This window comes from Limimaricola variabilis (genome assembly GCF_014195545.1).
Lineage (GTDB): Bacteria > Pseudomonadota > Alphaproteobacteria > Rhodobacterales > Rhodobacteraceae > Limimaricola > Limimaricola variabilis.
Window position 1 is genome coordinate 133,030 of record NZ_JACIBX010000001.1, and the last position, 110,526, is coordinate 243,555.

General features: G+C 68.5%; 105 protein-coding genes, 2 tRNA genes and 1 pseudogene (2 of these 108 cut by a window edge). 49 read left to right on the forward strand and 59 right to left on the reverse strand.

Annotation, left to right across the window (positions count from 1 at the left end; all coding sequences use genetic code 11):
• From FHS00_RS00605 to FHS00_RS00615, 3 genes are all read right to left on the reverse strand, one after another.
• Positions 1–786 carry the 5' portion of an arginyltransferase gene (locus FHS00_RS00605; RefSeq protein WP_183468863.1) on the reverse strand. It extends 54 nt beyond the left edge of the window, so 786 of the gene's 840 nt are visible here — the first part of the coding sequence; the start codon lies at positions 784–786; its stop codon lies off the left edge, out of view.
• A 103-nt stretch (positions 787–889) separates the two neighbouring features.
• Complete coding sequence (locus FHS00_RS00610; RefSeq protein WP_183468864.1) at positions 890–1,351, reverse strand: RDD family protein; 462 nt, start codon at positions 1,349–1,351, stop codon at positions 890–892.
• Positions 1,352–1,417: 66 nt separating this feature from the next.
• Positions 1,418–1,870 carry a DUF2852 domain-containing protein gene (locus FHS00_RS00615; protein WP_183468865.1) on the reverse strand — a complete coding sequence of 151 codons (453 nt, stop codon included), beginning with the start codon at positions 1,868–1,870 and terminating at the stop codon, positions 1,418–1,420.
• Between the two features lie 189 nt (positions 1,871–2,059).
• Here FHS00_RS00615 and FHS00_RS00620 point away from each other — a divergent pair, with 189 nt between their 5' ends.
• Both FHS00_RS00620 and FHS00_RS00625 read left to right on the forward strand, forming a co-directional pair.
• Positions 2,060–4,846 carry a [protein-PII] uridylyltransferase family protein gene (locus tag FHS00_RS00620; RefSeq protein ID WP_183468867.1) on the forward strand — a complete coding sequence of 929 codons (2,787 nt, stop codon included), beginning with the start codon at positions 2,060–2,062 and terminating at the stop codon, positions 4,844–4,846.
• On the forward strand, positions 4,843–5,109 hold the full coding sequence (locus FHS00_RS00625) for a hypothetical protein (RefSeq protein WP_183468869.1): 267 nt from the start codon (positions 4,843–4,845) through the stop codon (positions 5,107–5,109). Before FHS00_RS00620 ends, FHS00_RS00625 begins: the two co-directional genes overlap by 4 nt.
• Positions 5,110–5,127: 18 nt before the next feature.
• On the opposite strand, the gene eda is transcribed toward FHS00_RS00625, so the two are convergent.
• A complete protein-coding gene (gene eda, locus FHS00_RS00630) occupies positions 5,128–5,769 on the reverse strand; it encodes a bifunctional 4-hydroxy-2-oxoglutarate aldolase/2-dehydro-3-deoxy-phosphogluconate aldolase (RefSeq protein ID WP_183468871.1) in 642 nt (213 codons plus the stop codon).
• Positions 5,770–5,873: 104 nt separating this feature from the next.
• Here eda and FHS00_RS00635 point away from each other — a divergent pair, with 104 nt between their 5' ends.
• Positions 5,874–6,476, forward strand: coding sequence for a hypothetical protein (locus FHS00_RS00635; protein WP_183468873.1), 603 nt, complete (start codon positions 5,874–5,876; stop codon positions 6,474–6,476).
• Here the strand turns inward: FHS00_RS00635 and edd are convergent, their stop codons facing one another.
• Positions 6,477–8,279: a phosphogluconate dehydratase gene (gene edd, locus FHS00_RS00640; protein ID WP_183468875.1), complete on the reverse strand. Its 1,803-nt coding sequence runs from the start codon at positions 8,277–8,279 to the stop codon at positions 6,477–6,479.
• Positions 8,280–8,462: 183 nt separating this feature from the next.
• Between edd and FHS00_RS00645 the strand changes: the two genes are divergently transcribed.
• Together FHS00_RS00645 and FHS00_RS00650 are read left to right on the forward strand one after the other, a co-directional pair.
• Positions 8,463–9,671 (forward strand): RSP_2647 family RNA methyltransferase, encoded by a 1,209-nt coding sequence (locus FHS00_RS00645; RefSeq protein ID WP_183468877.1) that lies wholly within the window; start codon positions 8,463–8,465, stop codon positions 9,669–9,671.
• Entirely contained in the window at positions 9,668–10,219 is a 552-nt protein-coding gene (locus FHS00_RS00650; protein WP_183468879.1) for an RSP_2648 family PIN domain-containing protein, read from the forward strand. The genes FHS00_RS00645 and FHS00_RS00650 overlap by 4 nt, the downstream gene beginning before the upstream one ends.
• On the opposite strand, the gene FHS00_RS00655 is transcribed toward FHS00_RS00650, so the two are convergent.
• Positions 10,216–10,899 (reverse strand): M48 family metallopeptidase, encoded by a 684-nt coding sequence (locus FHS00_RS00655; protein ID WP_183468881.1) that lies wholly within the window; start codon positions 10,897–10,899, stop codon positions 10,216–10,218. The genes FHS00_RS00650 and FHS00_RS00655 overlap by 4 nt on opposite strands.
• 170 nt (positions 10,900–11,069) lie before the next feature.
• Between FHS00_RS00655 and FHS00_RS00660 the strand changes: the two genes are divergently transcribed.
• Positions 11,070–11,228 (forward strand): hypothetical protein, encoded by a 159-nt coding sequence (locus tag FHS00_RS00660; protein ID WP_183468883.1) that lies wholly within the window; start codon positions 11,070–11,072, stop codon positions 11,226–11,228.
• A 76-nt stretch (positions 11,229–11,304) separates the two neighbouring features.
• Here the strand turns inward: FHS00_RS00660 and FHS00_RS00665 are convergent, their stop codons facing one another.
• Positions 11,305–11,475: a hypothetical protein gene (locus FHS00_RS00665; RefSeq protein ID WP_183468885.1), complete on the reverse strand. Its 171-nt coding sequence runs from the start codon at positions 11,473–11,475 to the stop codon at positions 11,305–11,307.
• Between the two features lie 362 nt (positions 11,476–11,837).
• Here FHS00_RS00665 and dksA point away from each other — a divergent pair, with 362 nt between their 5' ends.
• Together dksA and FHS00_RS00675 are read left to right on the forward strand one after the other, a co-directional pair.
• A complete protein-coding gene (gene dksA / locus FHS00_RS00670) occupies positions 11,838–12,260 on the forward strand; it encodes an RNA polymerase-binding protein DksA (RefSeq protein ID WP_183468887.1) in 423 nt (140 codons plus the stop codon).
• Between the two features lie 6 nt (positions 12,261–12,266).
• Positions 12,267–13,430 carry an FAD-dependent monooxygenase gene (locus FHS00_RS00675; RefSeq protein ID WP_183468889.1) on the forward strand — a complete coding sequence of 388 codons (1,164 nt, stop codon included), beginning with the start codon at positions 12,267–12,269 and terminating at the stop codon, positions 13,428–13,430.
• 46 nt (positions 13,431–13,476) lie between these two features.
• Here the strand turns inward: FHS00_RS00675 and FHS00_RS00680 are convergent, their stop codons facing one another.
• The 4 genes from FHS00_RS00680 to FHS00_RS00695 form a co-directional block, all read right to left on the reverse strand.
• Positions 13,477–13,818, reverse strand: coding sequence for a DUF7282 domain-containing protein (locus FHS00_RS00680; protein WP_183468891.1), 342 nt, complete (start codon positions 13,816–13,818; stop codon positions 13,477–13,479).
• A 429-nt stretch (positions 13,819–14,247) separates the two neighbouring features.
• Entirely contained in the window at positions 14,248–15,030 is a 783-nt protein-coding gene (xth, locus tag FHS00_RS00685; RefSeq protein ID WP_183468894.1) for an exodeoxyribonuclease III, read from the reverse strand.
• 61 nt (positions 15,031–15,091) lie between these two features.
• A complete protein-coding gene (locus FHS00_RS00690) occupies positions 15,092–17,527 on the reverse strand; it encodes a PBP1A family penicillin-binding protein (protein WP_183468896.1) in 2,436 nt (811 codons plus the stop codon).
• A gap of 71 nt (positions 17,528–17,598) precedes the next feature.
• Positions 17,599–17,922 carry a HesB/IscA family protein gene (locus tag FHS00_RS00695; protein WP_473852706.1) on the reverse strand — a complete coding sequence of 108 codons (324 nt, stop codon included), beginning with the start codon at positions 17,920–17,922 and terminating at the stop codon, positions 17,599–17,601.
• 131 nt (positions 17,923–18,053) lie between these two features.
• On the opposite strand from FHS00_RS00695, the gene FHS00_RS00700 reads away from it, so the two are divergent.
• From FHS00_RS00700 to FHS00_RS00735, 8 genes are all read left to right on the forward strand, one after another.
• Positions 18,054–19,238: a deoxyguanosinetriphosphate triphosphohydrolase gene (locus FHS00_RS00700; protein WP_183469703.1), complete on the forward strand. Its 1,185-nt coding sequence runs from the start codon at positions 18,054–18,056 to the stop codon at positions 19,236–19,238.
• A gap of 37 nt (positions 19,239–19,275) precedes the next feature.
• Positions 19,276–21,225, forward strand: a complete 1,950-nt coding sequence (locus tag FHS00_RS00705) for a cation:proton antiporter (protein ID WP_183469705.1) — start codon at positions 19,276–19,278, stop codon at positions 21,223–21,225.
• A 109-nt stretch (positions 21,226–21,334) separates the two neighbouring features.
• Positions 21,335–23,077 (forward strand): arginine--tRNA ligase, encoded by a 1,743-nt coding sequence (gene argS / locus FHS00_RS00710; RefSeq protein WP_183468900.1) that lies wholly within the window; start codon positions 21,335–21,337, stop codon positions 23,075–23,077.
• A 63-nt stretch (positions 23,078–23,140) separates the two neighbouring features.
• Positions 23,141–24,088, forward strand: a complete 948-nt coding sequence (locus tag FHS00_RS00715) for an SPOR domain-containing protein (protein ID WP_183468902.1) — start codon at positions 23,141–23,143, stop codon at positions 24,086–24,088.
• The gene (locus tag FHS00_RS00720) at positions 24,085–25,080 is read left to right on the forward strand and encodes a glycoside hydrolase family 3 protein (RefSeq protein ID WP_183468904.1); all 996 of its coding nucleotides are present in this window, start codon (positions 24,085–24,087) and stop codon (positions 25,078–25,080) included. The genes FHS00_RS00715 and FHS00_RS00720 overlap by 4 nt, the downstream gene beginning before the upstream one ends.
• Positions 25,080–25,871, forward strand: a complete 792-nt coding sequence (locus FHS00_RS00725; RefSeq protein ID WP_183468906.1) for a segregation and condensation protein A — start codon at positions 25,080–25,082, stop codon at positions 25,869–25,871. Before FHS00_RS00720 ends, FHS00_RS00725 begins: the two co-directional genes overlap by 1 nt.
• Positions 25,868–26,485, forward strand: a complete 618-nt coding sequence (gene scpB / locus FHS00_RS00730) for an SMC-Scp complex subunit ScpB (RefSeq protein ID WP_183468908.1) — start codon at positions 25,868–25,870, stop codon at positions 26,483–26,485. Before FHS00_RS00725 ends, scpB begins: the two co-directional genes overlap by 4 nt.
• Positions 26,486–26,650: 165 nt before the next feature.
• Complete coding sequence (locus FHS00_RS00735; protein ID WP_183468910.1) at positions 26,651–28,099, forward strand: GGDEF domain-containing protein; 1,449 nt, start codon at positions 26,651–26,653, stop codon at positions 28,097–28,099.
• Positions 28,100–28,108: 9 nt separating this feature from the next.
• Here FHS00_RS00735 and FHS00_RS00740 read toward each other — a convergent pair whose 3' ends face one another.
• From FHS00_RS00740 to FHS00_RS00775, 8 genes are all read right to left on the reverse strand, one after another.
• Positions 28,109–29,185, reverse strand: coding sequence for a 2'-deoxycytidine 5'-triphosphate deaminase (locus FHS00_RS00740; RefSeq protein ID WP_183468912.1), 1,077 nt, complete (start codon positions 29,183–29,185; stop codon positions 28,109–28,111).
• Between the two features lie 58 nt (positions 29,186–29,243).
• Positions 29,244–29,320: transfer RNA gene (locus FHS00_RS00745), tRNA-Pro, on the reverse strand.
• Positions 29,321–29,386: 66 nt separating this feature from the next.
• Entirely contained in the window at positions 29,387–29,962 is a 576-nt protein-coding gene (locus tag FHS00_RS00750; protein WP_183468914.1) for a MerR family transcriptional regulator, read from the reverse strand.
• A gap of 10 nt (positions 29,963–29,972) precedes the next feature.
• Entirely contained in the window at positions 29,973–30,275 is a 303-nt protein-coding gene (ihfA, locus tag FHS00_RS00755) for an integration host factor subunit alpha (RefSeq protein ID WP_183468916.1), read from the reverse strand.
• 96 nt (positions 30,276–30,371) lie between these two features.
• On the reverse strand, positions 30,372–31,343 hold the full coding sequence (locus tag FHS00_RS00760) for a beta-ketoacyl-ACP synthase III (RefSeq protein ID WP_183468918.1): 972 nt from the start codon (positions 31,341–31,343) through the stop codon (positions 30,372–30,374).
• Positions 31,340–32,413 carry a phosphate acyltransferase PlsX gene (gene plsX / locus FHS00_RS00765; protein WP_183468920.1) on the reverse strand — a complete coding sequence of 358 codons (1,074 nt, stop codon included), beginning with the start codon at positions 32,411–32,413 and terminating at the stop codon, positions 31,340–31,342. Before plsX ends, FHS00_RS00760 begins: the two co-directional genes overlap by 4 nt.
• A 129-nt stretch (positions 32,414–32,542) precedes the next feature.
• Entirely contained in the window at positions 32,543–32,749 is a 207-nt protein-coding gene (rpmF, locus tag FHS00_RS00770) for a 50S ribosomal protein L32 (RefSeq protein ID WP_183468922.1), read from the reverse strand.
• 205 nt (positions 32,750–32,954) lie between these two features.
• Positions 32,955–33,518, reverse strand: a complete 564-nt coding sequence (locus FHS00_RS00775) for a YceD family protein (protein WP_183468924.1) — start codon at positions 33,516–33,518, stop codon at positions 32,955–32,957.
• A 92-nt stretch (positions 33,519–33,610) separates the two neighbouring features.
• Between FHS00_RS00775 and FHS00_RS00780 the strand changes: the two genes are divergently transcribed.
• On the forward strand, positions 33,611–34,087 hold the full coding sequence (locus FHS00_RS00780) for an outer membrane protein assembly factor BamE (RefSeq protein ID WP_183468926.1): 477 nt from the start codon (positions 33,611–33,613) through the stop codon (positions 34,085–34,087).
• A gap of 8 nt (positions 34,088–34,095) precedes the next feature.
• Here FHS00_RS00780 and msrB read toward each other — a convergent pair whose 3' ends face one another.
• Positions 34,096–34,503, reverse strand: a complete 408-nt coding sequence (gene msrB / locus FHS00_RS00785) for a peptide-methionine (R)-S-oxide reductase MsrB (RefSeq protein WP_183468928.1) — start codon at positions 34,501–34,503, stop codon at positions 34,096–34,098.
• 65 nt (positions 34,504–34,568) lie between these two features.
• On the opposite strand from msrB, the gene FHS00_RS00790 reads away from it, so the two are divergent.
• Positions 34,569–35,273, forward strand: coding sequence for a GNAT family N-acyltransferase (locus FHS00_RS00790; RefSeq protein ID WP_183468930.1), 705 nt, complete (start codon positions 34,569–34,571; stop codon positions 35,271–35,273).
• A gap of 31 nt (positions 35,274–35,304) precedes the next feature.
• Complete coding sequence (locus FHS00_RS00795; RefSeq protein ID WP_183468932.1) at positions 35,305–37,137, forward strand: ABC-F family ATP-binding cassette domain-containing protein; 1,833 nt, start codon at positions 35,305–35,307, stop codon at positions 37,135–37,137.
• Between the two features lie 74 nt (positions 37,138–37,211).
• Here the strand turns inward: FHS00_RS00795 and FHS00_RS00800 are convergent, their stop codons facing one another.
• Together FHS00_RS00800 and mazG are read right to left on the reverse strand one after the other, a co-directional pair.
• Entirely contained in the window at positions 37,212–38,213 is a 1,002-nt protein-coding gene (locus FHS00_RS00800; RefSeq protein ID WP_183468934.1) for a Fe(3+) ABC transporter substrate-binding protein, read from the reverse strand.
• Positions 38,214–38,288: 75 nt separating this feature from the next.
• Positions 38,289–39,125, reverse strand: a complete 837-nt coding sequence (gene mazG / locus FHS00_RS00805) for a nucleoside triphosphate pyrophosphohydrolase (RefSeq protein ID WP_183468936.1) — start codon at positions 39,123–39,125, stop codon at positions 38,289–38,291.
• 62 nt (positions 39,126–39,187) lie between these two features.
• Here mazG and FHS00_RS00810 point away from each other — a divergent pair, with 62 nt between their 5' ends.
• The 5 genes from FHS00_RS00810 to FHS00_RS00830 all read left to right on the forward strand — a co-directional run bounded on the left by FHS00_RS00810 (position 39,188) and on the right by FHS00_RS00830 (position 43,760).
• On the forward strand, positions 39,188–40,348 hold the full coding sequence (locus tag FHS00_RS00810; RefSeq protein WP_183468938.1) for a M20 aminoacylase family protein: 1,161 nt from the start codon (positions 39,188–39,190) through the stop codon (positions 40,346–40,348).
• A 91-nt stretch (positions 40,349–40,439) separates the two neighbouring features.
• Positions 40,440–40,913 carry a DUF1499 domain-containing protein gene (locus tag FHS00_RS00815; protein ID WP_246390869.1) on the forward strand — a complete coding sequence of 158 codons (474 nt, stop codon included), beginning with the start codon at positions 40,440–40,442 and terminating at the stop codon, positions 40,911–40,913.
• A 42-nt stretch (positions 40,914–40,955) separates the two neighbouring features.
• Complete coding sequence (gene prfA / locus FHS00_RS00820; protein ID WP_183468940.1) at positions 40,956–42,011, forward strand: peptide chain release factor 1; 1,056 nt, start codon at positions 40,956–40,958, stop codon at positions 42,009–42,011.
• A complete protein-coding gene (gene prmC / locus FHS00_RS00825) occupies positions 42,008–42,874 on the forward strand; it encodes a peptide chain release factor N(5)-glutamine methyltransferase (RefSeq protein ID WP_183468942.1) in 867 nt (288 codons plus the stop codon). Before prfA ends, prmC begins: the two co-directional genes overlap by 4 nt.
• 220 nt (positions 42,875–43,094) lie before the next feature.
• On the forward strand, positions 43,095–43,760 hold the full coding sequence (locus tag FHS00_RS00830) for a DUF4167 domain-containing protein (protein ID WP_183468944.1): 666 nt from the start codon (positions 43,095–43,097) through the stop codon (positions 43,758–43,760).
• A gap of 80 nt (positions 43,761–43,840) precedes the next feature.
• Here FHS00_RS00830 and rsmA read toward each other — a convergent pair whose 3' ends face one another.
• The 6 genes from rsmA to lptF are packed head-to-tail and all read right to left on the reverse strand — an operon-like array spanning position 43,841 to position 51,328.
• Entirely contained in the window at positions 43,841–44,683 is an 843-nt protein-coding gene (gene rsmA, locus FHS00_RS00835; RefSeq protein ID WP_183468946.1) for a 16S rRNA (adenine(1518)-N(6)/adenine(1519)-N(6))-dimethyltransferase RsmA, read from the reverse strand.
• A 55-nt stretch (positions 44,684–44,738) separates the two neighbouring features.
• Positions 44,739–45,710 (reverse strand): 4-hydroxythreonine-4-phosphate dehydrogenase PdxA, encoded by a 972-nt coding sequence (gene pdxA / locus FHS00_RS00840; protein WP_183468948.1) that lies wholly within the window; start codon positions 45,708–45,710, stop codon positions 44,739–44,741.
• The gene (locus FHS00_RS17630) at positions 45,707–46,915 is read right to left on the reverse strand and encodes a peptidylprolyl isomerase (RefSeq protein WP_183468950.1); all 1,209 of its coding nucleotides are present in this window, start codon (positions 46,913–46,915) and stop codon (positions 45,707–45,709) included. The genes pdxA and FHS00_RS17630 overlap by 4 nt, the downstream gene beginning before the upstream one ends.
• Positions 46,916–46,947: 32 nt before the next feature.
• Positions 46,948–49,122: an LPS-assembly protein LptD gene (locus FHS00_RS00850; protein WP_183468952.1), complete on the reverse strand. Its 2,175-nt coding sequence runs from the start codon at positions 49,120–49,122 to the stop codon at positions 46,948–46,950.
• On the reverse strand, positions 49,119–50,207 hold the full coding sequence (lptG, locus tag FHS00_RS00855) for an LPS export ABC transporter permease LptG (RefSeq protein WP_183468953.1): 1,089 nt from the start codon (positions 50,205–50,207) through the stop codon (positions 49,119–49,121). Before lptG ends, FHS00_RS00850 begins: the two co-directional genes overlap by 4 nt.
• Positions 50,204–51,328, reverse strand: a complete 1,125-nt coding sequence (gene lptF, locus FHS00_RS00860) for an LPS export ABC transporter permease LptF (protein WP_246390872.1) — start codon at positions 51,326–51,328, stop codon at positions 50,204–50,206. Before lptF ends, lptG begins: the two co-directional genes overlap by 4 nt.
• A 136-nt stretch (positions 51,329–51,464) precedes the next feature.
• Here lptF and FHS00_RS00865 point away from each other — a divergent pair, with 136 nt between their 5' ends.
• Together FHS00_RS00865 and FHS00_RS00870 are read left to right on the forward strand one after the other, a co-directional pair.
• Positions 51,465–52,940, forward strand: a complete 1,476-nt coding sequence (locus FHS00_RS00865) for a leucyl aminopeptidase (RefSeq protein WP_183468955.1) — start codon at positions 51,465–51,467, stop codon at positions 52,938–52,940.
• A gap of 4 nt (positions 52,941–52,944) precedes the next feature.
• Positions 52,945–53,406, forward strand: a complete 462-nt coding sequence (locus FHS00_RS00870; protein WP_183468957.1) for a DNA polymerase III subunit chi — start codon at positions 52,945–52,947, stop codon at positions 53,404–53,406.
• Positions 53,407–53,412: 6 nt separating this feature from the next.
• Here the strand turns inward: FHS00_RS00870 and FHS00_RS00875 are convergent, their stop codons facing one another.
• The 3 genes from FHS00_RS00875 to FHS00_RS00885 all read right to left on the reverse strand — a co-directional run bounded on the left by FHS00_RS00875 (position 53,413) and on the right by FHS00_RS00885 (position 56,626).
• Positions 53,413–53,991 carry a retropepsin-like aspartic protease family protein gene (locus FHS00_RS00875; protein WP_183468959.1) on the reverse strand — a complete coding sequence of 193 codons (579 nt, stop codon included), beginning with the start codon at positions 53,989–53,991 and terminating at the stop codon, positions 53,413–53,415.
• A gap of 18 nt (positions 53,992–54,009) precedes the next feature.
• Complete coding sequence (locus FHS00_RS00880; protein WP_183468961.1) at positions 54,010–54,660, reverse strand: MarC family protein; 651 nt, start codon at positions 54,658–54,660, stop codon at positions 54,010–54,012.
• A 118-nt stretch (positions 54,661–54,778) separates the two neighbouring features.
• Positions 54,779–56,626 (reverse strand): ABC-F family ATP-binding cassette domain-containing protein, encoded by a 1,848-nt coding sequence (locus tag FHS00_RS00885; protein WP_183468963.1) that lies wholly within the window; start codon positions 56,624–56,626, stop codon positions 54,779–54,781.
• Between the two features lie 277 nt (positions 56,627–56,903).
• On the opposite strand from FHS00_RS00885, the gene ndk reads away from it, so the two are divergent.
• On the forward strand, positions 56,904–57,326 hold the full coding sequence (ndk, locus tag FHS00_RS00890; protein ID WP_183468965.1) for a nucleoside-diphosphate kinase: 423 nt from the start codon (positions 56,904–56,906) through the stop codon (positions 57,324–57,326).
• A gap of 82 nt (positions 57,327–57,408) precedes the next feature.
• Here ndk and FHS00_RS00895 read toward each other — a convergent pair whose 3' ends face one another.
• From FHS00_RS00895 to FHS00_RS00920, 6 genes are all read right to left on the reverse strand, one after another.
• A complete protein-coding gene (locus tag FHS00_RS00895; protein WP_183468967.1) occupies positions 57,409–57,900 on the reverse strand; it encodes a hypothetical protein in 492 nt (163 codons plus the stop codon).
• A gap of 73 nt (positions 57,901–57,973) precedes the next feature.
• Positions 57,974–58,924 (reverse strand): glutaminase, encoded by a 951-nt coding sequence (locus tag FHS00_RS00900; RefSeq protein WP_183468969.1) that lies wholly within the window; start codon positions 58,922–58,924, stop codon positions 57,974–57,976.
• Between the two features lie 4 nt (positions 58,925–58,928).
• Entirely contained in the window at positions 58,929–59,393 is a 465-nt protein-coding gene (locus FHS00_RS00905) for a lytic transglycosylase domain-containing protein (protein ID WP_183468971.1), read from the reverse strand.
• A gap of 331 nt (positions 59,394–59,724) precedes the next feature.
• Positions 59,725–60,078 carry a DUF1850 domain-containing protein gene (locus FHS00_RS00910; protein WP_183468973.1) on the reverse strand — a complete coding sequence of 118 codons (354 nt, stop codon included), beginning with the start codon at positions 60,076–60,078 and terminating at the stop codon, positions 59,725–59,727.
• The gene (locus FHS00_RS00915; RefSeq protein ID WP_183468975.1) at positions 60,075–62,168 is read right to left on the reverse strand and encodes a TRAP transporter permease; all 2,094 of its coding nucleotides are present in this window, start codon (positions 62,166–62,168) and stop codon (positions 60,075–60,077) included. Before FHS00_RS00915 ends, FHS00_RS00910 begins: the two co-directional genes overlap by 4 nt.
• 103 nt (positions 62,169–62,271) lie before the next feature.
• Complete coding sequence (locus FHS00_RS00920) at positions 62,272–63,225, reverse strand: TAXI family TRAP transporter solute-binding subunit (RefSeq protein ID WP_183468977.1); 954 nt, start codon at positions 63,223–63,225, stop codon at positions 62,272–62,274.
• Positions 63,226–63,420: 195 nt separating this feature from the next.
• On the opposite strand from FHS00_RS00920, the gene FHS00_RS00925 reads away from it, so the two are divergent.
• The gene (locus tag FHS00_RS00925; protein WP_183468979.1) at positions 63,421–65,946 is read left to right on the forward strand and encodes a cation:proton antiporter; all 2,526 of its coding nucleotides are present in this window, start codon (positions 63,421–63,423) and stop codon (positions 65,944–65,946) included.
• On the opposite strand, the gene FHS00_RS00930 is transcribed toward FHS00_RS00925, so the two are convergent.
• Positions 65,943–66,539: a gamma-glutamyl kinase gene (locus FHS00_RS00930; RefSeq protein ID WP_183468981.1), complete on the reverse strand. Its 597-nt coding sequence runs from the start codon at positions 66,537–66,539 to the stop codon at positions 65,943–65,945. The genes FHS00_RS00925 and FHS00_RS00930 overlap by 4 nt on opposite strands.
• Before the next feature lie 176 nt (positions 66,540–66,715).
• On the opposite strand from FHS00_RS00930, the gene recA reads away from it, so the two are divergent.
• From recA to FHS00_RS00950, 4 genes are all read left to right on the forward strand, one after another.
• Positions 66,716–67,798 carry a recombinase RecA gene (gene recA / locus FHS00_RS00935; RefSeq protein WP_183468983.1) on the forward strand — a complete coding sequence of 361 codons (1,083 nt, stop codon included), beginning with the start codon at positions 66,716–66,718 and terminating at the stop codon, positions 67,796–67,798.
• 138 nt (positions 67,799–67,936) lie between these two features.
• Positions 67,937–70,612 (forward strand): alanine--tRNA ligase, encoded by a 2,676-nt coding sequence (gene alaS, locus FHS00_RS00940; protein WP_183468985.1) that lies wholly within the window; start codon positions 67,937–67,939, stop codon positions 70,610–70,612.
• Positions 70,609–70,893 (forward strand): DUF1330 domain-containing protein, encoded by a 285-nt coding sequence (locus FHS00_RS00945; RefSeq protein ID WP_183468987.1) that lies wholly within the window; start codon positions 70,609–70,611, stop codon positions 70,891–70,893. Before alaS ends, FHS00_RS00945 begins: the two co-directional genes overlap by 4 nt.
• Before the next feature lie 98 nt (positions 70,894–70,991).
• Positions 70,992–71,363 carry an MOSC domain-containing protein gene (locus tag FHS00_RS00950; protein WP_425486014.1) on the forward strand — a complete coding sequence of 124 codons (372 nt, stop codon included), beginning with the start codon at positions 70,992–70,994 and terminating at the stop codon, positions 71,361–71,363.
• A 67-nt stretch (positions 71,364–71,430) separates the two neighbouring features.
• Here FHS00_RS00950 and typA read toward each other — a convergent pair whose 3' ends face one another.
• From typA to FHS00_RS00975, 5 genes are read right to left on the reverse strand one after another with little or no spacing between them, the layout of a single operon-like run.
• Positions 71,431–73,248, reverse strand: a complete 1,818-nt coding sequence (gene typA / locus FHS00_RS00955) for a translational GTPase TypA (RefSeq protein ID WP_183468989.1) — start codon at positions 73,246–73,248, stop codon at positions 71,431–71,433.
• A 54-nt stretch (positions 73,249–73,302) separates the two neighbouring features.
• Positions 73,303–73,698, reverse strand: a complete 396-nt coding sequence (locus FHS00_RS00960) for a DMT family transporter (protein ID WP_183468991.1) — start codon at positions 73,696–73,698, stop codon at positions 73,303–73,305.
• Between the two features lie 11 nt (positions 73,699–73,709).
• Positions 73,710–74,321, reverse strand: coding sequence for a YitT family protein (locus FHS00_RS00965; protein WP_183468992.1), 612 nt, complete (start codon positions 74,319–74,321; stop codon positions 73,710–73,712).
• A 40-nt stretch (positions 74,322–74,361) separates the two neighbouring features.
• A complete protein-coding gene (locus tag FHS00_RS00970; protein ID WP_183468994.1) occupies positions 74,362–74,694 on the reverse strand; it encodes a hypothetical protein in 333 nt (110 codons plus the stop codon).
• 14 nt (positions 74,695–74,708) lie between these two features.
• On the reverse strand, positions 74,709–75,920 hold the full coding sequence (locus FHS00_RS00975) for an NADP-dependent isocitrate dehydrogenase (RefSeq protein ID WP_183468996.1): 1,212 nt from the start codon (positions 75,918–75,920) through the stop codon (positions 74,709–74,711).
• A gap of 136 nt (positions 75,921–76,056) precedes the next feature.
• On the opposite strand from FHS00_RS00975, the gene FHS00_RS00980 reads away from it, so the two are divergent.
• Complete coding sequence (locus tag FHS00_RS00980; protein ID WP_183468998.1) at positions 76,057–76,452, forward strand: DUF4112 domain-containing protein; 396 nt, start codon at positions 76,057–76,059, stop codon at positions 76,450–76,452.
• Positions 76,453–76,488: 36 nt separating this feature from the next.
• Here FHS00_RS00980 and FHS00_RS00985 read toward each other — a convergent pair whose 3' ends face one another.
• Together FHS00_RS00985 and FHS00_RS00990 are read right to left on the reverse strand one after the other, a co-directional pair.
• Positions 76,489–77,082: an HD domain-containing protein gene (locus FHS00_RS00985; RefSeq protein WP_343064573.1), complete on the reverse strand. Its 594-nt coding sequence runs from the start codon at positions 77,080–77,082 to the stop codon at positions 76,489–76,491.
• Positions 77,079–77,732: an alpha/beta hydrolase gene (locus FHS00_RS00990; RefSeq protein WP_183469000.1), complete on the reverse strand. Its 654-nt coding sequence runs from the start codon at positions 77,730–77,732 to the stop codon at positions 77,079–77,081. Before FHS00_RS00990 ends, FHS00_RS00985 begins: the two co-directional genes overlap by 4 nt.
• Before the next feature lie 181 nt (positions 77,733–77,913).
• Here FHS00_RS00990 and iscR point away from each other — a divergent pair, with 181 nt between their 5' ends.
• The 10 genes from iscR (at position 77,914) to FHS00_RS01040 (ending at position 86,062) form a co-directional block, all read left to right on the forward strand.
• On the forward strand, positions 77,914–78,372 hold the full coding sequence (gene iscR, locus FHS00_RS00995; protein WP_183469002.1) for a Fe-S cluster assembly transcriptional regulator IscR: 459 nt from the start codon (positions 77,914–77,916) through the stop codon (positions 78,370–78,372).
• Positions 78,369–79,412 carry a cysteine desulfurase family protein gene (locus FHS00_RS01000; RefSeq protein WP_183469004.1) on the forward strand — a complete coding sequence of 348 codons (1,044 nt, stop codon included), beginning with the start codon at positions 78,369–78,371 and terminating at the stop codon, positions 79,410–79,412. Before iscR ends, FHS00_RS01000 begins: the two co-directional genes overlap by 4 nt.
• A gap of 19 nt (positions 79,413–79,431) precedes the next feature.
• Positions 79,432–80,970 carry a Fe-S cluster assembly protein SufB gene (gene sufB / locus FHS00_RS01005; protein WP_183469006.1) on the forward strand — a complete coding sequence of 513 codons (1,539 nt, stop codon included), beginning with the start codon at positions 79,432–79,434 and terminating at the stop codon, positions 80,968–80,970.
• Positions 80,970–81,563 carry a hypothetical protein gene (locus FHS00_RS01010; RefSeq protein ID WP_183469008.1) on the forward strand — a complete coding sequence of 198 codons (594 nt, stop codon included), beginning with the start codon at positions 80,970–80,972 and terminating at the stop codon, positions 81,561–81,563. The genes sufB and FHS00_RS01010 overlap by 1 nt, the downstream gene beginning before the upstream one ends.
• A gap of 17 nt (positions 81,564–81,580) precedes the next feature.
• Positions 81,581–82,336, forward strand: a complete 756-nt coding sequence (sufC, locus tag FHS00_RS01015) for a Fe-S cluster assembly ATPase SufC (RefSeq protein ID WP_183469010.1) — start codon at positions 81,581–81,583, stop codon at positions 82,334–82,336.
• On the forward strand, positions 82,336–83,619 hold the full coding sequence (gene sufD, locus FHS00_RS01020; protein WP_183469012.1) for a Fe-S cluster assembly protein SufD: 1,284 nt from the start codon (positions 82,336–82,338) through the stop codon (positions 83,617–83,619). The genes sufC and sufD overlap by 1 nt, the downstream gene beginning before the upstream one ends.
• Before the next feature lies 1 nt (position 83,620).
• Positions 83,621–84,106 carry a hypothetical protein gene (locus tag FHS00_RS01025; protein WP_183469014.1) on the forward strand — a complete coding sequence of 162 codons (486 nt, stop codon included), beginning with the start codon at positions 83,621–83,623 and terminating at the stop codon, positions 84,104–84,106.
• A 1-nt stretch (position 84,107) separates the two neighbouring features.
• On the forward strand, positions 84,108–84,704 hold the full coding sequence (locus FHS00_RS01030) for a YIP1 family protein (protein ID WP_183469016.1): 597 nt from the start codon (positions 84,108–84,110) through the stop codon (positions 84,702–84,704).
• On the forward strand, positions 84,697–85,917 hold the full coding sequence (locus FHS00_RS01035) for a cysteine desulfurase (protein ID WP_183469018.1): 1,221 nt from the start codon (positions 84,697–84,699) through the stop codon (positions 85,915–85,917). Before FHS00_RS01030 ends, FHS00_RS01035 begins: the two co-directional genes overlap by 8 nt.
• A gap of 68 nt (positions 85,918–85,985) precedes the next feature.
• A tRNA-Arg gene (locus FHS00_RS01040) sits at positions 85,986–86,062 on the forward strand.
• Between the two features lie 269 nt (positions 86,063–86,331).
• Here FHS00_RS01040 and FHS00_RS01045 read toward each other — a convergent pair.
• The 5 genes from FHS00_RS01045 to FHS00_RS01065 all read right to left on the reverse strand — a co-directional run bounded on the left by FHS00_RS01045 (position 86,332) and on the right by FHS00_RS01065 (position 88,849).
• On the reverse strand, positions 86,332–86,832 hold the full coding sequence (locus FHS00_RS01045) for a c-type cytochrome (RefSeq protein ID WP_183469020.1): 501 nt from the start codon (positions 86,830–86,832) through the stop codon (positions 86,332–86,334).
• A complete protein-coding gene (locus tag FHS00_RS01050; RefSeq protein ID WP_183469022.1) occupies positions 86,829–86,984 on the reverse strand; it encodes a hypothetical protein in 156 nt (51 codons plus the stop codon). Before FHS00_RS01050 ends, FHS00_RS01045 begins: the two co-directional genes overlap by 4 nt.
• 4 nt (positions 86,985–86,988) lie before the next feature.
• Entirely contained in the window at positions 86,989–87,480 is a 492-nt protein-coding gene (locus tag FHS00_RS01055) for a DUF411 domain-containing protein (RefSeq protein WP_183469024.1), read from the reverse strand.
• A gap of 1 nt (position 87,481) precedes the next feature.
• Positions 87,482–88,417: a beta propeller repeat protein gene (locus FHS00_RS01060; protein ID WP_183469026.1), complete on the reverse strand. Its 936-nt coding sequence runs from the start codon at positions 88,415–88,417 to the stop codon at positions 87,482–87,484.
• Positions 88,418–88,507: 90 nt separating this feature from the next.
• On the reverse strand, positions 88,508–88,849 hold the full coding sequence (locus FHS00_RS01065; RefSeq protein WP_183469028.1) for a hypothetical protein: 342 nt from the start codon (positions 88,847–88,849) through the stop codon (positions 88,508–88,510).
• Between the two features lie 158 nt (positions 88,850–89,007).
• Between FHS00_RS01065 and FHS00_RS01070 the strand changes: the two genes are divergently transcribed.
• Positions 89,008–89,421, forward strand: a complete 414-nt coding sequence (locus tag FHS00_RS01070; RefSeq protein ID WP_183469030.1) for a CBS domain-containing protein — start codon at positions 89,008–89,010, stop codon at positions 89,419–89,421.
• Positions 89,422–89,535: 114 nt separating this feature from the next.
• Here FHS00_RS01070 and FHS00_RS01075 read toward each other — a convergent pair whose 3' ends face one another.
• The gene (locus tag FHS00_RS01075) at positions 89,536–90,780 is read right to left on the reverse strand and encodes a GAF domain-containing sensor histidine kinase (RefSeq protein ID WP_183469032.1); all 1,245 of its coding nucleotides are present in this window, start codon (positions 90,778–90,780) and stop codon (positions 89,536–89,538) included.
• A 211-nt stretch (positions 90,781–90,991) separates the two neighbouring features.
• Here FHS00_RS01075 and ku point away from each other — a divergent pair, with 211 nt between their 5' ends.
• Positions 90,992–91,837: a non-homologous end joining protein Ku gene (gene ku, locus FHS00_RS01080; protein WP_183469034.1), complete on the forward strand. Its 846-nt coding sequence runs from the start codon at positions 90,992–90,994 to the stop codon at positions 91,835–91,837.
• A 10-nt stretch (positions 91,838–91,847) separates the two neighbouring features.
• Positions 91,848–94,346, forward strand: a complete 2,499-nt coding sequence (gene ligD, locus FHS00_RS01085) for a DNA ligase D (RefSeq protein WP_183469036.1) — start codon at positions 91,848–91,850, stop codon at positions 94,344–94,346.
• A 241-nt stretch (positions 94,347–94,587) separates the two neighbouring features.
• On the opposite strand, the gene FHS00_RS01090 is transcribed toward ligD, so the two are convergent.
• The 5 genes from FHS00_RS01090 to FHS00_RS01110 form a co-directional block, all read right to left on the reverse strand.
• Positions 94,588–95,589: an IS30 family transposase gene (locus FHS00_RS01090; RefSeq protein ID WP_183469038.1), complete on the reverse strand. Its 1,002-nt coding sequence runs from the start codon at positions 95,587–95,589 to the stop codon at positions 94,588–94,590.
• 152 nt (positions 95,590–95,741) lie between these two features.
• Positions 95,742–97,085, reverse strand: coding sequence for an HlyD family type I secretion periplasmic adaptor subunit (locus tag FHS00_RS01095; protein ID WP_183469040.1), 1,344 nt, complete (start codon positions 97,083–97,085; stop codon positions 95,742–95,744).
• Positions 97,082–99,340 carry a type I secretion system permease/ATPase gene (locus tag FHS00_RS01100; protein ID WP_183469715.1) on the reverse strand — a complete coding sequence of 753 codons (2,259 nt, stop codon included), beginning with the start codon at positions 99,338–99,340 and terminating at the stop codon, positions 97,082–97,084. The genes FHS00_RS01095 and FHS00_RS01100 overlap by 4 nt, the downstream gene beginning before the upstream one ends.
• Positions 99,341–99,455: 115 nt before the next feature.
• A complete protein-coding gene (locus FHS00_RS01105; protein ID WP_183469042.1) occupies positions 99,456–101,750 on the reverse strand; it encodes a hypothetical protein in 2,295 nt (764 codons plus the stop codon).
• Between the two features lie 153 nt (positions 101,751–101,903).
• Positions 101,904–105,230, reverse strand: coding sequence for a beta strand repeat-containing protein (locus FHS00_RS01110; RefSeq protein WP_183469044.1), 3,327 nt, complete (start codon positions 105,228–105,230; stop codon positions 101,904–101,906).
• Between the two features lie 633 nt (positions 105,231–105,863).
• Here FHS00_RS01110 and FHS00_RS17635 point away from each other — a divergent pair.
• From FHS00_RS17635 to FHS00_RS01125, 3 genes are read left to right on the forward strand one after another with little or no spacing between them, the layout of a single operon-like run.
• Entirely contained in the window at positions 105,864–106,646 is a 783-nt protein-coding gene (locus FHS00_RS17635; RefSeq protein ID WP_246390879.1) for a helix-turn-helix transcriptional regulator, read from the forward strand.
• On the forward strand, positions 106,643–107,173 hold the full coding sequence (locus FHS00_RS01120) for a hypothetical protein (protein WP_221188670.1): 531 nt from the start codon (positions 106,643–106,645) through the stop codon (positions 107,171–107,173). Before FHS00_RS17635 ends, FHS00_RS01120 begins: the two co-directional genes overlap by 4 nt.
• A gap of 34 nt (positions 107,174–107,207) precedes the next feature.
• Complete coding sequence (locus tag FHS00_RS01125) at positions 107,208–107,876, forward strand: helix-turn-helix transcriptional regulator (RefSeq protein WP_246390882.1); 669 nt, start codon at positions 107,208–107,210, stop codon at positions 107,874–107,876.
• A 284-nt stretch (positions 107,877–108,160) separates the two neighbouring features.
• Here FHS00_RS01125 and tsf read toward each other — a convergent pair whose 3' ends face one another.
• From tsf to FHS00_RS01140, 3 genes and pseudogenes are all read right to left on the reverse strand, one after another.
• Positions 108,161–109,036: a translation elongation factor Ts gene (gene tsf / locus FHS00_RS01130; RefSeq protein WP_183469048.1), complete on the reverse strand. Its 876-nt coding sequence runs from the start codon at positions 109,034–109,036 to the stop codon at positions 108,161–108,163.
• A 77-nt stretch (positions 109,037–109,113) separates the two neighbouring features.
• The gene (rpsB, locus tag FHS00_RS01135) at positions 109,114–109,890 is read right to left on the reverse strand and encodes a 30S ribosomal protein S2 (RefSeq protein WP_183469050.1); all 777 of its coding nucleotides are present in this window, start codon (positions 109,888–109,890) and stop codon (positions 109,114–109,116) included.
• 199 nt (positions 109,891–110,089) lie between these two features.
• Positions 110,090–110,526: pseudogene (locus tag FHS00_RS01140) on the reverse strand (NAD(P)-dependent oxidoreductase); its annotated part runs 451 nt beyond the window's last position; the annotation flags it as partial.

Sequence of the window (110,526 nt, forward strand, 5' to 3'; positions counted from 1 at the left end):
CGAGATCGGCGCGACCGAGAGCGGGTGGGTCTCGGCGCGGTAGTCCTCCTTGTCGCCCATCGGCTGCCACTGGCCGCCGCGATAGAGCTCGATCGCCGAGAAGCGCGACTTGTAGTCCATCTTGGGGCTGCCGGGGACCCAGTAGCCGAGATAGACGTAAGGCAGGCCCATCTCCTGCGCGATCCGCACATGGTCGAGGATCACATGGGTGCCGAGCGAGCGGCGGTCCTCGGCGGGGTCGAAGAAGGAATAGACCATCGACAGCCCGTCATCGAGGATGTCGGTCAGGCAGACCGCCCGCAGCCCGTGGCGCGCGTCATGCGCCGCCGACGGGTCGCTGTATTCGACCAGCCGGGTGCGGACCGGCGTCTCCTCGACCATCGCGGCGAACTCGAACATGTCCATGTCGGCCATGCCGCCGGTGGCGTGGCGGCTGTCGAGATAATCGCGAAACAGCGCGTATTGCTCCTCGGTGGCCCAGGGCGAGGTGGCGCGCCGTGCAAGGTCGCGGTTGCGCCGCAGCACCCGCGACTGGCTGCGCGAGGGGGTGAAGCGGGCGACGTCGATCCGGGCCGAGAGGCAGGCGGTGCATTCGGCGCAGGAGGGGCGGTAGAGCACGTTCTGGCTGCGCCGGAAGCCCTGCTTGGACAGCGAGTCGTTGAGCTTCTCGGCCTGTTCGCCCTGCAGCGCCGTAAACAGCTTCCGTTCCATCCGCTCCGCGAGATACGGGCAGGGCTGCGGGGCCGTCACGTAGAATTGCGGCGCAAAGGGCAGTGTATGGCGCATCGGCAGGGCTCTGTCGGCAGCTACCGGCCAAAGCTAGCGCCGCGTCCGCGTCCTGCCAAGTCCCGGAGGGGACATGGCAGGCATTCGGGACACGACGCTGCGTTCAGCGCCGGCGGCGCAGGGCTGTGGTGGCGAGCACGCTGTCGGTCAGGCCCTGGCCGTGCGGGGTCAGCAGCATCATCGCCATCGAAACCAGCTGCAGCGGGAAGATCATGATCGAAACCGCGTAGCCGGCCGTGTGCAAAAAGGCCTGCGTCGGATCGAGCGGCCGGTCGCTGCCGTCGCGCAGTTCGATCGCCATCAGCCGCATGCCCCATGTCGCCGAGCCGCTCGCGATGGTCCACCAGCGGTACAGGAAGCCCACGACCATCATCATCATCGGGAAGAAGAACAGCCCGACGAAGGCGGTGAGCGGAACCAGCAGCGCACAGATCACCGCGATCAGGGTCACGTCGACGAGCCAGGCGATGCCGCGCTTGAGCGCGACGCCCTCGTAGCAGTCGGGGCTCGTCTCGGGGTCGGGCAGGCCACGCAGCCGCGCGGCGAAGGTCGGTGAGGCGGTCATGGCACGATCCTCTCATGCGGGCAGGGAGGGGGCAAGCGGCCCCCCATGGGGGCCGCCGCGTCGGGATCAGGCGGCGTCCTTGTCGCCGTTCTCGTCATCATTGCCGGCCTCGCGGGCCTTGGCGGCACGGTCGTCCATGAACTGGTCGAACTCGGCCTTGTCCTTGGCGTCGCGCAGCCGCTCGAGGAAGCTCTCGAAGGCGCGCTGCTCATCTTCGAGCCGGCGCAGGGTCTCGGCCTTGTATGCGTCGAAGGCCGTGTTGCCCGAGGAGCGCATGGCGGTGAAGGGCGAGACGCGGGCCCGGTGACTGCGGCAGGATTTGGCGAACATGCGTTTGCTCCAGATCATGTAGGCGAGAATGGCAAGGCCGAGGGGCCAGAAGGCGATGAAGCCGAGCACCATGGCGGCGATCCAGGCGGGCTTGCCGCGGGCGTCGAGCCAGCTCTCGGCGCGGACGAGCCAGTCCTTGAACCCGGACCGTCCGACGTGGCGTGACAGGGGCATGTCGGTCGTGGACATCGAGGAACTCCTTCGTGGAAGGGGCCCGCTGCCGGGCCGGTTGGGGATGTGAATGTCTTTCACATTACGGCAGATGGGCGTGGCATGGCGGCGCTTCAAGGGGTGATGTGAAGGGTTTTCACATTTTTCGCGCCAAAGCCCCCTCCGGCGACCGTTGACGCTCCCCGCGCCGCGCGCCACCTTCGCGCCATGACAGACCTCGCCTCGCGCCTGAGCCGCGCCCCGCGCCCCTTTGATTCCGACATGGCCGCCGAGGCGCGCGCGGCCTGCGGCTGGGCCGACCCGGCCGTGGCCGAGTTGATCGCCGGCACCGCCGGCTGCAGCCCCTTCCTCGCCGGGCTGATCGGCCGCGAGGGCGACTGGCTGGAGGCGGCCTGCGCCGATCCCGAAGCCGCGGTCGCCGCCGAACTGGCGGCGATGAAGGGCAAGGACGCCGCGACGCTGGGCCCGCAGCTGCGCCGCGCCAAGCGCCGGGTGGCGTTGATCGCGGCGCTGGCCGATCTCGGCGGCGCCTGGCCGCTCGAGGAGGTGACGGGCAGCCTGACCCGGCTCGCCGACGCGGCGCTGCAGGCCGGGCTCGAAGCGCTGCTGGCGCCCGAGATCGCGCGCGGCAAGCTGCCGGGGATGGGCGAGGACGACATCGAGAGCGGCGCCGGCATGGCGCTCTTCGCGATGGGCAAGATGGGCGCCTTCGAGCTGAACTACTCCTCGGATATCGACCTGATCTGCCTTTACGACGAGACCCGCTACGAGGGTACCGACCAGCACGAGGCGCGCAGCGTGCTGGTGCGGGTGACCCGCAAGCTCGCCGGGCTGATCGGCGACATAACCGGCGAGGGCTACGTGTTCCGCACCGACCTGCGGCTGCGGCCCGACGCGGCGGTGACGCCGGTCTGCCTGTCGATGGGCGCGGCCGAGCAGTATTACGAGAGCGTCGGCCGGACCTGGGAGCGGGCGGCCTGGATCAAGGCCCGGCCCTGCGCCGGCGACCTCTCCGCCGGGGCAGATTTCGTCGAGACGCTGCGCCCCTTCGTCTGGCGGCGGCATCTCGATTTCCACGCGATCCGCGACGCGCATGACATGCGGCTCAAGATCCGCGACCACAAGGGGCTGGGCGGCGCGCTCAGCCTGCCGGGCCACGACATGAAGCTTGGCCGGGGCGGCATCCGCGAGATCGAGTTCTTCACCCAGACCCGGCAGCTGATCTCCGGCGGCCGCGACCCCTCGCTCAGGGTGCGCGGCACGGTCGAGGGGCTGGAGCGGCTGGCGCAGGCGGGCTGGATCGAGGCGGAGACGGCCGAGGCGCTGACCCATCACTACCGCGCGCATCGCGAGATCGAGCACCGGGTGCAGATGATCGGCGACCAGCAGACCCATATGCTGCCCTCCAACGAGGAGGGCTTTGCGCGGCTCGCCGCCTTCATGGATCGCGACCTCGCGGAGCTGAAGGACGAGCTGACCGAGCGGCTGGAAACCGTGCACGCGCTCACCGAGGATTTCTTCGCCCCCGGCCATGCCGCCGCCGAGACCCCGGATTTCGGCCAGGAGGTGACGGCGCGCTGGCCCGGCTACCCGGCGCTGCGCTCCGGCCGCGCGGTCGAGATCTTCGACCGGCTGCGGCCCGAGATCCTGAAATCTCTCTCGGAGGCGGCGCGGCCCGAGGAGGCGCTGGCCCAGTTCGACGCCTTTCTCGCCGGACTCCCGGCGGGGGTGCAGCTGTTCTCGCTGTTCGAGGCCAACCCGCAGCTGACCCGGCTCATCATCGATATCTGCGCCACCGCGCCGGGGCTGGCGCAGTATCTGTCGCGCAACGCAGGCGTGCTCGACGCGGTGATCGGCGGCGGCTTCTTCGAGGACTGGCCCGGCACGGATGCGCTGCGCGCCGATCTGGCGGCGCGGCTGGCGCGCCAGCCCGATCACGAGGCGCGGCTCGGAGCGGCGCGGATCTGGGCCAAGGAGCTGCATTTCCGGATCGGGGTGCACCATCTGCGCGGGCTGATCGACGCGGCCCGGGCCGGCACCGAATATGCCGAGCTGGCGGAGGCGGCGGTCGCCGCGCTGGTGCCGGCGGTGATCGACGAGATGGCCCGCCGTCACGGCCCGCCGCCGGGGCGCGGCCTGTCGGTGCTGGGCATGGGTTCGCTCGGGGCCGGGCGGCTGGGGTCGTCCTCGGATCTCGACCTGATCGTGATCTACGACGCCGCCGGGGTGGAGGCCTCTGACGGGCCGCGCCCGCTCGCCGCGCGGGCATGGTACGCGCGCTTCACCCAGTCGCTGATCACCGCGCTCAGCGCGCCGATGCCGGATGGCAAGCTCTACGAGGTCGACATGCGGCTGCGCCCCTCGGGCCGACAGGGTCCGGTGGCGACCGCGCTGCCCGCCTTCCGCGCCTATCAGCGCGACGAGGCCTGGACCTGGGAGCACCTGGCGCTGACCCGGGCGCGGGTGGTGGCGGGCGAGCCGGGGCTCGGCGACGAGATCGAGGACTTCCGGCGCGCGCTGATCACCGAGAAGTCGACCGGGGAGACGGTTCTCGCCGATCTGGCCTCGATGCGCGCCCGGCTGGCCGAGGCCCGGCCCGGCGGTGCCGGCTGGGAGACCCGCGACGGGCCGGGACGGCTGCAGGACGTGGAGCTGTTCGCCCAGAGCCTCGCGCTGCGCGCCGGGTCTCCCGAGCGCGCGGTCGCGGCCCAGATCGCGGCCGGGCGCGAGGCCGGGCTGATCGACGAGGAGGAGGCGGCGGTGCTGAGCGAGACCGCCGATCTGCTGCGCCGGGTGCAATGCGTGGCGCGGCTGCTGACCGGTGGCGAGCCGCTGCCGGAGGCGCCGGCCGAGGGCGGCGTGCGGCTGCTGCTGCGCGAAAGCGGCTGCGACAGCCTCGATGACCTGCGCCGCGCCCTTGACGCCGCCGCGCGCCGCGCCGAGGAGGTGATCGACCGGGCGCTGGCCGGGCACCGAGCGGGAGAGGCGAAATGAGCGACGGGATCGACCCCAAGGGGCTGGTGCGCGAGGCCTACCGGATCGAGGGGATCACTGAAGCGGAATGCCGGTCGATCTTTCTCGACTGGGCGCTGTCGCTGCCCGAGGGGCAGGAGAGCGGCATGGCGATCCGGCGGCTGCTGGAGCGCCATGCCACGGCCCCCGAGGGGCACCCGATGACGCGGGTGCTGACCGAGGGGCTCGACGTGTCGCCCGAGCCGCGCAGGCGCGGCGGGCGGGCGGGCCGCACGGCGGGGTGACCCGCCGCGCGACGGTGTTCAGCGCGCCAGCTGGGCGGCTTCGGCGGCGAGGCGGGTAATCCCGGCCCAGTCGCCCGAATTGACCATCTCCTTGGGCGCGACCCAGCTGCCGCCGACGCACAGCGTGTTGGACAGCGCGAGGTATTCGGGCGCGTTCTTGAGGCTGACCCCGCCGGTCGGGCAGAACTTCACCTGCGGGATCGGCGCGCCGATGGCCTTGAGCGCGGGCACGCCGCCATTGACCTCGGCCGGGAAGAACTTCTGCACGCTGTAACCGCGATCGAGCAGGCGCAGCACCTCGGAAGCGGTGGCGGCGGCGGGCAGCAGCGGCAGGTCGTTGGCCTCGCAGGCGCCGAGGATGCGGTCGGTCGCGCCGGGGCAGACGCCGAAGGTCGCGCCCGCCTCCTTGGCGGCCTCGACATCCTTGGGCGACAGCAGCGTGCCGGCGCCGACGACGCCACCCTCGACCGCCGCCATCTCGCGGATCACGTCGAGCGCGGAGGGGGTGCGCAGCGTCACCTCGAGCGCGGGCAGGCCGCCCTCGACCAGCGCGCGGGCCAGATCCGCGGCCTTCGAGGCGTCATCGACCACCAGCACCGGGATGACCGGGGCGAGGGCGCAGACCTTGGCGGTGAGTTCGGAGGCGTGTTCGGGGGTCATGTCGCGATCCTGTCGTCTTTGAGTTGAAAGTTTGAAAATTATGTCGCCGTTAACGTGCAGTTAACCAATCTCCGTCAAGCTGTAAGAGCTGGAGGAGGAAGGCAATGGCGAACGGCGGTTCGAGGGTCCTTGCGGGCGCCATTGTTCTGGCCGGGTGTGGCGGCGGCGGAGATGAGGCGAGCCCGCCGCCGCCCGCTTTCGACCGCTCTGACTTCGGCGCGCTCTCGGCGCTGGCGCCCGCGACCGACCTGCCGATGCGCGGCGGTGCCCGTTATGCGGGCGGCTTCGTCGCCGACATCCGACATGCCGACGTGACGCCCTCTGGCCGGATCGACGGGGAGCTGACGCTCGATCTCGACTTTGCGGACCGCAACGTGACACTGCCGATCGAGGGGCGGCTGGAGCGGATTTCCGGAGAATTCCTGGGCCAGGCGGTGGCCATCGACACGCTGCCGCTGGTGCCCGGGGCAGGGCAGCTCGCGCTGACGCGCGAGGGCGCGGCGATGCGCGGCGAGGTCACGGCGGGCTTCGGCGACGATCTCGCCCTGGCGGGCGAACGCCGCCGTCTCGACATCGACATCGAAAGCCCGCTGCGCGGACCCGGCGGCCGGGCGCTCGCAGGGCCGGTGTCGGGCACGATCCTGACCGCGCCCTTCACCGACCAGTCGCATGTCCTGACGGGTCAGTTTCATGCGACGTCCGACTGATCAGACCACCACGGCCGCGCCATAGGCGGCGCCGCCGACCTGCTGGCGGAAGGTTTCGAACAGCTCGCGGCCGACGCCGTTGCCATTGCCGGCCAGATCGGCCGGGGCAGGCTCGCGGCCCTCGAGGTTTGCCAGTACCTCGAGCGTGCCCGCGGGCGCGTCGAGCCGGACCATGTCGCCGTCGCGGATCAGCGCGATCGCGCCGCCATCGGCGGCCTCGGGCGTCACGTGGATCGCGGCCGGCACCTTGCCGGAGGCGCCCGACATCCGGCCATCGGTGACCAACGCCACCTTGAGGCCGCGATCCTGAAGCACCGCGAGGGTGGGGGTCAGGTTGTGCAGCTCGGGCATGCCGTTCGATTTCGGGCCCTGGTAGCGGACCACGACGATCGTGTCCTCCTTGAACTCGTCGTTGCGGAACGCCGTCTTGACCGATTCCTGGTCGTGGAAGACCCGGGCCTTGGCCTCGATCACGTGGCGCTCGGGCGCCACGGCGGAGGTCTTGATCACGGCGCGGCCGATATTGCCGGTGAGCTGGCGCAGGCCGCCGGTCTTCTGGAACGGGTTGGTGGCCGGGCGCAGGATCTTGTCGTTGAGCGTCTCGCGGGTGCCGGGGGCATAGGCGACGCGGCCATCCTGCAGCTTCGGCTCCTGGGTGTAGAGTTCGAGCCCTTCGCCCGCGACGGTGCGGGTGTCGGGGTGCAGCAGGCCGGCGTTCAACAGCTCGCCGATCATGTAGCCAAGGCCGCCGGCCGCGTGGAAATGGTTCACGTCGGCGAGGCCGTTGGGGTAGACCTTGGCCATCAGCGGGGTGATCGCCGACAGCTCCGCGAAATCCTCGAGATCGAGGATCACGCCCGCCGCCTTGGCCATCGCGGGCAGGTGCAGCACGAGGTTGGTCGAGCCGCCGGTGGCCATCAGGCCGACGATGCCGTTGACGAAGGCCCGCTCGTCGAGGACGTCCGAGACCGGCGTGAACTCGTTGCCGAGCGCGGAGATCTGCGCCGCGCGCTCGGTGCCCGCGACGGTGAGCGCGTCGCGCAGCGGCGTGTTCGGGTTGACGAAGCTCGCGCCCGGCAGGTGCAGCCCCATGAACTCCATCAGCATCTGGTTCGAGTTGGCGGTGCCGTAGAAGGTGCAGGTGCCCGGCCCGTGATAGGAGGCCATCTCGGCCTTCATCAGCTCCTCGCGGCCCACTTCGCCCGAGGCGAACTGCTGGCGCACGCGGGCCTTTTCATCGTTGGGCAGGCCGGAGGTCATCGGGCCCGCGGGCAGGAACACCGCCGGGATATAGCCGAAGGTGGCGGCGGCCATCACGAGGCCGGGGACGATCTTGTCGCAGACGCCCAGATAGACCGAGCTGTCGAACACGTTGTGCGACATGCCCACCGCCGCCGCGAGCGCGATCACGTCGCGCGAGAACAGCGACAGCTCCATTCCGGTCTGGCCCTGGGTGACGCCGTCGCACATCGCCGGCACGCCGCCCGCGACCTGCGCCGTGGCGCCAGCCTTGCGCGCCGCCTCGCGGATCATCGCGGGATAGGTCTCGAAGGGCTGATGCGCCGAGAGCATGTCGTTATAGGCGGTGATGATGCCGATATTCGGCACCCGCGCCTCGGCCAGCGCGTCCTTGTCGGGACCGGTGGCGGCATAGGCATGAGCCTGGTTGCCGCAGGTCAGATGGGCGCGGCGCGGGCCTTCGGCGGCCGCGGCGGCCATCCGGTCGAGATAGGTGCGGCGCGACCCCTCGCTGCGGGCGCGGATCCGGTCGGTGACGGCTTCGAGCGTGCGGTTGAGGGCCATCTTCGGCTGCTCCTGTCGATAATCGGGTTGCCGCGCGCTTAGCACGGATCGTTAGCGCTAACAACCTGTCCCGGGGGCCTAGTCCGACGGGATCGGCGGCGCTTGGGAGAAAACCCGCGCCTGCCGGGCCCGGTTTCGTGCGGAGCGGCTTTTCGTGGCCCGGCGGGCGGGGTAGGAGGGCGCATGACACCGTTCCCGCACCTCCCGCCCTATCCGACCGTCCGGCTGCTGCCCAAGGCCGATGCCCGCGCGATCCGCCATGGATTTCCCTGGGTCTTCGCCAACGAGATGGTCCTCGATCGCCGCACCAAGAAGCTGGCCCCCGGCAGCCTCGCCATCCTCGAGGATGCCGAGCGGCGGCCGATGGCGGTGGTCACGGTCAACCCCGAGTCCAAGATCGCCGCGCGGGTGCTCGACCGCGACCCCGAGGCGGTGATCGACGGTGACTGGATCGCCGAGAAGCTGATCCGCGCGCTGCGCCACCGCGAGGCGCTGTTCGACGCGCCGTTCTACCGGCTCGTGCATGCCGAGGCCGATGGGCTTCCGGGCGTGGTGATCGATCGCTTCGGCGACATCGCGGTGCTGCAGCCCAACGCCGCCTGGGCCGATGCCGGGGCCGAGACCATCGCCGACGCGCTGCTCGCGGCGACCGGCATCCGCCGGGTGGTGCTAAACGGCTCTGGCCGCGCGCGCGGGCTCGAAGGCCTTGGCGAGGAGCTGCGGATGCTGCGCGGCGACGCGCCCGAGGCGCCGGTCGAGGTGCCGATGAATGGTGCCGTCTACATGGCCGACCTGATGGGTGGCCAGAAGACCGGGCTGTTCTATGACCAGCGCCCGAACCACGCCTTCGCGGCCGGTCTGGCCAAGGATGCGCGGGTGCTCGACGTCTTCTCCCATGTCGGCGGCTTCGGCCTCGCGGCGCTGGCGCAGGGCGCGGCTTCGGCGCTGGCGGTCGATGGATCGGCCCCGGCGCTCGATCTGGCGCGCAAGGGGGCCGAGGCCTCCGGCGTGGCCGACCGGTTCGAAACCCGCCAGGGCGACGCCTTCGACACGCTGGCCGCGCTCGACAAGGAAGGCCGCCGCTTCGAGGTCGTGGTCTGCGACCCGCCCGCCTTCGCACCGTCGAAATCGGCGCTGGAGCCGGGGCTGCGGGCCTATGAGCGGATCGCCCGATTGGCCGCGCCGCTGGTCGAGGAGGGCGGCTATCTCGTGCTCTGCTCCTGCAGCCACGCCGCCGACCTGTCGAAGTTCCGCGCCGCTTCGGCGCGCGGCATCGGCAAGGCGGGCCGCAAGGGCGCGATCTGCTACACCGGTTTCGCCGGGGCCGATCATCCGGTTCTGCCGCAGCTGGCCGAGGGCGGCTATCTCAAGGCGCTCGTGTTCCGGCTGTGAGGGTCCTGCTCGACGCCTGCGTTCTCTATCCCACGGTGATGCGCGAGCTGCTCTTGGGCTGCGCGTCCCGGGGGCTGTTCGATCCGCGCTGGAGCGCGCGGATCTCGGAGGAGTGGGCGCGGGCGGCGGCACGGCTCGGGCCCGAGGGCGAGGTGATCGCGCGAGGCGAGATCGCGGTGCTGGCGTCGCGGTTTCCGCGCGCCGAGGTGGCACCGAATCCGGATCTGGAGCGGCGGCTCTGGCTGCCCGATCCGGGCGACATCCACGTGCTGGCCAGCGCGGTGGCGGGGCATTGCGACGTGATCGTGACCATGAACGCCAAGGATTTCCCGCGCGACATCCTCGCCGAGGAGGGGCTGTCGCGCGCCGATCCGGACAATTTCCTGCTCGGCCTGTTCGAGGCCAGCCCCGGCCCGGTGGGCAAGGTGGTGGCGGCGGTGGTGGCGGAGGCCACGCGCCTGTCGGGCGAGGCCTGGACGCCCCGCGCGCTGCTTAGGAAGGCGCGGCTCAACCGGTTCGGCAAGGCGGTGGAGGCGGCGGCGGGCTAGGCGCCCAGCCACTTTTTTTCGTTGGCGGCGATCGCTTCGATCCGCGCGGCGGTCTTGGGGTGGCTCATCAGCCAGGCCGGGGTCGCGCCATGCGCGCCGGCCATTGAGTCGAGCTTGGAGAGCAGCGATTTCTGCGGCCCCGTGCCAAAGCCCGCCTTGATCATCAGCGCCGAGGCGTAGGCGTCGGCCTCGTATTCGTCGGAGCGGCTGATCCCGGCGGCGACCAGCCGGGTCAGCCCGGCGGCGATCATGCCGCCGATCCCGGGGATCAGCCGTGACAGCACCGCCGCAAGGGCGGTACGCAGCGCGTTCTGGGCGGAGAAATCCACCATCCGCCGGCGCGAATGCCCGAGCGCCACATGGCCCAACTCATGCGCGACGACGCTGGCGATCTCCTCGGCGGTGACGGCGCCGGCGGCGAATTTCTCGAGAAAGCCTCGGGTGAGGAAGATCCGCCCATCCGGCGCGGCGAGGCCGTTGACCGGGGCGATCTCGTAGACGTGAACCTTGATGCGGGGCAGGTCGAGCGCCCGTGCCAGCCGCTCGCAGACCGCGCGTAGCCTCGGCTCCGCCAACTCCGTCGAGCGCGCGTCGAGTTCGCGCCGCGTCCGCCAGACCGAGACCTGGTAGACCGCGAATCCGTAAAGCAGCGCGAGGAGCAGCGGTGAGAGCTTCAGCATTATGGCAATATGGTGGCCGTCGGGCAGTGCGACAAGCACCGTTTCTGGTATGTCACATGCGTTCCTTCCGCCACAGGTTGCGTCAAGTGTGATTAACCGGAAGGGAACCGAATCCCGGCTAATGTTATTGTCCAACTGTCAGGGGGGTTGTCCAACTGAACGAGGCAACCATGAATTTCGAGCAACACGACCAGCAAGTCCGCGACGCGTCCCTCAAAAGGGCGTTTCCGGTCGAACGCGACACGCCCGAGCAGCTGCGCCAGTTGCTGGAGCAATTGTCGAGCCGAACCCGGCCCCGCGAAGGCGGCGAGGCCGACCGAACGCGCTGAGCCCCGGGCCCACGCGGTACAGGACGCGCGAGTACAGAGGTATCGGGGTCACGTCCCGAAAGATGTCGCGAAGGATCTAGGCCGCGAGACGGCTCAGCAGCAGAAGCAGGAACAATCCCACCACCGCGAGCGCGATGCCATGCGCGGCGCCCCACTGCGCCATGTCGGCGACCTTGCCGCCACGACGCCGGGCCCGCCAGGCGCCCCAGATGCCGCCGATCAGCAGACCGGTCAGGGGAAGGATCATCGGGGTCACTCCGCTTGCCGCGGCCCTGCCGGCCGCCCCGGCCCCCTAGCGCGACAGCGGTCCCGCTGTCCAGAACCGGACCGCCCGGATCGCCGCGGCGCGGCGTCGCGGGCGCAGCGACGCCCCGTCATTCGCACCCTGCGGGAGAATCGTGATAGGATCACATCAATCCCCGGGCGCAGGCCCGAGGGGCCCAAAACGCTTGTTTTCAAAGCTGACGCGTCAGTTGCCGCTACGACACGGCAGTGCAGAAACAGGGGTGACAGGAGGTGACGCAGGGAGTAGGACGGCGGCATAAAAAGGGCAGGCCGGCCGCGGGGTGGATCTGGGGACCCGGCACAGGCCCTTCAACGGGAGCACACATGAAAGCCGAGTCCTTCCTTTCCGACGACTACCGGCCCGCCGAAGACGAGCCGTTCATGAACGAGCGTCAGCTCGAATATTTCCGTCGCAAGCTGTTGCACTGGAAAGCCGAGCTGCTCTCCGACAGCCGCGACACGATCGAGGGGATGAAGGACGCAACGCGCAACATTCCCGACATCGCCGACCGTGCCAGCGAAGAGACCGACCGGGCGCTGGAACTGCGCACGCGCGATCGCCAGCGCAAGCTGGTGTCCAAAATCGACGCCGCGCTGCGGCGCATCGACGAGGGCGAATACGGCTATTGCGAGATCACTGGGGAGCCGATCTCGCTGCGCCGCCTCGATGCACGTCCGATCGCCACGATGAGCCTTGAGGCGCAGGAGCGTCACGAACGCCGCGAGCGCGTGCACCGCGACGACTGACCTTCGATGCCCGCGACGCCATTGCGTATTGCCGTCGCGGGTGCCGGCATCGGCGGCCTGAGCGCCGCCCTCTGCCTGGCCCGGGCCGGGCACCACGTCTCGATCTTTGAACGCGCGCGCGCGCTGCGTGAGATCGGGGCCGGAATCCAGGTCACCCCCAATGGCGCCGCCGTGCTCGGACGGCTGGACCTCGGAGCCGCGCTCGACGCCGCCGCGATCCGGGCGCGCGCGGTTGTGCCGACCGACGGGCATGACGGCCGCGCCATCGCGCGCTTCGCGCTCGACCAAGGGCGCTTTCCCTATCGTTTCCTGCATCGCGCCGATCTCGTGGCGCTGCTGGCCCGCGCCGCGACCGAGGCCGGGGCCGCTCTCCGGACCGATCACACGGTCACCGGGGCCGATCCGGTCGTCGGGCGGCTTTCATTCGCCGAAGGGGCCGATGTCGCGGCGGATCTCGTCGTCGCGGCGGATGGGTTGCGCTCGGTGTTGCGCCATGCGCTCACCGAGGCGGCGGCGTCGTTCACCGGGCAGGTCGCCTGGCGCGCGGTGATCGAGGATGTCGCGGCATCGCCCGAGGCCCGGATCTGGATGCTGCCGGGGCGGCACGTCGTGACTTATCCGCTGCCCGGCGGGCGGCTCAACCTCGTGGCGGTGCGCGAACAGGGTGACTGGGCGCCAGAGGGCTGGGACCATGAGGACGACCCGGACATCCTTCGCGCGGCCTTCGCCGACGCGGCCCCCGAACTCGCGGAGATGCTGGCGCGGGTCACGCGGGTGCGCCGTTGGGGCCTGTTCCGTCACCCGGTGCCGAAGCGCTGGCACACGGATCGGCTGGTGCTTCTGGGCGACGCCGCGCATCCGACGCTGCCGTTCCTGGCGCAGGGGGCGAACCTCGCCATCGAGGATGGATGGGCGCTCGCCCGCGCGCTTGAGGGAGACGGCGATCTCGACAGCAAGCTGCGGCGCTATGCCGAACTCCGTGGGCCACGGGTGCGGCGCGCCATCGCGGCGGCGCAGGCCAATGCGCGCAATTATCACCTGTCGGGCGTGGCGCGCCGGGTCGCCCATGCCGGCCTCGGCGCCATCGGGCGGGTCGCGCCGGCGCGGTTCACCGCGCGGATGGCCTGGCTGTATGATCACGACATCACAAGCGAATGGCCCGCCACCTGAAAGGTGACGGGCCGGGCTCTCCTGGAGTAGAGAGGCGGTCGCGCGATCAGTTGGCGACGCGCAGTTCGCGGGTCGCGGTCACTTGGCCGTCGGCGTCGTAGAGAACGGCGAAGACGTTGTCGCGATAGGGGCGGTGCGTCAGCTGCACGCGGACGTCGGATTCCAGCCCGGGACGGACGTCTTCGCTGCCGAGCAGCACGCCGGTGGCGATGCTGGAGCCGTCGAGGATCTCGACCCAGCCGCCGGTTTCGCTGACGACGCGATCGAGATCGACATGGCCGGCGTTCTCGACGCTGAACTGGGCGCCGAGGTTGTCGGCGGAAGCGATCGCCGGGAGGGTGGCGGTCAGGGCGGTCGCGAGGGCGGCGGCGATGGTCAGGTTTTTCATGTCTCTTGCCTTTCGGTGGTCCCCGGGGAGGAGGGGATGGGTGGGCGCCGGGGAGGGCGGCGCGGGTTGCAGAACTGGATATCGGAGACATCGCGGCGAATGGCCAACACGGCCTTGTCGCGGAATGTCGCAGAGGGGGAAGCTGTTACACGCGGCTACAAAACCATGAGCGGAAGGGGGAAATTTGGTCCCTTTCCATCGGTCGATCCGCTGCAAGCCCCTTCGGCGTCGGGTCTCCTTCATCCAGTGCTGAAGTTCACATAGGTGTCGCGACCGGTGAACTGAACAGTTCAGTATGTGCCGTTTTGCAGGGCGCTTTGTGCGGCGGATCTGCCGTCGGGGCAGGCGGGTGATGTGGCTTGCAGGCCCACGCGAAAACGGGCGCGGCACCCATCGGCGCCGCGCCCGTTTTCAGAGATCGCTCTTGGCTCAGGCGTCTAGGTCGATCCAGACCGGCACGTGGTCGGACGGCTTCTCGCGGCCGCGCACCTCGCGTTCGATCCAGGCGTCGTTGAGCAGATCGGCGGCCTGCGGGGCGAGCAGCAGGTGGTCGATGCGGATGCCGTTGTTCCGCTCCCACGAGCTGGCCTGATAGTCCCAGAAGGAGTAGTGGCCCGGCCCGCGCACCCGGGCGCGGAACGCGTCGGTGAAGCCCAGCGTCTCGATCCGGCGGAAGGCAGCGCGGGTCTCGGGCCGGAACAGCGCGTCCTCGATCCAGGCCTCGGGCCGGGCGGCGTCCTCGGGCTGCGGGATCACGTTCCAGTCGCCCGCGAGCAGTGCCGGCGCCTCGAGCTCCAGCAGCGCCTGCGCCCGCGCCCGCAGCCGCTCCATCCAGGCCAGCTTGTAGTCGTATTTCGGGCCGGGGGCGGGGTTGCCGTTCGGCAGGTAGAGGCAGCCCACCCGCACCGGCCGGGTCTCGCCGATCACGGTCGCCTCGATATAGCGGGCCTGCTCGTCGCTGTCGTCGCCGGGCAGGCCGCGCATCACGTCCTCGAGCGGCAGGCGCGACAGGATCGCGACGCCGTTGAAGCCCTTCTGGCCATGGGTCTCGACCGTGTAGCCCATGTCCTCGAAATGCTCGCGCGGGAAGCCTTCGTCGACCGACTTGATCTCCTGCAGCAGCGCCACGTCGGGGCGGCTTTCGGCCAGCCATTCCGACAGGGCGCCGATCCGCGCCTTCACGCCGTTGATGTTGAAGGTGGCGAGTTTCATGCGGGCCTCCTTGGCGCGGGTGTGCCGCAGGCTTGTAACAGCCTGCGGCGGACCCACAAGCCTAGCGGGTGCACAGCTTGCGCGGGCCGGAATAGGGCTGGAAGGTGCAGTCCGAGGCGCGGAAGGAGCGATAGGCGCGCGAACAGGCGCGCACGTCGCATTGCGGCTGGGCCGCGGCGTTGTTGCGCAGCCGGTTGGCATTGGTGCTGACCACCTCGGTGCCGCGGCGCACCCGGACCGGCGTCTGGCTCTCGGCCGAGGGCGCCCGCGCCGCGCCGGCACCGCCGGCCGCGAGCACGACCTCGCGCCAGATCTCGGCCGGAAGGCTGCCGCCGGTGACCGCGTCCATCGGCGAGTTGTCGTCATTGCCGATCCAGACGCCCACCACCAGCTTGTCGGTGAAGCCAATGAACCAGGCGTCGCGGCTGTTCTGGCTGGTGCCGGTCTTGCCGGCAGCGAAACCCGGGATCTGCGCCCGCTTGCCCGTGCCGTCGGTGACCACGGCCCGCAGCATCGACAGCATCGGCTCGCGGGTGCGGTTCAGCTCGACCGCGTTGGGATCGGCGCCCGAGACCGACAGCGCCACGCCGGTCTCGCCGAGCTTGAGGCTGGCGATGCCGGTGGCCTTGATCGGCGCGCGGCCCGCGAGGATCGCGGCATAGGCTTCGGTCATGTCCAGCAGCGACACCTCGGAGGTGCCGAGCGCGAGGCTGGGGGTCTGGGTCAGCTTGCCCTCGATGCCGAGCTGGCGCGCCACCTCGATCACCTGGTCGATGCCGACCTCCTGCGCGAGCCGCACCGTGGCGGCGTTGAGCGAGCGCGCGAAGGCCTCGCGCAGCGTCACCACCCCGGCATACTGGCCGTTGAAGTTCTCGGGCTTGTAGCCGTTGATGTCGATCGGCTCGTCGGGCAGGCGGGTGTCGGGATCGGCGCCCATCACCAGCGCGGCGAGGAAGACCGGCAGCTTGAAGGTCGAGCCGGGCTGCCGCAGCGCGTCGGTGGCGCGGTTGAACTGGCTCTCGCCGTAATCGACGCCGCCGACCATGGCGCGCACGCGGCCGTCGGGGGTCATCGCGACGATGGCGCCCTGGCTCGCGCCGGCCTGCGCGCCGGGACCGGCGAGCGCGTCGCGCAGGATCTTCTCGGCCTTGGCCTGCAGCTCCATGTCGAGCGTCGCGGTCACGGTGAGCGGGCCGTCGACGGCGCCCGACAGCTCCTGCGCCTCGCCCAGCACCCAGTCCGCGAAGTAGCTGCCCGCGCGGGCGGGCGGCGGCGACGGCTCGAGCGCGGCCATCTCGCCGCGCGCGGCCTCGAAGGCGGCCTCGTCGATGCGGCCGAGATCGCGCATCACCGACAGCACCACCAGCCCGCGCTCGCGGGCGCGCTCCAGATTGGCTTCGGGGTTGATCACCGATGGCGCCCGGATCGTTGCGGCGAGGATCGCGCTCTCGGCGAGGCTCAGCTCCTGCACCGGCTTGTCGAAATAGAGCTGGGCGGCGGCAGGCATGCCCCATGCGCCCGAGCCGAGATAGGTGGAGTTCAGGTAGAGCTCCATGATCCGGTCCTTGCCGAGCTGACGCTCGAGGCCCAGCGCGAGGACCATCTCCTGCAGCTTGCGTTTGTAGGTCCGGTCGGGGTCGAGATAGAGCACCTTCACCAGCTGCTGGGTGATGGTCGAGCCGCCCTCGACCACGCCGCCGGAGGAGAAGTTGCGCCACATCGCGCGGCCGATGCCTTCGATGTCGACGCCTGGGTGGTCCCAGAAGCGCCGGTCCTCGATCGCCGAGACCGCCTGGGCCAGATGGTCGGGCATCTCGTCGAGTGGGACGTAGCCCGCACGGTAGGCGCCACGGGTGAACAGCGTGTCGCCCGCCTCGTCCTGCACGGTGAGCGTCGGCTCTTCGAGCGGCGGCAGCATGTCGGCCAGCGGCAGGTCGCGCACCGCCCAGATGAGGATGCCGCCGATCATCACGGCGCCGAGCAGCACCAGGAAGGCCAGACCGAACACGGTGCGCCAGATCCAGCGCGTGGCGCGGACCGTGGCGGCCGGGCGCAGCTTGCGCTCTTCGAGCCGGGCCCGGCGGCGGGCGGAGGCGTCGCGCCAACCCTGCGCCGCGCGGGCGGTGAGCGAGGGGCGCGGGGCGCCGGCCTCGGTCGGGGCCGTGGTCGCGGCATCGGGATCGGCGGTGGTGTCAGAACTGCTTTGCTGCGCCGCGCGCAGCCGCTGCGCGGTGGTCACGGCCCCGGCGCCGGCACGGGCCGACACCTCGCGCAGGGCCCGGCCGCCGCGGTCGAGGCCGCTGGCCCCGGCTCGGCCCATCGCCCGTCCGCCACGGCCCATCGCCCGCATCAGGGCGGCCCAGAAGGCGCGCGCGGCCTCGCCCAGATCACCGCCCTGCGGCGGTTCGGCGGGTCGGTCCGACGGCGGGGTGATCGGCTCCGACGCCGCCCCCTCGGGTTGATGAACGGAGGCGTCGGGCGTCTTGTCGTCGGTCATCTGCGTGAAATTCCGGTATTATCGGTACCGGAGGGTAGCCGGGCCGGGCGGCCCGTCAAGCGCGCCCGCGCTCAGATCGAGAAGCTGGTGCCGCAGCCGCAGGAACTGCTGGCGTTCGGGTTCTCGATCACGAAGCGCGCACCGATCAGCTCGTCGGCGAAATCGATCGTGGCGTCGGCCAGAAAGGGCAGGGAGACGCTGTCGACCACGACTTTCTCGCCCGATCCCTCGAGCACCAGATCGTCATCCTTGGGCTCGTCGAGCGCGATCTCGTACTGGAAACCCGAGCAGCCGCCGCCTTCGACCGCGACGCGCAGCGCCTTGCCTTGGGCATGGGCGCCGATCTCGGCCAGGCGCTCCCAGGCGCGTGGGGTGACCTTGGGGGGCAGCGTCAGCATGGCGGAACCTATCCGTGGGCAGCGTCATTGGGCCGGTCCGATCTTGGAAAACGCGGCGTTTTCCCTGTCCGGGCGGCATCATGCCCCATATAGGTAAGGTGAATAGTGACGACAAGCTGGCGGTGCACATGACGGCTCCCTACGCCTCCGACCCGCGCGACACGCGCGGCAGGCTTCATCCCGAGGAGGAAAGCGCGTTCCGTTCGCCTTTTCAGCGCGACCGCGACCGCATCATCCATGCGAGCGCCTTCCGCCGCCTCAAGCACAAGACCCAGGTCTTCATCGAGCATGAGGGCGATTATTTCCGCACCCGGCTCACCCATTCGATCGAGGTGGCGCAGGTGGCGCGGACCATCTCCGGCGTGCTCGGGCTCAACACCGAGCTGACCGAGGCGGTGGCGCTGGCGCACGACCTCGGCCATCCGCCCTTCGGCCATACCGGCGAGGACGCGCTCGACGCGCTGATGAAGCCCTATGGCGGGTTCGATCACAACGCGCAGGCGATCCGCATTGTCACCTCGCTCGAGCGGCACTATGCCGAGTTCGACGGGCTGAACCTGACTTGGGAGACGCTCGAGGGCATCGCAAAGCACAACGGCCCGGTGACCGGCGACATCCCCTACGCGCTGGCCGATTACGTGGCGTTGCACGATCTGGAGCTCCACACCCATGCCAGCGCCGAGGCGCAGGTGGCCGCGTTGGCCGATGACATCGCCTATTCGCATCACGACCTGCATGACGGTCTGCGCGCCGAGCTGTTCTCGACCGACGAGCTGGCCGAGCTGCCGATCCTCGACGCCTGCTTCGCCGAGGTCGACCGCAAATATCCCGGGCTGAACTACTACCGCCGCCGCCACGAGGCGCTGCGCCGCTTCTTCGGCGTGCTGGTCGAGGACGTGATCGGCGTGGCGCGGGCCAATCTCGCCGAGGCCGATCCGCGCTCGGTGCGCGACATCCGCGAGGCAGGGCGGATGATGGTGCGCTTCACCCCCGGCCTGTGGTCGGATCTGAAGGTGCTGCGCAAGTTCCTGTTCCATCGCATGTATCGCGCGCCGGAGGTGGTGGTGATGCGCGAGCGGGTGACCGGCGTGATCCACGACCTGTTCCCGCTGTTCATGGCGCATCCCGAGAACCTGCCCAAGCAATGGCGCAAGGACGTGGCCGAGGCGGCGGACGAAACTGCCTTGGCACGGATCGTGGCGGACTACATCGCCGGAATGACCGACCGTTTCGCGCTGCAGGAACATGCGCGGCTGACCGGCTCGGACATACTCGAAAAGACCAATCTCGCGGGGGCCTGGAGTGGCGATTGAAACGGCAACGGAGCAGGCGGCGGCGCTGAGCCCGATCATGGCCTTCGCGCTGGTCGGCGCGATCGGCGTCGGTTCGCAATGGCTGGCTTGGCGGCTCAGGCTGCCGGCCATCGTGCTGATGCTGGTGGCGGGTCTCGCCATCGGCCCGGGGCTGGGCTGGTTCGTACCTGACCGCGACATCGGCCCGTTGGTGCGGCCGATGATCTCGATCGCGGTCGCGATCATCCTGTTCGAGGGCGGCCTGACGCTCAACTTCCACAGTCTGCGCGACGAGGCGAAGGGGGTGAGCCGGCTGGTCTTCATCGGCGCGCCGCTGGGCTGGCTGCTCTCGACGCTGGCGCTGCGCTACGGTGCCGGCATGAGCTGGGAAAGCTCGGCGGTGTTCGGCGGCATCATGATCGTCACCGGGCCCACGGTGATCGCGCCGCTCCTGCGTACCGCGCGGCTGGCACGCCGTCCGGCCTCGCTGCTGCAATGGGAGGCGATCGTCAACGACCCGATCGGCGCGCTCGCAGCCGTGCTCGCCTTCGAAGTGGTGCTGGTGCTGCGCACCTCGGTCACCGTCGGCAACGCGATATGGGAGCTGGCGCTCGGCATCGGCGTGGCGCTGGTGCTGGGCGCGGCCGGGGCGGCGGTGGTCGCCTGGGGCTTCCGCAAGGGGCGCGTGCCGGAATACATGAAGGTGCCGGTGCTGTTCGCATTGCTGCTGGCCGTCTTCGCGGTCTCCGACACGGTGCTGCACGAGAGCGGGCTGCTCGCGGTCACGGTGATGGGTATCGGCATCGCCAATGCCGACCTGCCCTCCTATGCAGAGCTGCGCCGCTTCAAGGAGCACGCCACGATCCTGCTGGTTTCGGGCGTGTTCATCCTGCTGGCGGCAGCGATCGAGTTCGAGACTCTGACCGCGCTCAACTGGCGGGCGGTGGTGTTCATACTGGCGGTGGTGCTGGTGGTGCGTCCGCTCACCGTCTTCCTCTCGCTCATAGGTGCAGGCGTGCCGTGGCGCGAGCAGTTGCTGGTGGCCCTGACCGGGCCACGCGGCGTGGTGCTGGTGGCGGTGGCCGGCCTGTTCGGCGAGCGGCTGGCCGATCTCGGCGTGCCGGACGGCGCGACGGTGGCGCCGCTGGCCTTCGTGCTGGTGGCGGTCACCGTGGTGGTGCACGGCTTCACCCTCGCGCCCTTCGCGCGAATGCTGGGCCTGTCGGGCGGCGCGGTACCGGGTGTGCTGCTGATCGGCGGCTCGCGCTTTACCCGCGGGCTGGCCGAGGCGCTCAGGAAGGTCGAGGTGCCGGTGCTGATCGCCGATCCAAACCACAACAACCTGCGCGCCGCGCGTTCCGAGGGGATCCCGACCTATTCCGGCGACATCCTGTCGGAATCGGCCGAGCACTGGCTCGAGCTGGTGAGCTACGACCTCGTCGTCGCCGCCACCGAGAACGACGCCTACAACACCCTCGTGGCGACCGATCTCGGCCCGGAATTCGGCCGCGACAACGTCTACCAGATCGCGCGGCAGAAGATGGAAAGCGCCCGTCACGCCCTGTCGAGCAGCCTCACCGGGCGCGAGTTCGGCCCCGAGGAGACCTATGACGGTCTCGAGCGGATGATGCGCGAGGGCTGGAGCTTCCGCGTCACCCGGCTGACCGAGGAATACGGGCTCGTGGAGTGGCGCGAGAAGCGGCCACACGCGAAGGTCGTGGCCCGGATCGGGCCGCAGGGCACCACCGAGTTCATCCGCGAGGACGAGGACATCCGCCCCGCGCCCGACGTGCGGATCATCTCGCTGCTGCCGCCGGGCGAGGAGAAGGGCACCGATCCCGAAGCCGGGCACGAGATCGCGCGCCGCGCCGCCAAGAACAACAGCGGCAAGGGGACGAGCCATCCGCCCAACAAGGGCGGCAGCATGGCGGGCGTGAAGGCGCTGGGGCGGGGTCGCGGGCTGGCCGGGTTCGGCCGCAAGGGCGGCAAGCCACCCCGCGCCGCCTGAGGGCGTCCAGCCGCGTCCACCGGTCTTTGGCGGCGCCTGCGCGTTGACGCGCGGCGCCGCCGTGGTAAAGGGTCGCATCTCGCGGCACGAACGGCCAAAAGGACTGCGCATGAACCTCTTCACCGACATCCGGGCGCTGGTGCTCGATACGCTGGACGCGATGGCGCGCGACGGCGCGCTCCCCGAGGGGCTGGAGACCGGCGCGGTCACGGTGGAGCCGCCGCGCGATGCGGCGCATGGCGACATGGCGACCAACGCGGCGATGGTGCTGGCCAAGCCCGCGGGCAAGAAGCCGCGCGACATCGCCGAAGCCCTGGTCGAGCGGCTCGGCGCCGACAACCGGATCGCCTTCGCCGAGGTGGCGGGGCCGGGCTTCATCAACCTCCGCCTCGCGCCGTCGCTGTGGCAGGGCATCGTCCGCGCCGCGCTGACCGAGCAGGGCTTCGGCCGCTCGACCATGGGGCAGGGCGAGAAGGTCAACGTCGAATACGTCTCGGCCAACCCCACGGGGCCGATGCATGTGGGCCACGCCCGCGGCGCGGTGTTCGGCGACGCGCTGGCGCGGCTCCTGGCCTATGCCGGTCACGACGTGACCAAGGAATACTACGTCAATGACGGCGGCGCGCAGGTCGACGTGCTGGCGCGCTCCTCCTTCGAGCGCTACCGCGAGGCCTGCGGCATGACGCCGGAGATTGGCGAGGGGCTCTACCCGGGCGACTACCTCGTGCCGGTGGGCGAGAAGCTCAAGGAGATCTGGGGCGAGCGGATGCTCAACAGCCCGGAATCCGAATGGCTCGACGAGGCCCGCGAGATCGCCACCGAGGCGATGATGGAGATGATCCGCGACGACCTCGCGGCGCTTGGCGTGACGATGGACGTGTTCTTCTCGGAGAAGTCGCTCTACGGCACCGGCCGTATCGAGGAGGCGATCGAGAGCCTGCGCGCCAAGGGGCTGATCTATCGTGGCACGCTGGAGCCGCCTAAGGGCAAGACGCCCGAGGATTGGGAGCCGCGCGAGCAGACACTGTTCCGCTCCACCGCGCATGGCGACGACGTCGACCGGCCGATCATGAAGTCGGACGGCGCCTGGACCTATTTCGCCCCTGACATCGCCTATCACCACGACAAGGTGACGCGCGGCTTCACCCAGCTGATCGACGTGTTCGGCGCCGATCACGGCGGCTACGTCAAGCGGATGAAGGCGGCCGTCTCGGCGCTCTCCGAAGGGCGCGTGCCGCTCGACGTGAAGCTGATCCAGCTGGTGAAGCTGTGGAAGAACGGCGAGCCGTTCAAGATGTCCAAGCGCGCCGGCAACTTCGTCACGCTGCGCGATCTGGTCGATCAGGTCGGCTCGGACGCGGTGCGGTTTCACATGCTGACCCGCAAGAACGACGCGCCGCTCGACTTCGATTTCGACAAGGTGCTCGAGCAGAGCCGTGAAAACCCGGTCTTCTACGTGCAATACGCCAATGCGCGCATCAACTCGGTGCTGCGCAAGGCCGACGCGATGGGCATCGCGGTCGACGACGCGACGCTGGCCAACGCCGATCTCTCTGCGCTCGACCACGAGGCCGAGCTGGCGCTGATGCGCAGCCTCGCCGAATGGCCGCGCCTGGTGGAGATCGCGGCCAAGGGCCACGAGCCGCACCGCGTCGCCTTCTACCTCTACGATCTGGCCTCGGCCTTCCACGCGCTGTGGAACCGCGGCAATGACGAGCCCGGCCTGCGCTTCGTGCAGGAGGGCGACGCGGCCACCACGCAGGGCAAGATTTCGCTCGCGCGGGCGGTCGGCGTTGTGATCGCGGAGGGGCTTGGTATCCTCGGCGTCACACCGGTCGAGGAGATGCGCTGACGGCGCAGCACGACAAGGCAAGGGGCAACAGACCCCGTGGAAGCGAGCGGCGGAGAGTCTGACATGGCACAACCGAGCGATCCGCAGGGGCCGGGCCGACTGGCCGCAGCCACCGCGCTGGCGTTCCGCTATGCCGGGGCGCTGCTGTCGCTCGCGCTGGTGCTGGGCCTCGCCATCTGGGGCTGGAAGCTGTGGATGCGCGACGTCACCGGCATCCCGGTGGTGCGCGCCATGGAAGGCCCGATGCGCGAGGCGCCCGAGGATCCGGGCGGCGAGATCGCGCTGCATACCGGCCTCGCGGTCAACGACATCGCCGCGATGGGCGAGGCAGCGGGTCCCGAGGAGCGCCTGGTGCTGGCTCCGCAGCCGCCCGGCCTGACTGAGGAGGACCTGATGGTCCAGCCCACCGCCGAGGCCGGCGAGCGCCGCCCCGGCGACACCCCGGAAGACACGCTCGCGGCCTTCGACCCGGATCGGGCGATGTCGGCCGAGGACGTGGCCGAACTGGCCGACAGCCTGATCGAGGGCGTGGCGCCGCTGGGCGAGGTCGAGGCGCCGGCGCCGGGCACCGTCGACGGACCCGACCCGTCGGTGATCGCCGCCGCCAACGGCGCCACGGCCGACCCGGCCTCCGGCGCCCCGGCGCGCCCGGCGCTGCGACCGCAGGCGCTGCGCCCGGCCACCGCCATGGCCGCTGCCGCCGCGCCCACCCCGGAGCCGCAGGCCGCGCCCGTCAATGTCAGCACCCGCGAGATCCCGCCCGGCACCAGCCTGGTGCAGCTCGGCGCCTTCGAGAGCCCCGAAGTCGCCGGACAGGAATGGCTGCGCCTGACCGCCCGCTTCGGCGAGTTGCTCGCCGGACGCGAACGGCTGGTGCAGGAGGCGGTTAGCGGCGGCCGCACCTTCTTCCGGCTGCGAGCGACCGGCTTTGCCGACCTCGCCGAGGCGCGGCGCTTCTGCTCGGCGCTGGTCGCCGAGGACGCCGCCTGCATCCCGGTGGTGGTGCGATGACCGCCGCCGCAATCCTCGGCCCCGAAGGCGCCCGTCTCGGCCGCGACGAGGCGGCATTCTTCCGCGACGCCGACCCTTGGGGCTTCATCCTCTTCGCCCGCAACGTCGAGACGCCCGATCAGCTGCGCCGCCTGACCTCCGATCTTCGCGAGACGCTGGGCCGCGAGGCGCCGATCCTGATCGACCAGGAGGGCGGCCGGGTGCAGCGGATGCGGCCACCGCATTGGCACGCCTACCTGCCCGCGCTCGACCAGATGCAGCGCGCACTCGACCCGCTGCGCGCGCAGTGGCTGCGCCACCGGCTGATCGCGGCCGAGCTGCACGAGGTCGGCATCGACGTGAACTGCGCGCCGCTCGCCGATCTGGTCGAGCCGCAGACCCATCACATCCTGCGCAACCGCCTCTATGGCGACACGGTCGACGGCGTCGTGGCCGCCGCTCGGATCGCTGCCGACGGCCTGCTGGCGGGCGGCGTGCTGCCGGTGCTCAAGCACATTCCCGGCTATGGGCGCGCCCATGTCGACAGCCACAAGGCGCTGCCGCGCGTGTCGGTGCCGCTCTCGGAGCTGCGCGCGCGCGATTTCGCGCCCTTCGTGGCGCTTGGCCACATGGCGATGGGCATGACCGCGCATATCGTTCTCGACGCCGTCGATCCCGACCGCCCGGCCACCACCTCGGCCAAGGCGATGCGGATGATCCGCGAGGAGATCGGCTTCGACGGGCTGCTGATGACCGACGATCTGTCGATGGAGGCGCTCTCGGGCGACATCGACGCGCGGGCCGAGGCCAGCATCGCCGCCGGCTGCGACGTGGTCCTGCACTGCAACGGCGACCGGGACGAGATGGAAGCGGTGGTCGCGGCCTGCGGCGTGATGGGCACCGATGCAATGCGCCGGGCCGAGGCGGCGCTGGCGCAGCGCCGCACGCCCGAGCCCGCCGATCTCGACGCGCTGCGCGACGAGCTGGGCGCGCTCACGGGGGAGGACGTGTGATGGATGGCGGGCAGGAGAGCCTGGCGCGCCCCTCCAGCGTCGAGGAACGCCGCGCCGCCGAGGCGCTGATCGTCGATGTCGATGGCTTCGAGGGGCCGCTCGACCTGCTGCTGGTGCTGTCGCGCACCCAGAAGGTCGATCTGCGCCAGATCTCGATCCTTGCTTTGGCCGAGCAGTATCTGGGCTTCGTCGAGAAGGCCCGCGCGCTCAGGATCGAGCTCGCCGCCGATTACCTCGTCATGGCGGCCTGGCTGGCCTATCTGAAATCGCGGCTGCTGCTGCCGCCCGATCCCACCACCGAGGAGCCGTCGGGCGAGGACATGGCCGCGCATCTGGCCTTCCAGCTCGAGCGGCTGCAGGCGATGCGCGAGGCGGCCGATGCGCTCTTCGCGCGGCCGCTTCTCGGCCGCGACGTCTTCGCGCGTGGGGATGCCGAAGCGGTGACCGTGCATCGCTCCACCGTGCATCACGCCTCGCTGCTCGACCTCATGCAGGCCTATGCGCGGGTCAAGACGCGCGACGAGTTCCGGCCCTTCGTCATGGACCGGCGCGACCTGATGACGATGGAGCAGGCGCTCGACCGGTTGCGCGCGCTGGTGGGCGAGAGCGCCGATTGGGCCGACATCTCGGCCTATCTGCCGGAGGATTGGCACGCCGCGCCGCGTCGCCGCCGCTCGGCCACCGCCGCGACCTTCGCGGCCTCGCTCGAACTGGCCAAGGAAGGCCGCATCGAGATCCGCCAGGGCGACATCTTTGCCCCGATCCAGATCCGCCGCAAGGAGCGCGCATGACCCAGCAGCCCGAACCCGCACAGTTCGACGCCCCGACCCGTGCCGAGGCGGCGCGGATGATCGAGGCGCTGCTCTTCGCCAGCCCCGAGCCGCTCTCGACCACCGAGCTGGGGCGTCGCCTGCCCGAGGGCACCGACCTCACCGCCGCGCTCGAGGAGCTGCGCGCCCGCTATGCCGGGCGTGGGGTCGAGCTTTGCCGGATCGGCGACGCCTGGGCGTTCCGCACCGCGCCCGATCTCGGCCACCTGCTGGAGCGTCACGCGGTCGAGACCCGCAAGCTCAGCCGCGCGGCGACCGAGACGCTGGCGATCATCGCCTATCACCAGCCTGCCACCCGTGCCGAGATCGAGGAGATCCGTGGCGTCTCGGTCAGCCGCGGCACCATCGACCAGCTGATCGAGATGGGCTGGGTCCGGCTGGGGCGGCGCAAGATGACACCGGGCCGGCCCGCCACCTTCGTGGTCACCGAGGGATTCCTCGACCATTTCGGCCTGTCGAGCCCGCGCGATCTGCCGGGGCTGCGCGAGCTGCGCGCGGCCGGGTTGCTCGACAGCCGCCGGGCTCCCGACGAGGATGAGGGCGAGGCCGGCGCGGAGCAGGAGAACCTTTTCTGATCCTGAACGCGCTCCCCGGTGACACCACGTCATCGTTGGCCTTTATGGGCCGCTTTTGCGTTCAATGCCCGGCGTCAATCCTAACTTAAGCCCCGGCATGCATGCTTCCCGGCAACGCAACGCCGGCGCGACCCCGCCCGGCAGGACCAGACCGGGACCATCGACATGCCCATCGAAACGGCGCGGCAGATCTCGGCCCGCAACGTCGCCGAGATCCGGGGCGCGATCCGGATCATCCGCAGGATCGAGGCGCAGCAGCGCCGCTTCGCCGCGGCTGCGGTGTCGGTCTGCTTCGCCTCCCTGGCTGGCTACGCGCTCGACCTGCGACTGCTCTACCTGCCCCTGGCCGAGGGCGGCGGCACCCACCCGCTGACCGCCGTGGTGGCGCTGCTGCTGGCCTCGGCGCGTCTGTCGCGGCAGCGCCGCGGCGAGGTGGCCTTCACCATCCTGGCGCTCGGTCTGCTGGCCTGGCGCGCGGCCGAGCTGCTCTGGCAGGTCGCGCCGCTTCCGCTGGAGCGCTGGCTCGACGGGCCGGAGCGGGCGCTGCCCCGTCCGCCGGTGGAGCTGGGGCACAACACGCTGATGGCGCTGGCGGCGATCTCGGCCGCGATCCTGCTGCGACACCGGACCGCGCTCGGCATGGCGGCGCTGGTCACGGCGTTCGGCATCTGCGGCACGGTGATCGTCGCCTACAGCTACGCGCTCGACGCCGCGCTCGGGGGGATGTCGCCGGTGACGACGCTGATCGCGCTGCTGCTGGCGCTGGCCTGCCTGTCGCGCCATCTCGACCCGATGGCACTGCGGCTGCTCTTGTCGGACAGCACCGTGTCGCGGATGCTGCGCCGCCAGCTGCTGCTGGCGATGTGCGGCTTTTGGATCGGCGGACTGCTGCTGTTGCAGCTCGACCCGACCGAATGGGTGGCCGGGGCGCCGCTGATCGTCACGGTCATGCTGGTGGTCGCCGCCGCCGGGCTGATGTCGAGCGTGGCGATGCTGTCCTCGGCCGAGAGCGAGCGGCAGCGCCATCAGGCCGCGCTCGAACGGCTCTCGGTCACCGACGCGCTCACCGGGCTCGCCAATCGCTGGGCCTGCGACCTCTTCGCCAGCCGGGCCGTGGCCGCCGCGCGGCGCGAGGGGACGGGCCTCGCCGTGGTGCTGATCGACATCGACCGGTTCAAGCTGGTCAACGACCGTTTCGGCCATGCCGCGGGCGACCGGCTGTTGCGCGAGGTGGGGCATCTGCTGCCGCGCTGGCTGCGCCGCTCGGACCTCGCCGCGCGCTGGGGCGGGGAGGAATTCCTGCTGATCCTCACCACCACGCGGCTGACCGGCGCGATGGCGCTGGCCGAACGGGTGCGCCGCTGCTTCGAAGATCGGCTGACGCTGCCCGACGGCTCGGCGCCGGTCACCGCCTCGATCGGCTGCGCCGAGCTGCTGCCGCATGAGGAGACGATCGACGCCGCGATCAGCCGCGCCGACGCGGCGCTCTACCGGGCCAAGAATGGCGGCCGCAACCGGGTCGAGCCGCCACCGGTGTGCGGGGCCCGGAAGGATGCAGAAACCGAAGCACCGCCGCATCGCCGCCGGTCAGCGGACAAGATTGCCGCGCCCTGAGCGCGCCGCTCAGGGCGCGCGGAACTGCTTGGAAAGCTTGAGCCCTTGGCCTTGGTAGTTCGAGGCGATCCCCGCGCCGTAGAGCTGGTCGGGAATCTCGGCCATCCGCTCATAGACCAGTCGGCCCACGACCTGCCCATGCTCCAGCACGAAGGGTGCCTCGTGGCAGCGCACCTCTAGCACGCCGCGCGAGCCTTGGCCCTGCGCCGAAGCGTGGCCGAAGCCGGGATCGAAGAAACCTGCGTAATGGACCCGGAACTCGCCCGCCATGGCGAGGTAGGGCGCCATTTCGGCGGCATAGGAGGGCGGGATGGTCACCGATTCGCGGCTGACGAGAATGTAGAACGCGCCCGGATCGAGGATGATCCGGCCCTTCGGACTGGGCACGGTTTCCCAGAACTCGGATACGTCGTAATGGCCGATCCGGTCGAGGTCGATCACGCCGGCATGCGGCTTGGCCCTGAATCCCGCGCAGGCGGCGAGGGCGGGCGACAAATCGACCGAAAAGCCCAGGCCTTCCGAGATCAGCGCTTCGCCATCGACCAGCGGCTCGCGCGCGTGCAGATCGGCCAGCGCCGTGTCGTCGAGCACCGCCTGTCCCTGTCGGAAGCGGATCTGGTTGAGCCGCATCCCGGGCCGCACCAGAACCGAGAAGCTGCGCGGGCAGATCTCGGCGTAGAGCGGTCCGTCATGGCCGGGGGCGATCCGGTCGAATTCGGTGCCGCCATCGGCGATCAGCCGGGTCAGCAGGTCGAGCCGTCCTGTCGAGCTCTTGGCGTTGGCGACGGCGGTGACGCCGTCGGGCAGGGCCAGCCGCTCCATCAGCGGCACGACATAGACGCAGCCCTTTTCGAGCACCGCGCCCTGGTCGAGATCGATGCGATGCATCTCGAATTCGGCCAGCTGGTCCTCGACCCGACGGCCTTCGCCGGCGAGGAAGGAGGCGCGGACCCGGTAGGCGACGCGGCCGAGACGCAAGTCGAGACTGGCGGGCTGGATCTGCTCGGGCAGGATCGGTGCCTCGGCGGCGATGGCGCCGCTTTCGATCAGTCGGGCGATCCCCTGGCGGGGCAGAACTCCGGTCACGCGCGGCCTCCTTTGATATGACGACGCCCGCCGCTTGGAGGCGGCGGGCGGTCATAAATGGTCGGGCTAGCAGGACTCGAACCTGCGACCTTCCGTCCCCCAGACGGACGCGCTACCAGGCTGCGCTATAGCCCGACTGAGGCTGCTAATGCCTTATGTGGCGGGCAGGGGCAAGTCGAAACCGGCAAAAATTTCCCGAAATCAGGCGCTGCCCTCGCGTCCCGAAACGGCCGTTTCAGCCCGCGCCGCAGCCAACCTGTCGCGCAGGGATTCGAGCCGCGACAGCAACGGCGAGAGCCGGTCGGCGCGGCCGGAAAGACGCGGCGCGCCCTCGCGCAATAGCGCCATGAGAGAGGGCGAGACCTCCTGCCGAGGCCGCGCCACCACGCCGGTTTCGGCCGGGCAGACGGCGGCGGGGGGCGGGTCGAGCACCAGCACCGCATCCTCGATTTCGGCTGCGTTGCCGGCGGCGGAAGCGGGGGCCTGCGTTTCGGCCGGTACGCGCTCTTCGCGGCCCTGACCCGCGACATGGCGCACGCCCTTTTCGCGCAGGAGCTTCTGGACGCCCTTTATGGTCATGCCCTGGTCGTGCAGCAGCATCTTGATGCCGCCGAGCAGTTCGAGATCCTCGGGTCGGTAATAGCGCCGCCCCCCGGCGCGCTTCACGGGGCGGACCTGGGAGAACTTGCTCTCCCAGAACCGCAGCACATGCGCGGGGGTGTCGAGCGCCTCGGCGACTTCGCCGATGGTGCGGAAGGCTTGAGCCGATTTCGCCATGAAGCCGGCCTCAGCTCCGGTTGCCCGAGGCGACCCTGTCCTTCATCAGATGCGAGGAGCGGAAGGTGAGCACCCGTCGCGGGTGAATCGGCACCTCTTCGCCGGTCTTGGGATTGCGGCCGATCCGCGCTGCCTTGTCGCGCACCGAAAACGTGCCGAAGGAGCTGATCTTCACCTGTTCGCCCGCCACCAGCGCGTCGGAGATGTGGCCCAGCACCGCTTCGACCAGCTCGGCGCTGTCGTTCCGCGACAGGCCCACCTCCTCATGCACCGCTTCGGCGAGATCCATCCGCGTCAATGTCTTGTCCGCCATCTCGATCTCCCTGCTCTGCCGCAACTCTAAGGGCAGCGGCAATTTCAAGTCAATCTCAAGCGGATGGCAGACACAGTTGCAGCGACGTCACGCTGATCACCAGCGCAGCACCACCGAGCCCCAGGCGAGGCCGCCGCCGATCGCCTCGGTCACCACCAGATCGCCGTCGCGGATCTGCCCGTTCGCGCGCCCGACCGAGAGCGCCAGCGGGATCGAGGCGGCCGACGTGTTGCCGTGATCCTGCACGGTGACGACCACCTTCTCCATCCCGAGACCGAGTTTCTTCGCAGTGCCTTGGATGATCCGGATATTGGCCTGATGCGGCACCACCCAGTCGATGTCCTCGGCCGTGAGGCCGGCCTTCTCGAGCGACATCTGCGCGGTCTGGGCGAGCTTCTCGACGGCGTGGCGGAACACCTCGCGCCCCTCCATCCGCAGATGCCCGGTGGTGCCGGTCGAGACGCCGCCATCGACATAGAGGATATCGCGGTGACGCCCGTCGGAGTTGAGATCGGCGGCGAGGATGCCGCGATCGGCCGAGCTGCCTTCGCCCTCCTGCGCCTCCAGCAGCAGCGCGCCGGCGCCGTCGCCGAACAGCACGCAGGTGGTGCGGTCGGTCCAGTCGATGATCCGGCTGAAGGTCTCGGCCCCGATCACCAGCACGCGCTTGGCCTGCCCGGTGACGATCATCGCGTTGGCGGTGGTCAGCGCATAGACGAAGCCGGCGCAGACCGCCTGCACGTCGAAGGCGAAACCGTGGGTCATGCCCAGTTCGCGCTGCACCATGGTGGCCGCCGAGGGGAAGGTCAGGTCCGGCGTGGAGGTGGCGAGGATGATCGCGTCGACCTCCTCCGCGGCTTTGCCGGCGTCGGCCAGCGCGGCGCGCGCGGCATTGGCCCCGAGGCTGGAGGTCGTCTCGCCCTCGGCCGCGATGTGGCGCCGCTCGATGCCTGAGCGCGACCGGATCCATTCATCCGAGGTGTCGACCAGCTTCTCGAACTCGGCATTCTCCATCACCCGTTCGGGGAGGTAATGGCCGACGCCCGTAACGACCGCGCGAATGGTCATGCCTTGATCTCCTTGGGCGCGTCGTGATGCAGGGCCGAAACGCCGGCGATGCGCGATGCCAGTCGTTTGGAAAAATCGGACCGCGCGAGCTGCGCGGCGAGGCTGAGCGCGGCGGCGACGCCGGTGGCGTCGGCCGAGCCATGGCTCTTGACCACCAGCCCACCAAGGCCGAGGAACACCCCGCCATTGACCTGCCTCGGGTCGATCCGGGTCCGCAGCCGGGCCATCGCGCCGCGCGTCATCAGCGCCGCGACCTTGGACAGGGCGGAGGACATGAAGGCCTCGCGCAGCAGGTCCGAGATGAGCCGGGCGGTGCCTTCGCCGGTCTTGAGCGCGACGTTGCCGGTGAAGCCGTCGGTGACGATCACGTCGACGCGGGTCGATGGGATGTCGCCGCCCTCGACGAAGCCGACATAGTCGAAATCGCCCCGCTCGGCGGCGGCGGCGATCAATTCGGAGGCGGCCTTGAGTTCGGCCCGGCCCTTGTGCTCCTCGGTGCCGACATTGAGCAGCCCGACACGGGGGCGCGACAAGCCGAGCCCGTTGCGCGCATAGGAGGCGCCCATCATCGCATAGGCGAGCAGGTCGTCGCCATCGGCACGGATATCGGCGCCGACATCGAGCATCACGTTGAAGCCTTGGGGATTGCGCGAGGGCCAGAGGCAGGCGATGGCCGGGCGGTTCACGCCCTCGGCCTTGCGCAGGCGGATCATCGACACCGCCATCAGCGCGCCGGTGTTGCCACAGCTCACGCAGACTTCGGCGCGCTGGTCGCGCAGCGCGTCGACGGCGGCCCACATCGAGGTGGCCTTGCCATTGCGCATCACGTGGCTGGGTTTGTCGGTCATCGTCACCACGTCATCGGCGTGGTGGATCTCGACCCGCTCAGCGAGGGGGGAATTCTTGAAATGCGGTTCGAGCGCCTCGCGCCGGCCGTGCAGCAGCACGCGGGCGGTCGGATCGGTCTCGAGAAAGCGGATCACGCCACGGGCCACGGCATCGGGCCCCTGATCGCCGCCCATGGCGTCGACCGAAAGCGTGATGGATCTGTCATGGGACAAGCCCGTCATCGCGACCCCGATGTTCTGGGCGCGGTCATTTCAGGCGCGCGCCGGTCTTGGCAGCGGACATCCGGGCAAAACCCCGAGGGGCGGCGCGGCCGGGACGAACCCGGTCCGCGCCATGGCCCGGCGAAGGGCTCAAGCCGCGTCGTCGTCCAGCTCGGTCTCGGCGGCCTGCGCGATCACTTCACGATCGGCATAGCTGCCGCAGGACGGGCAGACGTGGTGGGGACGCTTCAGTTCCCCACAGGAGGGGCATTCGTTGGGGTTGGCGCCGGTCAGGCCGTCATGGGCCCGACGCTGGTTGCGGCGCGACTTGGAGATCTTGTTCTGCGGAACGGCCATGTCACAACCTCGAAGTAATCTGGCTCTAGTCTAAATGGGCCGGCGCGTGTCCGGCCCGGTTGGCGGGTGGGCGCATGGCCCCGGTCAGGGGATCCATCCCGCGACGTCCGGCCGCTCTTAGGGGATAAGAACCGGGCTGTCGAGCCGTGGAATGGATGAAGGCCGCGAAAATACTGCGGCCGCTACGGAAATCAAGCGAAACCTCTCACTGGGGCGTCTCATCGCCGCCGCCGAGCTTGTCGCGGAGCCCCTTGAGCCCGGCAAAGGGCTTAAGGTCGGCGTCGCGCAGCGGCTCCACCCCCGGCTCGCTCACCGCCAGATCGCCGGATCCGGCCTTTGGCGCGCGTGGGTAATCGGGCAGGGCGAGCGCCAGCGCCTCGATCATCACCTGCGCGATGTCGATCGCGGCGGGCAGCGGCTCGACCGTGTCGTCCTCGGGCATCTCGACCTCGGAGCCCTCCGGCTCGGACAGGCCGGGCATGTAGCGTCGCGTCACCGTCTCGTCGATCCGGGTCACCACCGGCTCGAGCGTCACCACGCAATCCTGCACGACGGTGGCGCCCAGTTCGCCGGTGAGCCGCCAGCCGCTGGCGCCCTCGGGCGTGAGCGTGGCGGCAAAACGCAGCTTGCGGATGCTTGGGATGTCGAGCTGGCGCGCGACGGCGGCGCGGGCCCCGGCATCGGGTTCGATCAGCGCCTGGCTGTCGCGCCGCTGTGACAGTTCGGCGAGCCGGATCACGTGGCGCGGGAGTGGGGCGGCGTCGGCCATGGTCCGCTTCCTTCCTTGAAGATATACACGGGGTTGTTGTAAGCGGCTTTAGAAGCCGGAAAGGCTTGGGGCAAGAGCAGGGGCAGGCAGAGATGGTCAAGCATACCGGCGGCGACGGGATCGGCCGCGGGCTGCGCTGCGGCGTGGCACTCCTGGGGCTGGCGGCGCTGACGGCCTGCAGCCCGACGGAACGTTTTCATGGCTATGTTCCCGGCGAGGCCGTGCTGTCGAGCCTCTCGCTCGGCGAGGACCGCGCCTCCGTGGTCGAGAAGATCGGCCAGCCGACCACCACCGGCGCGCTTGGGGAGAACACCTTCTACTACGTGCGCTCGGTGTTCCGGCATTACGGCTTTCTCGCCCCCGAAGAGGTGAGCCGCGACGTGGTGGCGATCAGCTTCACCCCCGCGGGCGGCGTCTCCAACATCGAGACCTTCGATCTCAGCGACGGCCGCATCGTGCCGCTGACGCGCCGGGTCACCGAGGACACCGTCGCCGACGGCACATTCCTGCGGCAACTCGCCGGCGCGGCCGGAAACTTCGATCCGAGCGCGCTGATCAACGACGAATGAGCGCGGCCTCAGGCCGCGCCCTCCGATTCCTCGGGGCGGAACACCAGCGCCACGCCATTCATGCAGTAGCGCAGCCCGGTCGGCGCCGGGCCGTCGGGAAAGACGTGGCCGAGATGCGATTCGCAGGCCGCGCAATGGACTTCGGTCCGCTTCATGAAGAAGCTGCGATCGGTCTTCTCACCCACCGCGTCGGGCGAGAGCGGCGCGTAGAAGCTCGGCCAGCCGGTGCCGCTGTCGAACTTGGTCTCGGCGTCGAAGAGCGGCCGGCCGCAGCCCTTGCAGGCGAAGGTGCCGGGCGCCTTGGGAAAGTCGTCATGGGTGAAGGCGCGCTCGGTGCCGTGCTTGCGCATCACCTTGTATTCCAGCTCGTCGAGCTGCTCGCGCCACTCCGCGTCGGTCTTTTCGATCCTGTCCATCTCGTCCTCCGTGAACTCATGGCCCTATGTAGGCAGCCCCGCCGGAGATGCCAGCGGCGCCGCGCATGGGGATGATCCTGGAGGGCGGCGGTCTGGTGGCGCGCCGGGCCCGAACGACGGACATGGCGCGCGTCATGGCGCTGCGCGAGGCCTGCTTCGGGCCAGCGGGCGGGCCGGACCGGTTCGACCCGGCGTTCCGGCATCTGCTGGTCGAGGACGAGGCCGGCCGGCCGCTGTGCACGCTGCGATGGCAGGTGCTCGCGCCCGGGGATCTGCCGCGCGCCGCCTGCGCCGAGAGCTACGATCTCGCGCCGCTGGCCACACGGCCGGGTCCCTCCATGGAAATCGGCCGGTTCTGTACCGCACCGGGGGCCCGCGACGGGGCCGCGCTGCGGCTGGCGCTGGCGGCGTTGACCCGGCTGGTCGTGGCGGGGCGGGTGGCGCGGCTGTTCGGCAGCGCCTCGCTGGCAGGCGCAGACCCCGAGCGCCACGCCCCGGCGCTGGCCTGGCTGGCCGCGCATCACCGCGCGACGCTCGACGCGCCGCCGGCTTGGCACGCGGCCGAGACCGTGCCCCTTGTCGGGGCCGCGCCGGACCGCGCCGGGCTGCCGCCGCTGCTGCGCGCCTATCTCGATCTCGGGGCGCAGGTCGGCGATCACGCCGTGATCGACCGGGCGATGGATACGCTCCATGTTCTCTGCCTGCTTGAGGTGGAGGCGATCCCGCCGCGCCGGGCGCGGGCGCTGCGTGCCCTCGCATTCGGCACTTGAAGTGGCGCGCGGCGCCCTCTAGCTGGCGATCATGGCACGCGCACCCCTTCTCCAGCTCACCGATATTTCCCTCACCTTCGGCGGCGATCCCGTCTTCGACGGGCTGTCGCTCGCGGTCCAGCAGGGCGACCGCGTCGCGCTGGTGGGCCGCAACGGCTCCGGCAAGTCCACCTTGATGAAGGTGATGGCCGGCCTCGTCGAGCCCGATCGCGGCACCCGCGCGGTCCCCCCTGCGACCTCCGTGGGCTACATGGAGCAGGACCCCGATTTCGCGGGTTTTGCGACCTTGGGCGAATGGGCCGCGCAGAACCTCGACATGGGCGAGGAATACAAGCTCGACGTGGTGGCGGAGGGGCTGAAGTTCGACCCGCATCGCGACCCGGCAACGGCCTCGGGCGGTGAACGGCGCCGCGCGGCGCTGGCGCGGCTGATGGCCGAGGCGCCGGAGCTGATGCTGCTCGACGAGCCCACCAACCACCTCGACATCGAGGCGATCGCCTGGCTCGAAGCCGAGCTCAAGCAGACCCGCGCGGCCTATGTGCTGATCTCGCACGACCGCGCCTTCCTCAGGGCGCTGACCCGCGCGACGCTGTGGATCGACCGTGGCGCCGTGCGCCGGCAGGAGACCGGTTTCGAGGGCTTCGAGGCCTGGCGCGACAAGACCTGGGAAGACGAGGACATGGCGCGCCACAAGCTCGATCGCAAGATCAAGTCCGAGGCGCGTTGGGCGGTCGAGGGGATCAGCGCGCGGCGCAAGCGCAACCAGGGCCGGGTGCGGGCGCTGCAGGATCTGCGCGCCGAGCGCGCCAACCAGATCCGCCGCCAGGGCACGGCGGCGATGGCGCTCGGCGAGGGTCCGACCTCGGGCAAGAAGGTCATCGAGGCCTTCGGTCTGAGCAAGGAATACGCGGGCAAACGCATCGTCTCGGGCTTCGACCTGACGGTGATGCGCGGTGATCGGATCGCCTTCGTAGGTCCTAACGGCGTAGGAAAAACGACGCTGATCAAGATGTTGCTTGGCGAAGTTGAACCCGACGAGGGGCGCGTCAAGCATGGCACCAACCTCGAGATCGCGGTGTTCGACCAGGCCCGTGCCCGGCTCGATCCCGAGGCGACCCTCTGGGACAGCCTGACCAACGACCCGCTGATGGCGGTCTCTGGCAGCTCGGATCAGGTGATGGTGCGCGGTACGCCCAAGCACGTGGTGGGCTATCTCAAGGAATTCCTGTTCGACGAGGGGCAGGCCCGCGCGCCGGTCAAGTCGCTATCGGGCGGCGAGAAGGCGCGGCTCCTGCTGGCGCGGATCATGGCGCAGACTTCGAACGTGCTGGTGCTCGACGAACCGACCAACGATCTCGACATCGAGACGCTGGACCTGCTGCAGGACCTGCTGGGCGATTACGACGGCACGGTGCTGCTGGTGAGCCACGATCGCGATTTCCTAGACCGGGTGGCGAGCACGACCATCGCCATGGAGGGCGACGGACAGGCGACGCTCTATGCCGGTGGCTGGAGCGACTACCAGAGCCAGCGGAAATTCAGCGAGACGCCCGCGCCGGCGCAGGCCCCCGCGCCGCGGGGAAGCGCGCCGACCCCGACGCCGAGCGCGCCGAAGCCGAAACCGGCCGCGCCGAAACCCGGACTCAGTTTCACCGAGAAGCACCGGCTGGACGAATTGCCGAAAGTGATCGACCGGCTCACCGCCGAGATCGCCAAGCTCGAGGAGCTGCTTGCCGACCCCGAGCTGTTCACCCGCGAGCCGGTGAAGTTCCGCAAGGCGACCGAGGCGATGGCCGAGCGTCAGGCGGCGCTCGACGCGGCCGAGACCGAGTGGCTGGAGCTGGAGGAGAAGGCGAGCGCCTGACCCAATTTACTGCTTTAAAAAGAAAAAGCCCCGCCTTCGGAACGAAAGCGGGGCTTTCTTTCGACTTGCTGGGATCAGCCGTCGAAGTTCACTTCTTCCATGATCCGCAGCGCGGCGGCACGGTGACCGGCGATGGTCGGCAGGTCGGTCTCGTCGGCGGTGAACTCACCCCAGCCCTTGACCAGCTCCGAGGCTTCGGCGCCGCCCAGCACGGGGTATTCGTAGTTCGCCTCGGCATAGACCTCCTGCGCCTCGGGGGAGACGAGGAATTCCATGAACTGGACCGCCTCTTCCTTGTTCGGCGCGGCCTGGGTCAGCGCGACACCCGAGACGTTCACATGGGTCCCGCCATTCTCGAAGGTCGGGAAGACGATGCGCACGGAGTCGGCCCATTCGGTCTGCTCGGGATCCTCGAGCATCTTGCCCATGTAGTAGGTGTTGCCGAGCGAGATGTCGCACTCACCGGCCCAGATCGCCTTGACCTGCGCGCGGTCGTTGCCCTCGGGCTTGCGCGCGAGGTTGTCCTTCACGCCCTGCGCCCATTCCTTGGCATATTCTTCGCCGTGATGGGCGATGATCGCGGAGACGAGGGCGAGGTTGTAGTCGTGCAGGCCCGAGCGGGTGCAGATCCGGCCTTCCCACTTGTCGGAGGCGAGATCCTCGTAGGTGGTGACTTCGCCGTCCGCGACGCGCTCCTTGCTGGCATAGACGATGCGGGCGCGGGTGGTGACACCGAACCATTCGCCGTTCTCGCCGCGCAGGTTGGCGGGCACGGCCTCGTTCAGCACTTCGCTCTCGACCGGCTGGGTGACGCCAGCATCGACGATCTGGCTCAGGTTGGCGATGTCGACGGTCATCACCAGGTCGGCCGGCGAACGCTGGCCCTCGGCTTCGAGCCGCTCGACGAGACCGTCCTCAACGAAGGCGAGGTTGACGTCGATGCCGGTCTCTTCGGTGAAGGCGTCGACAACCGGCTGGATCAGCTCGGGCTGGCGGGTGGTGTAGACGTTGACGTCCGCCAGGGCCGAGGTGCCGGCCAGAGCGGCCGCGATGGTGAGGACGGGGCGAAGGGTCATGATGCGCTCCAATCAGGCATTGCGATTGGCGGCGCTTAAATCCGAGTGATTTGCTCGGGTCAATACCCGACTTTTTCAGTTGGCAGTTTTTTCCGCCTGTCGGATCTCGTTCCAGAGCGCGTCCATCTCGTCGAGGTCGCTCTCGACCGGACGCTTTCCGCGCTTCTCAAGTTCTCGTTCTATGTATTTGAAACGGCGCGTAAACTTGTCGTTGGAGCGGCGCAGCGCAACTTCGGGATCTACCCCCATGTGGCGGGCGAGGTTGGCCATGACGAAAAGCAGGTCGCCGATCTCGGCCTCGATCTCGTCCGGGCCAAGGCGGTCGCGCGCCTCCACCAACTCGTGCGCCTCCTCGATCAGCTTGTCGAGAACCTGCGTCGTCTGCGGCCAGTCGAATCCGACCCGGGCGGCGCGCTTCTGCAGCTTGGCCGCCCGCATCAGCGCCGGCAGGCCGAGCGCCACGCCGTCGAGCACGCCGGTCTCGGCCTTGCCCGCGCGCTCGGCGGCCTTGATCGCCTCCCACGCGCTGGTCTGCTCCTCGGCCGTGCGGTCGCGGCTCTCGTCGCCGAAGACATGAGGGTGACGTGCGATCATCTTGTCGGCGATGGCCCGCGCCACGGCCGCGAGATCGAAATGCCCGGCCTCGCTCGCCATCTGTGCATGGTAGACCGATTGCAGCAGCAGATCGCCCAACTCGCCCTTGAGCTCCGGCCAATCCTCGCGCGCGATCGCGTCCGCCACCTCGTAGGCCTCCTCGATCGTGTAGGGCGCGATCGACGCGAAATCCTGTTCGATATCCCAGGGGCAGCCGTGATCGGGATCGCGCAGCGCCCGCATGATGGCCGAAAGCCGCGCGATCTCACGGGCGGCGTCATGGTCGGTGTCGCGGATCTCGGGCGAGGTCTGGGGCATTGCGGTGGGCTCCTGTCGATGGCAAGCCGCAGGCTAGGATTTCAGAGCCCGGAGCGCCAGACATGCCCGTCGTCAACCGCATCGCCGATTTCGCAGACGAGATGAAGGGATGGCGCCGCGCGCTCCATGCGGCGCCGGAGGTCGGCTTTGCCTGCCACCAGACGGCGGCCTTCATCACCGAGCGGCTGCGCGAGTTCGGTGTCGACGAGATCCACGAGGGCATCGCCACCTCCGGTGTGGTGGCACTGATCCATGGCCGCGGCGAGGGGGCGGTGATCGGCCTGCGCGCCGACATGGACGCGCTGCCGATGGACGAGGAGACCGGCCTGCCGCACGCCTCGACCAACAAGGGCGCGATGCATGCCTGCGGCCATGACGGCCACAGCTCGATGCTGCTGGGTGCGGCGAAGTACTTGGCCGAGACGCGCAATTTCGTGGGCACGGTCGCGCTGATCTTCCAGCCCGCCGAAGAGGGTGGCGGTGGTGCTGGCGTGATGGTCGAGGAAGGCGTGATGGAGCGCTTTGGCATCAAGGAGGTCTATGCGCTGCACAACGAGCCGGGCCTGCCGGTCGGCCATTTCCGCACCGCGCCCGGCGCGATCATGGCGGCGGTCGACGATTTCACCATCACCGTGACCGGCAAGGGCGGGCATGGGGCGATGCCGCAGGACGCGGCCGACCCGGTGGTCGCCGCCTGCGGCATCGTCACCGCGATCCAGACCATCGTCAGCCGCAACCACGATGCGCGCGAGGATCTGGTAATCTCGGTCACGCAGATCCATACCGGCAGCGCCGACAACGTGATCCCCGCCACCGCCTGGATCAACGGCACGGTGCGCAGCTTCGACAAGAAGGTGCAGGCCATGGTGATGCGGCGGATGCGCGAGATCTGCGAGGGGCAGGCCATGGCATATGGCGTGCGCGCCGAGCTCGATTACTGCCTCGGCTATCCGGCAACGATCAACGACGCCGACCGTGCGGGATTCGCGGCGGAAATCGCGGGTGAGGTCGGTCTCGCCAGCGATCCGGACAGCCCGCGCGCGATGGGGGCCGAGGATTTCTCCTTCATGCTCGAAGCGCGTCCGGGCGCCTATCTCTTTCTCGGCAACGGCGACACCGCCGGGGTGCATCACCCGGAATATGATTTCAACGACGAGACGGCGCCTTACGGCGCATCCTTCTTTGCCCGGCTGGTCGAACGCTTGCAGCCCGCGCAGGGTTGAATGGCTAAAGGGGCGCGCAGTGATGCACGCCCCGACCATATCGGCCCGCGCGGCCGATCCCTGAAGATCGGACGGCAAGGGATTGAAAAAAATGGCTTTGATGACCGTGTCGGCGTTGGTCGCGGCGGCCGTGCCGCTTACTTGGATCCGGGTGGCACCTTCGGATGTCGCCCGGTGGCATGTCGATCCGATGGAGGTCGCGCGCGTGCCCGAGAAGCCGCAGCAGGGCGGCTGGCTGGTTCGCACCGGGCCCGCCAACGCGGCGCCGCCGGTCTTTGCGACCGATCCCGCCACGCTGTTCTCGGCGTTCGACGAGATCGTGCAGGCGAGCCCGCGCACCAAGGCCCTTTTCGTCAGCCCGGCCGAGGGGCGCGCGACCTACATGACCCGCAGCGCGGTGATAGGGTTCCCCGACTACACCAGCGTGAAGGCGGTGCCCGAGGCCGGCGGGGCCGCGCTGATGATCTGGGCGCGCAACCGCTTCGGCGGCACCGACATCGGCGTCAACCGGCGCCGGGTCGAGGGTTGGCTGGCCGAGCTCTCCACGCGGCTGCCGCGCCGCTGAGCGTCACTTGACGCCTCGGGGGCGATGGAGGATGGGTGATCCATGATCGCACAGGACAAGATCGACCAGATCACCGCCCGCTTCGAGTTCATCGAGGCGAAGATGTCGTCCGGCGCCTCGGGCGGCGAAATCGCCGAGCTGGGCCGGGAGTACGCGGAGCTCAAGCCGGTGGTCGAGACCGCCGCCGAGCACGCCCGCCTCGCGGCCGAGATCGCCGAGGCGCAGGCGATGCTCCGCGATCCGGAGATGCGCGACCTCGCCGAAGAGGAGCTTCCCGGGCTGCGCGAGCGGCTGGAGGCGGCCGAAACGGCGCTGCGCCTCGCGCTCCTGCCCAAGGATGCCGCCGATGCGCGGCCCGCGATGATCGAGATCCGGCCCGGCACCGGGGGCGACGAGGCCGCGCTCTTCGCCGCCGACCTGCTGCGGATGTATCAACGCTATGCCGACACGCGCGGCTGGCGCTTCGAGATCATCGAGGAACAGGCGACCGAGCTTGGCGGCGTCAAGGAAGTCGTGGCGCGGGTCGAGGGCGAGGGCGTGTTTGCCCGGCTGAAATATGAGAGCGGCGTGCACCGGGTGCAGCGCGTGCCCGAGACCGAGAGCGGCGGCCGCATCCACACATCGGCGGCGACCGTCGCCGTGCTGCCCGAGGCCGAGGCAGTCGACGTGAAGATCGATCCGAACGACATCCGCATCGACACGATGCGTGCCTCGGGCGCGGGCGGCCAGCACGTGAACACCACCGACTCGGCGGTGCGGATCACCCATATCCCGAGCGGCATCGTCGTGACCTCGAGCCAGAAATCGCAGCACCGCAACCGCGAGCTCGCGATGGAGGTGCTGCGCTCGCGGCTCTTCGATCTCGAACGCAGCCGGGCCGAGGGCGCCCGCTCCGCCGACCGTCGCGCGCAGGTCGGCAGCGGCGACCGCTCCGAGCGGATCCGGACCTACAACTTCCCGCAGGGCCGGTTGACCGATCACCGGATCAACCTGACGCTCTACAAGCTCGACGCGGTGATGGCGGGCGATCTCGACGAGATCATCGACGCGCTGACCGCCGAGGCGCAGGCGGCACTGCTGGCGGAGATGGAAGCATGAGCCCTTTGCCGAGCGGCCCGTTGACCGGGGCCACCGCGCTCTACGCGGCGACGCGCCGGCTTTCCGAGGCCGGGGTGGCCGATCCCGGCCGCGATGCGCGCAGGCTCTTTGCCCATGCGATCGGCGTCGATCCGGGCCGGCTGACGCTGGTCCTGCCGGAGCCGGTGGAGGGCGAGGCGCTGGCCGCCTTCGAGGCGCTGATCGAGCGGCGCTGCGCGCGCGAGCCGGTCAGTCATCTGACTGGCAGCCGTGCCTTTTACGGCCGTCGCTTCAAGGTCACGCGCGACGTGCTCGACCCGCGCCCGGAGACCGAGCTTCTGGTCGAGGCCGCGCTGTCCGAACCCTTCGGCCACGTCCTCGATCTCGGCACCGGCTCGGGCTGCATCCTGCTGAGCCTGCTTGCGGAAATGCCCGATGCGCGCGGCGTGGGCGTGGACGTCTCGGAGGCGGCCTGCGCCGTGGCGCGCGAGAACGCCGCCGCGCTGGGGCTGAGCGACCGGGTCCATATCTCGGTCTCCGACTGGGTCAGCCGGGTCGAAGGGGTGTTCGACCTCGTGGTGTCGAACCCGCCCTATATCGCGCAGGAAGAAATGGCCGAACTGGCGCCCGAGGTTCGCGACTGGGAACCCAGCGGCGCGCTGACCGATGGCGGTGATGGGCTGTCTTGCTACCGCGCGATCCTCGACGGCGCGCAGGAGGTTCTGGCGCCCGGCGGGCGGCTTTTGATGGAGCTCGGCGCCGGGCAGGCCGAGGCGGTCGGCACGCTCGCGGTTGCACGCGGCTTCGCGCCGATCGCGCTCATTCCTGATCTCGACGGGCGTGAGAGGGTGATCGTGCTGGGAATGCCGCATTCGGGTTTCTAGCCCGCGAAAACGCGCGGATCCTGCGTTTTCGCGCAGTTTCCGCTTGCCTGCGAGCCATTCGCATGGTTAGTCCTTGGTATCGGACGGAGGAAGGCGCGGGCCTTCCCGATCCGAACGCTGCCAGATCATCGCAGGCTCCCACGTCGCAGCAGCCGCGCTTTCCGCGCGCGGACCGGGGCCAGAGCGCAACGCCCGAGCCGGGCCGAAACCGAAGAATCACATGAGATCATCGAAGTCACGCTCGCGCGGCAACAAGAACCGCAACAACCGTCCGTCGGGTGGCAACATCGTCAACCGAGTGTTCGACAGTTCGGGCCCGGACGGCAAGGTACGCGGCACGCCGCAGCAGATCATCGAGAAATACACTCAGCTGCATCGCGACGCGCAGCTGTCGGGCGACCGCGTCGCCGCCGAGAATTTTGCCCAGCACGCCGAGCATTACCTGAGGATGCTGGCCGAGGCGCAAAAGGAGATCGACGCCAAGCGCGAGGAGGCCGAGGCCCAGAACCGCGAACGCCAGGCCGAGCGCGATCGTCAGGCCGAACGCGACCGCGAGCGCGCCGCCCGGCTGCGCGCGCAGGAGGAGCAGGCCGCCGCCGCGCAGGCGCCGCAGCCCGAGCAGCGCCCGGCGCAGGAAGAGCGCCAGCAGCAGCCCGCCGCCGAGGCGCCCGAGCCCCGCGCATCGCGCGAGGAGATCCCTTTCCAGGCCGCCGAGACGCCCGCCGCCGAGGCGGATGCCGAGCCCAAGCCCAAGCGCCCCCGCAAGCCGCGCGTGAAGCGTGACACGCCCGAGGGCGAGGCCGCCCCGGCGCCGCGCACCCGGCGCAAGGCGGCCGAGAAGGCTACCGACAAATCCGACAATGGCGCGGCGGAAGCGGCCGAATAGGGCCACGCGACGCGGACGACAAGAAAAGGGGCGGCATCCCGGATGCCGCCCCTTTGTCGTTCCGGACTATCGGTCGCGGCTCAGCCGGCGGCGACGGAGCGGGCCAGCGCGCACCACTGCTCCAGCCCGACCTGCTCGGCGCGTTCGGTCGGTGGGATGCCGGCGACGGCGAGGTGATCCTCGATCCCCGGCGCCACGCCCTTGAGCGAGGCGCGCAGCATCTTGCGCCGCTGGTTGAACCCGGCCGCCACGACGCGGCTCAGCACAGCCGGATCAGCCGGAAAGCGCGGCTCGGGCAGGGCGGTGAGATGGACCACCGCCGACGACACCTTGGGCGCGGGCACGAAGGCCTGCGGCGGCAGGTCGAGCACGATCCGGGCCGAGGCGCGCCACTGCGCGAGGATCGCGAGCCGGCCATAGGCCTTGGAGCCCGGCTGGGCCACGATCCGCTCGGCCACCTCGCGCTGGAACATCAGCGTCAGGCTTTCCCAGAAGGGCGGCCATTCCTTGGGCGTCAGCCAGCGGACCAGCAGCTCGGTGCCGACATTGTAGGGCAGGTTGGCTGCGACCCGGATCGGTGGCGTCAGATGCGCCAGCGGGTCGATCTCGAGCGCGTCGCCTTCGATCACCTGCAGCCGACCGGGATAGCGCGCCTCGATCTCGGCCAGCGCCGGCATGCAGCGCGAGTCCTTCTCGATCGCGAGGACCTTGCGCGCGCCTTCGGCGAGCAGGCCGCGGGTGAGCCCGCCCGGCCCGGGCCCGATCTCGAGAATGTCGGAGCCCTGCAGGTCGCCCGCCGCCCGCGCAATCCGCGCGGTCAGGTTGAGGTCGAGCAGGAAGTTCTGGCCCAGCGTCTTCTTGGCGCGCAGGCCGTGGGTCTCGATCACCTCGCGCAGCGGCGGCAGATCGTCGATGGCGGCCATGGGCATGTCCTGTTGCTGTGAAACTTGCGCGGCTCCGCGCGGGCGCGCCGCTCCCTTAGCGCGTGGCGCGGGCCTGCGCCATATCGGCGGCCATGCGGATCGCGGCGATCATCGAGGACGGGTCGGCCAGCCCCTTGCCGGCGATGCCGAAGGCGGTGCCGTGATCGGGCGAGGTGCGGATGAAGGGCAGGCCGAGCGTGACGTTGACGCCGCCCGAGAAGTCGATGGTCTTGATCGGGATCAGCGCTTGGTCGTGATACATGCAGATCGCCGCGTCATAGGTGGCGCGCGCGGCGGCGTGGAACATCGTGTCCGCCGAAAGCGGCCCGGCGAGGTCGAAGCCCTCGGCCCGCATCCCGTCGAGCAGCGGCGAGATCATCGCGATCTCCTCGCCGCCCATCTTGCCATCCTCGCCCGCATGCGGGTTGAGCCCGGCGATGGCGAGCCGCGGCGCGGCGATGCCGAAATCGCGGATCAGCGCGTCGCGGGTGATCCGGATCGTCGCTTCGAGCAGTTCGGGCGTGAGTCGGGCGGGCACCTCGCTGAGCGGCAGGTGGATGGTCGTGGGCACGACGCGCAGCGCCGTACAGGCGAGCATCATCACCACCTCCTCCACCCCGGCCAGATCGGCCAGGAATTCGGTATGGCCGGGATGGGCGAAGCCCGCGCCGTCGATCAGCGCGGCCTTGTGGATCGGCGCGGTGCAGAGCGCGGCGCAATGTCCGTCCCGCACCAGGTCGACGCCGTCGCGGATGGCATCGATCACGCCCTGCGCATGGGTCGGGTCGGGGCGGCCCGGCACCGCGGGCGCGCCGAAGTCGCGCGCCAGCACCGGCAGCGCCGTGGCGGAGACCCGCGCGGCCTCGGAGGCGCCCGAGACGGCCTGCCAGCGCGTCTTTTCGGGCAGGTGGCGCGGATCGCCCAGCCACAGGAGCGGTATCTCGCCGCGCAGCCGCTTCCAAGCGGTGGCCGCGATCTCGGGGCCGATGCCCGCAGGCTCGCCGCAGGAGATCGCGATCGGCTTCACGGCGCGATACGCGCCTGCGCCCGCAGCTCTTCGAGCAGGATATCCGCCCGGGCGGCGAGCTTCTGGCCGACCAGCTGGTTGCGCACCGCGTCGCGGTCGCTGCCCTCGGCGGCGGCCGGGGTGCGTGCGCACAGCATGGTGAACAGCAGAGCGCCGTTCTGCGTCAGGTTCCAGGAGGCCTCGTTCGGATCGAGCCGCGCCAGCTCGAGCCCGAGATCGCGCGGCAGCGCGGCGGGGGCCACGGCGTTGCGCACCAGCCGGTCCTTAGGCAGGCCCTTGGCGACGCCGTAGAGGTCGTCGCAGGTATCGACCGCGCCGCGCACCCGCTGCGCCTCGGCGAGCGCCTCGGCGGTGCCGGCGCCGGGAATGGCAAATTGCGCGTATTCGATCTCGGCGATCTCGGCGGGAGCCTGCGGCGCCTCGCGGATGTCGCGCAGCTGGAACAGGGCCACGCCGTTGGTGATCGGGATCGGCTGGCTGACCTCGCCCGGCTCGAGCGACAGGAACAGCCCGTGCAGCCCAGCAGGGAAATCGCTCAGCGCGCGCCATTCGAGCCGACCGCCCTGTTCGCGCGAGGGCAGTGCCGAGACGGCGCGGGCCTCGGCCTCGAAGGCGGCGGTGGAGCGCAGCTTGGAGATCGCCTCGGCGCGCGCCATGGCGGCGGCGGCGCGGGGCGGCGGCGCCGGGATGATGATCTCCGACAGCAGCACCTCGACCGAGTCCGGCCCGCCGGTGCGCGCCAGCGCCGCGTCGATCTCGGCCTCGGTGACATTGATCTGCGCGTTGTAGCGGCGGCGGATGTAATCGCGCCAGGAGACGTTGACCTTCACGAAGTCGCGCAGCGTCTCGCGGGCGATGCCCTGGCTCGCGAGCTGCGCGAGAAAGGCGTCGAGCGGCTGGTTCGCGCGCTGCGCGAAATCGGCCATCGCGGACTCGAGCCCCTCATCGGTGAGTTGCATCCCGGCCCGGGTGAGTTCCTGAAGCTTGAGCTTCTCCTCGACCAGCTGGGTGCGGGCCTCCTGCGCCGGGTCGCCCGGCGCGTTGAAGGCGGCGAGCAGCTTGGCGCGCTGGTCCAGCTCGTAATTGGTGACGGCACTGCCGTTCACGGTGATCGCGGGGGCGAACATGCCCTGCGCGGCGGCCCCGAGCGGTGCCGCCATGGCGGTGGCGAGCGCCACGGCCTTCACGAAATCCAAAGCCCGCATTCCGGCTCCCATCCTCGTCCGATCCTTGCGTCTCATCCCTCGCAGTCGCCTGCGGCCGGCATGGCCGTCTGCGCGGTCGAGAACCCGTTCAGATTGACCGACAGCGCGAAGCTCGTGGAGGGGTCCACGTCGTCCGTGTCGGTGTAGCGGCGCGATGCCGAAACGTCCACCGTGACGCATTCGTTGCGCCAGCCGGCGCCGATCCGGGTTCGCACCGGCGACGCGGCGGCGATGTCGTAGCGGCCCTGCGCCGAGACGGTCCAGCGCTCACCCAGCCGCAGCGTGGTGTCGAGCGACACCTCGCTGACCCGGTCGAGACCGGTCTCGGAGGCGGGCTCCAACCACAGATAGGCGCCGGAGAGGTCATAGTTCGGACGGTCGAGACCGAGCCGCGCCTCGGCGCCCGAGACGTCGAACGCGTCGTCGAAGGTGGTCACCGTTTCGAGCCCCAGATCCGCGCCGAGATCGAGGCTGGTCGAGACCAGCCAGTCGGAGCGGGTCTCGGCGAGGCCGGTGCTCTCCTCGAGGCCGCCCTGCGCGCGGTCGCGGACCAGCCGGCCCGCCAGGACCGACAGGCCGCGCCCCTCCTGGTCGAAGCGGCTCCAGCGCAGGCCGAGCCCGGCGCTCGCGCCTTCCTCCTGCAGGTCTTCGCCGGGAAAGCGGTCGATCGCGAAGAGCGAGGCCGCGTCGAGCTCCGCGAGGCGGGAGTCCTCGTTGGGCACTTCGCCGCCCTGCACGGCGGCATAGGACAGGCTGGCCACCGGCTCGAGGGTCTGCACCGCCGCGCCGGACTCCTCGCGGCGCAGAAGCGGCCAACGCAGCGTGACGCCGACGCCCTGCGCCGCACGCAGCACCGCCTCGTCATAGGCCGCGTCGTCGGTGATGGCGTAGCCATCGACGCGGCCGCGCGCCTCGGCCGAGAGGCGCAGCCCGGGCCCGACCAGCCGGTCGCCCTGCCAAGCCGCTGACATGCCGGCCCGCGTCACGTCGCGCAGCGCATCGGGGTCGTCCTCGCTGCTGTCGCGCCACAGCGCGTCGAGTTCGGCGCGGAGCGTCAGGCGACCGCCCATAGGCGCCGGGCGCAGCACCGTCTCGCGCTCGGCCCGGGCCACCAGCGGCGGCAGCGAGTCGCTGGATTCGTCGTCGCGCAGGCTTTCGTAATAGGTGATCTCGGCGAGCGCGTAGCCATCCTCGCCCAGCCGGTAAAGCCGCAGCCGGCTGTCGAGCCGGTCCTGGTCCGAGAGGTCGTAATCCAGCAGGAAGGCGTCGTCGGACACCGCCTCGACGTCGAATTCGAGGCGGATCTCGCGCGGCAGGATGAAGGCGCCCTCGGAAAGCAGCGCGTAGCGCCCGGAATCGCGGCTGTCGTCCTCGGCGAGATGGGTCTCCACCTCGGTCCAGCCGCCCCGGAACGCCTGTCGGTAGCGCAGCTCGAGATTGCGCGCGCGGGTGGCGATCCAAGGCGTGATGGTGAGGTCGCGTCGCCCGCCCAGCCGCACGAAATAGGGCAGCTGCAGGCCGAAGCCGAGCGTGTCCGAGGTGAAGAGTTCGGGGATGAGCAGGCCGGAGCCGCGCTCGAGCGTGGGGTCGGGCAGGCGCATCCGCGGCAGCCAGAGCAGCGGTACGCCACGCACCAGAAAGCGCGCATCGTCGAAGTATAGCTGCCGCTCGACCTCGTCATGCACGACGCGGGCGGCTCGGATCTCCCAAAGCGGCGGGCCATCGCCGCAGACCCGGCAGGAGGTAGCGGCTGTGCGGGTCAGCGCGGTCAGGCCGGTGCCGGTGCGATCGATCCGCGCGGCCGAGACCTGCAGCTGCCGGTCGAGCACCAGCCTTGCGCCGCGCAGCAGGCCAGCCTCGAGGCGTGGATCGATCTCCGCCGCCTCGGCGGTGAACACCTCGCCATCCGGGGTGGTGATCAGGATTGGCCCGGTGACGCTCAGCCGGTCTGCGGCGCGGTCATAGGTGATCGTCGAGGCGGAGAGGCGGGTGCCGTCGTAGAAGGCCTCGACATTGCCGCGCGCCACCAGCACCTCGTCCGCGGTGACGGTCACGCTGTCGGCCACGAGCTGCGCCAGCCCCTGCGACAGCGCGGGCAGCGGCACCAGAGCGGGCAGCAGCGCGGCCAGGGCGGTGGCAATTCGCTTGCGCGCATGGGTCATGAAGAAGGGCCGCCCCGCCGGGGCCGCGAACCGGCGTTTAGTCATCCGTCCTCCAGATGCAGTAGCAGGCCGAGCGAGGACAGGATCGCCGCCACCGGCGGCGCCCAGGCCGCCAGCGCCGGCGGAATCTGCCCGTTCTCGCCAAGGATCTGTGCGAAATTGCGCAGGAAATACACGCCGAAGCTCAGCAGGATCGCGCCCAGCACCATCACGCCGACCCGGCCGCCGCGCTGGTGGCGCAGCGTGAAGCCGGCGCCGATCAGCAGCATCGCGGTCAGGAAGGCGGGCTGCGCGAGCTCGGTATGCAAGAACACCTCGTGGCGACGCGCGGTGAAGCCCGCCTCCTTGAGCCGGGCGATGAAGCCCGGCAGCTTCCACACCGAGATCGCCGCCGGATCACCGAAGCTGTCGCGGATCTGGGTCGCGGTCAGCGACGAGGCGAGCGTCATCTGCGGCAGCCGCTCGGCCGCGGTCTCGGGGTTGTCGGCCGAGAGCGGCCAGCGTTTGACCCCGCGCATCAGCCAATGGCCCGGCTGCAGCTCGGCGAAATCGGCCTCGACGCGCTCGCGCGGGCGGCCCTCGGTGTCGAATGTCAGGAAGCTCGCCTCGCGCAGCACCGTGCCGTCGAGATTGGCGCCCTTGGCGCGGATCACGGTCTGCGCCTCGGCGTCGCCCTGGCGCAGCCAGAGCCCGTCATCGGACAAGGCGATGACCCGCTGCTCGCCCTTGAGGCTGTCGGTGCGCACCTCGTAGGCGCGGGTGGTTGCGGCGACCAGCGGGTTGAACAGCGCCACCGCCGCGATCCCCAGCAACAAGGTCACGGTGACCGGCGCGAGGAGCGCCGACAGCGCGGAGCGCCCGGCTGCCCGGGTCACCACCATTTCTGAGGACCGCGCGAGGCCGAGAAACAGCGTGATGCCGGAAATGATCACGATCAGCGGCAAGATCTCGTAGAGCTTCGAGGGCGCGTTGAGCAGGCTCACCGCCAGCAGCTCGGCGATGCCTGTGCTGTCGCCATAGCGCCGCGCCTGCTCCACGAGGTCGATCATCGTCAACAGCGTGAAGAACACGCCCAGCGTGCCGAGGAACGCCATCACGTAGCGGCGCGCGAAGTACCGGTGCAGGATCATGTGGACACCCCTCGCCGTCGTCGCGCCGAGAGCGCAAGGGCCGCCGTGCCGATGGCAAAGGCGGCGAGGCCCGGCAGGTAGATCAGTGGCCAGCGCTCGGGATCGCCGCGCAGCGCCGAGGTCACCGTCGATTCGAGCGCCTGCACCACGATGATCAGCCCGATCGCGGCGAGGATCTGCCGCCAGACGCCGAAGCGCGAGAAGCCCCCGGTGAGCAGCGTGGCAAAGCCGATCAGCGGCGCCGCCGCCGCGAGCAGCGCGCCTGCGACGCGGTCATGCGCCTCGGCCGTCAATTGCGCCGCGCTGCGCCCGGTGGCCTCGAGCGTCTCGGGCGCGCCGCGCAGCAGCTCCAGCGTCGAGATCTCGCGCGGGCGGCGGCTGCCGCTCTCAGAGGCGCTGGTCAGCGGCGCGAGGTCAAAGGCGAAATCGTTGAAGCGGGTGGTCGCCAGACGCGCGACGCCGGGGCGCAGCACCTGAATCAGGCCGTCGATCATCACCAGCTGCGGCGCGGTCGCGGTTTCGACCAGATAGGCGCTCGAGGCGGTGTAGGTGACGGTCTCGTCCGGGTCTCGGCTGTCGGAGATCAGCAGGTCGCGCAGCTCGCCCTCCGGGGTGATGTCGCGGATATAGATGGTGATGCCGTCGACTGGCGACAGGAACTCGCCCTCCTGCAGCAGCCGCGCCGTGGCCGAGCGGGCGATCTCCGCCTGCCGGTCGGCGAGGCGGGCATGGGCGAGCGGGTTGATCACCAGCGTCAACGCCCCGGTCAGCAGCCCGGCTACCAGGCCAAACATCAATACCGGCCGCGCCAGCCGCCACGGCGAGAAGCCGGTGGCCTGCATCACCGTCAGCTCGCTGTCCGAGGAGAGCCGGTTGGTGACGTAGAGCGCGGCGGCAAAGCCCGCGATCGGCAGCACCAGCCGGATCAGCGCCGGCAGGGTGAGCATGGTGAGTTCGAGGAACACCGACAGGTTCTGACCGTCGGCCACCAGCTGGTCGAACAGCTGCACCGCGCTGTTGACCCAGTAGACCAGCACCAGCACCAGCGCGAAGAAGCCGAACAGCATCATCAGCTGCGACAGCATGTATCTGTCGAATCGCGCCACCGGTCCCTCGTCCATGTCGGGCCGCCGGGGAGGCCGCCTGTCTGCAGCGCATCCTAGCCGGTCCGCGTGGCGGGTTGAACCGCGATCTGGTCATCGCGGCGCGTGGCGGCTAGGCTCCGCCGCCAAAGCAAAGCGACCCGAAGGAGCCGGCATGTCCCGCACCCCCCGCATCGATTTCCAGCCCCATGACGCCGACGCACTGGCCCAGACCCAAGGCCGCATCGCCGTGTTCGTGGCGGCGGACGGCCCCGACAGCGACGCCGCGCGCGGTCTCGACGCGCTGATGGGCGGGGCGCTGACGCGGCTCGCGGACGGTGCCCGCTGGGGCCGTGTGCGGCCGGGCGAGACGGTCGAGATCGCGGTGCCCGCCGGGCTCGCCGCCGACGCGGTCATCGCCGTGAAGCATGACAGCGAGGCCGACCGGCTGGCGATGCGGCGCGCGGGCGGCGCGATCGCCGCCGCGGCCGGGCGCGGCGACCTGACCGTGCTGACCGCGGGGCTGCGGCATGCCGAGGAGGTCGCGCTGGGTGTCGCGCTCCGGGCCTATCGTTTCGATGCACACCAGAAGCCCGACGACGAGGCCGGCCCCGAGGGCACCGTCTGGATCACCGGCGACGATTCGGAGGCGCTGGCCCGTGCCGCCGCGCCGATGGCCGCGATCGCCGAGGGCGTGGCCTTCACCCGCGATCTGGTGAACGAGCCCGCCAACGTGCTGACCACCGATGATTTCGCCGCCCGGCTGGCGGCGATGCAGGAGCTGGGACTCGAGGTCGAGATCCTCGAAGAGGACGAGCTCGCGCGGCTCGGCATGGGCGCGCTGCTGGCCGTCGGGCAGGGCTCCGACAGCCCCTCCAAGGTGGTGGTGATGCGCTGGCAGGGCGGTGGCGACGAGGCGCCGCTGGCGCTGGTCGGCAAGGGCGTGGTGTTCGACACCGGTGGCATCTCGCTCAAGCCCGCCGCCGGCATGGAGGACATGACCATGGACATGGGCGGCGCCGCCACCGTCGCCGGTACCATGCGGGCGCTGGCGCTGCGCCGGGCCAAGGCCAACGTGGTCGGGCTCGTGGGGCTGGTCGAGAACATGCCCTCGGGCCGCGCCACCCGCCCCGGCGACGTGGTGCGCTCGATGAAGGGCGACACCATCGAGGTGATAAACACCGACGCCGAGGGCCGGCTCGTTCTGGCCGACGTGATGTGGTACGCGCAGGAGCGGTTCAAACCCTCCGGCATGATCGATCTCGCCACGCTGACCGGCGCGGTGATCATCGCTCTGGGCCATGAGAATGCGGGCGTGTTCGCCAACGAGGACGGGTTCGCCGAGGCATTCCTCGCGGCGGCGCAGGCGGAGGGCGAGGGCGCGTGGCGGCTGCCGATGGGGGACGCCTACGACAAGGTGCTCAAGAGCCGGATCGCCGACATGCGCAACGTCGGCACCGGCCGCGAGGGCGGATCGATCACCGCGGCGCAATTCCTCAAGCGCTTCGTACAGGACGGCACGCCCTGGATCCATCTCGACATCGCGGGCACCGCGTCGCTGAAATCCGACAGCGCGCTGGCGCCCAAGGGCGCGACGGGCTGGGGCGTGATGGCGCTCAACCGCCTCGTGGCCGACCGTTACGAGGGCTGAAACGATGGGCGCGGCCCTGTTCTACCACCTGACCGACAGCCCGGCCGAGGCGCTGCTGCCGCAGCTTCTCGGTCTCGCGGCCAAGCAGGGCTGGCGGGTGGAGATCCGTGGCGGCAGCGCCGCCGCGATGGATCGGCTCGACGTCGCGCTGTGGCGGATGGGGCCGCCCGAGAGTTTTCTGGCGCATGGCCGCGCGGGCGGGCCGCATGACGCGGCGCAGCCCGTGCTGCTGACCGCCCAGGGCGAGGCGGCGCCGAAGCTGCCATGCGTGATCTGCCTCGACGGGGCGGAGGTCTCGCCCGATGAGGTTCAGGCCGCCGAGCGGGTCTGCATCCTGTTCGACGGGCACGATCCGATGGCGGTGCAGGCGGCGCGGGGACAGTGGAAGGGCCTTACCGGCGCGGGCTGCGCGGCGCAGTACTGGGCGCAGGAAGACGGCCGCTGGACCAAGAAGGCCGAGGGCTGATCCGTATCAGCGGGTCAGCATCAGGCGGCCGTTCTCGATCTCGATGCGGCCGAACAGCCGCAGATAGCCCATGCCCAGAAGCGAGCCGGTCAGGTCGCCATCGGTGACCACGGCGCTCAGCCCCTCATCCTCGATCGATCCCAGCGCCACGCTGTCGAGGGTGACGCGGGCGGTGCGGACCGTGCCGTTGGCGGTCGCGGCCGAGCCCATATAGACCAGATCCTCGGGGTCGATCCCGGCCCGGCGCGCGTCGTTGCGGCCCAGCACCATGTCGGTCGCGCCGGTATCGACCACGAAGTCGATCGGCTCGCCGTTGATCTCCAGCGTCAGGTAGTAATGCCCGTCGCGCGCCTGCGGCACCTCGATGCCCTCGGCGCCGACCATGGTCTGCCGGGGCACGACGTCGTCGCGGATATCCGACCACAGTCCGGCCGCGGCGATCACGCCGACGAAGATCAGCGCCCAGACGACGGCCTGCTGTGCCAGCTGTCCCAGCCGGTCGCGGTTCTGCAGCAGGAACCAGCCGGCGATGGCGGCGCCGAGCAGTCCGAGATAGGCGAGGCTGGCGAGGTTGTCGGGGCTCATGCCCCTAATATGGTGCGTTCAGGCGCCGGGAAAAGGCATGCCGAAGCCGGAGCCGTGCAGGCCGTCGATGATGAACTGCACCGCCAGCGCGGCGAGCAGCATGCCGAGCACCCGCGTCACGACGTTGAGCCCCACCGGACCCAGCACCCGCGCCAGCGGCCCGGCCAGCTTGAAGGCGATCCAGACGGTGCCGAGCACGGCGAGCGCCACGCCATAGATCGCGGCGTAGCCGGTCACGTCGGCCTCCGCGGTGAGCAGGATCAGCGTGGTGATCGCGCCGGGGCCGACGATCAGCGGCAGCGCCAGCGGAAAGATCGAAGGGTCGTGATCCGGCTCGGTATCCGGGCCGCTCGCCTCCTCGGCATTGTCGCGGCGCCGGGCCTGGCGGCGTTCGAACAGCATGTCGAGCGCGGTCAGGAACAGCAGCACGCCCCCCGCGATGCGGAAGGCCGGGACCGAGATGCCGATGAAGCGCAGCACCGCGTCGCCCAGCACCAGAAAGAGCAGCATCAGACCGGCCGAGGTGATGATCGCGCGCACCGCGACCCGGCGCCGCTGGGCCGCGCTCATCCCGGCCGTCATCGCCACGAAGAGCGGCGCGAGGCCGATCGGGTCGACGATCACGAAGAGGGTGGTGAAGGCGGTGATCAGTGTGGCGAGGTCGAGCAAGTCCTGTCTCCGGTCCGAGATGCGTCGCCACCCTGAAGGCGGCCCCGCGGCGGGGCAAGCCCCGGGCGGGGCATGACGCGACGCCTGCGGCCGCTTTTGCGCGCGACGGCGCGGCGGATCAGACCGCCTCCGCCGCCTCCAGTTTCTCGAGCGCGGCCATCCAGAGCGCCTCGGCCCGCCTCAGCGCTTCCATCGCCTCGGCGTATTTCTTGTTCCAGGTCTCGAGCTCGCCCTTGCGGCCGTCCTCGTAGAGCGCAGGATCGGCTAGCTTCTTGGCGAGCTTGTCGCGCATCTCGTTGATCTTGTTCACCCGCTCCTCCGCCTTGCGGGCCTCCGAGCGCAGCGCGAGGATCGCATCGCGCGAGGGTTTCGGCGCCTTGGGCTTCTCGGCCTTGGGCTTCTCGGCGGGCTTTTCGCCCGAGAGCAGCATCTTGCGATAGGCTTCGAGATCCTCGTCATAGGCGGTGACGCGGCCGTCCTTCACCAGCCAGAGCCGGTCGGCGACCATCGACAGCAGGTGCATGTCGTGGCTCACCAGGATCACCGCGCCGCTATAGGCGGTCAGCGCCTCGACCAGCGCCTCGCGGCTCTCGATGTCGAGGTGGTTGGTCGGCTCGTCGAGGATCAGCAGATGCGGCGCGTCGAGCGTGGCCAGCAGCAGCGACAGACGCGCCTTCTGACCGCCCGAAAGGCGGCCCACCTCGGTTTCGGCCTGCGCGGCGCCAAGGCCGAAGCCCGCGAGCCGCGCCCGGAGCTTGGGCGGCGCCACGTCGGGCAGGGTGCGCTGGATATGCTGCAGCGGCGTCTCCTCGACGCGCAGCTCGTCGACCTGGTGCTGCGCGAAGAAGCCGATCCGCAGCTTGTTGGAGCGGATGATCTTGCCGCCCATCGGCGCGAGCCGGTCCGACAGCAGCTTCGACAGCGTCGACTTGCCCTCGCCGTTGCGGCCCAGGAGCGCGATGCGGTCGTCCTGGTCGATCCTGAGGTCGAGCTTGGACAGGACCGCCTTGCCGTCATAGCCGACGCTCACCCCCTCGGTGGCGATGATCGGCGGCGACAGCTCCTCGGGCTCGGGGAAGGTAAAGACGGTGCGCGCCGCGTCCTCGGGCACGCGGATGGTCTCCATCTTCTCGAGCATCTTGACCCGGCTCTGGGCCTGCTTGGCCTTGGAGGCCTTGGCCTTGAAGCGGTCGACGAAGCTTTGCAGGTGGGCGCGTTGCGCCTCCTGCTTCTTGGCCGCCGCGACCTGCACAGCGCGCTGCGCGGCGCGGGCCTTGGCGAACTGGTCGTAGCCGCCGGTCCAGTAGGTGAGCTGGCGGTTCTCGAGATGCAGGATGCCGCCCACCGAGCGGTTCAGGAGCTCGCGGTCGTGGGAGACGATCAGTACCGTGTGCGGGTAGCGCACGAGGTAGCTTTCGAGCCAGAGCGCGCCTTCGAGGTCGAGATAGTTGGTCGGCTCGTCCAGAAGCAGCAGGTCGGGCTCGGAGAACAGCACCGCGGCGAGCGCCACGCGCATCCGCCAGCCGCCCGAGAAGGCGGAGCAGGGCATGAGCTGCTCTTCATGGGTGAAGCCCAGGCCGCGCAGGATGGTGGCGGCGCGCGCCTCGGCCGACCAGGCGTCGATATCGGCGAGCCGGGTCTGGATCTCGGCGATGCGGGCGGGGTCGGTCGACTCTTCGGCCATCAGCGCCGCGCGCTCGGTATCGGCGGCGAGCACGGTGTCGATCAGCGACACTTCGTTGCCCGGCACCTCCTGCGCCACGCCGCCGATCCGGGCGCCCTTGGGCAGTTCGATCTCGCCGGTGTCGAGCGACAGCTCGCCACGGATCAGCTTGAACAGCGTGGTTTTTCCCGTGCCGTTGCGACCCACGACGCCGACCTTGTGGCCGGCCGGGATCACGGCGGAGGTATGTTCGAGGAGCGGACGGCCCTCGACCGAATAGGAGATGTCTGTGATGCGCAACATGGACGGGCCTTGCCCGAAGCGCCGTGCGAGGTCAACGGGGGCGGGCGCTTGGGCCCCGCCGTGGCGCCCGCGTATTTGTAGAATGGTGAAGGACAGAGGCGCGCGATCGTCCTTCACCATTCCGCAAATACGCATTCGCCAACGGCGGGGCCGGGCATGCCGCCAGGGCCTTCGGGCGGCTTGCGTCTTTTCAGCCCGCGTCCCGCATGCTAGGGCGCGCGGCGACCGGGGGTGCGTGTCGCGCCTCCCGACGCAACCCGTTCAAATGAGGGACATCATGGCCACCGAACGCACGCTCTCGATCATCAAGCCCGACGCCACCAAGCGCAACCTGACCGGCAAGATCAACGCCAAGTTCGAAGATGCGGGCCTGCGCATCATCGCCCAGAAGCGGATCCAGCTCACCCAGGAGCAGGCCGGCAAGTTCTACGACGTGCACCGCGAGCGTCCCTTCTTCGGCGAACTGACCGAGTTCATGGCCTCCGGCCCGGTCGTCGTTCAGGTCCTCGAAGGTGAAGGCGCGATCGCCAAGAACCGCGAAGTGATGGGCGCGACCAACCCCGCCGACGCCGCTGCCGGCACCATCCGTGCCGAGTTCGCCGAGTCGGTCGGCGAGAACTCGGTGCACGGCTCGGACGCCCCCGAGACCGCCAAGGAAGAGATCGCCTTCTTCTTCTCGGGCCTCGAGCTGGTCGGCTGAGCCGAAGCTTCGTGACTTGACGGAAAGGCCCGCGCGAGAGCGCGGGCCTTTTTCTTTGGGCGCAGGTCTGCAGTGCGGTCGCTCAGGGTGCCTCGCCGATCTCGCCCTCGACCACGAATGTCCGCTCGGTCTCCGAGGCGGGCTTGATCTGCAAGGTGCCGACGCCGGTCATGCCCGCCAGCGCGCCGGTGCCCGACACCATCTCCCAATGGCCGTAATCGATGAGCCGGGGGCCTTCCTCACCCTTCACGAACACCGCCCGGACGATCCATTTCAGATAGGCGATGTCACCCGCATCGGTCGTGACCTCCAGATAGCCCTGCGGGTCCCCGCCCGAAGGGGGCATGATGTCGTGATAGCCATGCTCGACCACGCGCGCGCCGTCGAACATGCCGTCCCCCGTGGCCTCGCCTTCGCGCCGGACCATGAGCAGGAAATGCTTGCTGTCGTCACCGAACTCCATCCGGATTTCGTCGGTCGGCGCGAGGATCGCCTCGAAGGCGATAGGCTCGGCCAGCGCCGCCGTAGAAGAAAGCGCCACGGCCGCGGCCGAGATGATGAAATGCTGTCTCATTGTAACTCCCTGAAAATATTATGATCAGGGAAAGGTTACAGGCCCCGGCTCCGGCGCCGAAACAACGTTTGCGTCATGAGTTGGCGGCGAAGACCGACCATCCGGTGCGGTCGGCGAGCATCTCTAGCGCGATCGAGGCGAGATGCGAGTTGCCCACCGCGTTGAGCCCCGGCGACCAGCAGGCGATCGCCGCGCGGCCCGGCGCCACGGCGAGGATGCCGCCGCCGACGCCGCTCTTGCCCGGAAGGCCGACGCGAAAGGCGAATTCACCCGAGCCGTCGTAATGACCGCAGGTCAGCATCAAGGCGTTGATCTGGCGGGCCATGCGCGGCGCGATGGCGCGCGACCCGCCGGGGCTGAGGCTGCCGTCAAAGGCCAGGAACCGCCCCGCATGGGCCAGCTGGCGGGCGGTCATCGCGATGGCGCATTGGTGGAAATAGGTGCCCAGCACCTTGTCCGGGTGGCGCTGGATCGTGCCGAAATCGCGCATGAAGTTGGCCAGCGCCGCGTTGCGCCAGCCGCTGGCGGTCTCGGACTTGGCCACCGCCGGATCGATGGCGATGTCGTCATCGCCCGCGAGGAACCGTACGAACTGCAGGATCTGGCCCAGCGCCTCGCGCGGCTCCGACCGGGCGAGGATCGCGTCGGTCACCGCGATGGCACCGGCGTTGATGAAAGGATTGCGGGGGATGCCGCGCTCGTGTTCGAGCTGGACGATGGAGTTGAACGGATCGCCCGACGGCTCGCGCCCCACGCGGTTCCACAAGGCGTCGCCGACCCGGCCCAGCGCCACCGCCAGCGCGAAGACCTTGGAGACCGACTGGATCGAGAAGCGGGTGTCGGCGTCGCCGCCTGCGATAACCGCTCCATCGGGCAGCACCAGCGCGAGCGCGAATTGATCCGGATCGACATCGGCAAGCTGGGGGATGTAGTCGGCGACGCGGCCCCGCTCGGTCTCAGCGGTCATCGCGTCGCAGATCTCCTCGACAATCTCGCGTAGACGTTCCGGATCGGTGACGCTCACCGGCTCAGCACTTCACTTCGCTGTCGCGCAGGCCGGTCTCGACCAGCAGGCAGCGGTTGCGGGCTTCGTAGTAGTAGCCCTGGGAGTACCATTTCACCGCCTTGTCGCGGTTGCCATTGGCGACAATCCAGGCGCCGCGCAGGTATTTCACGGCGTAGCGCAGGTTGGTGTCGGCATCGAGCAGTTCCTCGGCCGGGCCGCGATGGCCCATGGTGCGGGCGGTCTCGGGGCTGATCTGCATCAGCCCGTAATAGGAGCCGTTGCGGGCGCGGGGGTTGTAGGAGCTTTCGCGCTGCACCACCCGATGGACCAGATCGCGCGGCACCTTGTAGGCGTCGGCATAGGCGTTGATCAGTCGCCGGATCTGCGGCGACTCGTTCGGGTAGAGATCGGGGGTGGCGGGCTGGCGGCGGCCGCAAGCGGCAAGCGCGACGAAACCCAGAAGGGCGGCGCGGCGGTCGAGATGCATCGGGTCACTCCGTCGGTGTCGATGTCTCTCTAGCCCGCCGCGCCGCGCCTTGAAAGCTTTGCGCTCAGATCGCGGCGAAGTCGCGGAACAGCGGCTCGGGGGTCTGGCCGTCCTTGCGGTTCTGGGCAGGGGCGTCTTTCTGGTTCTGGTTGCTCGGCATGTCGCGTTCCTTGGTTGCGGCGTTGCATGTGCCGCCTCTGACGGGCTGCTTCACTCCGGCCGTTGCGATTCTTCAAGCCTGCACGCGCAAGGCGACAGCGGCCGGGCGAGAAAGCGACACCGTTTGGGCGACCTTCCGCCAATCCAACCGATTTACGTGATCACAGGTCCCTCAACAGGGCGTGAGGGTCACCGGATCGCCGGCCTGCGTGGCCAGTTCGCGACACTGCCCGTCCGCGCAGAGCCGCCAGCCCGCACCGGTCGCACCCGAGGCGGCCAGCGAGAGTGACGGGACGACGAGGCCGGGGTTCCAGACCCACCAGCCGTCCCGCAGGAGCGCGTCAGGGCCCGGCTCCATGCCCGCGCCCGATCCGCGGACGCGCGCCTCGACGAGCTCCAGCGCGCCGCGCTCGACGCGCCAGCTCTCGCGCCACTCGACCTTTTCGACCGAATGGGTCCAGGACAGCTCGAACGCGCCGGTGGCGAGGCCGAGCGCCGCCATCCCGACCATCAGGCAGGCGCTCATGCCGCGGCAGCGACCGGCCGGCGCCGGATCAGCAACCCCACCAGCAGCGCGAGCGCAAGGCCGATCCAGTCGGTGATCGGCCAGGCCGCGACCAGCGTGAAGGCCGCGATCATCGCCAGCGCCCGGAGCCAGCTCGGCAGCGGCCGCCCGACCCAGCCTATCACCGCCGCGCCCCACAGGCCGATCGACAGAAGCGACTTGGTCACGATCCAGGCGACGGCGGGCCAGTAGCCGATCGCCTCGGCCAGCGGTCCGCCCGCCTGCAGCATCAGCGCCGGCGAATATACCGCCATGAAGGGGATGACGAAGCCGGCCGCCGCGACCTTGATCGCCTCGATCGAGATCTTCAGCCCGCTCTCACGCGCGATCGGCGAGGCGGCGAAGCAGGCCAGCGCCACCGGCGGTGTCAGGTCGGCCAGAATGCCGAAGTAGAAGACGAACATGTGGCTGACGATCAGCGGCACGCCCAGCGCCAGCAGCGCCGGTCCCGCGATCGAGGAGGTGATGATGTAGTTCGGGATGGTCGGGATCCCCATGCCGAGGAGCAGGCAGGTGATCATGGTCAGCACGAGGCTGAGGAAGAGGTTGTCCTGACCCACGGCCACGATGAACTGCCCGAAGGTGTTGGCAGCACCCGTCAGGGTCATCGCGCCGATGATCACGCCCACCAGCGCGCAGGCCACGCCCACGGGCAGGGCGGTGCGCGCCCCATCCGCGAGGCTGTCGCGGCACAGGATCAGCGTCTCGCGCCCGCCGCGGAAGAACAGGCAGATGGCGATCAGCACGAGGATCGCCGCGACCAGCACCTCGATCCCCCATTGCAGGAAGGCCGCCGCCACGAGGCCGAGGCCGACCCAGACGATGGCGCGCAGAACCGCGTTGGGTAGGCCCAGAGCGATCGAGCCGCCGAGGATCAGCAGCACGGTGAGGCCGAGACCGACGGTGCCCGCGAAGAGCGGCGTGTAGCCCGCGAACAGCAGCCAGACGAGGATGCCCAGCGGCACGATCAGCATCCAGTTCTTCTTGATCGCCGCGAGGGCCGAAGGCAGCTCGGCCTTGGACAGCCCGCGCAGCCCATGCTTGCCGGCCTCGAGATGCACCATCCAGAAGGCGGAGACGAAGTAGAGGATGGCGGGCACGATGGCGGCCTTGACCACTTCGACATAGGCGACGCCCAGCGTCTCGGCCATGATGAAGGCGACCGCGCCCATCACCGGCGGCATGATCTGCCCGCCCATCGAGGCGGTACTCTCCACGCCGCCCGCGAAGGCCGCGCGGTAGCCGAAGCGCTTCATGAGGGGAATCGTGAACTGGCCGGTGGTGACGACGTTGGCCACGCCGGAGCCAGAGATCGTGCCCATCAGGCCCGACGACACCACCGCGACCTTGGCGGCGCCGCCCTGGCGGTGGCCGAACAAGCCCAGCGCCACGTCGGTGAAGAGCCGGATCATCCCGGCCTTTTCGAGGAAGGCGCCGAACAGGATGAACAGGAAGATGTAGGTCGACGACACGTAGATCGGGATGCCGTAGATCCCTTCGGTGCCATAGGCCATGTGGTCGATGATCTGTTCGAAATCATAGCCGCGATGGATCAGCGGCGGCGGCAGCTGCCGGCCGAGGAAGGTATAGGCGAGGAACAGCCCGGAGATTATCGGGAGCGCCGGGCCCATCAGCACCAGCGCCGCCGCAAAGACGGTGACGAGCGCCACCACCCCGAAGAAGAGATCCATCGGCAAGGGCCGCCCCGCGCGCAGGATCAGCGGCTCATACTGCCACCACTGGTAGAGCGCGACCGCCACGCCCGCCAACGCGAAGGCCCAGGCCACGGTCTTGAACGCCGCGCCGCGCCCGCGCGCGGCGGCGACCAGCGGAAAGGTCATCAGCATCAGGAAGCCGACATGCAGCGCCCGTGTGACCTGGCTCGGCAGGTCGACGAGATGCGCCGCCGTCACGATCTGGTAGGTCGAGAAGGCGACCGCGATCCAGAACAGAAGCCGCCCGGTCAGCCCCGGCGGAAAGGCCGAGATGTGGTGATCGGGTCCGCCCGCCTCGGCGGGGATCTCGGTGAGCGGGTCGGTTTGCGCGGTCATGGGGCGGGCCTCTCGTCTTGAGCGAAACGCCCCGTCATCCGAGGGATGGCGGGGCGCAGTCGGGAACAGGTCGGGCAGGGCGCAAGGGCCCCGTCGGGTCCGATCAGTCGATCATGCCCTGCTCGCGGTAATAGCGCTCGGCGCCCGGGTGCAGCGGGATCGGCATGCCGTCGAGCGCGTTCTCGATCTTGATGTCGGCGGCGGCCATGTGGTTCGCCTCGAGCGTGTCGAGGTTCTCGTAGAGCAGCTTGGTCATCTGGTAGGCCAGATCGTCCGACACGCCGGCATGGGTGACGAGGTAGTTCGACACCGCGACGGTGGGCACGTCCTCTTCCTGGCCGTCATAGGTGCCCGCCGGAATGGTGGCGGCGATATAGGGCGCGCCGAGGCTCTCGGCGGCTTCGGCCGGGATCGCCACGACGTTGATGTCGATCGAGGAGGCGAGGTCGCGGATCGAGGCCACGCCCAGGCCGGCCGACTGCAGCGTCGCGTCGAGCTGACGGTTCTTGATCAGCTCCACCGATTCCGCGAAGGGCAGGTACTCGGTCTTGCCCAGATCGTCATAGCTCATCCCCATCGCGCCGAAGATGGCGCGGGCGTTGAGTTCGGTGCCCGAGGCAGGCGCGCCGACCGACAGGCCCTTGCCCTTCAGGCCCTCGAAATCGGTGATGCCGCTCTCGGCGGAGGCCACGACCTGGATGTAGTTGGGATAGATCGCCGCGATGCCGCGGATCTGGTCGAGCGGCGCGGTGAAGCCCGCATCGGCGTTGCCGTCCCAGGCCATCGCCACGGTGTCGCCCAGCGCGAAGGCCAGCTCGCCGCGGCCGTCCTGCAGCAGGTTCATGTTCTCGACGCTGGCCTTGGTCGACTGCACCTGCGTGCGCGCGCCTTCGATGTTCTCGCCATAGATGTTCGAGAGGCCGACGCCGAGCGGGTAGTAGACGCCCGAGGTGCCCCCGGTGAGGATATTGATGAATTCCTGCGCATTGGCGGCGAGCGGCGTGGCCATGAGGGCCGCGGCGGCGGTGGCGCCGCGCAGAATCGTGGTGATGGTCATGTAGTCCTCCCGATGTGGCGACCCTCCCCGGTCGCCGTTCCGGTGCTGAGACTGCATGAGGGGCGGAACTCTGGCAAGAAGCTTGGTCAGGAAAGCTGACCGGGACGCGCCGGTGGCGCGTCATGACGACGCTTTGCCGCCGATCCGGGCCGCGGTGCCATTTCCCGCGCCGCGACAAGGCTGTATCGGACGGTCATGGACATCGTCATCGCCACCGTCATCCTCGCCACCTTCTTCCTGCTGATCGGTCTGGGAGAGCCGCTCGCTGCGCGGTTGCGGCTGCCCTTCAACGTGATCCTCGCGGGTTTCGGCCTCGCGGCGGGTGCCGGCGCGACTTTCTTCCTCAACACGCAGCTGACGGATGCGCTCAACCCGGTGGCGGAGGCGATCCTGAACCTGCCGATCCGCTCCAACGTGTTCCTCTACGTGTTCCTGCCGACGCTGCTGTTCCAGGTGACGCTGGGGGTGAACCTGCGGCGGATGCTCGACGACTGGGTGCCGATCCTGACGCTGGCGGTGGTCGCGGTGGTGGTGGCGACGCTCACCGTGGGCTACGCGCTGTTCCTGACAGGCGTGCTGCCGCTGATGGCCTGCCTGCTGATCGGCTCGATCGTCTCGACCACCGACCCTTCGGCGGTGGTCTCGATCTTCCGCAACCTCGCCGCACCCCGCCGGCTGAGCCGGATCATCGAGGGCGAGAGCCTCCTGAACGACGCCGCGGCGATCGCGCTGTTCGGCCTGTTCATGGGCTTCGTGATGCGCGGCGTGCCCAACCCAGAGCTGGGACCGGCGCTGGCGCAGTTCCCCTGGCTCCTGGGGGCGGGCGGGCTGACCGGCTGGGCTATGGCGCAGCTCGCGGTGCGGCTGATGCGCTGGCTGGGGCGCTTCCCGCTGGCGCAGATCTCGATCTCCGTGGCGCTGCCCTACCTCGCCTATATCGTCGCCGAGAAGCTGGTCGGCGCCTCCGGCGTGATCGGCGTGGTCGGGGCGGGCCTAACGCTCAACCTCGCGGCGCCGGGGCGGCTTTCGCCGCTGGCCTGGACCAACATGCGCGAAGTCTGGGACCTGCTGGCCCATTGGGCCGGGGCCTTCATCTTCCTGCTGGCGGCGCTGCTGATCCCGCGCCTGCTCGATGGCGCGCAGCCGGTCGATTTCGCGCTCGTCGCCGTCGTCACGCTGGCCGCGCTGGGCGCGCGGGCGCTGATCCTGTGGGGGCTGCTGCCGCTGCTGGCCCGGCTTCGCCTGTCGCCGCCGGTGGAACGCAGCTACCGGGTGGCGATCCTCTGGGGCGGTCTGCGGGGCGCGATCACCCTGGCGCTGGCGCTCGCCGTGACCGAAAGCCTGCGGGTGCCCGAGGAGGTGCGGCGGATGACCGGCATCCTCGCCACCGGGTTCACCCTGTTCACCCTGATCGTTCAGGGCGTCACGCTCCGGCCGCTGATCAAGCGGCTGGGGCTCGAGAAGCTGTCGCCGATCGACGCGGCGCTGGCGCGGCAGGTGGTCGCGGTCGCCCTGCAGAGCGTGCGGGAGACCGTGGCCGAGGCGGCCGAGAATTACGGGCTGACCCGCGAGACGGTGCGCTCCGAGGCCAAGAGTTTTGCCGAGCGGCTCGACGACGCGGTGGCGCGCGCCGAGGAGGGCGAGGCGATCTCGGATCGCGACCGGATCACGCTAGGGCTGATCGCCCTTGCCGGTGCGGAGCGCGAGCATGTTCTTCAATTGTTCCGTGAGCGCGCGATCTCCAACCGGCAGGCCGAGCGGGCGCTGGCCGAGGCCGATCGGCTGATCGAGACGACGCGGGCGGGTGGACGTCCCGGCTACAGGCGTGCTGCGCGCGAAAGCCTCGGGCAGGGCGGGCCGACTCGCGTCGCCGCCTTCCTGCACAACCGGCTGCACATCTCCGGGCCGCTGGCGGGCCTGACCGCCGACCGGTTCGAGTTGTTGCTCACCCAGGGCCTCGTACTGCGCGATCTCGACGGTTTCATCGACAGCCGTATCCGGCGCATCCACGGGCGTCGGGTGGCCGAGCTGCTGCACGAGCTGATCGGGCGCCGGCGCGAGGATGTCGAGCAGGCGCTCGACGGCCTGCGGCTGCAATACCCCGGCTATGCCGAAGAGCTGGAGCGTCGCTTCATCCGCCGCACCGCGCTCAGGATCGAGGAACGCGAATACGCGGCGCTGCGCGATGACGGGCTGATCGGGCCCGAGCTGCACGCCACGCTGCTCAGCGGTCTGGAAGCCCGCCGGGCCGAGGCCGAGGCACGGCCCCGGCTCGACCTCGCGGTGCAGAAAGCGGTGCTGGTGCAGCAGTTCCCGCTCTTTGCCGATCTCGACAAGGCGGTGCGCCAGCGGCTGTCCAAGGCGCTGGTGACCCGCTTCGTCGCCGCCGGTGAAGTGCTGCAGCACCGCGACGCGCCGGCCAGGTCCGTCAGCTTCATCGCCTCCGGCGCGGTGGAGATCGAGACCGCCGGCCAGACGCTGCGCCTCGGTCGCGGCGAGATGTTCGGCCAGCTCGCGATCCTGAGCCCGAAGCGACGCCGGGCCGAGGTTCGCGCGCTCAGCCACGGGGTGCTGCTGGAGCTGGACGAGGCGCGGTTCCTGCGGCTGTTGCGCCGCTCACCGGCACTCCGCGAGGCGGTCCGGGAAAGCGCGATCAAGCGTGGCATGGACCCCGAGCGCGCCGCCGCGCTGGGCGCCGCTCCTCAGGCGAGCGAAGCCTAGCCGCGCGCCGCCTGCCAGACCGCGAACTCCGGCTCGCGCTTGCGCCGGAGCTTGGCGGCGACATGGTCGTGCAGCTCCATCGGATGCTCCGGCGAGACGTTGAGGCGCGGCAGCTCGATCTGCATCGACAGCCGCTCCTCGAGAAAGCCGATCAGCTGGTCCATCGCCTCGTAGCGGAACAGGTGATCGACGCCGATGCTGCCCTCACCGTCGCCGACGAAGCGCGCCTGGCTGCCGACCGAGGCGAAGGGGGCGGGCTTGCCGCGCGCATACTGGTCGACGAATTCCTCGAAGGCGATGCCCCGCGTCGAATTGACATGCCCAACGAGATCGTCGCGCTGCCGGTACCGCCACCAGCTGCCGAGCCAGTCCACAGGCTCACGCACCGCGGCAACGGTTTCGAATCCGCTGCCGCCCGCCGCCTCGATCAGCGGCACCACGAAGCGTCGGGCGCGGTAGAGCGGCGCGTGCTTGATCTGCGGCGGGTCGCGCAGCACGAATTGCGCGCGCGGCGCCAGCGCCCCCTCCAGCGCGGTGGTACCCGTCTTGGGCACCGCGAGCAGGATCAGTCGCTCTTTCCAGAAGACCAGCATGACGCTCTCCGTGTCGTGATCGCGTCAACCATACATTAACCCGGATGAAGGAAAACCGAACGCAGCTTTCACTTGCAATGTTCCCGTTCTGGTCTCATATGGGGTGGACGCGAACAAGACATGAACGACGCGATGATTGCCGCCATGTGGCGGGTGTGGGATAAGGATTGCGAATAATGGCAATGGCAGATCTTCTCCAGATGAGCGACAAGCGCACGGCAGACCGGCAAAAGGCGCTCGACAGCGCCCTGGCCCAGATCGAACGGCAGTTCGGCAAGGGCTCCATCATGAAGCTCGGCGGGGAAAACAAGTTTCCCGACATCGAGGCAACCTCCACCGGCTCGCTCGGGCTGGACATCGCGCTGGGCATCGGCGGCCTGCCCAAGGGGCGGATCGTCGAGATCTACGGCCCGGAAAGCTCGGGCAAGACGACGCTGACGCTGCACGCCGTCGCCGAGGAGCAGAAGAAGGGCGGCGTCTGCGCCTTCGTCGACGCCGAGCACGCGCTCGACCCGCAATACGCCAAGAAGGTGGGCGTCAATCTCGACGAGCTGCTGATCTCGCAGCCCGATACCGGCGAGCAGGCGCTCGAGATCGTCGACACGCTGGTCCGCTCCGGCGCGGTCTCCATGGTCGTGGTCGATTCGGTCGCGGCGCTGACCCCCAAGAGCGAGCTCGAAGGCGACATGGGCGACAGCTCGGTCGGCGTGCATGCCCGCCTGATGTCCCAGGCGATGCGCAAGCTCACCGGTTCGATCTCGCGCTCCAACTGCATGGTCATCTTCATCAACCAGATCCGGATGAAGATCGGCGTCATGTTCGGCTCGCCCGAGACGACGACCGGCGGCAACGCGCTGAAATTCTACGCCTCCGTGCGCCTCGACATCCGCCGCATCGGCGCGATCAAGGATCGCGACGAGGTGGTCGGCAACTCCACCCGCGTGAAGGTCGTGAAGAACAAGGTCGCGCCGCCGTTCAAGCAGGTCGAGTTCGACATCATGTATGGCGAGGGCATCTCCAAGACCGGCGAGCTTCTCGATCTCGGCGTCAAGGCGGGCGTCGTCGACAAGTCGGGCGCCTGGTTCTCCTATGGCGACCAGCGGATCGGTCAGGGCCGCGAGAACGCCAAGACCTTCCTCAAGGAGAACGCCGCCGTCGCCAACGAGATCGAGGACAAGATCCGCGCCGCGCATGGCCTGGAATTCGTGATGTCCGACGATGACGGCAGCAGCGGCGACGACGATCTCGTCGACATGTGATGCCTGCCCCGACGGGCAGTGGGAGGGCCGGGGCGCAAGCTCCGGCCCTTCGCGTTTGGGGGCCACGCGCCCGCGCGGGACTTTACCTGCCTCATGGCCGGGGATAGGACGAGCCTGCCGCGACCCGAAGGAGACGACATGACCAGCCTCGCCGATATCCGCTCCACCTTCCTGGATTTCTACCGGCGGCAGGGCCACGCCGTGGTGCCCAGCTCGCCGCTGGTGCCGCGCAACGACCCGACGCTGATGTTCACCAATTCGGGCATGGTCCAGTTCAAGAACCTGTTCACCGGGGTCGAGACGCGCGACTACAGCCGCGCCACCACCGCGCAGAAATGCGTACGCGCCGGCGGCAAGCACAACGACCTCGACAATGTGGGCTACACCGCGCGGCACCACACCTTCTTCGAGATGATGGGCAACTTCTCCTTCGGCGACTACTTCAAGGAAGAGGCGATCCGCTACTCCTGGGAGCTGCTGACCAAGGATTTCGGGCTCAACCCCGACAAGCTGCTGGTCACGGTGTTCCACACCGATGACGAGGCGGCGAACCTGTGGAAGAAGATCGCGAACCTGCCCGACGAGCGGATCATCCGCATCGCGACTTCGGACAATTTCTGGATGATGGGGCCGACCGGTCCCTGCGGCCCGTGCTCGGAGATCTTCTACGACCACGGCCCCGAGATCTGGGGTGGCCCTCCGGGCAGCCCGGAAGAGGATGGCGACCGTTTCATCGAGATCTGGAACATCGTCTTCATGCAGTACGAGCAGTTCGAGGACGGCACCCGCCGCGACCTCGACCAGCAGTCGATCGACACCGGCATGGGGCTGGAGCGGATCGGCGCGCTGCTGCAGGGCAAGCACGACAATTACGACACCGACCTGATGCGCTCGCTGATCGAGGCCTCGGCGCATGCGACCTCGTCCGACCCGGATGGCGACGGTCGTGTGCATCACCGCGTGGTCGCCGACCACCTGCGCTCGACCTCCTTCCTGATCGCCGACGGCGTCATGCCCTCGAACGAGGGGCGCGGCTACGTGCTGCGCCGGATCATGCGCCGCGCCATGCGCCACGCGCATCTGCTCGGCGCCCGCGATCCGCTGATGCACCGGCTCGTCCCGGCCTTGGTCAACGAGATGGGCGCGGCCTATCCCGAGCTGGGTCAGGCCCGCGCGCTGATCGAGGAGACGCTGCGCGCCGAGGAGACCCGCTTCCGCCAGACGCTGGAGCGCGGCCTGCGGCTGCTCGACGACGAGCTGGCTGGCCTGCCGGAAGGTGCGGCGCTGCCCGGTCAGGCGGCGTTCAAGCTCTACGACACCTATGGCTTCCCGCTCGACCTCACCCAGGACGCGCTGCGCGAAAAGGGTCGCAAGGTCGATACCGACGGCTTCGACGCGGCCATGGCCGAGCAGAAGGCCAAGGCCCGCGCGGCCTGGGCCGGCTCGGGCGAGGTGGCCGATGCCAACCACTGGTACGACCTCGCGGATCAGCACGGCGCGACCGAGTTCCTCGGCTATGACACCGAGGCGGCCGAGGGCCAGATCCTCGCCATCCTCGACGGCGCCGATCAGCTCGACAAGGCCGAGGCCGGCCGCAAGGTGCAGGTCGTGCTGAACCAGACGCCGTTCTACGGCGAGAGCGGTGGCCAGGTCGGCGACACCGGCACGATCCGCACCGAGAGCGGGCTGGTGCGCGTCTCCGACTGCCGCCGCATCGCCGGGCTCTTCGTGCATGTCGGCGAAGTGACCGAGGGCAATGTGAGCAAGGGGCAGGGCGCCGAGCTCAAGGTCGATCACGACCGCCGCACCGGCATCCGCGCCAACCACTCGGCCACGCACCTTCTGAACGAGGCGCTGCGCCGCGCGCTCGGCGAGCATGTCGTCCAGCGCGGCTCGCTCAACGCGCATGACCGGCTGCGCTTCGACTTCAGCCACGGCGCGGCACTGACCGCCGAGGAGATCGAGAAGATCGAGGACGAGGTCAACGACATGATCCGGCAGAACAGCCCCGTGGAAACGCGGGTGATGACGCCGGACGAGGCGCGTGGCCTCGGCGCGCAGGCGCTGTTCGGCGAGAAATACGGCGACGAGGTCCGGGTCGTGTCGATGGGCAAGCTCGACGGTTCGGGCAAGGGCCACGACCAGGCCACCTATTCGATCGAGCTGTGCGGCGGCACCCATGTCCGCCAGACCGGCGACATCGGCGCCTTCGTCCTGCTGTCCGACAGCGCGTCTTCCTCGGGCGTGCGCCGGGTCGAGGCGCTCACCGGCCGCGAGGCGCTCAAGCATCTCGCCAAGCAGGGCCAGACCCTCACCGAGGTGGCGCAGATCCTCAAGACGCCGGTGGCCGAGGTGCTCGACCGCGTCAAGGCGCTGGCCGACGAGCGCCGCCGCCTTGCGAACGAGGTGGCGCAGCTCAAGCGCGAGATGGCGATGGGCGGCGGTGGTGGCGCCGGCACGCAGGCGGTCGAGGTCGCCGGCGTGAAGTACCAGGGCCAGGTGCTCAACGGGGTGACCGGCAAGGACCTGCCCGCGCTGATCGACCAGATCAAGGCGCAGATCGGCTCGGGCGCGGTGCTGCTGATCGCCGATGCCGGCGGCAAGGCCGCAGTCGCCGCGGGCGTGACCGACGACCTGAAGGACAAGATCTCGGCCGTCGACCTGCTGCGCGCGGCGGTGGCCGAGCTGGGGGGCAAGGGCGGCGGTGGCCGTCCCGACATGGCGCAGGGCGGCGCCGCGAGCGCCGAGAACGCCGAGGCCGCGATCAAGGCCGCCGAGGGCGTCCTCGCGCAGGCGCTGGAGCGCGTTGCATGAGCGCGCTCTGGATCGCCCATGTGAGCGTCACCGACGAGGCCGCCTACATGGAGTATGCCAAGCGCGCCACCGGGGCGATCGCCGATCACGGCGGCGTCTTTCTGGTGCGCGGCGGCACCTATGAGCAGCTCGAGGGACGCGACCGGCCGCGCAACGTGGTCGCGCGTTTCCCGAGCCTTCAGGCGGCGCATGACTGCTACCACTCGGCCGCCTACCAAGAGGCGCTGAGCTACGCCCAAGGTGCCGCCGAACGCGATCTGGTGATCGTCGAGGAGCTCTGAGGCTGGAGACGGTTGCCAGCCTTACGGGGCGGTTTCCCCGCCCGGGCCGGGTCGACTGGATCGGCCTGCGCCCGGCGCGCCGCACGGATCTCCGGGCCGTGGACGCTGCCGATATCGAGCTTGCCGGGCTTGCGGGCGACCATGCCCGCCCCGGCAAGCGCGCCGTCACGCTCATTCAAGCCGAGCATCTGCCCGTCATCGCGGCCCTCGTCGGGGCGGGCGCAATCGCGCCCGAAACCCTGCGCCGCAACATCGTCGTCTCAGATCTGAACCTGATCGCCGCCCGGCACCGGTCGCTGCGCGTCGGTTCGGCGTTGCTGCGCATCACCGTGCCCTGCGCACCCTGTTCGCGGATGGAGGCGGCGCTGGGGCCGGGCGGCTACAACGCGGTGCGGGGCCATGGCGGCTGGTGCTGCGAAGTGGTCGAGCCGGGGCGGGTCGCCCTCGGCGACGAGGTGATCCCGGAGTAAATTCCTGATGGAACGAAAAACGCCCGGTCGTTCCGACCGGGCGTTTCGTATTCAAGGCCAGGGGCGATCAGCTCGCCTTGGCTTGCCGCTTGCGCTCATGCGGGTCGAGGAAGCGCTTGCGCAGGCGCACCGCGTTCGGGGTGACCTCCACCAGCTCGTCATCGTCGATATAGGCGATCGCCTGCTCGAGGCTCATCTCGACCGGCGGCGTCAGGCGCACGGCTTCGTCGGTGCCCGAGGCGCGGACGTTGGTGAGCTTCTTGCCCTTGAGCGGGTTCACCTCGAGATCGTTGTCACGGCTGTGCTCGCCGATGATCATGCCCTCATAGACCGGGGCCTGCGGATGCACGAACATCTTGCCGCGATCCTCAAGGTTCCACAGCGCGTAGGCCACCGCGGTGCCGTTCTCCATCGAGATCAGCACACCCTGGCGACGACCCTGGATCGGGCCCTTGTGCGGGGTCCAGCCGTGGAAGATCCGGTTGAGCACGCCCGAGCCGCGCGTGTCGGTCAGGAATTCGCCGTGATAGCCGATCAGGCCGCGCGACGGGACATGCGCGATGACCCGGGTCTTGCCGGCACCGGCGGGCTTCATCTCGACGAGGTCGCCCTTGCGCGCGCCGGTCAGCTTCTCGACCACGGCGCCGGTGTACTCGTCATCGACGTCAATGGTGACTTCCTCGACCGGCTCCATGCGGACGCCGTCCTCGTGCTTAAAGATCACCTGCGGACGCGAGATCGACAGCTCGAAGCCTTCGCGGCGCATGTTCTCGATCAGCACGCCCATCTGCAGTTCGCCACGGCCCGACACTTCGAAGGCTTCGCCGCCCGGGGTGTCGTCGACGCGGATCGCGACGTTGGACTCGGCTTCCTTGAGCAGTCGCTCGCGGATCACGCGCGACTGCACCTTCTTGCCGTCGCGACCGGCCAGCGGGCTGTCGTTGATGCCGAAGGTGACGGTGATGGTCGGCGGATCGATCGGCTGGGCCGGGATCGCGTCTTCGACCGAGAGGTCGCAGATCGTGTCGGCCACGGTCGCCTTGGACATGCCGGCAAGGGTCACGATGTCACCGGCTTCGGCGACCTCGATCGGCTGCTGGCCGAGGCCACGGAAGGCGAGGATCTTGGAGACGCGGAACTGCTCGAGCTTCTCGCCCTTGCGCGACAGCGCCTTGACGGTCTCGCCGGCCTTGAGCGTGCCGCTCTCGACCCGGCCCGTCAGGATCCGGCCCAAGAAGGGGTCGGCCGACAGGGTGGTGGCGAGCATGCGGAACGGCTCGGACTTGGCGGCCTGCTGCTTGGGGGCGGGAACGTGCTTGACGATCAGGTCGAACAGCGCGGTGAGATCCTTGCGCGGCCCATCGAGCTCCATGTCGGCCCAGCCGGAACGGCCCGAGGCGTACATCGCCGGGAAGTCGAGCTGCTGGTCGTCGGCGCCAAGATTGGCGAACAGGTCGAAGCATTCGTCGAGCGCGCGGTCGGGCTCGGCGTCGGGCTTGTCGACCTTGTTGAGCACAACGATCGGGCGCAGGCCCAGAGCCAGCGCCTTGGAGGTCACGAACTTGGTCTGCGGCATCGGGCCTTCGGCGGCGTCGACGAGGAGAACCACGCCGTCGACCATCGACAGGATCCGCTCTACCTCGCCGCCGAAATCGGCGTGGCCGGGGGTGTCGACGATGTTGATCCGGGTGTTGCCCCACTCGACCGAGGTCGCCTTGGCGAGAATGGTGATACCGCGCTCGCGCTCAATGTCGTTGCTGTCCATGGCCCGCTCGGAGACGGCTTGGTTCTCGCGGAAGGCGCCGGACTGTTTCAGGAGCTCGTCCACCAGCGTCGTCTTGCCATGGTCAACGTGCGCGATGATCGCGATGTTGCGGATATCCATTCGATTCACTCTTTCAGGGGTCAGCGCGCCTCTACACCAGATACGCGCCGATGGCTACCCTTCTCGCCGCAGCGCGGCGTCATGGCGGTCATGCGCCGACGCGGCGGGGTCGGAAGGGACGTCGTGCGGGCTGGTGCCCGAGAACAGGTTAATGACCAGAATGCCGGCGAGGATCAGCCCCATGCCGAGCACCGCCGGCGCGTCGAGCTTCTGGCCGAAGAGGCTCCAGCCGATGGCGGCGATCAGCACGATCCCGAGCCCGGCCCAGACCGCGTAGGCCACGCCCACGGGGATCGCCCTGAGCGCCTGGCTCAGCAGGTAAAAGGACAGGCAATAGCCCAGCACCGCGATGATCGAAGGGCCAGGGCGGGTGAACTGGCGGCTGGCATGCAGCGCGGTGGTGCCGATCGTCTCAGCGAAGATGGCGACCATCAGGATGACCCAGGGCATGTCGGCTCCCCTCAAGTGGCGACGTAGCGGTCCCGCCGGTGGTTGATCGCGATCACCGTGTTGAGGATCACGGCGCCCAGAAGCGACCACAGCACGACCGGCGTGTCGAACAGAAGAAGCGCCGTCGCGAAGATCACCGCATCGGCACATAGCTGCACATAGCCCGCACGGAAACCGAGGCGATCCTGAACGATCAGCGCGACGATCCCCAGCCCGCCGAGGCTGCCGTTATGGCGGAACATGCCCAGCAGGCCGAGCCCGGTGAAGACGCCGAAGATCAGCGCCCCGAGCCAGGTGTCGAGGCGCGCGATGACGAAATGCCCCGGCAGGAACTCGGTCAGCAGCGACAGCGCCGTCACCGAGATGATCGACTTGAGCGTGAATTCCGAGCCGAGCCGGAACCATGCCAGCACGTAGAAGGGCAAGTTGATGACGAAGAACACCGCCCCGAAGGACCAGTTGGTTAGGTAGGAGATGATCACCGCGACGCCGGCGGTCTGGCCGGTGATCAGCCCGACATGGGTCAGCACCGTCAGGCCGATGGCGCAGGCAAAGACCCCGATGCCCAGCCCCTGGACGTCTTCGATCAGCGAATGGCGGGTCGGGGTGGAGGCGCGGCGCATGGACGCCATCTAGGACAGTATTGTTGACCTGTCCAGTGGCTCAATCGCCCCTGAGCCTTGGCGGCAACTCGCACCCCCAGCTGGTCAGCCCCGGCACCCATGCATGCGGCAGCCGGGCCGGCAGGTTCGGAATCTTGCAGGCGTGGAAGGGCGGCTCGGCGTCGCGCGGCAGCGTCGCGCCCGGTGCCAGCCAGATCCGGCGGTCGAGACCACCGACCTGCACGACGAGATCGGCCTCGCAGCGGTTGGTCCGCACGGCCGAGAGGCAGTCATTGGCCAGCGGCAGCCGCTCGGGGCCTAGCTGGTCGCGGGCCACGGGCAGAAGAACGGCGGCCCCGAGAAGGGCCGCCGCGATCAGCTTGATCTTGCGCATCAGGCGCATCGCGCTCAGGCGAGCGACTTGTTGAGGTACTCGTCGATCTTCTCGAGGAAGCCCATGGTGGTGAGCCACTTCTGATCGGGGCCGACGAGCAGCGCGAGGTCCTTGGTCATGTGGCCGTCCTCGACCGCCTGCACGGTGACCTTCTCGAGCGTCTCGGCGAAGTTCAGCAGCTGGTCGTTGCCGTCGAGCTTGGCGCGGTGCTTGAGGCCGCCGGTCCAGGCGTAGATCGACGCGATCGAGTTGGTCGAGGTCTGTTCGCCACGCTGGTGCTGGCGGAAGTGACGCGTCACGGTGCCGTGCGCGGCCTCGGCCTCGACGATCTTTCCGTCCGGGGTCATCAGCTGCGAGGTCATCAGGCCCAGCGAGCCGAAGCCCTGCGCCACGGTGTCGGACTGCACGTCGCCATCGTAGTTCTTGCAGGCCCAGACATAGCCGCCCGACCACTTCATCGCCGCGGCGACCATGTCGTCGATCAGACGGTGCTCGTAGGTGATGCCCTTCTTCTTGAACTCCTCGGCGAACTCGTTGTCGAAGACTTCCTGGAACAGGTCCTTGAAGCGGCCGTCATAGGCCTTGAGAATCGTGTTCTTGGTCGACAGGTAGACCGGCCAGCCGCGGGCGAGGCCGTAGTTCATCGAGGCACGAGCAAAGTCGCGGATCGAATCGTCGAGGTTGTACATCGCCATGGTGACGCCGGCACCGGGGGCCTGGAACACCTCGTGCTCGATGGTCTCGCCATCCTCGCCGACGAACTTGATCGTCAGCTTGCCCTTGCCGGGGAAGCGGAAGTCGGTGGCGCGGTACTGGTCGCCGAAGGCGTGACGGCCGACGACGATCGGCTGGGTCCAGCCCGGCACCAGACGCGGCACGTTGCGGCAGATGATCGGCTCGCGGAAGATCACGCCGCCGAGGATGTTGCGGATCGTGCCGTTGGGCGAACGGTACATCCGCTTCAGGCCGAACTCCTCGACACGGGCCTCGTCGGGGGTGATCGTCGCGCATTTGACGCCGACGCCGTATTTCTTGATCGCCTCGGCCGCGTCGACCGTGATCTGGTCGTCGGTCTCGTCGCGCGCCTCGATGCCGAGGTCGTAGTATTTCAGGTCGATGTCGAGATAGGGCAGGATCAGCTTCTGCTTGATGAAGTCCCAGATGATCCGGGTCATCTCGTCGCCGTCGAGCTCGACGACCGGATTTTCGACTTTGATCTTGGTCACGGGGGCCTCCGCGTTTGTTGCACTGTCTCGCCGCGCGGCATAGCGCGTTCCGAGACGGTTTGGAAGACGGCATACACTGGTATACGACCGAACTTCCGCCGGTCTCGCGGGTTGGGGCCGCGAAAGGAGCCCGCCCATGCCCAAGGATACCACCGGTGTCACCCGCCACGCCGAGGAACTGGCCCGTCTCGACCGGCTGGCGCATCTGATGGATGCGCGGTTCCGGCTGTTCGGCTTCCGCTTCGGCTATGACAGCCTGCTGGGGCTGATCCCCGGGATCGGCGACACGGTCGCGCTTGCGCCCTCGGCCTGGCTGGTCTGGCGCGCGCATCAGCTCGGCCTGCCCAAGAGCAAGATCGGCCGGATGGCCGTGAATACCGGCATCGACTACGTGGTGGGCTCCATCCCGGTGGTCGGCGATCTGGTGGATTTCGGCTTCAAGGCGAATTTGCGCAACGCCGCGATCCTGCGCGAGCATCTGGAGCAGGAAGCGGCCACGGGGATTCGCGACGTCACGCCGCCACGCCGCTGAGGCACGCCCGCACCGGTCGGGGCTACTGCCACAAAGTCAGTTTGCCGCGAACCAGGCGTCGATGCGGGATTTCAGCCCGGCCCAGAGGGCAGGCGCGCCGCGCGCCACCTTGGTGCCGACGCGGCTTTCGAGCTGCTCCGGCGTGACATTGTATTCGGGCCAGGTGCCGCCGCCGGCCTCGAGGTTGGACAGCACCGGCTGCACCCGGTCGATCGACTTGGCAAAGACCGCGTCGTCGCTTTCGGCCGCCTCGAACTCTTCCCAGATGGCGCGCAGCGCCGCCCGTTGATCGACGGGCAAGAGGCCGAAGATCCGGTCAGCGGCGGCCTGCTCCTTGGCTTCCTGCTCGGCCGGGTCGTGATCGCCGTGGATCGGCGCGTCGCCGGCGTCGATCTCGACTAGGTCGTGCAGCAGCAGCATGGTCAGCACGCGGGAGATGTCGACCGGCCGCGCCGCGTGCTCGGCCAGCACCAGCGCGTGCAGCATGACGTGCCAGCTGTGCTCGGCCGAATTCTCGCGCCGCGACGCGTCGTGCAGCGTGGTGGCGCGCAGCACCGACTTGAGCCGGTCGGCCTCCGCGAGGAAGGCCAGCTGCGCGTCGAGCCGGGTCGCGCCGCCCGGCACGGTCACCGGGTGTTCTCGGTCAGCCTGCGCCCGACATAGCCCTTCACCGAGCCGATCAGCGTGTCCATGTGCGGGTCTTCGAAGAAGTGCCCGGCGCCATCGACCACTTCGTGGGTGATGGTGATGCCCTTCTGCTCGTGCAGCTTGTTCACCAGCCCGACCGTGTCGGCGGGCGGCGCGACGCGGTCGGCCGAGCCGTTGATGATCAGACCCGAGGAGGGGCAGGGCGCGAGGAAGGAGAAGTCGTACATGTTGGCCAGCGGTGCCACCGAAACGAAGCCGGTGATCTCGGGGCGGCGCATCAGCAGCTGCATCCCGATCCAGGCGCCGAAGGAGAAGCCCGCGACCCAGCAATGCTTGGCGTTGTTGTTCATCGACTGCAGGTAGTCGAGCGCCGACGCGGCGTCGGACAGCTCGCCCACGCCCTGGTCGTATTCGCCCTGGCTGCGGCCGACGCCCCGGAAGTTGAAGCGCAGCACCGTGAAGCCCATCTCGTAGAAGGCGTAGTGCAGGTTGTAGACCACCCGGTTGTTCATGGTGCCGCCGAATTGCGGGTGCGGGTGCAACACGATGGCGATCGGGGCGTCGCGGTCCTTTTGCGGGTGGTAGCGGCCTTCGAGCCGGCCCTCGGGGCCGGGGAAGATGACTTCGGGCATGGGCGTCCCTTGCGGCTGTGATGTCCATGACAGTTTCTTGACAGAAACCATCGGACACCTTAGAACGGTTCTAACTCCGCGAGACCGGCTGCGGAGCGGCTGTCAGGGAGTTAACCAGCCCCCTTTGCGGCGTCAATGAGAATGGCCCCTCGGCTGGGCGCCAAAGCGGAGCAGAAACGCAATGAAGCTGTCGACCAAGGGGCGCTATGCCATGGTGGCGCTGGCCGATCTGGCCTTGCAGCCCGCCGAGCGGCTGGTGACGCTGGGCGAGATCTCCAAGCGTCAAGACATCTCGCTGCCCTATCTCGAGCAGCTCTTCGTCAAACTCCGCCGCGACGGCCTGGTCGAAAGCGTGCGCGGTCCGGGCGGCGGCTATCGCCTCGCGCGGCCGGCCTCCGAGATCCGCGTGGCCGAGATCCTCGGCGCCGTCGACGAGACGGTGAGCGCGATGCACAAGGGGGCCGGCGTCTCGGGCGGTGCCTCCGGCAGCCGGGCGCAGTCGCTCACCAATCGGTTGTGGGAGGGGCTGTCGGCGCATGTCTACGTGTTCCTGCACCAGACCCGGCTGTCGGACGTGACCGGCAACGCTCTGGCGCCTTGCCCGGCGGTGCCCTCGCTGTTCCAGGTGGTGGACGAATGAGCCGGATCTATCTCGATCACAACGCGACCGCGCCGCTGCGGCCCGAAGCCCGCGACGCGATGATCGCCGCGATGGATGTCACCGGCAACCCGTCCTCGGTCCATGCCGAGGGCCGGGCGGCCAAGGCGATCGTCGAGCGCGCCCGGGCCGATCTGGCCGAAGCGGTGGGCGCGATGGCCGCCGATATCGTCTTCGTGTCCGGGGCGACCGAAGCGGCGGCGCTGGCGCTTGGCGAGCGCGGCCTCGACGGCGCGGCGATCGAGCACGACGCCGTGGCGGCCTGGGTGTCGGACACGCTCGCGGTGGACGGGCAGGGCCGGGTGACGGTGCCCGAGCCTGCGCGCGCGACGCTGCAGCTCGCCAACTCCGAGACCGGCGTGATCCAGTCGCTGCCGCAGGGCCTCGCGGTGTCGGACATCACCCAAGGCTTTGGTCGCATCCCCTTTGCCTTCGACTGGGCGGGGCTCGACATGGCGATTCTTTCGGCGCACAAGTTTGGCGGCCCCAAGGGGGTCGGCGCGCTGATCGTGAAACGCGGCACCGAGGTCGCGGCACGGATCCGCGGCGGCGGGCAGGAGATGGGCCGCCGCGCGGGCACCGAGAACGTGATCGGCGTGGCCGGCATGGCGGCCGCTGCCAAGGCGGCGCAGCGCGATCTCGACGCCGGGGCCTGGGCGCGGGTGGAAAGCCTGCGTGACATGATGGAGCAGGCGGTGGAAAACGCCGCGCCAGATCTTATCTTCGCGGGCAGGGATGCCGCGCGGCTGCCCAACACGAGCTGCTTTGCAGCGCGGGGCTGGAAGGGCGAGACGCAGGTGATGGCGATGGACCTCGCCGGCATCGCGATCTCGGCCGGGTCGGCCTGCTCGAGCGGCAAGGTCCGCGCCAGCCGGGTGCTGACCGCGATGGGACATGACGAGGAGACGGCGCGATCGGCGATCCGCGTGTCGCTCGGACTGGAGACGACCGAGGAGGAGGTGACGCGCTTCGCGCAAGCTTGGGCCTCGGCTTACGGAAAAATGCGCGCCCGCGCGGCGTGAGGTGGAAAAGGAGACCGTCATGGCGATCCTCGAGCAGGACATGACCAAGGAAGCCAAGGAAGGCGTCGATCAGGAGACTGTCGATGCCGTGGCGAAGCTGTCGGGTGCCTACAAGCACGGCTGGAACACCGAGATCGAGATGGACTACGCGCCCAAGGGCGTGAACCCCGACATCGTGCGTCTGATCTCGGACAAGAACGAAGAGCCCGAGTGGATGACCGAATGGCGTCTGCAGGCCTTCGCGCGCTGGGAAAAGCTCGACGAGCCGAACTGGGCGATGGTCAACTACCCCAAGATCGATTTCCAGGACATCTTCTACTATGCTCGCCCCAAGAGCATGGAAACGAAGCCGAAATCGCTCGACGAGGTCGACCCCAAGCTGCTGGAGACCTACAAGAAGCTCGGCATTCCGCTGAAAGAGCAGATGATCCTCGCCGGTGTCGAGGGTGCCGAGAATGCCGCGCCCGCCGATGGCGAGCGCAAGGTCGCCGTGGACGCAGTGTTCGATTCCGTCTCCGTCGGCACCACCTTCCAGAAGGAGCTGGAGAAGGCGGGCGTGATCTTCTGCTCGATCTCCGAGGCGATCCGCGAGCATCCCGAGCTGGTGAAGAAGTATCTCGGCACCGTGGTGCCGCAGTCCGACAACTTCTACGCCACGCTGAACTCGGCCGTGTTCTCGGACGGCTCCTTCGTCTACGTGCCGCCGGGCGTGCGCTGCCCGATGGAGCTGTCGACCTATTTCCGCATCAACGCCGAGAACACCGGCCAGTTCGAGCGGACGCTGATCATCGCCGACAAGGGCTCTTACGTGAGCTACCTCGAAGGCTGCACCGCTCCCAAGCGCGACACCGCGCAGCTGCACGCCGCCGTGGTCGAGATCATCGTCGAGGAAGACGCCGAGGTGAAATACTCCACGGTGCAGAACTGGTATCCGGGCGACGAGAACGGCAAGGGCGGCATCTACAACTTCGTCACCAAGCGCGCCGATTGCCGTGGTGACCGGGCCAAGGTGATGTGGACCCAGGTCGAGACCGGCTCCGCCGTGACCTGGAAGTACCCGTCCTGCATCCTGCGCGGCGACGACAGCCAAGGCGAATTCTACTCGATCGCCATCGCCAACAACCACCAGCAGGCCGACACCGGCACCAAGATGGTCCATCTGGGCAAGCGCACCAAGTCGCGCATCGTCTCTAAGGGCATTTCGGCCGGCCAGGCGCAGAACACCTATCGCGGCCTCGTCTCGATGCACCCCAAGGCCAAGGAAAGCCGCAACTACACCCAGTGCGACAGCCTTCTGATCGGCGACAAGTGCGGGGCGCACACCGTCCCCTACATCGAGGTCAAGAACAACTCGTCGCGCGTCGAGCACGAGGCGACCACCTCGAAGGTCGATGACGAGCAGCTGTTCTACTGCCGCCAGCGCGGCATGGACGAGGAGGAGGCGGTGGCCCTCGTGGTCAACGGCTTCTGCAAGGAGGTGCTGCAGGCGCTGCCGATGGAGTTCGCCATGGAAGCCCAGAGCCTCGTCGCGATCTCGCTCGAAGGCTCGGTCGGCTGATGGATCAGGTCGCGCCCCCGGACTTCGCCTTTCCGGAGGCGGAGGCCCGTGCCCTTGGCACGGCCTATGAGGGTGCGACCACGATCCTCGAATACGGCGCGGGCGGCTCGACCGCGATGGCGGCACTGCTGCCGGGCCGGACGGTGTTCGCGGTCGAAAGCGACCGCGGTTTCATCGCCCGGCTGAACCGCTGGTTCGAGGCCAGCCCGCCCGAGGCCCGGGTGCATCTGCACCACGCCGATATCGGTCCCACCGGAAAGTGGGGCCAGCCGGCGGACGAGGCCGCGACTTGGCGGCGGTTTCACCGCTATCCGGCCTCGGTCTGGGATCGCGACGATTTCGTCCATCCCGACGTGGTGCTGGTGGATGGGCGGTTCCGCGCCGGCTGCTTCCTTGCCACGCTGTTCCGGATCACGCGTCCGGTGCGGCTGTTCTTCGACGATTATGCCGGACGTCCGATCTATCACGAGGTCGAACGCTACGGCGCCCCGGTGGCGATGCATGGCCGGATGGCCGAATTCGCCCTCGAACCCACACCGATCCCGGCAGGCGACCTGACCTGGATCCTCGAGACATTTACCCGCAGGAAGTGATGCGGAAGGAGAAAAACATGCTCAAGATCAGCGGCCTGAAGGTCAAACTTGAAGAAGAGGACAAGCAGATCCTGAAGGGCGTCGACCTCGAGGTCGGCGCGGGTCAGGTGCACGCGATCATGGGGCCGAACGGCTCCGGCAAGTCGACGCTGTCCTACGTGCTGTCGGGCCGCGACGGCTACGAAGTGACCGAGGGCTCGGCCGAGCTGGAAGGCGTCGACCTTCTGGACATGGAGCCCGAGGAGCGCGCCGCCGCCGGCCTGTTCCTGGCGTTCCAGTACCCGGTCGAGATCCCCGGCGTCGGCAACATGACCTTCCTGCGCACCGCCTACAACGCGCAGCGCAAGGCCCGCGGCGAGGACGAGGCCTCGGCAGCCGAATTCCTCAAGCTGGTGCGCGAGAAGGCCAAGGACCTGAAGATCGACGCCGAGATGCTCAAGCGTCCCGTCAATGTCGGTTTCTCCGGCGGTGAGAAGAAGCGCAACGAGATCCTGCAGATGGCGGTCCTCGAGCCGAAGATGTGCATCCTCGACGAGACCGATTCCGGCCTCGACGTCGACGCGATGAAGCTGGTCTCGGACGGCGTGAACGCGCTGCGCGATGCCGGCCGGAGCTTCCTGGTGATTACCCACTACCAGCGCCTGCTCGACCACATCACGCCCGACGTCGTGCACATCATGGCGAACGGCCGCATCGTGAAGACCGGCGGCCCCGAGCTGGCGCTCGAGGTCGAGAAGAACGGCTATGCCGACCTGATGGACGAGGTGCAGTAATGGCGCTGGCAAAAGCGAAATCCGACGCCACCGAGGCGCGGCTCGCCGGGCTGTCGCTGCCTGAGGGCGGCGCCTCATGGGCCCGCGAGGCCCGTCAGGACGCGCTCAACCGCCTGACCGGCATGGGGCTGCCCCAGCGCCGCGACGAGTACTGGCGCTTCACCAGCCCGGCCGAGTTCCTCGCCCCCGAGACGCCGCGCGCCGAGATCGCCCTCGACGCGCCGGGCTTCGACGATACCGAGGTGCTGCGCGTCGTCTTCACCGACGGCGTGTTCGATGCCGAGGCCTCCGACGATCTCGCGCAGGAGAACCTCGAGATCGAGCGCTACGCCGATGCCGTGACCAAGGACATCCATTGGATCAAGGGCTTGCTCGGCGTTCTTGAGACGGCCGGCCAGAACCGGGTCGACCGTCCCTTCGCGACCTTCAACACCGCCTTCGCCGAGGACGGCATCGTCCTGCGCGCGACCGGCAAGGTGTCGAAGCCGGTCCATCTCGACTACCGCCGCTCGGACGATCGGGCCGAAGCGGTGCTGCGCCACATGGTGCGGGTCGAGGATGGCGCCGAGCTGACGCTGCTCGAAAGCGGCGTCGGCGCCGCGCGGCTCAACACCGGCATGGAAGTGGACATCGCGGATCGCGGCACGTTCCACCACGTGCGGATGCAGGGCCGCGATCACGAGCGCCGCGCCGCCACCCATGTCTTTGCGCGTCTGGGCGAGGAAAGCGTGTTCAAGAGCTTCACGCTGTCGCTCAACGGCATGATGACCCGCAACGAGGTGATCATCACGCTCAAGGGCGACGACGCGGTGGCGCATGTCGCCGGGGCCGCGCTCGGCGATGGGCGCGATTTCCACCACGACGACACGGTGTTCATCACCCATGACGCGGTGAACTGCGAGAGCCGTCAGGTTTTCAAGAAGGTGCTGCGGAACGGCGCCACCGGCGTGTTCCAGGGCAAGATCCTGGTCGAGCCCGACGCCCAGAAGACCGATGGCTACCAGATCAGCCAGTCGCTGCTCCTGGACGAGGACGCCAACTTCCTCGCCAAGCCGGAGCTGGAGATCTACGCCGACGACGTGCAGTGCAGCCACGGCTCCACCTCGGGCGCCATCGACGAGACGGCGCTGTTCTATCTGAAGTCGCGCGGCATCCCCGAGGACAAGGCCCAGGATCTGCTGGTGCTGGCCTTCGTCGCCGAGGCGCTGGCCGAGATCGAGGACGAGGGGCTCGCCGAGACGCTGCGCGGGCAGCTGGCCGGCTGGCTCGAACGGCGCCGCTGAGATGGCGGTGTCCTCGGACATACTGAGGACCTGGCGGCACCCCCGCCAGGTCGTGGCCGACCTGCTGGCGCAGGGGCGGCGCGAGGATCGGGCCATCGCCATCCTGATGGCGGGCTGTGGCCTTGTCTTCGTGGCGCAGTGGCCGCGGCTGGCGCGGGTGGCGCATGAGACCGGCGACGAGCTGGCGCGGCTCATCGCCTATGAATTGCTCGCCTGGATCTTCGTCTGGCCGCTCGCCTTCTACGCGCTGGCCGGGCTGAGCTGGCTGGTGCTGCGGATCGTGCAGCGCCCGATCACCGCCTATGCCTCGCGGCTGGCACTGTTCTGGGCCTTTCTTGCGGCCACCCCGGCAGGTCTGCTCTACGGCCTGCAGACGGGGTTCAACGGCGCGGACGCGGCAAGTCGGCTGGTCGGCGCGGTCTGGCTCGCGGCATTCTTCCTGTTCTGGGTGCAAGGGCTTCGCGCGGCGCTGGAGCGGCGGGGCTGAGATGTGGACCTATCTGACCGATCTGTTGCGGCTGAGCCTGCGCGCGCCGGGTGACGCCGCCAGCCGTTTGCTGGTGACATGGCCCGGACGCACTGCCACCTGGCAGGCCCTGACCCTCGTCGTCTGCCTGAGCGTGGTGCTGACCGCGCTGGTGCAGGGCGCCATGCCGATGATGCCGGTCGAGGCGACCGGCGCGGGCTTCGGCCTGACCCCCTTCGGCTATGCGGGGCTGCTCGGCGTGTCGCTGGTTCTGCTGGCGGCCGGGGTCGCCGGTGCGGGCCGGCTCCTGGGCGGAACTGGGCGCTTCGTGCCAGCGCTGACCCTCGTCGTCTGGCTGGAAGTGCTGGCGATGGCGCTGCGTCTCGTCCAAGGCGTGCTGATCCTGGTGCTGCCGCCGCTGGGCGGGCTCGTCGGGCTCGCCGGCCTGTTCTGGCTGTTCTGGTGCCTCACGCGTTTCATCCAGGCGTTGCACGGGTTCAACGGCGTCGGCCGCGCCCTGGTCACGCTCTTCATCGCCTTCATCGCCATCGGGGCCGGTCTCGCGATGCTGTTGGCGCTCACCGGGCTCGGCGCCCAGGGAGGAATGACCCATGTATGACATCGATCAGGTCCGGGCGCAGTTCCCGATCCTGTCGCGCGAGATCAACGGCAAGCCGCTGGTCTATCTCGACAATGGCGCCTCGGCGCAGAAGCCGCAGGTGGTGATCGACGCGATCACCCGCGGCTATGCCGAGGAATACTCCAACGTCCATCGCGGCCTGCACACGCTCTCGACCATCGCCACCGAGAAATACGAGGGCGTGCGCGAGGTGGTCCGCCGCTTCCTGAACGCGCCCAGCCAGGACGAGATCGTCTTCAACACCGGCACCACCGAGGGGATCAACATGATCGCCTATGGCTGGGCCATGCCGCGCATGGAGGCCGGCGACGAGATCGTGCTGTCGATCATGGAGCATCACGCCAACATCGTGCCGTGGCACTTCCTGCGCGAGCGGCAGGGCGTGGTGATCAAGTGGGTGGAGACCGACGCCAATGGCGATCTCGACCCGCAGGCGGTGATCGACGCGATCGGGCCCAAGACCAAGCTCGTCGCGGTCACCCACATGTCGAACGTGCTCGGCACGGTGGTCGACGTGAAGGCGATCTGCGATGGCGCACGTGCAAAGGGCGTGCCGGTGCTGGTCGATGGCAGCCAGGCGGCGGTGCACCAGCCGGTCGACGTGCAGGAGATCGGCTGCGACTTCTATGCGATCACCGGGCACAAGCTCTACGGCCCCTCGGGCTCGGGCGCGATCTTCGTGAAGCGCGAGCGCATGGCCGAAATGCGCCCCTTCATGGGTGGCGGCGACATGATCGACCAGGTGACCCGCGACGAGATCACCTACAACGTGCCGCCGATGAAGTTCGAGGCGGGCACGCCCTCGATCGTCTCGACCATCGGCATGGGCGTGGCGATCGACTGGATGATGGATCTCGGCATGGAGGCCATCGCCGCGCATGAGCGCTCCTTGCGCGATCACGCGGTCGCGCGGCTCGGCGGGTTGAACTGGCTGAACCTGCAGGGTCGCTCGGCGGGCAAGGGGGCGATCTTCTCCTTCACCATCGAGGGCGGCGCGCATGCGCACGACATCTCGACTGTGCTCGACAAGAAGGGGATCGCCGTGCGCGCCGGCACGCATTGCGCGATGCCGCTGATGCAGCATCTGGGCGTGGGCGCCACCTGCCGCGCGTCGTTCGGGCTCTACAACACTCCGGCGGAGGTCGACCGGCTGGTCGAGGCGCTGGAGCTGTGCCACGATCTGTTCGGCTGAGATTGACGCGGGGGCGGGCGCGAAAAGCCGTTGCGCCCGCCCGATCTTTCGCCTATCCCGGCGCTCAGGCACCCGTAGCTCAGCTGGATAGAGCGCTGCCCTCCGAAGGCAGAGGCCAGAGGTTCGAATCCTCTCGGGTGCGCCAATAATATTGGCATTTCCTCACATCGCAGCATTCGAGCCTCCCCGGTTTCGCCGGTGGTTTCGCTCCTTCGCGTCCGGAACGGACTGCAGATGAAAGGGGGCTCGGATTCCGATACAGCCGCTTGAGCGCCTCGATGTTTGAGGCCTGCTTTGCCCCTTTGGGGGAGGCCGGTACATCGGCCTCCGTTGATCGCTCCTGCCATGGGCGACCGGGTCCTGAGGCTTCCAACAGGTATCAGCTTCGACGGGCAATAGACGACGACGTCGTCCTTACTCCTTACCCGCGGCCCCGGCCGAGACTTCGGCCTGGAAGGCGCGCTCGCGCTCGGGCCAGCTGGACTTGATGAAGGCCAGCACCGCCTTGATGTCCGCGTCGCTCAGCACCTCCGCGAAGGCAGGCATGTCGCTTTCATAGCCGGGCACGACCGCGCCGAGGCCGTGCTTGGTGATGGTGAAGAGGTCGCGGTCGGCATGGTGCCAGGTGTGGCCGCTCTCGTCATGCGGCGGGGCGGGCATGCGCCCGTCCTCGGTCCGGCGACGCCAGTCGGGCTGACCCTCGAGCTGCGCGCCATGGCAGGCGGCGCAACTCTCAGCATAGACCGCGTCCCCTCGCTCGACCATCTCCGGCGTGACGGGCTCTCCGAGAATGGAGAGCCCTGCGATGTCTGCAGTCGGGGTCGTGGCATCGTCGATCAGGCCCTGCGCCACCGCCGCGATCGCCGCGGCGCCGAGCAGGCCCGCGCCGGCGGTGATGGCCAGCTTCTGTCTCATCGCGCGCTCCTCAGGAACTTGATCAGTGCCGCCGCGCCCAGCACGAGCAGCACGAGTACCAGTACCATCACGAGGCCGCCTCCGGCCATCATGGCGCCCATCATCGGTCCGTTCATCATCGATCCGTCCATCATCGACATCATTCCTTCCATGCAGTCATTCATCGGAGAACACCGTGATTTCGTCGCCCGAGAAGGCGTAGGCCTTGAGAGTGCCGCTCTTGCCGCCCATGCCGGGGGCGTTCATCGGCATGCCGGGCAGGGTGATGCCGGTGATCTCGGGGCGCTCAGTGGTCAGGCGCTCAACGATCTCGGCTGGGACCAGCCCGCTGACATAATAGCCGTCGACCTCCGCGAGATGGCAGCCAAGGCCTTGCTCGGGCACGCCGGCCTCGATCGAGCGCTTGTCGAAATCGCGGTCGTCGATCCGTGTCACGTGATAGCCGTTTTCCTCCATGTAGTCGGCATAGGCGTCGCAACAGCCGCAGCCCGGGTCGCGCCAGATCGTCATCTGTCGATCGGCGGGGATGGTGGCCTCGTCAGGCGCGGGTGCCGCGCTGTCTGGCTCGGCGGTGGTGATGTTCGCGACCCCGATGATGGCGGCGGCAGCGAGGGCCAGGGCGGTACCGGTGAATAGCTTGTGGTTCATCTCAGTTGTCCTTGAAATTTTCGTAAGAGGTCCAGCTGCTTCCGCCGTCACGCGAGACGCACAGCCCGGTGGAGCCTGCGGCCAGCACGTGCAGCGGATCGGAGGGATCGACGGTGAGCGCGGTGAGAGGCTCGCGCGTGGCCTGCGCCCAGTTCACGCCCGCATCCTCCGACAGCCACAGCCCCGAGGGCAGCGCCGCATAAAGGCGCTCCGGCGCTTTGGCCGCCAAGGCAAGGATCTCGACCGGTTCTCCCTCGGGCAGCGAGGCGGCGGCCACGGGGGTATCGCCTGCGACGAGGGCATCCATCGCGTCGCCCGCAACCACGTCCTGCCAGCGGCAGAAGCAGTCGGGCACCCGTGTCAGCCCGGCCCGCGTCCCGGCATAGAGCCAGATGCCGCCCATGCCGGTCTCGTGGGCCACGGAGACGAGGCTCAGCACGTCATGCTCCGCGCCGCCGAGATAGGGGCGATCCATGACGAATTCCCACGTCGCGCCGCCGTTTTCGCTGCGCCACAGCCCGTCGCCTTCGAGCGCGGCATAGACGGTATCGGGTGCCTTTGCGGCCAATGTGAGCGAGAGGATCGCGGCGCCTGGCAGCCCGTTATCGGCTGCGCTCCAGCTTTTCCCGCCATTCTGGCTGCGACGGAGGCTGCCATCCTTCCAGCCCGCGAGGATCAGGCTCGGGCGGTCCGGATGCGTGGCGAGCGAGACGGGGCCCGGCGGAACGTCCAGCCGGGTCCAACGATCGGCCCCCCGGCGCAGCAGCCCGTCAGGCGTCGCGGCGAGAAGGGCAGCCCCGTCGAAGGCGAGAGCTGTGACGGTATCCGGAGGAGACGACCGGGCAAGGCCCGGGGCAAGCATCGTCATGCCCATCGCGGCAAGGCCGGAGGACAGGACGCGACGGCGCGACAGCGCGCCTGCGACGAAAATGGTCATGAGGGGTATCCCGAGAAGGAGAAGGTCGGTTCGACGCCCGCCTGCGGGCAGACAGGGCGATACCGGGCCGTCACCTCGCGGTGCGGCCGGTCAGCTCAGGATGGTGGTTCGTGGGGGTGCGGGATCGAAGCCGGGCTGGCGCGCCCGCGCAGTCGCATCGCCGGGCCACGAGAGAATGGTCCCGGCGACCGCCTGCGGCACTGCCTCGGGCGATGTCTCTGTCGACATCAGAGGCGCGGTACAGTCGAAGTCGCAGACCATCTGCTCCTCCGCATCCTGCGCGCAGGCGGGGCAGGTGTCGTCCTGCTGCTCGGCCATGGCCGTCGCCGTCATGTCAAGCGACATCCGCGCCCCGGCAACGTCGTGCAACAGCACCCCTCCCAGAAGGGCGAGCGAGAGGCAGAACGTGGCGAGGCGGACCCAGAGGCGCATGATGCCGATCTAGGAAGGCGCGCGGTTCCTGTCCACTGGGCGACGCCGAAAGCCGCTCACGAAGCCGTCAGTATCGGGGGCGCCGTCGAAAGGCGCCCGTCGCCGGAACGTGGGACGGTCTCACCCGTTCTTCCTGACATGCAACACAGGAGCGGATCATGCAGGTTCAGGACATCATGACGCGCGACCCCGCCTGCTGCGCACAGGACAGCACCATACAGGAGGCGGCCAAGCTGATGGCGCAGCATTCGATCGGCGCCGTGCCGGTGCTCGACGATACGGGCACGCCCATCGGCATCGTCACGGATCGCGACATCTGCTGCGGCTCGGTTGCCGAGGGCAAATCGGGGGAGATCGCGGTCTCGGAGATCATGACCAGGGACGTTCTCACCACCTCTCCCGAGGAAGATGTCTCGTCGTGCTGCAACAAGATGGAGCAGCGCCAGGTGCGCCGCGCCGTCGTGACGGATGGCGACGGCAAATGCTGCGGGATCGTGGCGCAGGCCGACGTGGCGCGAAAGGCGCAGGGCGCGGAAACCGCCGACCTCGTCCAAAAGGTCTCGCAGCCCTGAGGTGGCCTCGGCGTCGCGACGAATGACCGGCAGCCGCCCCCGTTTCTAGGGCGGCTGCGCCGAGGGGCCATGCCGGGTCGCAAGGCGTTCAGGGCAGGGCGGTCTGAGCCCCGCTCAGGCGGCCGCAGCTTCCAGAAGCGGCAGCTTGAAGGCGAAGGTCGTGACCCCGTCCTCGCAGTCGAGGTCGATCCGGCCGTTATGGGCGGTGGCGATGGAGGACGCGATATAAAGCCCCAGCCCTAGCCCTTCGCCATCAGCATGGACGCCCCGCTGAAACGGGTGGAACAGCTGCTGGCGCAAACCCTCGGGGACGGCCTCGCCGCGGTTGGCAACGGTGATCGCAACCTCGCAGCTGCCGATCGAGCCATGGACCGCGACCGGATGCCCGGGCGTGCCGTAACGGACCGCGTTCGACAGCAGGTTGGAGATCGCCTGCGCGACACGGGGCGCATCGCAGCTCACCGCCCGGTCGAAGGCGAGGTCGAGCGTGATCTCCTGATGGGGAGAGGCAGCGCGGATTTCCTCGACCACCTGTGTCACCGCCTCGGCCAGCGGCGCATCGGGCGAGGCAGAGATCCGGATGCCGCCGCCCAAACGCGCCCGGGCGTGCAGCATGATGTTCTCGATCAGGTCGTTCATCCTGTGCAGCGACGACCGCATCAGGGGCAGGATTTTTCGCGCCCGGTCGCCCAGCGGCTCCCGGTCGAGTTGCCGGAACCCCGCTTCGAGGGCGGCCACCGGATTGCGCAGATCGTGCCCGAGCACGGCCACGAACTCTTCCTGGATGCGGGCCATCTCGCGCTCCTGCTCGACGAGGCGTTCCTGCGCTTCGAGCCGCTCCTCAGTTTCGAGGCTTTGGCCGATGATGTCGGCGAACATCTCCAGCATCGCGACGGCACGCGGGTGTTTGACGTCGCGCGGCTCGGTGTCGATCGCGCAGAGCGTGCCGAAGAAGCTGCCATCGCTGCGGCGGATCGGGATCGAGGCGTAGCTGACGATGCCGAATTGGGCGGCGAGCGGGTGATCGCCGTAATCCTCATCGGTCGCGGCATCGTTGAAGATGACCTTTCGCGCCGTCTCGCGCACCGTCTGGCAGAAGGTGGACTCGATCTGGATCTCGTCACCCGGGGCCAGGCCAAAATCGATCTCGTCCACGGTGCGGCAGGCGACCCAGCGATCCGCCGTGACCCGGGCCACACCGGCGAAACGCATGTTGGTGGCGAGCATGACGGTTTCGAGGATGGTACCCACCAGATCGCTCTGCGTGAGCGTCGCAATGTCATCCTGGAAGTCGTGTCCACCTGCAAGAAATGCGGCATGATCCTGGATGGTCGCTTGCCGCAGCATCTCGTCGCTCATTCCGCACCCCTGTCAAAAGACATGAGGGGCAACCTCTCACGATCACAGGGGAACGACAATGGCAGCCCGTGCCGAACCGCAATAGGCTAAGGTACAGGTCACCTTGTGTCTTCGGACGCGAGCTGCGCAACGACGCCCTCGCTGGGCCCTCCGGGAACCCCGCCACCGGCGATCCCGTTTAGGTCGAAACATCCCTATGCGGAGAACCGACATGGCATCGCGTCCCGTTTGGAAGGGCCAGCTGCGCCTGTCGCTGGTCGCGATCCCGATCGAGCTGCATTCAGCCCGTGAGAGCGGGTCGAAGACCTCATTCCGGCAGATCCACAAGCCCTCGGGCAAGCCGGTGAGCTACCAGAAGGTGGTGGCGGGGCTCGGCCCCATCGACACGGACGAGATCGTGAAGGGCTTTCAGACCGCCAAGAACGAATACGTTCTGATCGAGCCCGAAGAGATCGAGGAGATCCGGCTCGAAACCAAGAAGACGTTGGAAATGGTGCAGTTCGTCGAGCAGGGCGAGATCGCGCCGCTCTACTACGATGCGCCGTACTACGTCGTGCCCGCCGACGAGCTGGCGCAGGACGCCTATCGCGTCGTCCGCGACGCGCTGCGCCAGACGGGCAGGGTGGGTCTGGGTCAGTTGACCATGCGCGGGCGCGAATACCTCTGCGCGATCCGGCCTTGCGGCGACGGGCTGCTGCTTGAGACGCTGCGCTACGAGGACGAGATCCGCAAGGCCGACCCGCTCTTCAGCCAGATCGAGGACGACCCGGCCGACAAGGAGCTTCTGAAGGTCGCGACCCAGCTGATCGAGAGCAAGTCGGCGCCGTTCGACGCCTCGATCTTCGAGGATCACTACGCGCGGGCGCTCAGGGAGCTGGTGGCCCGCAAGTCCCGTTCCAAGAAGGCGCCGCGCGCCAAGCCGGGCGAAGACAAACCCGAGGTCGAGACCGACGCCAAGGGCAACGTGGTCGACCTGATGGCGGCGCTGAAGAAGAGCCTCGCGGCCGACAAGGCATCAGGCGGCAAGAAGTCTGCGCCGCGCAAGAAGGCCTCGTAGGAGCCGCGCCGTGGACCGGCTGAAGGATTACGAGGCCAAGCGCGATTTCCGGGCAACCCCGGAGCCGCGCGGCAAGGGCCGGCGCGGCGACGATCGCCTGAGCTTCGTGGTGCAGAAGCATGACGCGACCCGCCTGCATTACGATTTCAGGCTCGAGCATGACGGCGCGCTGTGGTCCTGGGCCGTGACCCGGGGCCCGTCCGACGACCCGCGGGAGAAGCGCCTTGCAGTCCGTACCGAGGACCATCCGCTCGACTATGCCGGCTTCGAAGGCGTGATCCCCGAGGGGCAATACGGCGCGGGCACCGTCATGCTTCGGGATCGCGGCCATTGGGAGCCGCAGGACGGCGATCCGGCAGCGGCGCTCGCCGCCGGCAAGCTCAAGATCCGGTTGCATGGCGAGAGGATGCGGGGCGGCTGGACACTCGTCCGGATGAAGGGGGGGCGAAAGGGCGACAAGGGCCGCGAGAACTGGCTTCTGATCAAGGAGCGCGACGAGACGGCGACCGATCAGCCCGACGCGCTGACCGAACGCCATGACACCTCTGTCGAGAGCGGCCGGCGCATGGAGGAGATCGCCGCCGAGAAAGGGTCGAAACGCCGCAAGAAGGTCGAGAAGAAATCCGGCAAGGGGGCAGGGCGCGGCTACCCTACGCCCGCACCGTTAACGCCGCAGCTCGCCACGCTGCGCGAGACGGCCCCAGAGGGCGGGGAGTGGTGGCAGGAGCCGAAGTTCGACGGTTATCGCTGCCTGCTCGCCATCGGGGCCGACGGCGTGAAGGCCTGGAGCCGCAATGGCCATGACTGGAGCGACCGCTTCGCGCCGCTGATCGGCCCGGCCGAAGCCTTGCCCTGCGAGGCGGCCTTGATCGATGGCGAGGTAACCGCCGGGGAGGGCGGCGGTGATTTTTCCACCCTTCAGAAGGCGCTGTCGAACGGCGATCCGCTGACCTTCTATGCCTTCGACCTGCTGCATCTCGACGGCGAGGAACTGGTCAGGAAACCGCTGCGCGCGCGTCGCGCGGCGCTCGACGAGCTGCTGGGTGACATGCCCGAGGACGGGGCGATCCGGCTTTCGCCCTATATCGAGGGCACGGCGGAGAAGGTGCTGACCCATCTTTGCGGCGCGGGCGCGGAGGGCATCATCTGCAAGCGCGCCGACGCGCCGTATCGCTCCGGCCGCTCGACCGACTGGATCAAGGTGAAATGCATCAAGGGCGCGGAGTTCGTGATCGGGGGCTGGTCGCCCTCGGACAAGCGGGGCCGTCCGTTCGCCTCGCTGCTGATGGGCAGCTTCGAGGGCGACCGTCTGATCTATCACGGACGGGTCGGCACCGGCTTCGACGCCGAGACGATGCGCGATCTGGCGGACAGGATCGAGACTCTCGCGCGCAAGACATCGCCCTTCGACGACGTACCGCGCGAGGTGGCGAAGGACGCGCGCTGGATCACGCCCGAGCTGGTCGCCCAGGTGCGCTACGCCGAGCTGACCGCCGATGGCCAGATCCGCCACGGCGTGTTTCAGGGGCTCCGCGAGGACAAGGGCGTGAAGGAGGTCAGCGCCGCGCAGGAGCTCGCCGTAGATCGCGCCGTTGGGGCAGGCGAGGCGGAGCATCGCGGCATCCGCATCTCCAGTGCCGACCGCGTGATCTATCCCGGCCCGGCGCTCAGCAAGGGCGGAGTCGCGCGCTATTACGATCGCGTGGCCGAGCGAATGATGGAGCATGCCGCCGGGCGGCCCGTGGCGCTGGTGCGGATGCCCTCGGGCCTCGACGGACAACGCTTCTTCCAGCGCCATCCCGGCAAGGGGTTTCCCGAGGCGGTGAGGTCGGTGCGGCTGACCGAGGCCGACGGCAGCAGCGCAGATTACATAACACTTCCCGATCCCGCGGCGCTCCTCGGCGCGGTGCAGATGGGGACGCTCGAAGTGCATATCCATGGGGCGCGCAACGACCGGCTCGATCGGCCGGATCGGCTGGTCTTCGACCTCGATCCCGATGAAGATCTGGGCTTCCCCGCAGTGCGGAAGGCGGCTCGGGAAATCGGTGATCTGATGGCGCGGTTCGGCTTAGCCTCGGCGCCGATGGTCACCGGCGGCAAGGGCGTGCATATCATCGTCCCGCTGCGCCGTACCGCCGGTTGGGAAACGGTGCGCGGTTTTGCCGAGGCCGTGGCGCGTGGGTTCGAGCGGCGTGCGCCCGAACGCTTTACCGCGACGGCATCCAAGTCCGGCCGCAAGGGACGGATCTTCATCGACTGGCTGCGCAATGGCGCGGCGGCCACGGCCGTGTCGCCGTATTCGCTGCGGGCGCGTCCCGGTGCACCGGTCGCGGTGCCCGCGGATTGGGACGAACTCGCGCGACTGGATCGAGCAGACGGCTTCGACATCGAGGCGGCCGTCGCGAGAGCGCAACGAGATTGTCCGCTGCTCGACGCCAGCCGGGGCGCGCAGGGGCTGTCGCAATCGGTGCTCGACGCGATGGAGGATTGGCTCGAAGAGGCCGACTAGGCGGCTGTCCGAGCCCGGTGCTCGAGATTAGACACTCTCAGCGAGAGCGGATGGAGCACAGCCGTCCGTAGAAACCGCCACTCGCAGCACCTTGCGCTCATAAGAATGTCTGGCGCGAACGAAGGCACGCCAGACATTTGATTTCAAGCTGAGAAGGAGGAGGCATCGACAGGTCACGACGCCTCAACTGTGGTGAGCGATACTTGAACCGCGACTCCTTGGTGGGTTTAGGGTAGGGCGCTCACGTCCTCTTCTCCAGCATCTTGGCCCGGAACACCTCGGCGGGGGTTCTCCATCCGAGGCATTTGCGCGGCGTAGCGTTCAGCCGGTCGCAGATCTCGCGGATGTCGTGGTCGGAGAGTTGGCCGATGTCGCGTTCCCGGGGCAGCCAGCGGCGGGCACGGCGATTAGTGTTCTCGACCGTGCCTTTCTGCCATGGCGCGGAAGGGTCGCAGAACCAGCTGCTCGTGCCGATCTCGGCCTGGAGATGCGGCCACGAGACGAACTCGGTGCCACGGTCGAAAGTGATCGATCTGCGCGCCGGCTGGGGCAGGGCACGGATCGCCGCGATGACCTTGTCCATGACGGGTCGGGTCCGCTTGTCGGCGTTCTTCAGCAGTACAGTGAACCGGCTGACTCGCTCGACGAGCGAGGTCACGTTTGCGGAGCCGAACCGTTGCCGGAACAGCATCAAGTCTGCCTCCCAGTGCCCGAACTGGGAGCGCTGTGCCACAGCCTCGGGCCGGAACAGGATGCTGACATCGCGGTGAAATTTCGGCGCGCGACGCTTGCGGGCGCGTCTCGGGCGGCGGGCCTTGCGGTGGGTCGGCAGATACCACCACAGCTCGTCACGCATGCCTTCCTTGGCGTAGATGTAGCGATAGATGGTTTCCTGGCAGACCCGTAGCGGCGCGCGCTCCATGCGCATCCGGCCAGCGATCTGCTCCGGGGTCCAGCCATCCTTTATCCGATCGACGACCTGGTCACGCAGCTGCGGATGCCGGATCAGCTTGCGCTGCCGGGCGCGACGGTCACTGGTTCTCAACTGCGCGGCCATCGCGAAGTAGCCCACGACCTTCGGCATGCAGGGATCCTGAAAATGATTGCGCCTGAGTTCGCGGAAAATGGTCGAGCGGTGACGCTGCAATACCCGCGCCATCTCGTTCACGGACACCCTGGCATGGCGCCAGCGTTCGATCCTGCGCCGTTCCTCGAGCGTCAACTGCGCGTAGACACGTCCCATACTGGAAAACTCCTGCTTGATAGGGCATTGTTTTCAAACAAGAGTCGCAGTTGGAAGTAGCGCGCGCCGTCGTCATAACAGATTACTCATAACTGGTATTATGTAAGATTACTGAGTTACCGAGCGTATCTATCCATTACTCTATATACGGTTTACCTCTCACGGAACGCGCGCGTCATGCTGTCCTTGATCGGTTTCGTGATGTACTGGGCAAAGGTCCGCGACGCCGTCTGGATCATGATCTGCGCCGGCATGCCCGGCGTCGGCGAAAAGCCCGGCACCCGCTCCAGCTGCTCCGGCTCGAGCGAGATCCGTGCGAGATACACCTCCCGCATCTCCGGCCCCAGCCCTTCGGAAATCGCGTCGGCCGAGACGTAGAACACCTCTCCGTCCAGAACCGGCGTCGTCCTTTGGTTGAGCGCGGTCAACTGCACCGTCGCCGGCTGGCCGCGCCGCACGCTGTCGATCTCGACGCGCGGGATCTGAACCTCGATGATCAGCGGCTCGTCCACCGGCAGGATTTCGAGGATCGGCCGACCGCTCTCGATCACGCCGCCGGCCGTATGGAAGTACAGCCGAACCACAGTGCCAGAGACCGGCGCCACGACATCGGCCCGAGCACGGACCGATTGCGCCGCGCGCGACTGCTCGCGAATGCTCTCGAGTTCAGCCTCGACGGCCTGAAGCTCGTCGAGAGCCTTTTCGCGGTAACGGTCGACTTCCTGGGCGATCTGGTCCTGGTGCTTCAGGATCACTTCCTCGATCTCGGCGATCTCCGCCTCGAGCCGGCCGATCTGGCCTTGCGCCTCGAGCTTCGCGCGCTCGATCGCCATCAGTTCCGGCCGACGCAGCAATCCGCGCTCGAACAGCTTGGCCTTGTCAGCGAGTTCAGCCGAGAGCAGTTCGAGCTGGCCACCATGGGTGATCAGCTGCGCCGCGTAGCCGCTGGCACGGATCTTGAGGGCCTGCACGTTGCGCTCCAGGAGCGACAGATCGTTTTCGAGCGCAGCGCGCGACACCCGGAAGGTCAGCTCCTGCCCGTCGAGGATGTCGGCCACGGCCAGATCGGCGCGCGCCGCTTCGAGGTGGCGCGGGAAAGTCAGCTCCTCGCGCCGCTCTTCCTCGGCCAGCAGCCGGGCTTGCGTCGCCTCGAGGCGTAGCTGCCGCAACTGCAATTCTCGCTCAGTGGCCACCGCCTGCGTGCTGTCGAGCCGCAGCAGCAGATCGCCTGCCTCGACCCTGTCGCCCTCGGCCACGAGGATCTCGTCGATGATCCCGCCTTCGAGGTGCTGGACGATCTTGTTCTGGCCAGTGGCCACGAAGCTGCCCTGGGCGATTACCGCCGCGGCCAGCGGCGCGCCGAAGGCCCAAGCGCCAAAGCCACCGAAGGTCACCACCAGCAGGACCAGCGCGATGACGGTATGCCGACGCACCGAACGCGGCACCTCAACGAACCACTCACCTGCATCGGCTGTCGTCGTTTGCGGCAGGTTCATTTCCCGGCTCCCCCATTCGGGCCCGGCATGCGGGGTGCACCGCCCTGCCCTGGCATACGCGGCGTGCCGCCCGGCGCCTTGTCACCGGCCAGCCGCTTGAGCACCTCCATCCGCTCACCGAACATCTGGATGGTGCCGTCGCCGAGCAGCATGATTTTGTCGACCGCGGTGAGAAGCGACGGCTTCTGTGTCACCACGATCACCGTGATCTTGTTCTTCTTCGCGTGCTGGATCGCGCGCGCCAGCGCCTTGTCGCCGGCGCTGTCGAGGTTGGAGTTCGGCTCGTCGAGCACCACGAAGCGCGGGTCGCCGAAGAAGGCCCGCGCCAGCGCGATGCGCTGCTTCTGCCCGCCCGAGAGCGGCGATCCGTCGGCAGCCACCACGGTCTCGTAGCCCTGCGGCAGGTTGGCAATCATCTCGTGGACGTCGGCCAGCGCTGCGGCGTGGTAGATCTGCGCGTCGGTCGCGTCCTCGCGCATCCGGCCGATATTGTCCTTGATGGAGCCCGGGAAGAGCTGCACGTCCTGCGGCAGGTAGCCGATATTCTCGCCGAGCTGGCGCGGGTCCCAGTTGCGCAGATCCATCAGGTCGAGACGAACATTGCCCGATGTCGGCAGGATCGATCCCACCAGCATCTTGCCCAGCGTGGTCTTGCCGGCGCCGGAATTGCCGATGATGGCGAGAGTGTCGCCCGGGCTGAGCGAGAAGCTGATGCCGTTCAGAACGACCTGCTTGGTACCGCCCGGCACGTAGAGCAGCCGCTCCACGTCCAGCCGCCCTTCCGGTCGCGGCAGGTTCAGCCGCTCGAACTGCAGGCGCGAATTGCGCAGCAGCGCCGTGATCCGGCCATAGGAGGAGCGCGACATCGCATAGGCGCTCCAGCCGTCGATTGCGCCCTCGATCGGTGACAGCGCGCGGCCTGCGATGATCGAGGCGGCGATCACCATGCCGCCGGTGATCTCGCCCTGGATCGCCAGATAGGCGCCCCAGCCGAGCATCGCGATCTGGGTGAGCAGCCGCACCGCCCGGGAGATCGCCGAAGCCGCGATGTTGCGGTCCTGCGCCTTCACCTGCGCGGTCAGCGAGGTGGCCGTGTCACGGCCCCAGATCCGCACCGCTTCGGGGATCATCGCCAGGGCGTTGATGATTTGGCTGTTGCGGGCCATCGACTCGAGATGCAGGTTGGCCCGGCTCTGCGCGGCGTTGGCCTCGGCAAAGGAGCGCGCCGTGCATCTCTGGTTGATGAGCGTCACCACCAGCAGCGCCAGCGAGGTGCCGACCACGATCATGCCGAGATGCGGGTGCACGAGGAAGATCGCGAGGATGAAGAGCGGCGCGAAGGGCACGTCGAGGAAGGACAGAAGCGTCCCCGACACCAGGAAGCCCCGCAGCTGCTGCAGGTCGCCCAGCGTCTGGTACTCGCGGCCCGAACCGTGCAGCGCGGCCGCCGAGGCGGCGCTCAGGATCGGCGCGCCCAAGCGGGCGGCGACCTCGACCGCGGTACGCATCAGCATGAAGCGCCGGATCGCGTCGAACACCGCCTGCAGGATCACCGCGCCGACGATGACGATGGTGAGCATGATGAGCGTGTCGACCGAACGGCTGGTCAGCACCCGGTCCGAGATCTGGAAGAGGTAGATCGGGATGGCGAGGATCAGCAGGTTGGTGGCGCAGGTCAGCACCAAGACCATCACCATGTTGCGCCGCACGGCACGGATGCCGAGCCGCAGCGCGCGGCCGTAATCCTCGGGCCCGACCCGCTTGTGGAAGCGCGGCGGCGCAGCGCCGCCATTTCCGCCGCCACCGCCGCCGCCGTCATCGCCGCTGCCGCGACCACCGGTGTCGCCGCCATCGAGGCCCGGCGTCTTGCGGCGCAGAGGTCCACGATCGGCCTCGATGATCGGCCCCGGCAAGGTCGGATCCTCAGGCCCGCGCGCGACGGTTTCCTCCGGATCCGGGGTGGCACGGGCGGTCACCGGATCGGCGGCCCCTGCCCCTTTGGCCGTGGCATCGCCCGGTGCCTCGGGCGCCGCGGCCGGTGGGTCGGTCGGCACCACCTTCTGGGCCGGCGCCTCCGCCGTCGGTTGGGATGCGGCCTGCGGCCTTGCCACCTGCTGCGGCGCCGCCTGCACCGGGGTGACCTTGGCCGTTGTCGCCGGCGCTCTATTGGCCTGCTCCGGGACCGCCTGCACTGGCGCTGCCGTCGCCTTGGGGGCCTCGGCCTGCGGTGCTTCCGCCGTTCCGCCCTCGGCCATCCGGGCCGGGCGAACCAGGAAACCAGGCAAGCCGGTCGGGTCCGTGGGGCGCCGCAAAGGCGGATCGACCCGGGTCGGACTGACGAACTCTGTCACGCGCATATCATAAACCCCGTCAACTCAGCATTGTTTGCATCAGATCGGCCTGGCCCGCCTGGGCCCCCGCCAATCCAGCCTGCGTCGCGGCATCTCCGGCCGCGATCGCGTCTTCCATCGTCCCGGCCGCGAGGCCCTCGGCGCCGTCGACCATCCCCTCTGCGAGGAAGGCCACCGCCTCGTTGGCCAGGGCCGCCATGCCGACGCCCTGCGGCGCGGCGGTCTCGTCGATCAGCCCCGCCTGGTGCAACAGGGCGTCGTCATAGGTGCCGCCCTTGGCCATGATCTGGCTGTCGACGCCCTGATCGTTGATCGAGGCGAGGTTGGCCAACAGGTTGGAATCGGTGATGATCTGCGCGCCGTCCTTCGCGGCGAGCTCGCCCTGCAAGGCGTCGACCATGTCGGAATCGCCCATCACGTTGATCTGGTCGATCCAGTTCAGTGTGATGAAGTCGCCCTCGATGACCAGCACCTTCAGAAACTCGACGCCGTCGAAGAAATCGAGACCGAGCACGTCCTGGCCGATCTGCTGGGCGCCGCCGGTCAGGGCCTTGCTGGCATTGGACAGCGCGTTCGGCATCTCGGCCGCCGTGTCGACACCCTTGGTCTCGATCCGCGCCTCGTTGTAGAGGAGGTTCGCCGGCGCCGGCTCAGCGGCCGGGGCTTTCGCCACCTCGGTCGTCTTCGGAGCTGTCTTGTCGCTGCCGTTGCCTTTCGGCCCTTCGACGCCCTTGAGGTCGGCGGCGCTCTTGCTGCTGCCATCCACGGCCTTGCTGCTGCCGCCCGCCTTATCGCCACCGATCTCCAGCGTCTTCTTGCTGCTGTGCACGCTGTCGCTGCCGGCATCGAGCTTCTTGCCGCCGACCGCTGGCGCGGCGCCCGCTCCGCCGGGGCCCGTGGCCCCGACCGTGCCGGTGATCTGATCGTCATCGAGCAACAGGTTGGCCTGCCGCACGATGTTCATGTCGATCATGTTGCCACCGACAAAGATCACGTCGAAGTTCCAGCCGAACTGGTTCAGCGTCGCGATGTTGGCGAGCGAGTTGTCACCGGTGCCGAGCCGCAGCTCGTAGCCGCCGAAGCTGATCCGGACGTGGTCGGTGTCGTTGACGAAGTTGTATTGCTGGACCGTGTTGATCTGCACCAGATCGCCCTCGATCCGGGCGATCGCATAGCCCATCGGGCCACCCATCCAGCCGCCAGTGGAAGCCACGTTCGACACGGTGGTGATCTGCGCCGCGTTGTGGGCGAGCGAAGGTCCGGACTCCATCGAAGCGCTGGGCCCGTTGTCGCGGTTGAACAGCAGGTTGACCTGCGAGATGGCGTCGAAGTTGCGGGCGTAGCCCTCCACGACGATCACCGGCGCGTCGAGCCAGTCAGAATTGATCGAGGCGGAGTTGATCGCCGTGTTGCCGCCGGTGACCAGCTGATGGGTCGGAAGATCCTCCCTGTAGGAGACCGGCCCGGCCTCGCCGCCGGGACCGCGCATCGCCTCGGCAAAGCGCGCCTCGAAGCTGTCGGCCGGGGCGTTGCCCGGCTCGCGCCCGTCCTCGTCCGGGTCCTTGAGGCGCTGATAGATCGGCCGCAGCGTCATCCAGTCGGGCAGTTCCTCGACGCTGACCCCGTCAAGATGCAGCCCCTGCGCCGCCTCGCCGCGCAGCACCACCGCCCCGAGCGCGCCGCCTTCGAGGCTCGCGGCCTTGACCATGATCTCTTCGGTCATGCCGGCCCAGTCGAACCCGGCGCCCGCCTTGGCCAGGATCCCGGCCAGGGGCGCTGCAAAGGGCGCGAGCTCGTCGAGCTGATCGGCAAGGGTCCGCAGCGCGCCGTCCATCTGCATCGCGTTCTGCAGCGCGCGGGCGAGGTCGGCCGGGTTCAGGATGCCGAACAGGTCGCTATCGTCGAGCCAGATTTCAGAAATCGTGACCGTCGCGACGCTCGAGGGCGGCGGCATCTCGGGGGTCACGCCCTCGGATCCCGTCTGCTCGAGCTTGACCTCGTCCTGCTGCCTGACCGGCGTCGGGGGAAGCAGGTCGATCTTCTCGTCCGGCGGCAGGCGCAGCGGCGGCAACTCGGCTTCGCGCGGCGCATAGGGCGGCGGAAGCGGCGTGTACTTCACCTTCGGGTCGAGGTCCTCGATCTTGTACTTCTGGATCAGCCGCAACCCCTCGAAGACAAGCGGCCCGAGCTCCTGATCCTGGAGCTGGGCCGCTCTGAAACTGTCGTAATCGGCCCTGAGCCGTGCTGCCTCTTCGGCCAGCTCAAAGGTGCCTATGAAATGGGCAATGCTGTCGGTGACGCGTTCTCGGATCATGATGCTGCTGCTGACCCCGCCTTTCCCGAGCCGGGCCTGGACCCGTGGCTGCCAAGTGGAATTCGGATTGGCGGAGATTGACGATGCCGGTCCGCCACCGGCCGAATGGTGACCGGGGCCGGTCGCAAGACCGGCCCCGGATCGTCTCGCGGCTTACATGCCGTCCTGGTCGTCGCCGACATAGGTGGAGCTGAAGGAGCCGCCGACCACGTTCATGTCCACCGTGTTGCCGAGGACGTTGGCCCCCATCACGATGTCCTGGTTGAACGCGCTCTGCTCGACCTGCGCTGCCGCCGAGGCGAAGGATTCGCCGGTGACGTAGCCGGAGTCGCCGTTGCCCGAGCCCCAGCTTCCGCCGTTGCCGCCGCCGCCGCCGTCGCCGTTCATGGCGTTGCCGGCATTGCCGCCCATCGCGTCACCGCCCCAGGCCATGCCGCCATCGGCCATGCCGCCATTGGCGCTGCCGCTGGCTCCGCCCATGGCGCTCGCTGCGCCGGCGTTGCCGCCATCGGCGGTTGATGCCACCGCGCCAGCCGCGGAGGTCGCCGCGTTGGTGGTCATGGAGCCGTCGGCCGCCCCGCCGTAGCCGGTGTCGATGTCGGAGTCGTTGTCGGCTTCCGCCATCGCCATCGCTTCGAGGGCCATCTCCGACAGACCGCCGTAACCACCATCGCCATCGGCCGTGCCGGTGGTTGTGCTGGTCGAGGTCGAGTCGTTGTCGGAACTGTTCGCACCGCCGACGCCGCCGGTGCCATCGGCCATCGCATCACCCGAGATGGTGTTGGTATGGGTACCAGCTTCCAGCTGTCCGCCTCCGGCGGCGCCGGTGGTATGGCCGTTGGAGTTCGCATTAACGGCGTTGGTGGCGTCGTTGTCGGTGCCTGCGGCACCGCCATCGCCGGTGTGAACCTTGTTGCCATTGTCGGTATCGACAGTAGCATCATTGTCCGCGCCGGCCCCACCGCCGTTCACGCCACCCACTTCGGCCTTGTTGTGCAAGTCGCTGTGGGTCTTGTTGTCGGCCGTACCGCCGTCACCCGAAGCGGCGCCTCCTGCTCCGCCGTCATTGTCGGCCGAGGCGTCGGTATGCGCCTTGGACTTGTTGGTCGAGTTCGCAGCGCCACCGTCACCACTGTCAGAGTCGGTCGTACCGTTGCTCTGGGACTGCGCCGTATCAGCATGAACAGCTTGACCGCCGGTCCCTGCACCGCCGTTGCCGTTGCTATCGGCATGGGCCTTGGAGGTATTGTCGGCGTCCCCAGCCTTGGCTTTTGTTTCGGCCTCGCCGTAGGACTTCGCGTGAGAGTCGTTGTTGGCCGCGGCGCCCTCGCCGCCATCGCCGTCGGCGTATGCCTTGGCCTTGGCATGTGCGTCGTTGTTGGCGTCGCCAGCAGCACCGCCATTGCCGGACGCATCGGAGGTCGAGGTAGCGTCGTTGTTAGTGTCGCCTCGGCCGCCGTTACCTGCTTGCCCACCTGTATCGGCGTGGATCTTGGTGTGAGCGTCGCCGTCACCGGCTTCATTGCCGTTGTCGTCGTGCTTTTTGTTGTCCTTCTTCCAGTTGTGGGGCTTGTCGCCACCGCCGCCGCCGCCGACATCGCCACCATCGCCATCGGTCTCATTCTTGACATAGATGTCGTTGTCGGTGTTGCCGCCTTTGCCACCATCAGCCCAACCATCGGCGTGAGACTTGGAGGTAGAGGCATTGTTGGTATCGCCACCTTCGCCGCCACTACCATCGCTATGAGCCTTGGACTTTGAGTAGGCGTCGTTATTGGTGTTTCCACCATTACCGCCGTCTCCCTTGGACTTGGCATAAGCGTCGGAAGTGTTAGTTGCGTTGCCTGAATCGGCATCCGTGGCGGCCTTGCCAAGAGACACCGACACCGCGTCGTTGTCGGGGCTACCGCCCGTGCCATCACCGGCAGCAGCGTTGCCGGTTGTGCCTGCGGAGTTGGTGCCGGTCACATCGCCATCGGCCTTGCCGGATTCGCCTCCATCCGCATGGCCCTGCGCATTCGAACCAGCGTTCCCGCTAGTCGCGCCGCTTCCATTACCACCGTTGCCGCCGTCATGCTTGGCATCCGCGTCGGCCTCGGTATCGGCGTAGATTTTGCCCTTTTGCTCGCCGACCATGCCGCCGTTGCCAGCTGTGCTATTAGCATTGCCGTCAGCGCTGTTCGTCGTGCCAGTCGTGGCGGTCGGATCCGAGTTGCCACCATTGCCGCCATCGGCATCGCCCTTGGCCTTGGCCTTCACGTCGACGTCGTTCTTGCTCTTGATGTCGCCCGAATTGCCGCCTCCAGCCCAAGTATGAGCATGCAACGCAGCCCCACTAGCATCACCGTTGGCATTGGTCGTGACGTTGCCGCCGTCGCCGCCCTTATCGTCCGAGTATGCCTTGGACTTAGTTTCCGAAGTGGTGTTGTTGTCGTTGTCGGTGTTGCCACCGGCTCCACCGGCCGATGTATTGCCGCCCTGGTTGGTTGTAGGAGCTTGGGTGGTGTCATTGGTCGAGTTGTTGTTACCGCCGTTGCCTCCATCGGCATTCGTGGTGCCGTTGGTAGTTGCACCCGCCGCGGTATGCCCCGTCGCACCCGAGCTGCCGCCATTTCCACCGGTTCCACCGGTCGTGTTGGCGTTGCCGCCAGCGCCGCTCGCGCCGCCATTGGCGGTGCCGTTGGCCGTGCCGCCTTGGCCAGCATCAGGATCGCCGCCCGTGGAATGGGCGCCGCTGCCGCCCTGGCCACCGTCACCGCCGGCATTGATGCCGTCACCCGACTTGGCATGGCCGCCGTTAGCCGTACCATTTTGGGTAAACATCCCGGTATTCGAGACGGATGCGGTCCCGAGGGTGTCGGTGTCGTCCAGGTTGATCTGCTGGAGGTTGACGATGCCGGCGTCATTGCCGCCGCCGCCCAGCGAGTCGCTCAGCACGTCATCCATGCCGACGTCATCGCCCGGGTTGTAATCGTAATCGATCGAACCCTTGGCGTTGAAGAACGTGTTGCCGTCGGAGTTCTTCAGGTCGAAATCGCCGATGTCGTTGTCGTTATGGGCGCCGATGTCATCGAGATCCATGCCGATATCGATGTCGACGTCGACGTCTGTCTTGCTGTGATTGTAGTTGTCGTTCGTGTTGACGTTGTCGCTGCCGCTCCAGGCCTTGGCGTGGGCGTCGCCCTTGGAGTGGCTGTGGCTGTGGCTGTCAGCGTCGCTCTCGGCGTCGCTCTTGGCTTTGCTCTTGTTCAGGTTCTTGTTGAAGTTCCCGTTGTGATTGTCGTTGTTATTTCCGTTGTCATTGTCGTTATTATTGTCGTTATCGTTGTCGTTATCGTTGTTGTTCCCTTCGCCCATCTCGTCATCAGGAAGCGGATCGGGATCCGGATCCGGGATGTAGGGGTCGTCAGGCGTGTAGTTCTCGCCTTGTGTACCGAAGCTGAACAGGCCGTTTCCGCCGTTACCGTTGCGCGTGCTCATTTCAAAGTCTCCAGAGATGCCGCCACCGTGCACCGCCAGTCTGTCCAAAGCGGTGGTCGCGATCGCGTATGGTTGGAAGATTTGGTAGTTGCGTCCTGTCGGACAGGCGCCTCGAGGCCGATGGCCTCATGGGCGTCGTTCGTTCCCTATGGGTAAAACCTCCCCGACTGGTCCGCTAAAGCACCGACCCGAGGACAAACGCGGCGATCAATCAAAGGACGATCATCCGGCCAGTCCCGACCCGATGGAGAAAGGGTGCCGCGAAGCCATGAATCGAGCAGCCCGGAAATAGCGACTAGACCGATTCAGCGGCAAGACCGCCTGAAATCAGGGCAGTTCCCGTTTCGTGCCAACCGAACCGGACGATCACACTAACGTGAAGTTGCAGGGGGGTGGCATGATCTTGCCGACTTGAGGCGACCCTACGTCAACAAAGCGGCATCTTAACGGCTTGTTTTTGATGTCGAGTTGCAGCTCTGGCGCGAGAAAACCAAAGGACAAGCTGTGGAGTGCAAGATACTGTCAATTTACCAAGTTTAATCTTTGGATATATGTGCCGTGCGTGGCCTCGTGGATACACTTCTTTTTGCCAGCATTGTGGCAAAATAGACGTCTCATTTTTCGAGGTGATCCATGTTTTCCCGCGACAGAGCCCTCGGGCTTCGCAAGGTTTCGGACCAGCACATTGCGCATAGTCCCTATGTTTCCATGGTCGGTGACGAGTTTTGTTTCCCAGACGGCCTCATTGACCTTCTTTCCAAAGGATTTCCCACGATTTCGTTCCGGCGGGCCGCCCTTCACGATGAGGGCGAACCGCAGGCATGGGCGGAAGCCGAGGCGCATCACCGCCTGATCATCATGGACGCCACCTATGTCGCCGATCTGGTCGACGCCGCGCGCTTCCTGAAAATGAGCGGTGCCGAGAGACTGGTTCTCGCCTACCAGCATCAGCTGCCCGACCAGGCTTTATTGCTGCATGCGCTGCAGCAGGATGCCACGCCGCGCTTGGGTCTCCTGCCGCTGAACGTGCAGATCGACGTGCTCATCTCCATGGTACGGCTGTTGCTTCACGGGCAGCTCGTCTTTCCGATCGAAGCCCTGCACGCGCTGAGTATCAGCAATGGACAGGTGGCGACTCCCGAGGGCGAGCAAGCCGTGCAACTCACCCCTGCTGCATTACCGGCCGAGGACGACCACGCGGGCGAGCTGACGCCGCGCGAATGGGAGGTGCTCACGCTTCTCGCACAAGGCAAGCAGAACAAGATCCTCGCCGCCGAGCTCGGTCTGTCCGAGCACACGGTAAAGCTCCACATTCACCACGTGATCCGCAAGCTGAACGTCTCAAACCGAACCGGCGCGGTGGTCTGGTATCTGGGGCATGTCGAGGCCGCCCAGGCGGCGGCCGCGCGCAGATGACGCCCGGAGCGGCCACCCAGCCGCTCCCCCCCGGCGCGGCGGAGCTGAGCGAGTTCGATCGGCTCCTGCTGCTCGTCGGGCACATGAATTACAGCTGGAGCAACACCGAAAGCCTGCTGATCCACCTGATCGCCGGGCTCGCGGGCACCGACAAGACCAGCGCCGTCATCATCTTTCTCACCCTGAACACCACCCGGGCCCGACTCGATCTGGTCGAGCGCCTTGCCAAGTCGGGCCGGAGCGCGCCGGAGCTGCGCGACCGCATCCTCGAACTGACCGGCCGGATCCGCCGGCATCAAGCGCTGCGCAACCATTACAGCCATTCGCTCTACAGCTTCGATGCCGAAAGCGGCGCGGCGCGGACCATCACCATGCGGATCGCGGATCGCAAGACCGGCTTGAAGATGGGCCAAAGTGACGCGGTCGACGCCGAGGCCATCGAGCGGGTCGTCGAAACCATCGACGCGCTGCGCCAACTGAACCACGATATCTGGACATTGATCATCGCCGAGAAATTCCCGGTCTGACTGAAGGGGCCGCGACCGACGACAGGACATGGAGATGCCGCCGACCGATATGCCGCCGAGGGACGACACCGCCGATTACATCCTCTCCCTCACCGCCATGACCGATCCCGAGCGGTTGTGGCGCGGCCATCACGCGCGCATGGCGGCCCATGGGATCGACCGGATCTGCTATGCCGCGCTGCCCGATCTCGATCCGGATACATTGACACCGCGCGAGGGCATGCTGCTTTGCGCCGATCCTTGCGGCTGCAGCCTTCGTCCCCTCGGGATCGACGATACCGAGATCGCCCGTTGGGTAATCGGCGAGATGCCCGCGCCCCCTTGCCAGCCGGGGCCGGCGCATACCCTGCGCTTCGGCGACGCGGGCGCGCGCTGGCGCGGCGCCATCGCGCTCGGCCGCGGCGACGGGACGGCCGCGTCGCCGCCGCATGCCGCCGTTCAGGCCGAGAACGCCGTCTTCCACCTCCGTCTGACTTCCCTGCCCGGCCGCTGCATCCAGCTGACCCCTCGGCAGGTCGAGGTGCTCGATCTGGTCGCGCTCGGTTACACGACACGAGAGGTGGCCGAACGGCTCAATCTGACGCCGACCACGGTCGAGAAGCATCTTCGCCTGGCGCGCGAGGCGCTGGGCGCGCGCAACACCACGCATGCGGTGTTCCGGGCCGCTCAACTGGGCGGCGTACTGGACCAAAAGGACAGGTGACGGCAAAAACTGAGGAATACCCCACTTACGCCGAATCCCGATCCGTGACAGATTCGAGAAGTATTCAACCAGTGACGGTGTTTTGACCACTCGACATCAGGCCTGACCGGTCTGGTGACGATACCGACAGCAGCAGGTCGGTTAGTCCAGCATGAAGCAGTCGCGTCCGTCACCGCCGACGGGCGCGACGCTTTCGTTTGGGGCCCGCGTCGCGACACCGGACACGAAAATGGACGCCGCCCGAACCGGGCGGCGTCCTCTTTTCTCGTACCGATCGCGATGGATCAGCCCTTGGCGACCTTGGCGACCTCGGCGGCGAAGTCCTCTTCGACCTTCTCGATGCCTTCGCCCACGGCCATCCGGACGAAACCGGTGATGGTCGCGCCGGCGTCCTTGGCAGCCTGCTCGACGGTCAGGTCGGGGTTCACCACGAAGGCCTGACCCAGCAGGGTCGACTCGGCCATGAACTTCTTCATCCGGCCTTCGATCATCTTCTCGATGACCTGCTCCGGCTTGCCGCTTTCGCGGGCGATGTCCATCTGGACCTGCTTTTCCTTCTCGACGATCGCGGGGTCGAGATCGGCCTCGCCGAGGGCAGCGGGGTTGGCGGCGGCGATGTGCATCGCGACCTGACGGCCGAAGGCTTCGTCACCACCGGTCAGCGCGACCAGCACGCCGATGTTGCCCATGTCGGTCGCGGCGGCGTTGTGGACGTAGGTCACGACCTTCTCGCCCTCGATCGCGGCCATCCGGCGCAGGGTCATGTTTTCGCCGATCTTGGCGATCGCGTCGGTGACCAGCGTGTCGACCGGCTTGCCGTCGACCTCGGTGGTCTTCAGCTCTTCGAGGCTCGACGCCTTGAGGCCGGCTTGGGCGATCTTCGAGACCAGCGACTGGAAGTCGGCGTTCTTGGCGACGAAGTCGGTTTCCGAGTTCAGCTCGATCGCCACGCCGCGGCCACCCTCGACCGCGACGGCCACGAGGCCCTCGGCGGCGGTGCGGCCGGATTTCTTGGCGGCCTTGGCCAGACCTTTGGTGCGCAGCCAGTCGACCGCGGCTTCCATGTCGCCGTCGGTTTCGGTCAGCGCCTTCTTGGCGTCCATCATGCCTGCGCCGGTGCTCTCGCGCAGTTCCTTGACCATGCTCGCGGTGATCGCCATCGCGTCTCTCCTAGAATTTGAATGGACTCCGGGCGCGGCATATCCGCGCCCGGCAACCGTGATGTGACGGATCGCCCTTACTGGGCAGCGGCTTCTTCGGCCTCGGCGGCGAGCTGCTCTTCGGTGTACTGCTCCATCGCACCCATGTCGACGCCGGCGGCGCCGAGCTGCGCGCTCATGCCGTCGAGAGCGGCACGGGCGGCGAGGTCGCAATACAGGGCGATCGCACGGGCGGCGTCGTCATTGCCCGGGATCACGTAGTCCACGCCCTCGGGCGAGCAGTTGGTGTCGACGACGGCGACGACCGGGATGCCGAGCTTCTTGGCTTCGGAGATCGCCAGGTCTTCCTTGTTGACGTCGATGACGAACAGCAGGTCCGGCACGCCGCCCATTTCGCGGATGCCGCCCAGCGACGCCTGCAGCTTGACCTGCTCGCGCTCCATGCCGAGGCGCTCTTTCTTGGTCAGGCCCGCAAAGCCCTGCTCGGCGGCTTCGTCGATGGCGCGCAGACGGTTGATCGACTGCGACACGGTCTGCCAGTTGGTCAGCGTGCCACCGAGCCAGCGGTGGTTCATGTAGAACTGCGCCGACTTCTCGGCGGCGTCGGCGATCGGCTGCGCGGCCTGGCGCTTGGTGCCTACGAACAGGACGCGGCCGCCCTTGGCGACGGTGTCACGGATGACCTGCAGAGCCTTGTCCAGCATCGGGACGGTCTGGGTCAGGTCCATGATGTGGATGCCGTTGCGGGCGCCGTAGATGTACTCGGACATCCGCGGGTTCCAACGGGCGGTCTGGTGGCCGAAGTGGACGCCGGCCTCAAGCAGCTGGCGCATGGAGAACTCGGGAAGAGCCATGTCTCTATACCTTTCCGGTTTAGCCTCGGCGGAGGATCAGGGCAGATGCCCCAACCGGTGGACCTTGGGGGATGTCTCCCCCCGTAGGCCCGCCCCCGCCTGCGGGATTGATCGTGCGCCGCCCTTAGCGCCGCCCGCCGGAAAAGGCAAGCCCGGCCCTGCCCCGTTTCGCTCCGGTTCGCCCCGGGTCAGCTCCGGGTCAGTTCCGGCGCAGCCGCTTGATCAGCGACGAGGTATCCCAACGGCCGCCGCCCATCTGCTGCACCTCCTTGTAGAACTGGTCGACCAGCGCCGTCACCGGCAGGCTGACCGACAGCTCGTCCGCCGCGTCGAGGCAGATGCCGAGATCCTTGCGCATCCAGTCGACCGCGAAGCCATGCTCGAAATGATCGTCGAGCATCGTGCCGTGCCGGTTGACCATCTGCCAGCTGCCGGCGGCGCCCTGGCTGATCACCTCCACCAGCGCCCGCCCGTCGAGACCGGCCTTCTCGGCGAAAGCCAGCGATTCCGACAGGCCCTGCACCAGCCCCGCGATGGCGATCTGGTTGGCCATCTTGGCGAGCTGGCCCGCGCCGCTCTCGCCCAGCCGGCGGCAAATCTTGGCATAGGCGTCGATCACCGGTTCGGCCCGGTCGA

What these genes read in the sequence shown, in the direction of transcription:
- FHS00_RS00610 (WP_183468864.1), bottom strand. Translation starts at nt 1,351, where the DNA reads ATGACCGCCTCACCGACCTTCGCCGCGCGGCTGCGTGGCCTGCCCGAC.
- FHS00_RS00615 (WP_183468865.1), bottom strand. Translation starts at nt 1,870, where the DNA reads ATGTCCACGACCGACATGCCCCTGTCACGCCACGTCGGACGGTCCGGG.
- FHS00_RS00620 (WP_183468867.1), top strand. Translation starts at nt 2,060, where the DNA reads ATGACAGACCTCGCCTCGCGCCTGAGCCGCGCCCCGCGCCCCTTTGAT.
- FHS00_RS00625 (WP_183468869.1), top strand. Translation starts at nt 4,843, where the DNA reads ATGAGCGACGGGATCGACCCCAAGGGGCTGGTGCGCGAGGCCTACCGG.
- eda (WP_183468871.1), bottom strand. Translation starts at nt 5,769, where the DNA reads ATGACCCCCGAACACGCCTCCGAACTCACCGCCAAGGTCTGCGCCCTC.
- FHS00_RS00635 (WP_183468873.1), top strand. Translation starts at nt 5,874, where the DNA reads ATGGCGAACGGCGGTTCGAGGGTCCTTGCGGGCGCCATTGTTCTGGCC.
- edd (WP_183468875.1), bottom strand. Translation starts at nt 8,279, where the DNA reads ATGGCCCTCAACCGCACGCTCGAAGCCGTCACCGACCGGATCCGCGCC.
- FHS00_RS00645 (WP_183468877.1), top strand. Translation starts at nt 8,463, where the DNA reads ATGACACCGTTCCCGCACCTCCCGCCCTATCCGACCGTCCGGCTGCTG.
- FHS00_RS00655 (WP_183468881.1), bottom strand. Translation starts at nt 10,899, where the DNA reads ATGCTGAAGCTCTCACCGCTGCTCCTCGCGCTGCTTTACGGATTCGCG.
- FHS00_RS00660 (WP_183468883.1), top strand. Translation starts at nt 11,070, where the DNA reads ATGAATTTCGAGCAACACGACCAGCAAGTCCGCGACGCGTCCCTCAAA.
- FHS00_RS00665 (WP_183468885.1), bottom strand. Translation starts at nt 11,475, where the DNA reads ATGATCCTTCCCCTGACCGGTCTGCTGATCGGCGGCATCTGGGGCGCC.
- dksA (WP_183468887.1), top strand. Translation starts at nt 11,838, where the DNA reads ATGAAAGCCGAGTCCTTCCTTTCCGACGACTACCGGCCCGCCGAAGAC.
- FHS00_RS00675 (WP_183468889.1), top strand. Translation starts at nt 12,267, where the DNA reads ATGCCCGCGACGCCATTGCGTATTGCCGTCGCGGGTGCCGGCATCGGC.
- FHS00_RS00680 (WP_183468891.1), bottom strand. Translation starts at nt 13,818, where the DNA reads ATGAAAAACCTGACCATCGCCGCCGCCCTCGCGACCGCCCTGACCGCC.
- xth (WP_183468894.1), bottom strand. Translation starts at nt 15,030, where the DNA reads ATGAAACTCGCCACCTTCAACATCAACGGCGTGAAGGCGCGGATCGGC.
- FHS00_RS00690 (WP_183468896.1), bottom strand. Translation starts at nt 17,527, where the DNA reads ATGACCGACGACAAGACGCCCGACGCCTCCGTTCATCAACCCGAGGGG.
- FHS00_RS00700 (WP_183469703.1), top strand. Translation starts at nt 18,054, where the DNA reads ATGACGGCTCCCTACGCCTCCGACCCGCGCGACACGCGCGGCAGGCTT.
- FHS00_RS00705 (WP_183469705.1), top strand. Translation starts at nt 19,276, where the DNA reads ATGGCCTTCGCGCTGGTCGGCGCGATCGGCGTCGGTTCGCAATGGCTG.
- argS (WP_183468900.1), top strand. Translation starts at nt 21,335, where the DNA reads ATGAACCTCTTCACCGACATCCGGGCGCTGGTGCTCGATACGCTGGAC.
- FHS00_RS00715 (WP_183468902.1), top strand. Translation starts at nt 23,141, where the DNA reads ATGGCACAACCGAGCGATCCGCAGGGGCCGGGCCGACTGGCCGCAGCC.
- FHS00_RS00720 (WP_183468904.1), top strand. Translation starts at nt 24,085, where the DNA reads ATGACCGCCGCCGCAATCCTCGGCCCCGAAGGCGCCCGTCTCGGCCGC.
- FHS00_RS00725 (WP_183468906.1), top strand. Translation starts at nt 25,080, where the DNA reads ATGGATGGCGGGCAGGAGAGCCTGGCGCGCCCCTCCAGCGTCGAGGAA.
- scpB (WP_183468908.1), top strand. Translation starts at nt 25,868, where the DNA reads ATGACCCAGCAGCCCGAACCCGCACAGTTCGACGCCCCGACCCGTGCC.
- FHS00_RS00735 (WP_183468910.1), top strand. Translation starts at nt 26,651, where the DNA reads ATGCCCATCGAAACGGCGCGGCAGATCTCGGCCCGCAACGTCGCCGAG.
- FHS00_RS00750 (WP_183468914.1), bottom strand. Translation starts at nt 29,962, where the DNA reads ATGGCGAAATCGGCTCAAGCCTTCCGCACCATCGGCGAAGTCGCCGAG.
- ihfA (WP_183468916.1), bottom strand. Translation starts at nt 30,275, where the DNA reads ATGGCGGACAAGACATTGACGCGGATGGATCTCGCCGAAGCGGTGCAT.
- FHS00_RS00760 (WP_183468918.1), bottom strand. Translation starts at nt 31,343, where the DNA reads ATGACCATTCGCGCGGTCGTTACGGGCGTCGGCCATTACCTCCCCGAA.
- plsX (WP_183468920.1), bottom strand. Translation starts at nt 32,413, where the DNA reads ATGACGGGCTTGTCCCATGACAGATCCATCACGCTTTCGGTCGACGCC.
- rpmF (WP_183468922.1), bottom strand. Translation starts at nt 32,749, where the DNA reads ATGGCCGTTCCGCAGAACAAGATCTCCAAGTCGCGCCGCAACCAGCGT.
- FHS00_RS00775 (WP_183468924.1), bottom strand. Translation starts at nt 33,518, where the DNA reads ATGGCCGACGCCGCCCCACTCCCGCGCCACGTGATCCGGCTCGCCGAA.
- FHS00_RS00780 (WP_183468926.1), top strand. Translation starts at nt 33,611, where the DNA reads ATGGTCAAGCATACCGGCGGCGACGGGATCGGCCGCGGGCTGCGCTGC.
- msrB (WP_183468928.1), bottom strand. Translation starts at nt 34,503, where the DNA reads ATGGACAGGATCGAAAAGACCGACGCGGAGTGGCGCGAGCAGCTCGAC.
- FHS00_RS00790 (WP_183468930.1), top strand. Translation starts at nt 34,569, where the DNA reads ATGGGGATGATCCTGGAGGGCGGCGGTCTGGTGGCGCGCCGGGCCCGA.
- FHS00_RS00795 (WP_183468932.1), top strand. Translation starts at nt 35,305, where the DNA reads ATGGCACGCGCACCCCTTCTCCAGCTCACCGATATTTCCCTCACCTTC.
- FHS00_RS00800 (WP_183468934.1), bottom strand. Translation starts at nt 38,213, where the DNA reads ATGACCCTTCGCCCCGTCCTCACCATCGCGGCCGCTCTGGCCGGCACC.
- mazG (WP_183468936.1), bottom strand. Translation starts at nt 39,125, where the DNA reads ATGCCCCAGACCTCGCCCGAGATCCGCGACACCGACCATGACGCCGCC.
- FHS00_RS00810 (WP_183468938.1), top strand. Translation starts at nt 39,188, where the DNA reads ATGCCCGTCGTCAACCGCATCGCCGATTTCGCAGACGAGATGAAGGGA.
- FHS00_RS00815 (WP_246390869.1), top strand. Translation starts at nt 40,440, where the DNA reads ATGGCTTTGATGACCGTGTCGGCGTTGGTCGCGGCGGCCGTGCCGCTT.
- prfA (WP_183468940.1), top strand. Translation starts at nt 40,956, where the DNA reads ATGATCGCACAGGACAAGATCGACCAGATCACCGCCCGCTTCGAGTTC.
- prmC (WP_183468942.1), top strand. Translation starts at nt 42,008, where the DNA reads ATGAGCCCTTTGCCGAGCGGCCCGTTGACCGGGGCCACCGCGCTCTAC.
- FHS00_RS00830 (WP_183468944.1), top strand. Translation starts at nt 43,095, where the DNA reads ATGAGATCATCGAAGTCACGCTCGCGCGGCAACAAGAACCGCAACAAC.
- rsmA (WP_183468946.1), bottom strand. Translation starts at nt 44,683, where the DNA reads ATGGCCGCCATCGACGATCTGCCGCCGCTGCGCGAGGTGATCGAGACC.
- FHS00_RS17630 (WP_183468950.1), bottom strand. Translation starts at nt 46,915, where the DNA reads ATGCGGGCTTTGGATTTCGTGAAGGCCGTGGCGCTCGCCACCGCCATG.
- FHS00_RS00850 (WP_183468952.1), bottom strand. Translation starts at nt 49,122, where the DNA reads ATGACTAAACGCCGGTTCGCGGCCCCGGCGGGGCGGCCCTTCTTCATG.
- lptG (WP_183468953.1), bottom strand. Translation starts at nt 50,207, where the DNA reads ATGATCCTGCACCGGTACTTCGCGCGCCGCTACGTGATGGCGTTCCTC.
- lptF (WP_246390872.1), bottom strand. Translation starts at nt 51,328, where the DNA reads ATGGACGAGGGACCGGTGGCGCGATTCGACAGATACATGCTGTCGCAG.
- FHS00_RS00865 (WP_183468955.1), top strand. Translation starts at nt 51,465, where the DNA reads ATGTCCCGCACCCCCCGCATCGATTTCCAGCCCCATGACGCCGACGCA.
- FHS00_RS00870 (WP_183468957.1), top strand. Translation starts at nt 52,945, where the DNA reads ATGGGCGCGGCCCTGTTCTACCACCTGACCGACAGCCCGGCCGAGGCG.
- FHS00_RS00875 (WP_183468959.1), bottom strand. Translation starts at nt 53,991, where the DNA reads ATGAGCCCCGACAACCTCGCCAGCCTCGCCTATCTCGGACTGCTCGGC.
- FHS00_RS00885 (WP_183468963.1), bottom strand. Translation starts at nt 56,626, where the DNA reads ATGTTGCGCATCACAGACATCTCCTATTCGGTCGAGGGCCGTCCGCTC.
- ndk (WP_183468965.1), top strand. Translation starts at nt 56,904, where the DNA reads ATGGCCACCGAACGCACGCTCTCGATCATCAAGCCCGACGCCACCAAG.
- FHS00_RS00895 (WP_183468967.1), bottom strand. Translation starts at nt 57,900, where the DNA reads ATGAGACAGCATTTCATCATCTCGGCCGCGGCCGTGGCGCTTTCTTCT.
- FHS00_RS00905 (WP_183468971.1), bottom strand. Translation starts at nt 59,393, where the DNA reads ATGCATCTCGACCGCCGCGCCGCCCTTCTGGGTTTCGTCGCGCTTGCC.
- FHS00_RS00910 (WP_183468973.1), bottom strand. Translation starts at nt 60,078, where the DNA reads ATGAGCGCCTGCCTGATGGTCGGGATGGCGGCGCTCGGCCTCGCCACC.
- FHS00_RS00915 (WP_183468975.1), bottom strand. Translation starts at nt 62,168, where the DNA reads ATGACCGCGCAAACCGACCCGCTCACCGAGATCCCCGCCGAGGCGGGC.
- FHS00_RS00920 (WP_183468977.1), bottom strand. Translation starts at nt 63,225, where the DNA reads ATGACCATCACCACGATTCTGCGCGGCGCCACCGCCGCCGCGGCCCTC.
- FHS00_RS00925 (WP_183468979.1), top strand. Translation starts at nt 63,421, where the DNA reads ATGGACATCGTCATCGCCACCGTCATCCTCGCCACCTTCTTCCTGCTG.
- FHS00_RS00930 (WP_183468981.1), bottom strand. Translation starts at nt 66,539, where the DNA reads ATGCTGGTCTTCTGGAAAGAGCGACTGATCCTGCTCGCGGTGCCCAAG.
- recA (WP_183468983.1), top strand. Translation starts at nt 66,716, where the DNA reads ATGGCAATGGCAGATCTTCTCCAGATGAGCGACAAGCGCACGGCAGAC.
- alaS (WP_183468985.1), top strand. Translation starts at nt 67,937, where the DNA reads ATGACCAGCCTCGCCGATATCCGCTCCACCTTCCTGGATTTCTACCGG.
- FHS00_RS00945 (WP_183468987.1), top strand. Translation starts at nt 70,609, where the DNA reads ATGAGCGCGCTCTGGATCGCCCATGTGAGCGTCACCGACGAGGCCGCC.
- typA (WP_183468989.1), bottom strand. Translation starts at nt 73,248, where the DNA reads ATGGATATCCGCAACATCGCGATCATCGCGCACGTTGACCATGGCAAG.
- FHS00_RS00960 (WP_183468991.1), bottom strand. Translation starts at nt 73,698, where the DNA reads ATGCCCTGGGTCATCCTGATGGTCGCCATCTTCGCTGAGACGATCGGC.
- FHS00_RS00965 (WP_183468992.1), bottom strand. Translation starts at nt 74,321, where the DNA reads ATGCGCCGCGCCTCCACCCCGACCCGCCATTCGCTGATCGAAGACGTC.
- FHS00_RS00970 (WP_183468994.1), bottom strand. Translation starts at nt 74,694, where the DNA reads ATGCGCAAGATCAAGCTGATCGCGGCGGCCCTTCTCGGGGCCGCCGTT.
- FHS00_RS00980 (WP_183468998.1), top strand. Translation starts at nt 76,057, where the DNA reads ATGCCCAAGGATACCACCGGTGTCACCCGCCACGCCGAGGAACTGGCC.
- FHS00_RS00990 (WP_183469000.1), bottom strand. Translation starts at nt 77,732, where the DNA reads ATGCCCGAAGTCATCTTCCCCGGCCCCGAGGGCCGGCTCGAAGGCCGC.
- iscR (WP_183469002.1), top strand. Translation starts at nt 77,914, where the DNA reads ATGAAGCTGTCGACCAAGGGGCGCTATGCCATGGTGGCGCTGGCCGAT.
- FHS00_RS01000 (WP_183469004.1), top strand. Translation starts at nt 78,369, where the DNA reads ATGAGCCGGATCTATCTCGATCACAACGCGACCGCGCCGCTGCGGCCC.
- sufB (WP_183469006.1), top strand. Translation starts at nt 79,432, where the DNA reads ATGGCGATCCTCGAGCAGGACATGACCAAGGAAGCCAAGGAAGGCGTC.
- FHS00_RS01010 (WP_183469008.1), top strand. Translation starts at nt 80,970, where the DNA reads ATGGATCAGGTCGCGCCCCCGGACTTCGCCTTTCCGGAGGCGGAGGCC.
- sufC (WP_183469010.1), top strand. Translation starts at nt 81,581, where the DNA reads ATGCTCAAGATCAGCGGCCTGAAGGTCAAACTTGAAGAAGAGGACAAG.
- sufD (WP_183469012.1), top strand. Translation starts at nt 82,336, where the DNA reads ATGGCGCTGGCAAAAGCGAAATCCGACGCCACCGAGGCGCGGCTCGCC.
- FHS00_RS01025 (WP_183469014.1), top strand. Translation starts at nt 83,621, where the DNA reads ATGGCGGTGTCCTCGGACATACTGAGGACCTGGCGGCACCCCCGCCAG.
- FHS00_RS01030 (WP_183469016.1), top strand. Translation starts at nt 84,108, where the DNA reads ATGTGGACCTATCTGACCGATCTGTTGCGGCTGAGCCTGCGCGCGCCG.
- FHS00_RS01035 (WP_183469018.1), top strand. Translation starts at nt 84,697, where the DNA reads ATGTATGACATCGATCAGGTCCGGGCGCAGTTCCCGATCCTGTCGCGC.
- FHS00_RS01045 (WP_183469020.1), bottom strand. Translation starts at nt 86,832, where the DNA reads ATGAGACAGAAGCTGGCCATCACCGCCGGCGCGGGCCTGCTCGGCGCC.
- FHS00_RS01050 (WP_183469022.1), bottom strand. Translation starts at nt 86,984, where the DNA reads ATGGAAGGAATGATGTCGATGATGGACGGATCGATGATGAACGGACCG.
- FHS00_RS01055 (WP_183469024.1), bottom strand. Translation starts at nt 87,480, where the DNA reads ATGAACCACAAGCTATTCACCGGTACCGCCCTGGCCCTCGCTGCCGCC.
- FHS00_RS01060 (WP_183469026.1), bottom strand. Translation starts at nt 88,417, where the DNA reads ATGACCATTTTCGTCGCAGGCGCGCTGTCGCGCCGTCGCGTCCTGTCC.
- FHS00_RS01065 (WP_183469028.1), bottom strand. Translation starts at nt 88,849, where the DNA reads ATGCGCCTCTGGGTCCGCCTCGCCACGTTCTGCCTCTCGCTCGCCCTT.
- FHS00_RS01070 (WP_183469030.1), top strand. Translation starts at nt 89,008, where the DNA reads ATGCAGGTTCAGGACATCATGACGCGCGACCCCGCCTGCTGCGCACAG.
- FHS00_RS01075 (WP_183469032.1), bottom strand. Translation starts at nt 90,780, where the DNA reads ATGAGCGACGAGATGCTGCGGCAAGCGACCATCCAGGATCATGCCGCA.
- ku (WP_183469034.1), top strand. Translation starts at nt 90,992, where the DNA reads ATGGCATCGCGTCCCGTTTGGAAGGGCCAGCTGCGCCTGTCGCTGGTC.
- FHS00_RS01090 (WP_183469038.1), bottom strand. Translation starts at nt 95,589, where the DNA reads ATGGGACGTGTCTACGCGCAGTTGACGCTCGAGGAACGGCGCAGGATC.
- FHS00_RS01095 (WP_183469040.1), bottom strand. Translation starts at nt 97,085, where the DNA reads ATGAACCTGCCGCAAACGACGACAGCCGATGCAGGTGAGTGGTTCGTT.
- FHS00_RS01100 (WP_183469715.1), bottom strand. Translation starts at nt 99,340, where the DNA reads ATGGCCGAGGGCGGAACGGCGGAAGCACCGCAGGCCGAGGCCCCCAAG.
- FHS00_RS01105 (WP_183469042.1), bottom strand. Translation starts at nt 101,750, where the DNA reads ATGATCCGAGAACGCGTCACCGACAGCATTGCCCATTTCATAGGCACC.
- FHS00_RS01110 (WP_183469044.1), bottom strand. Translation starts at nt 105,230, where the DNA reads ATGAGCACGCGCAACGGTAACGGCGGAAACGGCCTGTTCAGCTTCGGT.
- FHS00_RS17635 (WP_246390879.1), top strand. Translation starts at nt 105,864, where the DNA reads ATGTTTTCCCGCGACAGAGCCCTCGGGCTTCGCAAGGTTTCGGACCAG.
- FHS00_RS01120 (WP_221188670.1), top strand. Translation starts at nt 106,643, where the DNA reads ATGACGCCCGGAGCGGCCACCCAGCCGCTCCCCCCCGGCGCGGCGGAG.
- FHS00_RS01125 (WP_246390882.1), top strand. Translation starts at nt 107,208, where the DNA reads ATGCCGCCGACCGATATGCCGCCGAGGGACGACACCGCCGATTACATC.
- tsf (WP_183469048.1), bottom strand. Translation starts at nt 109,036, where the DNA reads ATGGCGATCACCGCGAGCATGGTCAAGGAACTGCGCGAGAGCACCGGC.
- rpsB (WP_183469050.1), bottom strand. Translation starts at nt 109,890, where the DNA reads ATGGCTCTTCCCGAGTTCTCCATGCGCCAGCTGCTTGAGGCCGGCGTC.